Origin of the sequence: Methyloversatilis sp. NSM2 (assembly GCF_038066675.1) — a bacterium.
Classification (GTDB): Bacteria; Pseudomonadota; Gammaproteobacteria; order Burkholderiales; family Rhodocyclaceae; genus Methyloversatilis; species Methyloversatilis discipulorum_A.
The window spans coordinates 1-112,741 of the sequence record NZ_JBBUKV010000005.1; the positions used below are offsets into that span (position 1 = coordinate 1).

General features: G+C 66.5%; 109 protein-coding genes (1 of these 109 cut by a window edge). 51 read left to right on the forward strand and 58 right to left on the reverse strand.

All coding sequences use genetic code 11. The annotated features are described in order from the left end of the window. Positions 1-121: 121 nt before the first annotated feature. From WJU27_RS10765 to WJU27_RS10780, 4 genes are read right to left on the reverse strand one after another with little or no spacing between them, the layout of a single operon-like run. Positions 122-754 (reverse strand): DUF1294 domain-containing protein, encoded by a 633-nt coding sequence (locus WJU27_RS10765; RefSeq protein WP_296809589.1) that lies wholly within the window; start codon positions 752-754, stop codon positions 122-124. A gap of 34 nt (positions 755-788) precedes the next feature. Next, positions 789-1,022: a DUF3565 domain-containing protein gene (locus WJU27_RS10770; protein WP_020163695.1), complete on the reverse strand. Its 234-nt coding sequence runs from the start codon at positions 1,020-1,022 to the stop codon at positions 789-791. Continuing rightward, entirely contained in the window at positions 1,019-1,852 is an 834-nt protein-coding gene (locus tag WJU27_RS10775) for a DUF4824 family protein (RefSeq protein WP_341422115.1), read from the reverse strand. The genes WJU27_RS10770 and WJU27_RS10775 overlap by 4 nt, the downstream gene beginning before the upstream one ends. Beyond that, a complete protein-coding gene (locus WJU27_RS10780) occupies positions 1,849-2,913 on the reverse strand; it encodes a DUF2157 domain-containing protein (protein ID WP_341422116.1) in 1,065 nt (354 codons plus the stop codon). The genes WJU27_RS10775 and WJU27_RS10780 overlap by 4 nt, the downstream gene beginning before the upstream one ends. Before the next feature lie 73 nt (positions 2,914-2,986). Here WJU27_RS10780 and WJU27_RS10785 point away from each other — a divergent pair, with 73 nt between their 5' ends. Continuing rightward, on the forward strand, positions 2,987-3,193 hold the full coding sequence (locus tag WJU27_RS10785; protein WP_232415971.1) for a DUF2970 domain-containing protein: 207 nt from the start codon (positions 2,987-2,989) through the stop codon (positions 3,191-3,193). Positions 3,194-3,222: 29 nt separating this feature from the next. Here the strand turns inward: WJU27_RS10785 and WJU27_RS10790 are convergent, their stop codons facing one another. The 4 genes from WJU27_RS10790 to WJU27_RS10805 form a co-directional block, all read right to left on the reverse strand. Beyond that, positions 3,223-3,510, reverse strand: a complete 288-nt coding sequence (locus WJU27_RS10790; RefSeq protein ID WP_341422117.1) for a DUF1330 domain-containing protein — start codon at positions 3,508-3,510, stop codon at positions 3,223-3,225. Beyond that, positions 3,507-4,643, reverse strand: a complete 1,137-nt coding sequence (locus tag WJU27_RS10795) for a class I SAM-dependent methyltransferase (RefSeq protein ID WP_341422118.1) — start codon at positions 4,641-4,643, stop codon at positions 3,507-3,509. Before WJU27_RS10795 ends, WJU27_RS10790 begins: the two co-directional genes overlap by 4 nt. A gap of 84 nt (positions 4,644-4,727) precedes the next feature. After that, positions 4,728-5,297, reverse strand: a complete 570-nt coding sequence (locus WJU27_RS10800) for a PEPxxWA-CTERM sorting domain-containing protein (RefSeq protein WP_341422119.1) — start codon at positions 5,295-5,297, stop codon at positions 4,728-4,730. Positions 5,298-5,319: 22 nt separating this feature from the next. Further along, positions 5,320-6,966, reverse strand: a complete 1,647-nt coding sequence (locus tag WJU27_RS10805; protein WP_341422120.1) for a PhoX family protein — start codon at positions 6,964-6,966, stop codon at positions 5,320-5,322. 187 nt (positions 6,967-7,153) lie between these two features. On the opposite strand from WJU27_RS10805, the gene WJU27_RS10810 reads away from it, so the two are divergent. Continuing rightward, positions 7,154-8,023: a tRNA nucleotidyltransferase gene (locus tag WJU27_RS10810; protein WP_341422121.1), complete on the forward strand. Its 870-nt coding sequence runs from the start codon at positions 7,154-7,156 to the stop codon at positions 8,021-8,023. Positions 8,024-8,346: 323 nt separating this feature from the next. Here the strand turns inward: WJU27_RS10810 and argJ are convergent, their stop codons facing one another. Further along, positions 8,347-9,588: a bifunctional glutamate N-acetyltransferase/amino-acid acetyltransferase ArgJ gene (gene argJ, locus WJU27_RS10815; RefSeq protein WP_341422122.1), complete on the reverse strand. Its 1,242-nt coding sequence runs from the start codon at positions 9,586-9,588 to the stop codon at positions 8,347-8,349. A gap of 316 nt (positions 9,589-9,904) precedes the next feature. Here argJ and WJU27_RS10820 point away from each other — a divergent pair, with 316 nt between their 5' ends. Genes WJU27_RS10820 through WJU27_RS10835 form a run of 4 tightly spaced genes read left to right on the forward strand, consistent with a single transcriptional unit; the run spans position 9,905 to position 15,249 of the window. Further along, the gene (locus WJU27_RS10820) at positions 9,905-11,248 is read left to right on the forward strand and encodes an esterase-like activity of phytase family protein (protein ID WP_341422123.1); all 1,344 of its coding nucleotides are present in this window, start codon (positions 9,905-9,907) and stop codon (positions 11,246-11,248) included. A gap of 58 nt (positions 11,249-11,306) precedes the next feature. Beyond that, positions 11,307-12,482: an esterase-like activity of phytase family protein gene (locus WJU27_RS10825; RefSeq protein WP_341422124.1), complete on the forward strand. Its 1,176-nt coding sequence runs from the start codon at positions 11,307-11,309 to the stop codon at positions 12,480-12,482. 26 nt (positions 12,483-12,508) lie between these two features. After that, on the forward strand, positions 12,509-14,404 hold the full coding sequence (locus tag WJU27_RS10830; RefSeq protein ID WP_341422125.1) for a bifunctional metallophosphatase/5'-nucleotidase: 1,896 nt from the start codon (positions 12,509-12,511) through the stop codon (positions 14,402-14,404). 29 nt (positions 14,405-14,433) lie between these two features. Then, positions 14,434-15,249, forward strand: a complete 816-nt coding sequence (locus WJU27_RS10835) for an FxDxF family PEP-CTERM protein (RefSeq protein WP_341422126.1) — start codon at positions 14,434-14,436, stop codon at positions 15,247-15,249. A gap of 23 nt (positions 15,250-15,272) precedes the next feature. Here WJU27_RS10835 and WJU27_RS10840 read toward each other — a convergent pair whose 3' ends face one another. The 4 genes from WJU27_RS10840 to hemN all read right to left on the reverse strand — a co-directional run bounded on the left by WJU27_RS10840 (position 15,273) and on the right by hemN (position 19,473). Beyond that, the gene (locus tag WJU27_RS10840) at positions 15,273-16,727 is read right to left on the reverse strand and encodes an HDOD domain-containing protein (protein ID WP_304004145.1); all 1,455 of its coding nucleotides are present in this window, start codon (positions 16,725-16,727) and stop codon (positions 15,273-15,275) included. Positions 16,728-16,859: 132 nt separating this feature from the next. Further along, on the reverse strand, positions 16,860-17,285 hold the full coding sequence (locus WJU27_RS10845; protein WP_020163680.1) for a universal stress protein: 426 nt from the start codon (positions 17,283-17,285) through the stop codon (positions 16,860-16,862). A 31-nt stretch (positions 17,286-17,316) separates the two neighbouring features. Beyond that, positions 17,317-18,042: a sulfite exporter TauE/SafE family protein gene (locus WJU27_RS10850; RefSeq protein WP_341422127.1), complete on the reverse strand. Its 726-nt coding sequence runs from the start codon at positions 18,040-18,042 to the stop codon at positions 17,317-17,319. 45 nt (positions 18,043-18,087) lie between these two features. Further along, complete coding sequence (hemN, locus tag WJU27_RS10855; RefSeq protein ID WP_341422128.1) at positions 18,088-19,473, reverse strand: oxygen-independent coproporphyrinogen III oxidase; 1,386 nt, start codon at positions 19,471-19,473, stop codon at positions 18,088-18,090. Positions 19,474-19,543: 70 nt separating this feature from the next. On the opposite strand from hemN, the gene fnr reads away from it, so the two are divergent. After that, positions 19,544-20,278 carry a fumarate/nitrate reduction transcriptional regulator Fnr gene (gene fnr, locus WJU27_RS10860; protein WP_019919345.1) on the forward strand — a complete coding sequence of 245 codons (735 nt, stop codon included), beginning with the start codon at positions 19,544-19,546 and terminating at the stop codon, positions 20,276-20,278. Positions 20,279-20,418: 140 nt separating this feature from the next. Here fnr and miaA read toward each other — a convergent pair whose 3' ends face one another. Together miaA and mutL are read right to left on the reverse strand one after the other, a co-directional pair. After that, the gene (gene miaA, locus WJU27_RS10865) at positions 20,419-21,348 is read right to left on the reverse strand and encodes a tRNA (adenosine(37)-N6)-dimethylallyltransferase MiaA (RefSeq protein ID WP_341422129.1); all 930 of its coding nucleotides are present in this window, start codon (positions 21,346-21,348) and stop codon (positions 20,419-20,421) included. Then, entirely contained in the window at positions 21,345-23,096 is a 1,752-nt protein-coding gene (gene mutL, locus WJU27_RS10870) for a DNA mismatch repair endonuclease MutL (RefSeq protein WP_341422436.1), read from the reverse strand. The genes miaA and mutL overlap by 4 nt, the downstream gene beginning before the upstream one ends. Positions 23,097-23,185: 89 nt before the next feature. Here mutL and WJU27_RS10875 point away from each other — a divergent pair, with 89 nt between their 5' ends. Then, on the forward strand, positions 23,186-23,842 hold the full coding sequence (locus WJU27_RS10875) for a DedA family protein (protein WP_304004135.1): 657 nt from the start codon (positions 23,186-23,188) through the stop codon (positions 23,840-23,842). Here the strand turns inward: WJU27_RS10875 and WJU27_RS10880 are convergent. Beyond that, positions 23,763-24,290 (reverse strand): hypothetical protein, encoded by a 528-nt coding sequence (locus tag WJU27_RS10880; RefSeq protein WP_304004133.1) that lies wholly within the window; start codon positions 24,288-24,290, stop codon positions 23,763-23,765. The two genes, WJU27_RS10875 and WJU27_RS10880, sit on opposite strands and share 80 nt — an antisense overlap. A gap of 211 nt (positions 24,291-24,501) precedes the next feature. Between WJU27_RS10880 and WJU27_RS10885 the strand changes: the two genes are divergently transcribed. From WJU27_RS10885 to WJU27_RS10920, 8 genes are all read left to right on the forward strand, one after another. Further along, positions 24,502-25,119, forward strand: coding sequence for a hypothetical protein (locus WJU27_RS10885; RefSeq protein WP_232415970.1), 618 nt, complete (start codon positions 24,502-24,504; stop codon positions 25,117-25,119). 66 nt (positions 25,120-25,185) lie between these two features. Next, positions 25,186-25,827 carry a phosphoribosylglycinamide formyltransferase gene (gene purN / locus WJU27_RS10890; RefSeq protein ID WP_341422130.1) on the forward strand — a complete coding sequence of 214 codons (642 nt, stop codon included), beginning with the start codon at positions 25,186-25,188 and terminating at the stop codon, positions 25,825-25,827. Further along, positions 25,820-27,001: a DUF3108 domain-containing protein gene (locus WJU27_RS10895; protein WP_341422131.1), complete on the forward strand. Its 1,182-nt coding sequence runs from the start codon at positions 25,820-25,822 to the stop codon at positions 26,999-27,001. Before purN ends, WJU27_RS10895 begins: the two co-directional genes overlap by 8 nt. Further along, complete coding sequence (locus tag WJU27_RS10900) at positions 26,998-28,290, forward strand: RsmB/NOP family class I SAM-dependent RNA methyltransferase (RefSeq protein WP_341422132.1); 1,293 nt, start codon at positions 26,998-27,000, stop codon at positions 28,288-28,290. Before WJU27_RS10895 ends, WJU27_RS10900 begins: the two co-directional genes overlap by 4 nt. After that, positions 28,280-28,870, forward strand: a complete 591-nt coding sequence (locus tag WJU27_RS10905; RefSeq protein WP_020163668.1) for a phospholipase D family nuclease — start codon at positions 28,280-28,282, stop codon at positions 28,868-28,870. The genes WJU27_RS10900 and WJU27_RS10905 overlap by 11 nt, the downstream gene beginning before the upstream one ends. After that, complete coding sequence (locus WJU27_RS10910; protein WP_296809518.1) at positions 28,867-30,168, forward strand: mechanosensitive ion channel family protein; 1,302 nt, start codon at positions 28,867-28,869, stop codon at positions 30,166-30,168. The genes WJU27_RS10905 and WJU27_RS10910 overlap by 4 nt, the downstream gene beginning before the upstream one ends. A 75-nt stretch (positions 30,169-30,243) precedes the next feature. After that, complete coding sequence (locus tag WJU27_RS10915; RefSeq protein WP_020163666.1) at positions 30,244-31,419, forward strand: DesA family fatty acid desaturase; 1,176 nt, start codon at positions 30,244-30,246, stop codon at positions 31,417-31,419. 189 nt (positions 31,420-31,608) lie between these two features. Then, a complete protein-coding gene (locus WJU27_RS10920; protein ID WP_019919357.1) occupies positions 31,609-32,061 on the forward strand; it encodes a universal stress protein in 453 nt (150 codons plus the stop codon). A 58-nt stretch (positions 32,062-32,119) separates the two neighbouring features. Here the strand turns inward: WJU27_RS10920 and WJU27_RS10925 are convergent, their stop codons facing one another. From WJU27_RS10925 to ccoN, 7 genes are all read right to left on the reverse strand, one after another. After that, positions 32,120-32,425, reverse strand: a complete 306-nt coding sequence (locus WJU27_RS10925; protein ID WP_020163665.1) for a hypothetical protein — start codon at positions 32,423-32,425, stop codon at positions 32,120-32,122. Beyond that, entirely contained in the window at positions 32,418-32,915 is a 498-nt protein-coding gene (locus WJU27_RS10930) for a FixH family protein (RefSeq protein WP_341422133.1), read from the reverse strand. The genes WJU27_RS10925 and WJU27_RS10930 overlap by 8 nt, the downstream gene beginning before the upstream one ends. Before the next feature lie 5 nt (positions 32,916-32,920). Next, positions 32,921-34,330, reverse strand: a complete 1,410-nt coding sequence (ccoG, locus tag WJU27_RS10935) for a cytochrome c oxidase accessory protein CcoG (protein ID WP_341422437.1) — start codon at positions 34,328-34,330, stop codon at positions 32,921-32,923. A 63-nt stretch (positions 34,331-34,393) separates the two neighbouring features. Beyond that, positions 34,394-35,305, reverse strand: coding sequence for a cytochrome-c oxidase, cbb3-type subunit III (gene ccoP / locus WJU27_RS10940; RefSeq protein ID WP_020163662.1), 912 nt, complete (start codon positions 35,303-35,305; stop codon positions 34,394-34,396). Then, positions 35,302-35,478, reverse strand: coding sequence for a cbb3-type cytochrome oxidase subunit 3 (locus tag WJU27_RS10945; RefSeq protein ID WP_020163661.1), 177 nt, complete (start codon positions 35,476-35,478; stop codon positions 35,302-35,304). The genes ccoP and WJU27_RS10945 overlap by 4 nt, the downstream gene beginning before the upstream one ends. Positions 35,479-35,489: 11 nt before the next feature. Continuing rightward, complete coding sequence (gene ccoO, locus WJU27_RS10950) at positions 35,490-36,104, reverse strand: cytochrome-c oxidase, cbb3-type subunit II (RefSeq protein WP_341422134.1); 615 nt, start codon at positions 36,102-36,104, stop codon at positions 35,490-35,492. An 18-nt stretch (positions 36,105-36,122) separates the two neighbouring features. Further along, complete coding sequence (gene ccoN / locus WJU27_RS10955) at positions 36,123-37,550, reverse strand: cytochrome-c oxidase, cbb3-type subunit I (RefSeq protein WP_304011301.1); 1,428 nt, start codon at positions 37,548-37,550, stop codon at positions 36,123-36,125. 56 nt (positions 37,551-37,606) lie between these two features. Between ccoN and WJU27_RS10960 the strand changes: the two genes are divergently transcribed. Next, entirely contained in the window at positions 37,607-38,191 is a 585-nt protein-coding gene (locus tag WJU27_RS10960) for an H-NS histone family protein (protein WP_341422135.1), read from the forward strand. Between the two features lie 49 nt (positions 38,192-38,240). On the opposite strand, the gene WJU27_RS10965 is transcribed toward WJU27_RS10960, so the two are convergent. The 5 genes from WJU27_RS10965 to fdxA form a co-directional block, all read right to left on the reverse strand. After that, a complete protein-coding gene (locus WJU27_RS10965) occupies positions 38,241-39,917 on the reverse strand; it encodes a long-chain-fatty-acid--CoA ligase (RefSeq protein ID WP_341422136.1) in 1,677 nt (558 codons plus the stop codon). A gap of 73 nt (positions 39,918-39,990) precedes the next feature. Then, positions 39,991-40,440: a CBS domain-containing protein gene (locus WJU27_RS10970; RefSeq protein WP_020163656.1), complete on the reverse strand. Its 450-nt coding sequence runs from the start codon at positions 40,438-40,440 to the stop codon at positions 39,991-39,993. Between the two features lie 101 nt (positions 40,441-40,541). Then, on the reverse strand, positions 40,542-43,799 hold the full coding sequence (locus WJU27_RS10975; RefSeq protein ID WP_341422137.1) for a UvrD-helicase domain-containing protein: 3,258 nt from the start codon (positions 43,797-43,799) through the stop codon (positions 40,542-40,544). Further along, positions 43,796-46,459, reverse strand: a complete 2,664-nt coding sequence (locus tag WJU27_RS10980) for a PD-(D/E)XK nuclease family protein (RefSeq protein ID WP_341422138.1) — start codon at positions 46,457-46,459, stop codon at positions 43,796-43,798. The genes WJU27_RS10975 and WJU27_RS10980 overlap by 4 nt, the downstream gene beginning before the upstream one ends. A 38-nt stretch (positions 46,460-46,497) precedes the next feature. Next, positions 46,498-46,821, reverse strand: coding sequence for a ferredoxin FdxA (gene fdxA / locus WJU27_RS10985; RefSeq protein ID WP_019919370.1), 324 nt, complete (start codon positions 46,819-46,821; stop codon positions 46,498-46,500). Positions 46,822-47,375: 554 nt separating this feature from the next. Between fdxA and trxA the strand changes: the two genes are divergently transcribed. Together trxA and rho are read left to right on the forward strand one after the other, a co-directional pair. Further along, entirely contained in the window at positions 47,376-47,702 is a 327-nt protein-coding gene (gene trxA, locus WJU27_RS10990; RefSeq protein ID WP_008062188.1) for a thioredoxin TrxA, read from the forward strand. Between the two features lie 92 nt (positions 47,703-47,794). Continuing rightward, positions 47,795-49,054: a transcription termination factor Rho gene (gene rho / locus WJU27_RS10995; RefSeq protein ID WP_019919371.1), complete on the forward strand. Its 1,260-nt coding sequence runs from the start codon at positions 47,795-47,797 to the stop codon at positions 49,052-49,054. Between the two features lie 169 nt (positions 49,055-49,223). Here the strand turns inward: rho and WJU27_RS11000 are convergent, their stop codons facing one another. After that, complete coding sequence (locus WJU27_RS11000) at positions 49,224-50,300, reverse strand: substrate-binding domain-containing protein (protein WP_341422139.1); 1,077 nt, start codon at positions 50,298-50,300, stop codon at positions 49,224-49,226. A 132-nt stretch (positions 50,301-50,432) separates the two neighbouring features. Here WJU27_RS11000 and WJU27_RS11005 point away from each other — a divergent pair, with 132 nt between their 5' ends. From WJU27_RS11005 to modC, 9 genes are all read left to right on the forward strand, one after another. Further along, a complete protein-coding gene (locus WJU27_RS11005) occupies positions 50,433-50,927 on the forward strand; it encodes a formate dehydrogenase subunit gamma (RefSeq protein WP_341422140.1) in 495 nt (164 codons plus the stop codon). Next, the gene (locus tag WJU27_RS11010; protein ID WP_341422141.1) at positions 50,924-52,474 is read left to right on the forward strand and encodes a formate dehydrogenase beta subunit; all 1,551 of its coding nucleotides are present in this window, start codon (positions 50,924-50,926) and stop codon (positions 52,472-52,474) included. Before WJU27_RS11005 ends, WJU27_RS11010 begins: the two co-directional genes overlap by 4 nt. Before the next feature lie 26 nt (positions 52,475-52,500). Next, entirely contained in the window at positions 52,501-55,365 is a 2,865-nt protein-coding gene (gene fdhF, locus WJU27_RS11015; RefSeq protein WP_341422142.1) for a formate dehydrogenase subunit alpha, read from the forward strand. Positions 55,366-55,392: 27 nt separating this feature from the next. After that, positions 55,393-56,259: a formate dehydrogenase accessory sulfurtransferase FdhD gene (gene fdhD / locus WJU27_RS11020; protein WP_341422438.1), complete on the forward strand. Its 867-nt coding sequence runs from the start codon at positions 55,393-55,395 to the stop codon at positions 56,257-56,259. Between the two features lie 3 nt (positions 56,260-56,262). After that, positions 56,263-56,496: a formate dehydrogenase subunit delta gene (locus WJU27_RS11025; RefSeq protein WP_304004092.1), complete on the forward strand. Its 234-nt coding sequence runs from the start codon at positions 56,263-56,265 to the stop codon at positions 56,494-56,496. Between the two features lie 15 nt (positions 56,497-56,511). Continuing rightward, positions 56,512-57,111, forward strand: coding sequence for a cysteine hydrolase family protein (locus tag WJU27_RS11030; RefSeq protein WP_341422143.1), 600 nt, complete (start codon positions 56,512-56,514; stop codon positions 57,109-57,111). Positions 57,112-57,230: 119 nt separating this feature from the next. Beyond that, entirely contained in the window at positions 57,231-58,001 is a 771-nt protein-coding gene (modA, locus tag WJU27_RS11035) for a molybdate ABC transporter substrate-binding protein (protein WP_341422144.1), read from the forward strand. A gap of 6 nt (positions 58,002-58,007) precedes the next feature. Next, the gene (modB, locus tag WJU27_RS11040) at positions 58,008-58,694 is read left to right on the forward strand and encodes a molybdate ABC transporter permease subunit (protein WP_304004088.1); all 687 of its coding nucleotides are present in this window, start codon (positions 58,008-58,010) and stop codon (positions 58,692-58,694) included. After that, positions 58,652-59,824: a molybdenum ABC transporter ATP-binding protein gene (modC, locus tag WJU27_RS11045; RefSeq protein WP_232415967.1), complete on the forward strand. Its 1,173-nt coding sequence runs from the start codon at positions 58,652-58,654 to the stop codon at positions 59,822-59,824. Before modB ends, modC begins: the two co-directional genes overlap by 43 nt. Here the strand turns inward: modC and WJU27_RS11050 are convergent. From WJU27_RS11050 to ytfE, 3 genes are all read right to left on the reverse strand, one after another. Beyond that, entirely contained in the window at positions 59,772-60,194 is a 423-nt protein-coding gene (locus WJU27_RS11050; RefSeq protein WP_341422145.1) for a winged helix-turn-helix domain-containing protein, read from the reverse strand. The two genes, modC and WJU27_RS11050, sit on opposite strands and share 53 nt — an antisense overlap. Positions 60,195-60,371: 177 nt before the next feature. Beyond that, positions 60,372-62,657, reverse strand: coding sequence for a nitric-oxide reductase large subunit (locus tag WJU27_RS11055; RefSeq protein WP_341422146.1), 2,286 nt, complete (start codon positions 62,655-62,657; stop codon positions 60,372-60,374). Next, positions 62,650-63,342 (reverse strand): iron-sulfur cluster repair protein YtfE, encoded by a 693-nt coding sequence (ytfE, locus tag WJU27_RS11060; protein WP_341422147.1) that lies wholly within the window; start codon positions 63,340-63,342, stop codon positions 62,650-62,652. Before ytfE ends, WJU27_RS11055 begins: the two co-directional genes overlap by 8 nt. Before the next feature lie 154 nt (positions 63,343-63,496). Between ytfE and norR the strand changes: the two genes are divergently transcribed. The 3 genes from norR (at position 63,497) to WJU27_RS11075 (ending at position 69,230) form a co-directional block, all read left to right on the forward strand. Further along, a complete protein-coding gene (gene norR / locus WJU27_RS11065) occupies positions 63,497-65,023 on the forward strand; it encodes a nitric oxide reductase transcriptional regulator NorR (protein ID WP_341422439.1) in 1,527 nt (508 codons plus the stop codon). A 167-nt stretch (positions 65,024-65,190) separates the two neighbouring features. Next, entirely contained in the window at positions 65,191-68,577 is a 3,387-nt protein-coding gene (locus WJU27_RS11070; protein ID WP_341422148.1) for a transglutaminase family protein, read from the forward strand. 293 nt (positions 68,578-68,870) lie between these two features. Then, positions 68,871-69,230, forward strand: coding sequence for a YbaN family protein (locus WJU27_RS11075; protein WP_020163636.1), 360 nt, complete (start codon positions 68,871-68,873; stop codon positions 69,228-69,230). A 12-nt stretch (positions 69,231-69,242) separates the two neighbouring features. Here the strand turns inward: WJU27_RS11075 and WJU27_RS11080 are convergent, their stop codons facing one another. Continuing rightward, a complete protein-coding gene (locus WJU27_RS11080; RefSeq protein WP_341422149.1) occupies positions 69,243-70,331 on the reverse strand; it encodes an alkene reductase in 1,089 nt (362 codons plus the stop codon). 65 nt (positions 70,332-70,396) lie between these two features. Further along, entirely contained in the window at positions 70,397-71,404 is a 1,008-nt protein-coding gene (locus WJU27_RS11085) for a zinc-binding alcohol dehydrogenase family protein (RefSeq protein WP_341422150.1), read from the reverse strand. 109 nt (positions 71,405-71,513) lie between these two features. Between WJU27_RS11085 and WJU27_RS11090 the strand changes: the two genes are divergently transcribed. Continuing rightward, positions 71,514-72,440, forward strand: a complete 927-nt coding sequence (locus tag WJU27_RS11090; protein ID WP_341422151.1) for a LysR family transcriptional regulator — start codon at positions 71,514-71,516, stop codon at positions 72,438-72,440. Here WJU27_RS11090 and WJU27_RS11095 read toward each other — a convergent pair. From WJU27_RS11095 to WJU27_RS11115, 5 genes are all read right to left on the reverse strand, one after another. Further along, positions 72,407-72,706, reverse strand: coding sequence for a DUF3253 domain-containing protein (locus WJU27_RS11095; protein ID WP_304010989.1), 300 nt, complete (start codon positions 72,704-72,706; stop codon positions 72,407-72,409). The two genes, WJU27_RS11090 and WJU27_RS11095, sit on opposite strands and share 34 nt — an antisense overlap. Next, positions 72,673-73,506 carry a sulfurtransferase gene (locus WJU27_RS11100; protein ID WP_341422152.1) on the reverse strand — a complete coding sequence of 278 codons (834 nt, stop codon included), beginning with the start codon at positions 73,504-73,506 and terminating at the stop codon, positions 72,673-72,675. Before WJU27_RS11100 ends, WJU27_RS11095 begins: the two co-directional genes overlap by 34 nt. 3 nt (positions 73,507-73,509) lie before the next feature. Then, positions 73,510-73,860, reverse strand: coding sequence for an STAS/SEC14 domain-containing protein (locus tag WJU27_RS11105; RefSeq protein WP_304010994.1), 351 nt, complete (start codon positions 73,858-73,860; stop codon positions 73,510-73,512). A 57-nt stretch (positions 73,861-73,917) separates the two neighbouring features. Next, positions 73,918-74,766, reverse strand: a complete 849-nt coding sequence (locus tag WJU27_RS11110) for a DMT family transporter (RefSeq protein WP_341422153.1) — start codon at positions 74,764-74,766, stop codon at positions 73,918-73,920. Positions 74,767-74,833: 67 nt separating this feature from the next. Further along, complete coding sequence (locus tag WJU27_RS11115; protein WP_341422154.1) at positions 74,834-75,937, reverse strand: aromatic ring-hydroxylating oxygenase subunit alpha; 1,104 nt, start codon at positions 75,935-75,937, stop codon at positions 74,834-74,836. A gap of 190 nt (positions 75,938-76,127) precedes the next feature. Between WJU27_RS11115 and WJU27_RS11120 the strand changes: the two genes are divergently transcribed. The 4 genes from WJU27_RS11120 (at position 76,128) to folE2 (ending at position 80,105) form a co-directional block, all read left to right on the forward strand. Further along, positions 76,128-76,376 (forward strand): exodeoxyribonuclease VII small subunit, encoded by a 249-nt coding sequence (locus WJU27_RS11120; protein ID WP_341422155.1) that lies wholly within the window; start codon positions 76,128-76,130, stop codon positions 76,374-76,376. Continuing rightward, complete coding sequence (locus tag WJU27_RS11125; RefSeq protein ID WP_296809456.1) at positions 76,369-77,268, forward strand: polyprenyl synthetase family protein; 900 nt, start codon at positions 76,369-76,371, stop codon at positions 77,266-77,268. Before WJU27_RS11120 ends, WJU27_RS11125 begins: the two co-directional genes overlap by 8 nt. 1 nt (position 77,269) lies before the next feature. Next, a complete protein-coding gene (dxs, locus tag WJU27_RS11130) occupies positions 77,270-79,156 on the forward strand; it encodes a 1-deoxy-D-xylulose-5-phosphate synthase (protein WP_296809454.1) in 1,887 nt (628 codons plus the stop codon). Positions 79,157-79,289: 133 nt separating this feature from the next. Further along, entirely contained in the window at positions 79,290-80,105 is an 816-nt protein-coding gene (gene folE2 / locus WJU27_RS11135; protein WP_341422156.1) for a GTP cyclohydrolase FolE2, read from the forward strand. Between the two features lie 44 nt (positions 80,106-80,149). Here the strand turns inward: folE2 and rplS are convergent, their stop codons facing one another. The 7 genes from rplS to pyrF form a co-directional block, all read right to left on the reverse strand. Beyond that, positions 80,150-80,530, reverse strand: coding sequence for a 50S ribosomal protein L19 (gene rplS, locus WJU27_RS11140; protein WP_341422157.1), 381 nt, complete (start codon positions 80,528-80,530; stop codon positions 80,150-80,152). Positions 80,531-80,639: 109 nt separating this feature from the next. Beyond that, positions 80,640-81,371 carry a tRNA (guanosine(37)-N1)-methyltransferase TrmD gene (gene trmD / locus WJU27_RS11145; protein WP_341422158.1) on the reverse strand — a complete coding sequence of 244 codons (732 nt, stop codon included), beginning with the start codon at positions 81,369-81,371 and terminating at the stop codon, positions 80,640-80,642. Continuing rightward, on the reverse strand, positions 81,353-81,877 hold the full coding sequence (gene rimM, locus WJU27_RS11150; protein ID WP_341422159.1) for a ribosome maturation factor RimM: 525 nt from the start codon (positions 81,875-81,877) through the stop codon (positions 81,353-81,355). The genes trmD and rimM overlap by 19 nt, the downstream gene beginning before the upstream one ends. A gap of 20 nt (positions 81,878-81,897) precedes the next feature. Next, positions 81,898-82,140: a 30S ribosomal protein S16 gene (gene rpsP / locus WJU27_RS11155; RefSeq protein ID WP_019919404.1), complete on the reverse strand. Its 243-nt coding sequence runs from the start codon at positions 82,138-82,140 to the stop codon at positions 81,898-81,900. Between the two features lie 74 nt (positions 82,141-82,214). Next, a complete protein-coding gene (locus tag WJU27_RS11160; protein ID WP_341422160.1) occupies positions 82,215-84,140 on the reverse strand; it encodes a hybrid sensor histidine kinase/response regulator in 1,926 nt (641 codons plus the stop codon). Further along, positions 84,137-85,192, reverse strand: a complete 1,056-nt coding sequence (locus WJU27_RS11165) for an ABC transporter substrate-binding protein (RefSeq protein ID WP_341422161.1) — start codon at positions 85,190-85,192, stop codon at positions 84,137-84,139. The genes WJU27_RS11160 and WJU27_RS11165 overlap by 4 nt, the downstream gene beginning before the upstream one ends. A gap of 10 nt (positions 85,193-85,202) precedes the next feature. Continuing rightward, positions 85,203-85,937: an orotidine-5'-phosphate decarboxylase gene (gene pyrF / locus WJU27_RS11170; protein ID WP_341422162.1), complete on the reverse strand. Its 735-nt coding sequence runs from the start codon at positions 85,935-85,937 to the stop codon at positions 85,203-85,205. A 166-nt stretch (positions 85,938-86,103) separates the two neighbouring features. On the opposite strand from pyrF, the gene WJU27_RS11175 reads away from it, so the two are divergent. Beyond that, entirely contained in the window at positions 86,104-87,585 is a 1,482-nt protein-coding gene (locus tag WJU27_RS11175) for a hypothetical protein (RefSeq protein ID WP_341422163.1), read from the forward strand. 3 nt (positions 87,586-87,588) lie between these two features. Here WJU27_RS11175 and WJU27_RS11180 read toward each other — a convergent pair whose 3' ends face one another. Further along, positions 87,589-88,431 (reverse strand): YhjD/YihY/BrkB family envelope integrity protein, encoded by an 843-nt coding sequence (locus WJU27_RS11180; protein ID WP_341422164.1) that lies wholly within the window; start codon positions 88,429-88,431, stop codon positions 87,589-87,591. Positions 88,432-88,512: 81 nt separating this feature from the next. Here WJU27_RS11180 and wrbA point away from each other — a divergent pair, with 81 nt between their 5' ends. Then, positions 88,513-89,106 carry an NAD(P)H:quinone oxidoreductase gene (gene wrbA, locus WJU27_RS11185; RefSeq protein ID WP_341422165.1) on the forward strand — a complete coding sequence of 198 codons (594 nt, stop codon included), beginning with the start codon at positions 88,513-88,515 and terminating at the stop codon, positions 89,104-89,106. A gap of 2 nt (positions 89,107-89,108) precedes the next feature. Next, a complete protein-coding gene (locus WJU27_RS11190) occupies positions 89,109-89,468 on the forward strand; it encodes a DUF2069 domain-containing protein (protein ID WP_341422166.1) in 360 nt (119 codons plus the stop codon). A gap of 10 nt (positions 89,469-89,478) precedes the next feature. Here WJU27_RS11190 and WJU27_RS11195 read toward each other — a convergent pair whose 3' ends face one another. The 5 genes from WJU27_RS11195 to WJU27_RS11215 form a co-directional block, all read right to left on the reverse strand. Beyond that, positions 89,479-91,023, reverse strand: coding sequence for a 2-isopropylmalate synthase (locus tag WJU27_RS11195; RefSeq protein WP_304004042.1), 1,545 nt, complete (start codon positions 91,021-91,023; stop codon positions 89,479-89,481). 128 nt (positions 91,024-91,151) lie between these two features. After that, on the reverse strand, positions 91,152-91,931 hold the full coding sequence (gene pssA, locus WJU27_RS11200) for a CDP-diacylglycerol--serine O-phosphatidyltransferase (protein WP_020163612.1): 780 nt from the start codon (positions 91,929-91,931) through the stop codon (positions 91,152-91,154). Between the two features lie 267 nt (positions 91,932-92,198). Next, complete coding sequence (ilvC, locus tag WJU27_RS11205) at positions 92,199-93,215, reverse strand: ketol-acid reductoisomerase (protein ID WP_020163611.1); 1,017 nt, start codon at positions 93,213-93,215, stop codon at positions 92,199-92,201. A gap of 66 nt (positions 93,216-93,281) precedes the next feature. Continuing rightward, positions 93,282-93,773 carry an acetolactate synthase small subunit gene (gene ilvN, locus WJU27_RS11210; protein ID WP_019919414.1) on the reverse strand — a complete coding sequence of 164 codons (492 nt, stop codon included), beginning with the start codon at positions 93,771-93,773 and terminating at the stop codon, positions 93,282-93,284. A 154-nt stretch (positions 93,774-93,927) separates the two neighbouring features. Then, positions 93,928-95,637 (reverse strand): acetolactate synthase 3 catalytic subunit, encoded by a 1,710-nt coding sequence (locus WJU27_RS11215; protein ID WP_019919415.1) that lies wholly within the window; start codon positions 95,635-95,637, stop codon positions 93,928-93,930. A gap of 138 nt (positions 95,638-95,775) precedes the next feature. Here WJU27_RS11215 and WJU27_RS11220 point away from each other — a divergent pair, with 138 nt between their 5' ends. The 4 genes from WJU27_RS11220 to WJU27_RS11235 are packed head-to-tail and all read left to right on the forward strand — an operon-like array spanning position 95,776 to position 97,701. Further along, complete coding sequence (locus WJU27_RS11220; protein ID WP_081629060.1) at positions 95,776-96,342, forward strand: RNA polymerase sigma factor; 567 nt, start codon at positions 95,776-95,778, stop codon at positions 96,340-96,342. Next, a complete protein-coding gene (locus WJU27_RS11225) occupies positions 96,339-96,764 on the forward strand; it encodes a DUF3619 family protein (RefSeq protein WP_020163609.1) in 426 nt (141 codons plus the stop codon). The genes WJU27_RS11220 and WJU27_RS11225 overlap by 4 nt, the downstream gene beginning before the upstream one ends. Then, the gene (locus tag WJU27_RS11230; RefSeq protein WP_020163608.1) at positions 96,764-97,216 is read left to right on the forward strand and encodes a DUF3106 domain-containing protein; all 453 of its coding nucleotides are present in this window, start codon (positions 96,764-96,766) and stop codon (positions 97,214-97,216) included. Before WJU27_RS11225 ends, WJU27_RS11230 begins: the two co-directional genes overlap by 1 nt. A gap of 53 nt (positions 97,217-97,269) precedes the next feature. Next, on the forward strand, positions 97,270-97,701 hold the full coding sequence (locus WJU27_RS11235) for an RDD family protein (protein WP_020163607.1): 432 nt from the start codon (positions 97,270-97,272) through the stop codon (positions 97,699-97,701). Between the two features lie 9 nt (positions 97,702-97,710). On the opposite strand, the gene lptG is transcribed toward WJU27_RS11235, so the two are convergent. Both lptG and lptF read right to left on the reverse strand, forming a co-directional pair. Beyond that, positions 97,711-98,784: an LPS export ABC transporter permease LptG gene (gene lptG / locus WJU27_RS11240; protein WP_020163606.1), complete on the reverse strand. Its 1,074-nt coding sequence runs from the start codon at positions 98,782-98,784 to the stop codon at positions 97,711-97,713. 3 nt (positions 98,785-98,787) lie between these two features. After that, the gene (gene lptF, locus WJU27_RS11245) at positions 98,788-99,870 is read right to left on the reverse strand and encodes an LPS export ABC transporter permease LptF (RefSeq protein WP_020163605.1); all 1,083 of its coding nucleotides are present in this window, start codon (positions 99,868-99,870) and stop codon (positions 98,788-98,790) included. Positions 99,871-99,996: 126 nt separating this feature from the next. On the opposite strand from lptF, the gene WJU27_RS11250 reads away from it, so the two are divergent. Genes WJU27_RS11250 through WJU27_RS11265 form a run of 4 tightly spaced genes read left to right on the forward strand, consistent with a single transcriptional unit; the run spans position 99,997 to position 105,500 of the window. Then, the gene (locus WJU27_RS11250) at positions 99,997-101,490 is read left to right on the forward strand and encodes a leucyl aminopeptidase (RefSeq protein WP_341422167.1); all 1,494 of its coding nucleotides are present in this window, start codon (positions 99,997-99,999) and stop codon (positions 101,488-101,490) included. 7 nt (positions 101,491-101,497) lie between these two features. Continuing rightward, on the forward strand, positions 101,498-101,917 hold the full coding sequence (locus tag WJU27_RS11255) for a DNA polymerase III subunit chi (protein WP_020163603.1): 420 nt from the start codon (positions 101,498-101,500) through the stop codon (positions 101,915-101,917). Continuing rightward, the gene (locus tag WJU27_RS11260) at positions 101,914-102,528 is read left to right on the forward strand and encodes a hypothetical protein (RefSeq protein WP_020163602.1); all 615 of its coding nucleotides are present in this window, start codon (positions 101,914-101,916) and stop codon (positions 102,526-102,528) included. Before WJU27_RS11255 ends, WJU27_RS11260 begins: the two co-directional genes overlap by 4 nt. A 29-nt stretch (positions 102,529-102,557) precedes the next feature. Further along, a complete protein-coding gene (locus WJU27_RS11265) occupies positions 102,558-105,500 on the forward strand; it encodes a valine--tRNA ligase (protein ID WP_341422168.1) in 2,943 nt (980 codons plus the stop codon). A gap of 111 nt (positions 105,501-105,611) precedes the next feature. Here the strand turns inward: WJU27_RS11265 and WJU27_RS11270 are convergent, their stop codons facing one another. The 3 genes from WJU27_RS11270 to WJU27_RS11280 all read right to left on the reverse strand — a co-directional run bounded on the left by WJU27_RS11270 (position 105,612) and on the right by WJU27_RS11280 (position 108,135). Continuing rightward, positions 105,612-106,316 carry a glutathione S-transferase family protein gene (locus WJU27_RS11270; RefSeq protein ID WP_341422169.1) on the reverse strand — a complete coding sequence of 235 codons (705 nt, stop codon included), beginning with the start codon at positions 106,314-106,316 and terminating at the stop codon, positions 105,612-105,614. A 35-nt stretch (positions 106,317-106,351) separates the two neighbouring features. Further along, positions 106,352-106,579: a sulfurtransferase TusA family protein gene (locus tag WJU27_RS11275; protein ID WP_019919427.1), complete on the reverse strand. Its 228-nt coding sequence runs from the start codon at positions 106,577-106,579 to the stop codon at positions 106,352-106,354. A gap of 101 nt (positions 106,580-106,680) precedes the next feature. Next, the gene (locus WJU27_RS11280) at positions 106,681-108,135 is read right to left on the reverse strand and encodes a M48 family metalloprotease (RefSeq protein ID WP_341422170.1); all 1,455 of its coding nucleotides are present in this window, start codon (positions 108,133-108,135) and stop codon (positions 106,681-106,683) included. Between the two features lie 208 nt (positions 108,136-108,343). Here WJU27_RS11280 and WJU27_RS11285 point away from each other — a divergent pair, with 208 nt between their 5' ends. The 4 genes from WJU27_RS11285 (at position 108,344) to WJU27_RS11300 (ending at position 111,493) form a co-directional block, all read left to right on the forward strand. Continuing rightward, positions 108,344-108,814: a response regulator gene (locus WJU27_RS11285; protein ID WP_020163598.1), complete on the forward strand. Its 471-nt coding sequence runs from the start codon at positions 108,344-108,346 to the stop codon at positions 108,812-108,814. Beyond that, positions 108,811-109,314: a cyclic pyranopterin monophosphate synthase MoaC gene (gene moaC / locus WJU27_RS11290; RefSeq protein ID WP_341422171.1), complete on the forward strand. Its 504-nt coding sequence runs from the start codon at positions 108,811-108,813 to the stop codon at positions 109,312-109,314. Before WJU27_RS11285 ends, moaC begins: the two co-directional genes overlap by 4 nt. Before the next feature lie 150 nt (positions 109,315-109,464). Beyond that, positions 109,465-110,955, forward strand: a complete 1,491-nt coding sequence (locus WJU27_RS11295) for a CYTH and CHAD domain-containing protein (protein WP_341422172.1) — start codon at positions 109,465-109,467, stop codon at positions 110,953-110,955. A gap of 79 nt (positions 110,956-111,034) precedes the next feature. Next, entirely contained in the window at positions 111,035-111,493 is a 459-nt protein-coding gene (locus WJU27_RS11300; RefSeq protein ID WP_341422173.1) for a SixA phosphatase family protein, read from the forward strand. Here the strand turns inward: WJU27_RS11300 and WJU27_RS11305 are convergent. Continuing rightward, positions 111,480-112,741, reverse strand: partial view of an O-antigen ligase family protein gene (locus WJU27_RS11305; protein WP_341422174.1) — the 3' portion only. The gene runs 46 nt beyond the window's last position; 1,262 of the gene's 1,308 nt are visible here — the last part of the coding sequence; its start codon lies beyond the right edge, outside the window; the stop codon is at positions 111,480-111,482. The two genes, WJU27_RS11300 and WJU27_RS11305, sit on opposite strands and share 14 nt — an antisense overlap.

Below are 112,741 nucleotides of genomic sequence, written 5' to 3' on the forward strand. Positions count from 1 at the left end.
ATCCACCTGCTCGTCCCGAGGTGCCCCTCGGGAGGTAAAGACAATACAAGGAGGGGTCTTCTGACCCCGACAGCGGCGGTGGGCCGGGTGCGGCGCCGGGTCGAGCGGATGAGTCAGCCCTTCAGCCGAGCAGCCGCGCCACCAGCGGGCGCCCGAAGGGACTGGTCAGCAGCAGGAAGAGCGCGACATTTCCCACCACCGTGATCCAGAAGCCGCGTCGGAACGACGCTTTCACCGTCTTGTGGCGCAGGAACTGCTGCGCCAGCAGCGCGCCCGGCCAGCCGCCGACCAGGGCCAGAAGGTGCAGGCGCGGTTCGGGCACGCGCATCGCGCCGATGGCCGCCTGCTGCTTGTCGATCGCGTACAGCGCGAAGGTCACCAGGCTGACCGTCAGATAGAGCAGGAACCAGCCGTGTGGCGCCTGCCACAGCACGCTCACCACCACCATCAGCAGCAGGAAGGCGGGGATAAGGAACAGCGTCGCACCGCCCCACTGCGCCGGCGACGCCTCGTCGCGCACCTCGACCCGTCGTGTCTTCAGCGGCACGCCCGCCAGCGTCACCCGCTGCGCGCAGCGCCGGCCCTTGCGGTCGCGGCCAAGATCGAACACGACGCGTTCGCCCTCGCTCGGCCGATGTCCTTCGGCGTCGAACGCACTGATGTGCACGAACACGTCCTCGCCACCGCCGTCCGGCGTGATGAACCCGAAACCCTTGTCGTCCTTCCACGACCGGATGCGACCTTCGCTGCGCATGCTGCTTACCCCGGAAAAGAGGTTGCGGACGATATCACCGCTGGTCGCGCCCTGCCTGTTCGACGATGTGGTCCGGCCACTCGTAGGCGTCGCAGCGCGGGCAGTTGAGCAGCGCGCCCAGGTGGGCGGCACGCCCCTCTTCCGTCACCACCCAGGGGCGGTTGATGAAGGGCGGGTGGTGGCGCACGTGCTGGCGGTGCCCGCAGGCCAGCCGGGCAACCCAGTCCCCCTCCTCGTCGATCAGATAGCCGGTGATCGGCTGCTTCATTCAGCCGCCGCCGTGCGCTGCGGCCGCACCGCGGTCACCCACGGCTCGAAGCGCCGGCCCCACGCAACGTCCATTTCGAAGGCGGCGCGACCGCTGTCGAGCGCGCTGCGGTCGATGCCGTCCATCGCCCCACGCAGCGCGTGCGGCACGCTGATGCGGGCGACCGCCAGTTCGCCGATGTGGCCGCTGAAGGTGGTCTTCTTGTCGATCACCATTACCGACGGCGTCACCGTCGCCACGACGATGAGGTGGCGATGCGTGTCCGGATAGCGCTGGCGCAGCGCGGCGGCGTCCAGCCCGGCGTCGACGGCGAACAGGCGCGACGCCTTGTGCTGCTCGTACTTCAGCGCCTCCTGCGCCGACTTCTGCGCATCGACATCCTGCTTGTCGGCGTTACCGCGGGCGAGCGCCCTGTCCAGCCGGCGCTGCGCCTGGGCAAGCGCAGCCTGCCAGTCGGCACCCGCCAGTTCGAGCACGACATACACCTCGCGCTTCTGGCGATAGGCGTCGTGCTCGTCCTTCAGATCGAAGCCCAGTTCGCGCAGCTTGTCTGCACCCAGCCAGTCGGGGCCGCGGCCGTAGTGCATGTCGTAGGCGGCATCCGCATTGTCGTCGCGCATCGGCGCGCGCCAGAGCAGCGCCACTTCGACGCCGCCGCGCTCGCCGTCCAGCCCGAAGGCGTACGGCAGACTGAGCTCGCGCTGCGTGAGGGTGAGCGCACTGCCGGGCACGCCCGAGCGGTTCCACGCGACACCCGCCAGCACGAAGGCATTCACCGCAACGATGAGTGCGACGCCGCCGGTCAGCAGCCATTTCTGCGCCTGCTTCATTGCCCGCCCTCCGTCTGCGTCACCGCGCGCAGCCGCTTCAGCACCAGGATGACCAGCAGCGCCACCAGCCCGAGCACGAGGAAGAACAGGAACTTCGGCATCACCGCCCACCACCAGTCGAACAGCTTGGTGTACAGAAAGATGACGAAGAACACGACCGCGGTATTCATCACCTCGGGCCAGCCGCGGCGCGCGCCGAGCCAGGTCAGCAGGCCGCCGGCAACGAAGCCGCCCAGCTGATAGAAGCCTTCGACCACGTCGGCATCGAAGGGCAGATAGCTCGCGCGGCCCCAGTTCGACAGCACCAGCATGGGCAGGAAGAGCGCGAGCAGCGCGACCAGCCGCCAGGTCGCGTCGAAACCTGGATGCCGCCGGTGATCGACAAAGAAGGGCACGCAGAACATGAGCAGCGCCGCCGGGAAGAAATGTTCCGGCCGCTCACCGACGCTGAGCCAGTACATGCCCGACCAGCTGCCGACGCGGGCGGCGATGAAGCCGGTGATGCAGACCAGCCCGGCCACCAGCAGCAGGCGCAGTTCGCAGGTGTAGGCGAGCAGCAGCGCGAACGCGGCCCACGGCAGCAGCGCCTTGTCCGACGGGGTGATGTTGAAACTGGAACCGAGCAGGCTCAGGTTCAGCACGAAGCAGGCGAAGGCCACCAGCGCGGCCAGCTTGGTGAAATAGCCCGAGGCGTCGCGCCGGTGCAGCCAGGCAGTCAGCGCCAGCGTGCCGAGCGAGGCACCCGCCAGCACGATCACCTGCACCGTTTCCGGAAACAGCGGCCAGTACTGGCGGAACAGGAAGAACACGCTGGCCGCCAGCGCCAGCGCGCCGAGGAAGGACGCGATGCGCAGGCCCAGCGTGAGCTGGCGCGCGCGCTGCGTGGTGTCGACATCGGGCCGTGCAGCAAAGCGTGCGAGCAATGTGTCGTGATGTGCACGGATCGCTGCCGCATCGGCCGCCGCCATGCCGTCGGCGCTCAGCCGTGCCTGTTCGCGGCGATAGGCGTGAATGTCATCGGCGCGCTGCTGCGCATCGGTGCGTGACAGGTTGTCGTCCATCGGATCGCTTCCGGATGTCATCGCCGCATGATGCCACGAGCGCAGCAGCCTGCCGATCGGGCACAATCGGGCGATGGATCACGCCCCCGTACCGCTGCTGCGCGGCAGTCTGCGCGCGCTGAAAATCATCCTGCTCACCTTCACCGGCATCGGCCGCGCGCGGATGATCAACCGCACCACCGAGGGGCTGGGCCCGCAGCATTTCCTGCTCGGCGGGCTGTTCGCCGCGATCGCGGTCAACGTCGTGCTGATCGGCCTCGTGTTGTGGGCCACCGGCTGAAGCGCCCGGGCGTAGAAGGCTCCAGCGGGCTATTCGCCCTTATAGCCGACCAGCACCACCTCGGCCCCGGCCTCGCGCAGCGGCACCAGCGCCTGATAGGCCGGCGAGTCGTGCCAGGCGCGCGCGCTGGCCGCATCGGCGAAGCGGAGCACCACGGTATCGGTGCCCGGCCAGTTGCCGGCCAGCACCACGTCCACCCCGCCCCGCATCACCACCTCGCCACCGAAGGGCGACAGCGTGGCACCGACGCGCGCGCGGTAATCCGCCCAGCGGGAGGCATCCAGCACACGGATGTGGCCGATCACGTAATAGCTCATGCGGCGGCCGCCACCAGTCGCCACAGCGTCGTCACCTCCTTCGCCCGCGCCGCGTGCAGCGGGTCGGTGGCGTCGGCGGCCTTGGGATGACGCGGACGCGCGTCGAGCCGGCCGGCCACCTTCAGCCCGGCCGCATTGATCAGGCCCGCCAGTTCGTCCGGCGCGCGCAGACCGAGGTGCTCGGCGAAATTCGACAGGATGAGCCAGCCCTCGCCGCCCGGCGCCAGATGCGCCGCCAGCCCGGCGAGGAAACCGCGCAGCATGCGACTGTCCGGGTCATAGACGGCGTACTCCAGCGGCGAACTGGGCCGCGCCGGCAGCCAGGGCGGATTGCACACGACCAGCGGCGCGCGGCCGGCCGGGAACAGATCGGCTTCAACCACCTCGACCTGCGCACCGATGCCCAGCCGCGCGACGTTGTCGCGCGCACAGGCGAGCGCGCGCGCGTCCTGATCGGTCGCCACCACGCGCTCGACGCCGCGCTTCGCCAGTACCGCGGACAGCACCCCGGTGCCGGTGCCGATGTCGAAAGCGGTCGAATCGCTCTTCAGCGCAGCCGGCAGCGGCGCCTTCGCGACCAGATCGACATACTCGCCGCGCACCGGCGAGAACACGCCGTAATGCGGATGGATGCGCGCCCCCAGTGCCGGAATGTCGACGCCGTTGCGCCGCCACTCGTAGGCGCTGATCACGCCCAGCAGCTCGCGCAGCGAACAGACATAGGGCTCGCCCGCTTCGCCGTGCGCCTGCGTGCAGGCCTCGACCACGTCCGGCGCGCGGCGCAGCGGAATGACGTGACCCGCCTCGAACGGAATCAGCAGCATGCCCAGCGTGCGCGCCCGTTGCGACTGCGCCAGCCGGTGCTGATTGAACGCATCGCGCAGCGTGGCCGCCGGTTTGCGCGGCTTGCGATCCACCCGCCGCGCCATCGCCTGCAGCAACTGCCGCGCGTTCTGGAAGTCGCCGCGCCACAGCAGCGCCGTGCCCTCGCTCGCCAGCCGGAAGGCCATGTCGGCAGTCAGCGTGTCGTCGGCGACGACCACCTTCTTCGGGGGCGCTACGCCAGCTTCGGATTGCCAGCGGACGCTGTGTTGAACATCGCCTTCATTCCATTGCAGAACTGCTTCGCTCACTGACCATTCCGTCCGCGCTGAAGCCGCTGTCGCGGCAAGAGCGCAGCACGCTACACCAATCCCGGGCGAGCAGCGAATGCAGTATCAGCGACGCCGACGCACCGCCGCGCCGAGCAGCCCCAGACCGGCCAGCATCATGGCCCAGCCTTCAGGCTCGGGCACCGCGGCGGTCAGTGTCAGCGTGACCGGGCCGGTGGCGTTGGCGATGTCGAGCACGAAGTCGGTCTGGCTGCCGTCGAGGAACCAGTCGCCGAGCGCGGCTTCGACGTATTCCGGGCCGCTGAAGGTGATGCGTGCGCTGTCGTGGCTGCCGGTGACGGTGGCGACCGAGCCGAAGGTGCCGCCGGCGCTGCCCAGGGTGTTGAACAGGCCGCCGGATATCGTCAGCGTCAGGCTTTCGAAGCCCAGACCGATGTAATTGCGGACGATGGCGTTGAACGACAGCAGCGGCAGGTCGCTGTCGTCGCGCGTCAGCGTGAGCGTGACCGGCAGCGTGTTGATCAGACCGAAGTCGATCGAAAGCATGTCAGGCGTGCTGAAGCTGGTGTCGACGGTGTTGCCGTTGGCGGCGACGACTTCGAGCGTGTAGGCGTGGGCGGCCGGGGCGAGTGCGAAGGCGCACAGCGCGGCGGCGAGGGTGTGGCGGATGTTCATGTGATGGCTCCCGGATCGGTGCTTAGAGATTGCCTTTGGCCCACGGGCCGGTGATGGCCACGGTGATGCCCGGCGTCTGCATGTTGACGAACAGCACGCGGCCGGTCGGGTCGAAGCAGGCGCCGCAGAATTCGTAGTTGCGATAGTCGGCCGCGGCCACGGTCTTGCCGGCGGCGGAGATCTGGTCGGCGGCGAGGTTCACGTTGTTCTTGCAGAAGATGTAGGCCTCGCCGGCCGGGTTCAGGCCGAGCAGGCGGTTGCCGCTGCCGTAGGCGTCGGTGGCGCCGCCGCCGTCTTCGCACAGCAGCACGCCGCCGCGCGGGCTGACGGTGACGTTGTCCGGGTTGTTGCCGGCGGTCTGGTTGCCACTGACGAAGATGGCGCGCAGGCGCATGGTGGCCAGCGTCAGTTCCCACACCGCCCCCTCACCCTGGCCGACGCGCGAGCGGCTGTCGGTGCCGGCGGCGGTATCGACGATGAACATCTTGCCGGCCGAATACCAGATGCCTTCGCCGCGGCTCATGCGCGCGCCGCCCTGGCTGATGGCCTGGTGTGTGGGGCCGGACATGAAGGCGAGGCTGACGCCGCCGGGCTGGCCGGCGACGACCACCGGGTCGGCGTCCGGGTTGGCGATGTCCACCCACTCCAGTTCGTACTCGTCACCGATGTCCGGGTTCAGCAGGCCCTGGTCGTTGGCCTGGGCCAGCGTGGCCGGTGCGGCCTTGCGCACGATGGTCTTGATGCGCGCCGCCTGCAGCTTGCCGCCGTTGTGCAGGCTGCCCAGTTCGCCCGAGGTGTCGGCCGGCACGTAGCGGAAGAAGGCCGACACGTTGCGGTTGTCTTCGGTTTCGTAGACGTAGCCGGTGGTCGGGTCGACCGCCACCGCTTCGTGCACGAAACGGCCCATGCCGATGATGGGGTCGGCGATCGAGTCGCCGGCGTCGGCGTCCACTTCGAACACATAGCCGTGCTTCTTGCCGCCGATGCCGGAGAAGTCGTAGATGGTTTCTTCGCAGGTGAGCCAGGTGCCCCAGGGCGTCGGGCCGCCGGCGCAGTTGCCCAGCGTGCCGCCGATCGAGCCGGTGGCGCCGGCCCAGCCCGCGTCGCGGAACAGCAGGTTGGTGGTGCCGCCGGCCGGGTAGCCGACGAAGGGCGCCGGTGCGGCGGCCGACGGGTCGGTCACGATGCCACCGGCGCCGATGCGGATGGGCAGGCTGCCGTAATACACGGTGATGATGCCGTTCACCGGCTGGGTGGCGTAGCTGCGCGGCGCCTGGATGGCTTCGGCCGGTGTGGCGACGAGACCGCGCTCGTGGTTGCGCACCAGCACGAGTTCGGTGCTGCGGCCGGCGCGACGCGAAGTGACCACGGCCATGCCGTCGTGATTGCCGGGCGTCGGATTGCCGTCGCTCATGCTGTCACCGGTCCAGCCGAAACTGCGGTAGCTGAAGCCCGGCGGCAGTTGCAGCAGCGGCAGGCCGGTGGTCGCATCCTTGACCGGCGCCAGCGCGCCGTAGGGCGACAGGGCCGACACGGTCTGCTTGCCGGTGGCGGCCAGCGCGTTCTGCGCATACAGCGCGCCCATCAGGCCGGTGAAGCGGGCGGCGGCCAGCGCGCCGGAGCCCTGGAGCAGGCGGCGACGGCTGGGAGACATACAGGACGAGGACATTTGGGACTCCGGGCGCGGTGACGAGATTCTCATCATCGGCGCGGCGGGTGTCGACTGCGTGACGGCATCGGCGCCGCAACGTGGTCCGAACGGGCCATCGGGCGCGGCGGCAGCTCAGGCCATCGACGATGCACTGCGCCGCGACAGCGCCAGAATGCGCACCGGATACCCCACGAAGACGACATTCATGAGTGCGCACCTCACCCCCGGACCGTTCGGCAAGTCCTTCACCGACCTGCTCGCCAGCCCCGCCCTCACCGTGCTGCGCATGGCGGCCCTGGCTGCGAGCCAGGACGACGGGCTCGACGAAGACACACTGGACCTGATGTACGAACAGGTGGCTGCCGGCGTACTGACCGATCTCGCGCCCGAGATCGCCTGGCGCGAGCTGGCGCGCGGCCTGTCGGCGCGGGCGCCGTCGCGCATGCTGCGTGCGCTGCGCGAGTGCGACGCACTGGCCGTGCTGCTGCCCGAGGTCGACGCGCTGTTCGGCGTGCCGCAGATTGCGGACGACCCGGATCAGGTCGATATCGGCGAACACCTGCTGCGCACCGTCGATGAAGCTGCACGCCGCGAAGCGCCGTTCGCGGTGCGTTACGCGGCGCTGGTGTTCAACGTCGGCAAGTCGGATTCGCCGCGCGAACACCTGCCGGTGCACTACCGGCACATCGAACGCGGGGTGCCACGCATCGAGGCGATCAGCGCGCGTTTCGGCGTGCCGGACGACTGCCTTGATCTGGCCTTGCTGGCGAACGCCGAATGCGAGCGCGTGCACCGTGCGGCGGAAATGCGCGCCGGTTCGATCACGGCGATGCTGGAACGGGTGGATGCCTTCGGGCAGCCCGAGCGCTTCGAGCAGCTGATTACGTTATGCACCTGCGACTTCCGCGCCTACCCGGGACGCGCCTCCCGCCCCTACCCCAAGGCACCGATGCTGCGCGCCGCGCTGTCCGCCTGCCGGGGCGTCGACGAAGCGGCGATTGCTACCGACGCCCTGCTCGAAGCGCGCGCGCAGGCGGTGGCTGCTGCGCTGCAATCACGGCGCTGGGAGGCGTAGGCAAAGACCCCGCCTGCGCTGCAGCGCCGAATCGACGCCGCCATCGCGAGCAAGCTCGCTCCCACAAAAAGCGCGCCTGGCTCGACCAGCCCGCGCGTGTCTCGTGGGAGCGGCCTCTGGCCGCGATACGACCTTGGCAAGCGATGGCGTCTATACCGGCCGCGATGGCGAGCAAGCTCGCTCCTGCAAGGTGCGGGCGCTGGCGGTGAATCGGCCAGGCTGCTCTCGGGGAACGGCCTCGGCCCTCACCTTCGGTCCCTCTCCCGCTGATGCGGGAGGGGTGGCGCGCAGCGCCGGGCTGGGTGCTCAGCGCGTCGATGCGCTCAGCTGCGGTAGTCCGCGTTGATCTTCACGTAGTCGTAGCTGAAGTCGCAGGTCCAGCAGGTGGCACGGGCGTCACCGCGGCCCAGCGCGACGCGGATCGTGATCTCGGCCGGCGCCATCGCGGCCGCGCCCTGCTCTTCCTTGTAGTCCGGATTGCGTCCGCCGTCCTTCGACACGAGGAAGTCGCCTATCCATAGACTCACTTTCGAGGTGTCGAGATCAGCCAGCGACGGGTGCGTCTGCGCGGCGTTGCCGACCGCGGCCAGGATGCGACCGAGGTTGGGGTCGGAGGCGAAGAAGGCGGTCTTGACCAGCGGCGAGTGCGCGATCGCGTAGCCGACCGCCTTGCACTCCGGCACGTCATGGCCGCCTTCAATCTCGATGGTGATGAACTTGGTCGCGCCTTCGCCGTCGCGCACGATGGCCTGCGCCAGTTCGGCTGCCAGCGAAGTGACGGCGTCGGCCAGCGCGCGGCCGTCGGCGCTGTCCAGCGACGTGATCTCGGCGTTGCCGGCCGTGCCGGAGGCGATGAGCATGAAGGAGTCGTTGGTCGAGGTGTCGCCATCGACGGTGACGCAGTTGAACGAGCGGTCGGCGGCGTGCTTCACCATGTCTTCCAGCGCGGCCTGCGACACCGCCGCGTCGGTGGCGATGAAGCCGAGCATGGTGGCCATGTTCGGCTTGATCATGCCGGCGCCCTTGCTGATGCCGGTGATCGTGATCTTGCGGCCGTCGAGGGTGAGCGTGCGCGATCCGGCCTTGGCGATGGTGTCGGTGGTCATGATGGCGTGCGCCGCCTCGTACCAGTTGGCCTCGTCGAGATCGTCCATGCAGGCCGGGATGCCGCGCTCGATGCGGTCCACCGGCAGCGGCTCCATGATGACGCCGGTCGAGAAGGGCAGCACCTGTTCCGGCGCCAGTTCGAGCGCGCGGGCGACCGCCACGCAGGTGGCGTGGGCGGCGACCAGACCCGGTTCGCCGGTGCCGGCATTGGCGATGCCGGTGTTGATGACCAGCGCGCGGATGTCGCTGCGCGACAGGTGGTCGCGGCACACCTGCACCGGCGCCGCACAGAAGCGGTTCACCGTGAACACGCCAGCCACGCGCGCGCCCGGCAGCAGCGAAATCAGGCACAGGTCGCGCCGGTTGGCCTTGCGGATGCCGGCCTGGGCGATGCCCAGACGGACGCCGGCGACCGGCAGGATGGATTCGGCGGGGGGCGTCTGGTAGTTCACGGGCATGGCAGGCTCGGTTCGCGGGAGGTAAAGCGCGGAGTTTACATGCAGGCCGCAGCCGTTGCCGGACCGTGCACGGGGTCCGCGGCGTAACAGGAAGAAACGCATTCCGTCACACGGCCGTCATCTGCCGCTTGCGCGGGCGGCCGCGGCAAGGCCTTGCGGGCATCACCCGTCCGACACGCACGCCCCGGCGGGGCGCGGATTTGCAGGCGGCATGGGCCGAACGGCTCACCCGCCCTTCATGGCATTGAAAAAACCTCTCCCTAAGGTCGGCGCGTTCCCGGCACTCCGCCGGCATGAAACCTGTGGGAGACACGACATGAACGCACGCACGCAACTCACCCTGGTGCTGGCCGTGGCGGCCGCCTTTGCCGCCACCTCGGCCAACGCCGCGCAGAACACGCTGTCCGGCTGGGCAGTGATGCCGGCCAACACCTTTGCCGACGGCCCGACCTCGGGTCAGTTTGCCGGCGCAGGTGCCGGTGGCAACCCGCTGCCGCTGATCGACATGCAGCCGGTCCAGGGCTTCTCGGGCGTGCTGGCCGGCGCCAACGGCAGCTTCCGCGTCATCACCGACAACGGCTTCGGCGCGCAGGGCAATTCGGCCGACACGCTGCTGCGCAGCTATGCGGTGAATGTCGATTTCCGCACCGCGCTGGGCGGCAGCGGCACCGTGTCCGCCGCCAACTGGAATACCGGCGCCTCGCTGCCCGCCTTCAACGCCGCCAGCCGGATCACGCTGAGTGACCCGAAGAACCTGCTGAGCATCAAGGTCCAGGCCGACTACACGCACTACTACAACAACGCCGCCAACCCGCTGGTCGATCCGTCGATCAAGTCCGGCCGCCTGCTCACCGGCGCCGACCTCGACGTCGAATCGGTGCGCCAGGACAAGAACGGCAATCTGTGGTTCGGCGACGAGTTTGGTCCCTACCTGGTGAAAACCGACGCTACCGGCGTGGTCCAGCGCCGCGAAATCGCGCTGCCCGGCGTGTTCGCGCCGCAGCACGAGGCGGTGCTGAACGGTTCGGTCACGAGCAACCTCGGCGGCTCGGGCGGTTTCGAGGGCATGGCCATCAACGCCAGCGGCGACAAGCTCTACACGCTGCTCGAAAAGACCGTGGCCGGCGATCCGGCGAAGAGCCTGCGCATCAACGAATTCAGCATCGACAGCGAAAGCTATACCGGCCTTGACTACCTGTACCAGCTCGAAGCCGAAGGCACCGCGATCGGCGACATGACGGCCATCGACGACCACCGCTTCCTGGTGATCGAGCGCAACGGCGGCACCGCCACCAGCGGCACGCCGTTCAAGAAGATCTTCATCGCCGACACCACCGGTGTCGCCGACGGCGGCTTCGTCACCAAGACCGAACTGGTCGACCTGATGAACATCGCCGACCCGGACGACCTGAACGGCGACGGCCTCACCAGCTTCACCTTCCCCTACGTGACCATCGAGGACGTGCTCATCCTCGACGCCAACACGCTGCTGGTGATCAACGACAACAACTACCCAGGCACCGGCGGCCGCGACTTCGGTTCCGACCACACCGAGTTCCTGAAGATCAGCCTGGCCAACCCGGTACCGGAGCCGGAAACCTACGCGCTGATGCTGGCCGGCCTCGGCCTGATCGGCCTGGCCGCGAAGCGCCGCCGCTGATCCTTCGCGCCGGCCCCGCAATGACGGGGCCGGTTCGTCATTCCTTCCGGAATCCATCATGAAGAAACTGCTTCTGGCCACCACTGTGGCCCTCTCGGTCGGCGCCGCACAGGCGGCCGACTTCTCGCTGCGCGTGATCGGCGCGACCTCGCTGCCCACCGGCACGCTGTTCCAGGGTGTCGAATTCGGCGGCATTTCCGGCCTCGACCGCGCCGCCGACGGCAGCTACTGGGCGATCGCCGATGACCGCGGCGGCGAGCGCGGCACGCCACGCTTCTACAACCTGTCGCTGGACTATGACGCCGCTGGCTTCAATGGCGTCGCCATCAACAGCCAGACCTATATGCAGCGCCCGGACGGCACGACCTTCCCGTCGAACGCCCGCACGGTGGACCCGGAAGGCATACGCGTCGCACCGAACGGCAATCTGTACTGGTCGTCGGAGGGCAACTGGAACGCGAACGCCGCCAGCCGTTACCAGCCCTTCGTCCGCGAGATGACGACCTCGGGCGTGTTCGTACGCGAATTCGCCACACCCGCCATGTACAACTACGTCGACAACGCGAGCACCGGCGGGCGCAACAACAAGCTGTTCGAATCGCTCACGGTGACGCCGAACGGCACGATCTACACCGCCAACGAAGACGCGCTGGTGCAGGACGGCCCGCTTACGTCGGTCAGCAACGGCAGCGTGGTGCGCCTGACCGCGCTCGACCCGGTGAGCGGTGCGGCCGGCGCGCAGTATGCGTACGAACTGCCGCCGATCCCGGTCGACGCGGTTCCGGGTGCGCCCTTCGGCCCGGACAACGGCCTGCCCGAACTGCTGGCGATTTCCGACACGCAGTTCATCGCGATCGAGCGCGCCTTCGCCTTCGGCGTCGGCAACACCATCCGCCTGACGCTGGCCGAGATCACCGCCGACACCACCGACGTGAGCGGCATCGCCAGCCTGACCGGCGCCGACTACACGCCGATGCGCCGCACGCTGCTGCTGGAAATGCCGATCACTTTCGAAGGCATCACGCTCGACAACATCGAAGCCATCAGCTGGGGCAAGACGCTGGCCAACGGCAACCGCACGCTGGTGCTGGCCGCCGACAACAACTTCAGCGCCACGCAGAGCACGCAGTTCATCGCACTTGAAATCGCGCCGGTACCCGAGCCGGAAACGTACGCGCTGCTGCTGGCCGGCCTTGGTCTGCTGTCGCTGGCCCGTCGTCACGCGCGGCGCTGACCCCTTACTCTCTGGAGAACATCACCATGCGCATCAAATTCCTCGCACTGGCCATCGCCGGCGCACTGAGTCAGGCGGCATTCGCCTGCGTACCGGGCAGCTACAGCGGCAATGTGCTCTTCGGCAGCACCGACAGCGGTGTGCCGGACCGCGTACTGGACGTGAGCTGCACCACCGTCGATGGTCAGATCCGCGACGAGGATCCGTGGGGCAATCAGGCTGCCTTCATCGCCCACGTATCGTCGGTCACGCTGGCGCAGCAGAAGGCCGGCAAGATCAGTGCGGTCGAACGCGCACGCCTGCTGATCGCCGCACGCAACTCGCAGATCGGCACCACGCTGAAGGTCAAGCTGATCGCCTTCAACGACTTCCACGGCTACATCAAGCCGTTCGAAGGTTCGAGCAGCAACCCGGGCGTCACCCGCTTCTCGACCCGCATCAAGGAACTGAAGGCGCAGAACCCGCTGCACGCCGTGGTGTCGGCCGGCGACATGATAGGCGCCAGCCCGCTGACCTCGGCGCTGTTCAAGGACGAGCCGACGATCGAAGCGATGAACCGCATCGGCATCGACTTCAATGCGGTCGGCAACCACGAATTCGACGAAGGCAAGGACGAACTGCTGCGCATGCAGCACGGCGGCAACCACCCGACCGACGCCTACTCCGGCCTGGGCATGAACGAGGATCTGAAGGGCGGCGAATTCGCCGGCGCGAAATTCCGCTTCCTCGCCGCCAACGTGCATGACACCGCCACCGGCAGCACCGTGTTCCCCGGCTACGGCGTGAAGGACTTCCTCGGCAACAAGGTGGCCTTCATCGGCATGACGCTGGAAGGCACACCGAGCATCGTGTCGCCGTCGGGCGTGGCCGGCCTGCAGTTCAAGGACGAGGCCGACACCGTCAATGCGCTGATTCCGAAACTGAAGGCGCAGGGCATCGAATCCATCGTCGTACTGATCCACGAAGGCGGCTTTGCGTCCGGCGGCATCAATGGCTGCACCGGCGCCTCCGGCCCCATCGTCGACATCGTCAACCGGCTCGACCCCGAGGTTGACCTGGTGGTGTCCGGTCACACCCATGCCGCGTACAACTGCCTGATCAACAACAGCGCCGGCCAGCCGGTGCGTGTGACATCCGCCGGCCAGTACGCGCGCAACCTGAGCGACATCGACCTCACCATCGATACCCGCACGCGTGACGTGATCGCGGTGGCCGCCAACAACCTGCTCACCGGCACCACGACCGAGGAAGACGCGGCGCTGACCGATCTGGTGGCGCACTACGACGCGCTGTCCGCCGTGCCCAAGGCACGCGTCATCGGCACGATCACGGCGGCGATCAGCCGCTCGCAGAACGCGGCCGGCGAATCGGCACTGGGCGACGTGATCGCCGACGCCCAGCTCGACGCGACCGACGATGCCGGCACCGGCGAGGCCGTGGTGACCTTCATGAATCCGGGCGGCATCCGTGCCGACCTGCCGTTCAATGCACCGGACGGCAAGGTGACCTACGGCGACGCCTTCACCGTGCAGCCCTTCGGCAATTCGCTGGTCACGATGACGCTGACCGGCGCCCAGATCCGCACGCTGCTGGAAACGCAGTTCAACGGCTGCAACGGCCAGACCGCGACCCGCATCCTGCAGGTGTCGCGCGGCTTCCACTACGCCTACACCGCCGGCAACGCCTGCAACGCGCGCGTCACGTCGATGACGCTGGATGGCGTGGCTATCGATCCGTCGGCCAGTTACCGGGTGACGGTGAACAGCTTCCTCGCCGACGGCGGCGACGGCTTCGCCGTGCTGAAGGAAGGCGCGCAGCGCCTCGGCGGTGCGGTCGATACCGACGCCTTCGAAGCCTATCTGCAGGCCAACCCGACCGGCGTCGCGCCGGGCCCGCAGAACCGCATCACCAAGAATGACTGACGCCCGCACCTGATTCCGGAGGACAGAAAATGAACCTGATCAAGACCACGCTGGCGCTCGCGCTGGCCGCCACCGGCCTGTCCGCACAGGCTGCCCACTTCCAGATCGTCGGCCCCAGCCTTGTCGGTGGCTATACCTATGCCGAAGCCACCACCAGCATGTTCGGCACGGTGTCGGCCGACGCCCTGGTCGATGACCTGTCATCAGATCAAGCGCTGCTCGGCTTCGGCATGTACAGCGACTCGGCGACCGACGGCAGCTCGACCATCCGCTACGACTGGGTACGCGAAGTCACGCTGGACGCGCAGACCGACGCCTCAGCCGTCGGCTTCACGCTCGGCGGCACCTCGGTGCTCGGATTCGACGGCGTACAGGGCTTGCAGGGACTGGTTGAATCGTCGCGCGTGACGCTGGATACGACGCTGAAGATCGCATCGGACGGCGAAGCCGCCGGCAGCGCCATCCGCATGCTGATCAGCGGCACCGCCGAATCGCTGTTCTCGGCCAGCCTGTCGGTGATCGAACCCGACACGTCTTTCAGCCTGATCGCGTCCTGGGGCGGTCAGTCGGTGAGCTACACCGGCAATGGCTCGATGGAGGCGTTCGATCTGAGCCTCGACACCGTGGTCGGCGCCGAGGTCACGCTGTCGCTGAGCTACACCACCCGCCCGGGCTGGGTGGGCGCGGCCATCGACATCCCCGCCGGCACCGTCCAGGGCTTCGAAGAAAGCGGCTTGATGGCCGGCACGCTGATGCTGGCGCCGGTACCCGAACCGGAAACGTACGCACTGCTGCTGGCCGGTCTGGGCCTGATCGGCGCAGCCGCCCGCCGCCGTCGCGGCTGAGCCGCGCGCGCCGCGTCCGCGCTTCAGCCGCGGCGCGGTGCGGCCGCGGCGTCGAGCGCCAGACCGGCCAGTTGCGCCAGATGCAGCAGCGCGTCCTGGGTGCCGGCCGGAAACGGCGGCCGTGACGGTGCGCGATCGATGTAGAGCACGCCGACCACCTGGTTCTGCGCGTGCAGCGGCACCAGTATCTGGTGCCGCTCGCCCAGCGCAGCACGCAGGCGGGCCACCGAGGGCAGCCCGGGTGCGGGCACGTGGTCGGCATCGATATCGATGACGCGGCCGTGATCGACCAGTTCGGTCAGCGCGTCGCGCGGCGCGCCGGCGAGCAGGAAGGTGAAATGTCGCATCAGCTGCTGCGCGCCGTGACCTTCGGTCGCGCGCGCAGCCAGTTGCGCACGGTTGGGCGCGACCAGCGCGAGCACCGCGCGATCGGCACCCAGCGCACGGCCTGCGCCTTCGAGCGCCAGATCGAGCACCGCGGTGCTGGCCGAACGGGCCGCCATCAGTGAGGTCATGCGGCGCGCGACATCCAGTTGCAGCAGCGGATCGGCCTCGGCGCCGTCGCCACCCTCCGCCGGCGCAGCATCGGATGCCGGTGTCGGCTGAGGAATGCGCGCTGCCGCGTCCTCGCAACCGTAGAAGCCGGCGATGCGGGCCGCCTCGCGAGCGTGCGCGGCGACCACCGGTGCGACGGTGGTGATGTCCTGCCGCAACACCCTGGCGTAATCGCGCATCGCCCCGCGTGCGCGTTCGCTGTCCCAGCCGCCCTCGGCCGCCACGGCAAGCCGGTAGCCGGCGACCACCAGCGCCTCGCGGCTGTCCAGCCGCACGCCGTCGGCGCAGGCGTTCACGACCAGGCCGGGCAGCGCCCATTCGCGCGCCAGCTGCTGTGTCAGCGTGCGCAGGCGAAAGCCCAGCACCTCCATCTCGACCTGTTCGGGCTGCGCCTTGCTCTGGCGCAGTGCCTTGTCCAGTTTCTGCCCGACCTCGCCGGAAAAGCACCAGAACGCCATCTCGCCGATGTGCGACAGCAGCGTCGCGATGAACACTTCTTCGGGCGACGCGTCGCCGCGCGCCGACGCGGCGTGCCGCGCATGTACCGCGGCGTGGAAACAGCGCGCCATCTCCGCCGCCACGCGCTCGCGCACGCCGCCGGCGAGAAAGGCGTCGATCAGCGCGACCGATACCGCGATATTGCGCACCGTGTCGAAGCCGAGCACGACGATGGCGCGCGAAATCGTGCTGACGCGCTGGCTTTCGCCACGGAAGAAAACTGAATTGGCCATCCGCAGCACGCGTGCGGTCATGCCGGCGTCGCGCAGGATGATGGTACCGAGCGCGGAAGTCGGACTCGCCTCGTCGCCCGCGACCTCGCCGATGGCGGCGAGCGTGGCGCTGAAGATGGGCATGTCCTGGCTGCGCAGGCGGTCCACCCAGGCTTCGAGCGGATCGGATGCGGTGGCGGTGGGTGCGCTCATGGATGGGTGCGGGACACAAAAATTGACATCATGTCCCGCTAACGGCGCGCCACAGCGAATTCTTGAGGCAGAGCCCGAGGCAGCGTGCGAGCGGCCGGCGCACCTGAGCAGGCGCCACCGGCCGTACCGGGCTTACTTGACCAGCAGCACCGGGCGGTTGGAATGGTGCAGTACGCCGCTGGCCACCGAGCCGAGGGCAAAGCTGGCGAGCGCGCCGTGACCACGACGGCCCATCACGATCATTTCGCAGTCGTGCTGTTCGGCGTAGCGGGCGATGGTTTCCGCCGGCGGGCCGACGTGCAGGTGCAGCACCGGCTCGATCTTCGCGTTGCGCAGGGTTTCCAGCGCCGAGCGCACGGCGTCCTGCCCTTCTTCGCGGTAGTAGTCGTTCAGCGCTTCACGGCTGACGTGGTGCTGCAGCAGGCCGCCCGGTACCGGGGCGTGCACGAACAGCAGGTGGATTTCGGGCTGAGTGGTCAGCATGGCGGCAAGACGCAGCACTTCGGCCGTGGCGCGCACGCCATGATCGGAACCGTCTACGGCAAGGAGGATACGCATGGTGTTCTCGACACTTGTTATAGGAAGGTGTCTAAGTATGGCAGATGAGGCCGTTCCACAGCCCGTCGCCGAGCGTGGATGCCCGCGCCAGACCGACGATGCCGAAGCCGAGCACCAGCAGCCCGGCCACTCGCCGCAGTGCCGGATGACGCGTCGCCGCACGCAGCCGGGTCAGCAGCATGCCGGCCAGCAGCAGGTTGGGCAGCGTGCCCAGACCGAAGGCCAGCATGATCAGTGCCCCGCTGCCGGGCGAACCCGACAGCAGCGCCAGTCCGAGCATGCTGTAGACGAGACCGCAGGGCAGGAAACCCCAGAACAGACCGACGCCGAGCGCATGCGCCGGCGTGCGCGCCGGCAGGAAGCGCCGCGCCAGCGGCTGGATGCGCGCCCACAGCGGCCGCCCCAGAGCCTCGACCGGCGCCAGCAGGCGCGTGTAGCCCGCCAGATAGAAACCGAGCGCGATCATCATCAGGTTGGCGAGCACGTAGAGCGTCATCTGCACCGGCGCGGCATTGCCGGCCAGCAGACTGACGCCGCCGACACCACCGGCCACCGCACCGGCCAGCGAATAGCTGGCGATGCGCCCGCCGCTGTAGGCCGCGTGCATCGCCAGTGCGGGCAGCTGGGCGCGCCAGCCGCGACGCACCGGCTGTGGCGCGCCGGCCGAGATTGCCGACACGATGCCGCCGCACATGCCGGCGCAGTGCACGCCGCCGAGCAGGCCGACGACGAAAACAGCTGCCAATCCGAGGTTCATTGAAGGTCCGGTGGAAAACGGGCGCCGGTCGGTCAGACCGCCGGCTCACACCACCTTAGAGTAGCGCACCGTTTCGCTGTCGAGACGCAGATAGCGGTCGAACACCATGCAGACCGCGCGCACCAGCAGACGCCCACGCGGCGTGATGGCGATCCAGTCCGGCTCGATGGTCAGCAGACCGGCCGCTTCGAGCTCCGCCAGCTCGTCCAGCTCCGCCGAAAAGTACTTCTTGAAATCGATGGCGTACGCGCTTTCTATCGCTTCGATCGACAACTCGAAGTGGCACATCAGCGCACCGATCACGGCGCTGCGCACGCTGTCGTCGGCGGTCATGTTCAGACCGCGCATGACCGGCAGTTCGCCGTCGTCGATGGCCTGGGTCCAGCTCTCTATCGTCCGGTGGTTCTGCGCGAAGCTCGCACCGACGCGGGAGATGGCGGACACGCCCAGACCGAGCAGGTCGCAGCCGGCGTGCGTCGAATAGCCCTGGAAGTTGCGCTGCAGGCGGCCGTGCCGCTGCGCCTGCGCCAGTTCGTCGTCCGGGCGGGCGAAATGGTCCATGCCCACATGCACATAGCCGGCCTCGTGCAGCCGGTCGATCGCCAGGCGCAGCAATTGCGGCCGCACTTCCGGGCCGGGCAGCATGGCTTCGTCGATCCGCCGCTGCGGCATGAACTGCTTGGGCAGGTGGGCGTAGTGATAGATCGCCACGCGGTCCGGCGCAAGCCGGATCAGCGTCGCCAGCGTCGCATCGAAACTGTCCAGAGTCTGGCCCGGCAGGCCATAGATCAGATCCACACCGGTCGACACAAAGCCGTTCTCGCGGGCCGCGTTCAGCACGATTTCGGTTTCTTCGACGCTCTGGATGCGGTTGACCGCCCGCTGCACGACAGGGTCGAAATCCTGCACGCCGACGCTGATGCGGTTGAAACCGAGCGAACCGAGGTGTGCAATGCGGGCCGCAGTGACGCCGCGCGGATCGAGCTCTATCGAGCACTGGGCGCTGTCGGACACGCGGAAGTGCGTGCGCAGGCCCTCGATCAGCCGTGTCATCTGCGCGTCATTCAGGAAAGTGGGCGTACCGCCGCCGAGATGCAACTGGGCGATCTCGCGGCTGCCCTTGACCAGCGACGCCTTCATCGCCATTTCGCGCAGCAGCGTGTCGAGATAGGCGTCGGCACGCGCGTGATCCTTGGTGATGATCTTGTTGCAGGCGCAGTAGTAGCAAATCGTGTCGCAGAACGGGATATGGACGTAGATCGACAGCGGACCGGCGCTCGCCGTGCGCGCCGCGAGACGTGCGGCATGAGCCCGCGCGTCGTGCGAGAAATTGAAACGATCGGCGGTGGGGTATGAGGTGTAGCGCGGCCCCGGTACGTCGAAACGACGCATCAGCTGCGGGTCGAACACCAGTTCCTTTGCGACATTCATGATTTATTGGCACACTTTGCGGTATGTTCATCATGCAAGCACGGCCATCACCGTGCATTGATCGCAATCAATGAACAGCGTATCGATACCGATCACCCCGCAGGGACTTCAGGTCGCCTGCTCTGCCTGCAACCTCCGCGAACTGTGCATGCCGGTCGGCCTGTCCGACGACGAGCTGGAACGCGTCGACACATTGATCGGTGCCCGCCGCAAGATTCCGCGCGGCATGCCGCTCTACCTGTCGGGCGAATCCTTCCAGTCGCTGTACGCCATCCGCACCGGTTTCTTCAAGACCGAAGTCATCTCGGAGGATGGTCGCGAACAGGTGACCGGCTTCCAGATGGCGGGCGAACTGATGGGGCTGGACGGCATCGGCTCCGGCCAGCACAACTGTGACGCGCGTGCGCTGGAGGACAGCGAGGTGTGCGTTATCCCGTTCAATCGTCTGTCCGAACTGTCGCGCGAGATCGACACGCTGCAGCACCACTTTCACAAGGTGATGAGCCGCGAAATCGTGCGCGATCAGGCGGTGATGATGCTGCTTGGCACCATGCGTGCCGAAGAGCGCCTGGCCGCCTTCCTGGTGAACCTGTCGCAACGCTTCGCCTCGCGCGGCTATTCGGCGACCGAGTTCAACCTGCGCATGACGCGCGAGGAAATCGGCTCCTATCTGGGTCTGAAGCTGGAAACGGTCAGCCGCGGCCTGTCACGGCTGCAGGACGAAGGTCTGCTGTCGGTCAGCAACAAGAACATCCGCATCCACAAGCTGGACGACCTGAAGCGGGCCATGAGTCCGCGCTGCTGAGCTTCAGGATGCAAGATGAAAGTCAGGGGCGCCGCAAGGCGCCCTTTTCGTTTCGGACGGTTGCAGGTGCGAAGTCCGGACCGCGACGTTCGTCCGGGCTTCCCTGCATCTTGCATGTTGCCTCTCGGCGCTTGAAACCTTCACCGACATGATTGGGTGAAGGCTTCAAGCACCGCATCCGCCGCATCGTCGCGCAGGCAGTCGATGCGCTGGTCGATCTGCATCGAGCGCAGCCAGGTGATCTGCCGCTTCGCCAGCTGGCGCGTCGCGTAGATGCCGGTGTCGCGCATGGTCGATGCATCGACTTCGCCTTCCAGGTAGTTCCACACCTGCCGGTAGCCGACGCAGCGCATCGACGGCATGCCGGCCTCCAGCCGGTACTTCGCGCGCAGGCTGCGAAGCTCGTCGACCAGGCCCTGTTCCAGCATCTGGTCGAAGCGCTGTTCGATGCGCCGGTGCAGCCAGGCGCGATCCGATGGTTCAAGCGACAGCACGGTCATCGGCGGCAGCGGCGCGTCGTCCTCACGCTTCGCATAGCTCTCGGCCAGCGGCCGGCCGGTCAGCATGACGATCTCGAGTGCGCGCTGGATGCGCTGCGCGTCGGTCGGCTTGAGACGGGCGGCGGCATCGGGATCGAGCCGGGCAAGTTCGGCGTGCAGTGCCGGCCAGCCCTGCTCCGCCGCGCGCGCGTCGATGTCGGCGCGCAGTGACGCGTCGGCTTCCGGCAGATCTGACAGTCCCTCGCGCAAGGCCTTGATGTAGAGCATGGTGCCGCCGGCCAGCAGCGGGATGCGGCCGCGCGCGCGAATGTCGGCGATCAGGCGGCGGGCGTCAGCGGCGAAGCGCGCCGCCGAGTAGGCCTCTTCCGGCGACACGATGTCGATCAGGTGGTGCGGGCACAGCGCCTGTTCCTCGGCGGAGGGCTTGGCGGTGCCGATATCCATGTCGCGGAACACCAGCGCCGAATCGACGCTGATCAGTTCGATCGGCAGCACGCGCGCGATGCGGGCGACCGCCGCCGTCTTGCCACTGGCGGTCGGGCCGAGCAGCACCAGTACGGGCGCACTCATCGGCCGCGCATGAACAGGCGGTCCAGTTCCGCCATGCTGAGCTGGACCCAGGTCGGCCGGCCGTGGTTGCACTGGTCGGCGCGTTCGCAGGCTTCCATGTCGCGCAGCAGCGCATTCATTTCCGGCAGCGAAAGCAGCCTGTTGGCACGTACTGCGCCGTGGCAGGCCATGGTGGCCAGCAGTTCGTTGCGCCGGCGCTCCACCACCTGGCTGGCCGGCGCCTCGCGCAGTTCCTCCAGCAGTGCACGCAGCAGCGCACCGGTGTCGGCACGCGCCAGCAGCGCCGGCACCGCGCGCACCATCACTTCGTTCGGGCCGGCCTGACCGATGTCGAAACCCAGCCGCTCCAGCACGTCGGCGTACTCGAAGGCGGTCGCCACCTCGCGCGTGCTCATCGACAGCACGGCCGGAATCAGCAGCCGCTGCACCGCCGGCGCACCCTCGAGCACCTTCTTCAGCTGCTCGTACAGGATGCGCTCGTGCGCGGCGTGCATGTCCACCAGCACCAGGCCGGCACTGTTCTGCGCCAGCACGTACACGCCCTGCAGCTGGGCCAGTGCAAAGCCGAGCGGCGGCGCGTCGTTCTGCTGCGCCGGCAGGTCGGGGCGCAGCACCGGGGCCGCCGAGGCGGCGACCGGCGCGTCCTGGCGGACGAAGTCGAAGTAGCGCGCCAGCGGCTGTTCGACATTCATGCCCTGCTGCAGGGAGGGCCATTGCGGGCGCTCCGGCAACGGCTCGAACGGCGACGACGGCGCGACGGCTGCGGCCACCTGTGTCGACGGCGCCAGCGCGCGTTCGACCGCGTGGAAGACGAACTGATGAACGCCACGCGAATCGCGGAAGCGCACTTCGGTCTTGGCCGGGTGCACGTTCACGTCGACTGCGCGCGGATCGAGTTCGATGAACACGACGTAGGCCGGGTGCCGTGCGCCATGCAGCACGTCGGCGTAGGCCTCGCGCAGCGCGTGCGCGAGCAGGCGGTCGCGCACGAAGCGGCCATTGACGAAGCAATACTGTGCGTCGCGCCCGGAGCGCGAGAAAGCCGGCTGGGCCGCGTAGCCGCTGACGCGGATCTGGCCGGCGTCGGCCTCGACCGGGCGCGCGTGCTGCATGAATTCATCGCCGAGCAGCGCACGTACGCGGGTCGCCATGTCGCCCGCCGGCAGGCGCTGCATCAGTCGGCCGTTGTGCATCAGCTGGAAGGCGACCTGCGGCACAGACAGCGCGATGCGGCCGAACACGTCGTCGCAATGGCCGTACTCGGTCTGTTCGGTGCGCAGGAATTTCCGCCGCGCCGGCGTGTTGTAGTAGAGGTCGGCAACATCGACCACGGTGCCGGCGTCGAGCGCGGCCGGCTCCGGCGAACCGCCGTTGTCGATACGCCAGGCGTGCGCGCTGCCCGCTTCGCGGCTGGTGATGGTCACACGCGCAACGCTGGCGATCGACGCCAGCGCTTCGCCGCGAAAGCCCATCGTGGCCACCGCTTCCAGATCGTCGAGCGAGGCGATCTTCGACGTCGCGTGGCGGGCGAGCGCAAGGGGCAGGTCTTCCGGCGGCATGCCGCAGCCGTCGTCAGCCACCCGCAGCCGCTTGACGCCACCGGCTTCGAGCTGCACGCGTATATCGCGACTGCCGGCGTCCAGGCTGTTTTCCAGCAGTTCCTTCAGCACCGACGCCGGCCGTTCGACCACCTCGCCGGCGGCAATCTGGCTGATCAACAGGTCGGGCAACAGGTGAATCGAGGGCATGGCGGCGCGCAGAAGGTATTCGGTGCGCGATTTTACGGGCCGCAACATGCATCCGCTATCATCGCCGCTCGATTTCAGCCGGCCTCGCCATGGAACTGCTCACCACCTTCGTCGACCTGATGCTGCATCTGGACACCCACCTCGCGGCATTGGTGGCGCAGTACGGCGCCTGGGTCTACGCCATCCTGTTCGCCATCGTGTTCTGCGAAACCGGTCTGGTGGTGACGCCCTTCCTGCCCGGCGACTCGCTGCTGTTCGTCGCCGGCGCACTCGCCGCGGCAGGCGGCATGCACATCGGACTGCTCATCGTGCTACTGGTGATTGCCGCGGTGCTGGGCGACGCGGTGAACTACGGGGTCGGCGCCTGGTTCGGCCCCAAGGTGTTCCGCTGGGAAAGTTCGCGCTTCTTCAACCGCTCGGCCTTCGACCGCACGCATGCCTTCTACGAGACGCACGGCGGCAAGACGGTGATCATCGCGCGCTTCATGCCACTGATCCGCACCTTCGCGCCCTTCGTGGCCGGCGTGGCGCGGATGCGCTACGCCCGCTTCGCGATGTTCAACGTGACCGGTGCATTGCTGTGGGTGGTGTCGCTGACGCTGGCCGGTTACTGGTTCGGCAACCTGCCCTGGGTGAAGCAGAACCTGACGCTGGTCATCCTGGCCATCATCGCGATATCACTTGCGCCAGTGGCAGTGGCCTGGGTGAAGTCGAAAGTGTCCGGCGCGTCGAATCCGGCAGCCTGATCCGCGGCCAGCAGGCCTCGAGCGCGATGCAGTAGCGCTCAGCGCCGGCCACGATGACGACGACGCCGGCACGCTGCACGTCGGCCAGCAGATGTTCGGCGCGTACGCTGGCCATGCGCTGGTCGGTACGGCCGAAAACCGTGTCGGCGCCTTGGCCGAGGTGCAGATAGAGCAGCGCCGAATGTTCGCGCGCCTGCTGCAGCGACGGGCGCCACTGTTCCGAAGTGATCGGCTCGTCGTTGGCCGCTTCCAGTTCGACCCGCATCAGAGGCTGGTCGCGCAGCCGCGCCAGCGCCATCGCCAGCGCGTCGCACTGCACGTCCTGACCGCCGCAGATCAGAACACCGCCGTGACCGGCGCGCGCCAGCGTGCGCAGCAGCCGGCCGAAACGGCGGCTGCCTGCCTTCACACCGGGTGCGCGCACCCTTTCAAGCGGTTCCATCTTCATGGCGGTTTCGGCTCTTTCGGGGCCCTTCGCGGGCGGCTTTCCGCAACTGCGGCGATCCGCCACGAATGGCCCGGGTTGTCGTACGCTGTCGGTCATGAACGCTATGACAGCCTGCAAGCCGATTGTGCGCGCCCTGTGTTGCGCCGCGATAGCCAACTTGGTCACAGGCTGTTCGGGCGCGGGTCAGAAACCCGCGCCAGTGGCCGATTCCATGCATCCTAAACAGATTGTTAAAAGTGACATCGACCGGGTTCTGGAAGCGCATCACAGGGAAATATTCGCCAGCCTGGAGCGTCTGGCCGACAAGTTGTACAAGCGCAATCCGCGCGAGTGGCGACGCGCCGGACTGGACAGCCGCGAAGCGGCGATGGCCCGGCTGTTCGCCGCGCAGCACGACTGGCGACTGCCGGAGTTCGACAACCGTCGCGGCATCGACGTGATGCGATTGGCCTTTGCGCCGGATTTCGCCGGCGACCGGGTGGCCGCGCTCATCATTGGCATGGGTGGCATGATCCAGACCGCCTGGGCCGACCGCAGCGAACTGTTCATCATGGACGAACTCGATCCGCAGGCGCTGTCGAACTGCGCGCGCAATATCGAAATCTCCGCCTGGAAGCTGGCGCAGTCGCGCGATGATCTCGGTGCCCCACTCCTGCTGTCGAACGAGATCGGCATCGACGGCATGCGCAATCTCAGTTTCGAGCGCGAAATGGGCAAGATGATCGGCTGGCTGGACATGAGTGCGCAGATCGTCGCCGACAAGAATCGCCGTGTCGTCACCCGCATCCTGCAGTCGCTGGCGACCGCCGTCTTCCTGCCGGTCAGGTAGTGCAGACAGCGGCTGGGCGATAATCCGGCCTTCACACCCGATCTTCGCCTCCGTCACCGAAACCGAATGAAATCCGTCGTCATCCTGATCTCCGGGCGCGGCAGCAATATGCGCTCCATCGTCGAAGCGGGCCTGGCCGCCAACGTGCGTGCCGTCATCAGCAATCGCCCGGACGCTGGCGGCCTCGCCTACGCACGTGAACACGGCATCGCCACCGCGGTGGTCGATCACACGCAACACCCGGATCGCGCCGCCTTCGACCACGCGCTGGCGCAGGAAATCGACCGCCACGCACCGGATCTGGTGGTGCTGGCCGGCTTCATGCGCATCCTGACACCCGGTTTCGTCGAGCACTACGCCGGCCGCATGATCAATATCCACCCCTCGCTGCTGCCCGCCTTCACCGGCCTGCACACGCACCGGCGCGCGATCGAGGCGGGTTGCCGCATCGCCGGCGTGACCGTGCATTTCGTGACCGGCGAACTGGACGGCGGCCCCATCATCGCCCAGACCGCCGTACCGGTGCTCGCCGGTGACGACGAGACGACGCTGGCCGCGCGCGTGCTGGCGCAGGAACATCTGCTCTATCCGCGTGTGGTGCGCTGGTTCCTCGAAGAGAGGCTGACGCTGCAGCACGGTCGCGCCGTACTGCGCGACGAAGCGACGCCGGCCGCTGGCGCGCTGACCGCCCCGGGTGCGGATGACTGAGCCGCTGACCCGTTCGCGACTGGCCCTCGCGCTGCTCGTTTCGCTGCTGCTGCACCTGTTGCTGGCGGGCGGACTGAGCAGCTTCGACCACCGCGCCGGACCGGACGAATCGCTGCTCATCCGTGCCGCCCTGGTGCCGGCGCCGCTGCCGCCCCCCCTACCGGTGCCGGCGCCCGAACCCGAGCCCGCGCCGCCGCCTCCACCGCCGAAGCCCGAGCCCAGACCGCCACGTGAGCCACGCGAGCTGGCGCCGACACCCCCCGAGGCGCTGTCCGACGGGCAGGCCGACCTACCACCTCAGGTTGGCAACACTGAAGACGCGGAGTCCGACAGGCCGCGGACGCCGGATGAACCCGAGCGCGATGAAAGCGACGAGCCCGGGCGCGATGCAGCGGTGGACGATACGCAGGAGGTGTCGCCGCAACAGGCCCTGGTCGGCGAGGCCAGGCTGGAATTCGAGGTCTATCGGGGCGACAGCCTGCGCATCGGCGAAACCCGCTATCACTGGGTACATGACGGCACGCGCTACCGGATGGACACGGTGACCGAAACCACCGGACTGGCCGGCCTGCTCAAACCGCTGCGCATCGAGCAGTACAGCGAGGGCGACGTCGGCAGCGACGGTCTGCAGCCGCGGCGCTTCGTACAGGATTCGAAACAGGCCAAACCGCCGGACGAACAGGTCGATTTCGACTGGACGGCCAGTCAGGTTATGCTGCGCAGCGGTTCGAAGACGACGACGCACGCACTGACGCCGGGTTCGCAGGACATGGCGAGCCTGTGGCTGGAAATCATCTGGCGCGCGCAGCGGGGCGGCGAGTTCGACTTCAACGTGGCGACCGGCCGCCGCTATACGCCGCGCTGGTTCGTGCCGGACGACGCGCCGACCGGACTCGATACCGCGCTCGGGCGCCTGCTGGTCAAGCGCCTGCAGGTACGCGCCCAGCCCGGCGACAACCAGATCGAAGTGTGGCTGGCGCCCGACCTGCGCTGGCTGCCGGTGCGCATCCGCTTCACCGACCGCAAGGGCGACGTGTACGACCAGCGCGTGCGCCGCATCGAGTACGAAAACCGCAGCATCGTCGCCGCGCCGGTCACGGCCGCGCCCGGCGCCGCGCCACCCGCGTCCGACCAACGCCAGACCGATTCAGACATTCCCATATTCCTGCGATGAAACCGAACGAGAAACTGATAGACGCCACCGCCGACGTACTGACCCGGCTGCTGCGCTTCGAACACCCGGCCGACGGCGTACTGTCCGCTTACTTCCGCGAGCAGCGCGCGCTGCAGTCGCGCGACCGCGCCTTCATCGCCGAACACGCCTACCTGGTGCTGCGCCGCCTGCGCTGGCTGCGCGCGATCGCCGGTGAGCACGCCGGCGCGCGCAAGCTGCTGATCGCCGCGATGGCGCGCATCGAGGGGCTGGGTCTGAAGCAGCTCGCGCCGCTGGTGTCGCGCAACGAAGCACAGTGGCTGGAAACGCTGGCGCCAAGCAAGGCGGAGGAGCTGTCGCTGGGCGAACGCACCGACCTGCCGGACTGGGTGATCGAGCGGCTGTCGGCGCAGATGGACGAAGCGGCGCTGCTGTCGCTGGCGCGCGCGCTGAACCAGCAGGCGCCGCTGGACCTGCGCATCAACCTGATGAAGTCCGACCGCGAGGCGGTCATGGCGACGCTCGCCAACAACGGCATCGTCGCCGAGCCGGGCCGCTGGTCGCCGTGGGCGCTGCGCCTGACCGAGCGCCCGTCGCTATCGAAGAACCCGCTGTACGAGAAAGGCATCATCGAGGTGCAGGACGAGGGCAGCCAGTTGCTGGCCCTGCTGCTGGCACCCAAGCGCGGCGAGATGGTGGTCGATTTCTGCGCCGGCGCCGGCGGCAAGACGCTGGCCATCGGCGCCATGATGCGTTCGACCGGCCGCCTGTACGCCTTCGACGTGTCGGAGAAACGGCTGCTCAAGATGCGTCCGCGCGTGGCGCGCTCCGGGCTGTCCAACGTACACCCGGTACTGATAGACAGCGAGTCCGACATCAAGGTGAAGCGGCTGGCCGGCAAGATCGATCGCGTGCTGGTCGATGCCCCCTGTTCCGGTCTTGGCACGCTGCGCCGCAACCCGGATCTGAAGTGGCGCCAGACGCCGCAGGCGGTGACCGAACTGATCGCCAAGCAGCGCGCCATCCTCGCCGGTGCATCGCGACTGGTGAAGCCGGGTGGCCGGCTGGTCTACGCGACCTGCAGCCTGCTCGACGAGGAGAACCGCGGCGTCGTCGACGACTTCCTGTCGTCTCACCCGGATTTCGTCCGCGTGCCGGTGAATGAGCTGCTCGCCGCCGCCCGCATCGAACTCGACACCGGAATCGACCTCGAACTGCGGCCCGACGCGCACGGCACCGACGGCTTCTACGCGGCGGTGCTGGAGCGCCGCGGCGCCGACGACAAGAAGGAGGACAAGAGTGAGGAGTGATCTGCGCGGCGCGCTGTTCGCCGCAACGATGCTGGCGGCGATGCCGCTCAGCGCCGGTCGCACGCTGCCTGCCGAGGGCAAGGTCGAGGTTGCGTTCGCCCCCTGGGACGACGTCGAACGGCTGGTGATGGACCAGATCGACGGCGCCCGCCAGGCGGTCTATGTGCAGGCCTATACGCTGACCAGCCGCAACATCGTCAAGACCCTGATCGCTGCCGCCGAGCGCGGGGTCAAGGTCGAGGTGGTGGCCGACCGCGACAAGGTGCTGAAGGACGAGCGCAGCGCGCTGCCGCGTGCTGCCGGCAACGGCGTGAAAGTATGGCTGGACGGCGACCACGCGGCCGCCCACAGCAAGGTGATGATCATCGACCCGGACGGCAAGGAACCGGTGGTGGTCACCGGCTCGTACAACTTCAGCTACTCGGCGAAGAGCGAGAACGCGGAGAACGTGATGGTGCTGAGCGGCCATCGCGCGCTGGCGCAGACCTATCTGGAGAACTGGAAACGCCACCGCGCAAAATCGATGAGCTTCGCTGACGCGGTAGTGCAGACCCAGGCGAAGGACGCGGCAGCTCAATGACGGAAATTTCGTTCGACGCGCTGATGCACATGCTGTCGCTGAACAGCACGCGCATCGAGCTTGCCGTGGTGGCCGCCTGTCTGGCGCTGGCCGGCCTGATCACTCGCCTGCTGATCCGGCGCCAGCGCCGGCAGGCGGGCATTGAAACACTGGGCGCCACCGCCCGCCTCGGGCTTGAAGGACTGCAGCGCCTGCTGTTCCCGCTCGTGGGCATCGCCCTGCTGTCGATTGCCCGCGTCGTGGTCGAACTGCTGCAGCAACCGCCGGTGCTGATGCGCCTGGTCATCGCCATGCTGGTCGCGATGGGCGTCATCCGCCTGGTCGTCTACGGACTGCGCCAGGTGTTCTCTCCGGCCGGCTGGCTCAGCACCTTCGAATTGCTGATCGGCCTCACCATCTGGTCGGCCTGGGTGCTGCACGCGCTCGACATCCTGCCGGAAGTGATCGAATGGCTGGACAGCCAGCAGGTCGCGCTCGGCAAGCAGAAGCTGTCACTGTGGGCACTGATGCAGGGCGGCGCCTGGGTGCTGGTGACGCTGATCGCCGCCGTCTGGCTCTCCGGTTCGGTCGAACGCAAGCTGATGCGCGCGCCGCTCGACAGCAATCTGCGCATCGTGCTGGCGCGGCTGTCGAAGGTTGCGCTGATGTTCCTGGCGCTGATGATCACGCTGCCGCTGGTCGGCATCGATCTGACCGCGCTGTCGGTGTTCGGTGGCGCGCTCGGTGTCGGCCTCGGCTTCGGTCTGCAGAAGATCATGGCCAATTACGTGTCGGGCTTCATCATCCTGCTCGACCGCTCGATCCGCATCGGCGACCTCATTTCGGTCGGCACTGACCGCGGACAGGTGCAGCAGATCACCACCCGCTACACGGTGCTGCGCAGCCCGTCGGGCGTGCAGTCCATCGTGCCGAACGAAACGCTGATCAGTTCGGTCGTACAGAACGAGGGCCTGTCGGACCGCGAGGTGCGTGTGGCGATTTCGGTCCAGGTCGGTTACGCCGACGACGTCGAGCGGGCGCTGGTCATACTGGAAGAATGCGCCCGCGCGCATGAGCGGGTGCTGTCCGAACCGGTGCCGCGCGCCTTCCTGCACTCCTTCGGAGATTCCGGCATCAATCTGGAACTGGGCTTATGGATAACCGACCCGGAGAACGGTACGCTGGGCATACGCTCGGCCGTCCAGCTCGAAATCCTGCGCCGTTTCCGTGCCGAGGGGATTGAAATACCCTTCCCGCAGCGCGAAATAAGAGTACTTGGGGACACAGGCAATGTTGCATTGTGTGACGCCAAGGCTTGACGCTGCGCAAATTGACCGCTAGCCACTCTCGCGTAGAATCCGCATCTTCAAATCGTGTATCAAGGGAAATCCTGAATGTTGAATGGTCTTATCGACCTGCCCTGGTGGGGCTATATCGTCGTCGCGCTGGTGTTCACCCACATCACCATCGCGTCGGTGACGATTTTCCTGCACCGCCACCAGGCACACCGTGCGCTTGAGCTGCACGCCATTCCCAGCCACTTCTTCCGCTTCTGGCTGTGGCTGACGACCGGCATGGTCACCAAGGAATGGGCAGCCATCCACCGCAAGCACCACGCCAAGTGCGAGACGCCCGAAGATCCGCACAGCCCGCAGGTCCTCGGCATCAAGAAGGTGCTGTTCGAAGGCGCCGAGCTGTACCGCGCCGAAGCGAAGAACAAGGAAACCATGAGCCGCTACGGTCATGGCACGCCGGACGACTGGCTGGAGCGCAATCTGTACACCGGTCGCTCGGCGCTGGGCATCAAGCTGATGCTCGTCATCAACGTGCTGCTGTTCGGCCCGCTCGGCCTGACGATCTGGGCCGTGCAGATGGCCTGGATCCCGATCTGGGCGGCTGGCGTCGTTAATGGTCTGGGCCACTACATCGGCTACCGGAACTACGACTGCAACGACGCGGCAACCAATCTGGTGCCCTGGGGCATCATTATTGGCGGCGAGGAACTGCACAACAACCACCACTCGTTCGCGACCTCGGCCAAGCTGTCGTCGAAGTGGTACGAATTCGACATCGGCTGGATGTACATCCGCATCCTCGAAATCCTCGGTCTGGCCAAGGCCAAGAAGACCATTCCGCAGCCGCGTTTCGAAGCGCGCAACGTGGTCGACACGCAGACGCTGGAAGCCATCATCACGCACCGCTACGACGTGATGACCCGCTACATGAAGTCGCTGCGCTCGATCTACGCCGAGGAAGTCGAGAAGCTGCGCGCGTCGAACGCCGCACTGGCCGACGGCGAACGCTACCAGCGCTTCAAGCGCTGGCTGAACCGCAGCGAGAACGCGCAACCGACCAGCGACGACGCCGAAATGGCTTCGATGCTGTCGCACAGCAGCCGTCTGGAAACGGTGCACACGATGCGCCAGGAACTGACCGCACTGTGGGCACGCTCAACCGCGTCGAGTGAGCAGCTGCTGAAGCAGTTGCAAGACTGGTGCGCGCGCGCCGAAGCCAGCGGCATCAAGCAACTGCAGGACTTCTCGATGCGTCTCAAGTCTTACGCGATCTGATACGCATTCGCTGCACCCTGGAAGCCGGAAGTGCGTCGCACTTCCGGCTTTTTACTTGGATCAAACCAAATGGGCGGCTTACCCTCAAAATAGTGTTCGGTTAGCCGATAGAATTTGCAGGAGCCATGCAGTGGAGCACGGCCGGACACCGTGGCGGTGCCGGCCAATAACAACGAGAAGGAGTCAAGGATGTTTCGCCACGTACTCGTACCGATCGATGGTTCGGATCTTTCCAAGGCCGCAGTCAAGCATGCCGTCTGCTTCGCCAAGGACGTGAAGGGTCGCGTCACTTTCCTGTACGTGATGAAGGACTATCACGTATCGGCGCTGCACAGCGAGCAGGACGAGGAGAACATCGACCCGATTGCACCGAACGACTTCACCGACGCGATGCGCACCCACGCCGACCGCATCCTGCAGTCGGCACGCGCCGAGGCGGAAGCCGATGGTGTTCAGGTCGACAGCATTGCCGTGACCCATGACGAGCCGCACAAGGCCATCATCGAGGTCGCGCTGAAGCGCAACGCCGACGTGATCTTCATGGCGTCGCACAGCCGACGTGGTCTGGCCAACCTGCTGCTGGGCAGCGTGACGCAGAAGGTGCTGTCGAATTCGAAGATTCCGGTGCTGGTCTATCGCTGAGCGACGCGACGCCGACCGGCGGAAAAGGACGGGGATGCCGGCAACGGCATCCCCGTTTTCATTTGCGGCCGACGCAGCGGTCGGCGCAGGCGGGCATCTTCTCCGCCATCCACGACGAAATGAGGCTGGACGCGCCGGCCACGCACCAGAAGCCGAAGAAGCCTATGGTGTAGGTCGCCAACGGCGAGAAATGCACTGGCTCGCCGAGCAGATACAGCTCCCGCGGATTGATCAGGCTGAAGAAGATGGTCTCCGCGACCGCGGCAACCAGGAAGGACGGCCAGGACACCAGTGCGAACAGGCGCCCGAAACGTCCGGGCACGCGCCGCGTCTCGACCTCCTCGATCTCGATTTCCCTAGCCACCGCTCGCCTCCACCGTCAGCGACTGCTGCACGCGCCAGCTGCGCGCCTCGTCCTCGATCACCAGCTTCCAGTGGGTCGGCTGCAGGGCACGCACGACGCCGCCGAAATGCCCGTCCCGCCCGTCGAACAGCAGTTCTCGGTCGAGTTCGCTGCGTGTCGGGTGCGCCAGCAGCACGCGCAGACGCGCCGGCATCGCGGTCGCATCGGCCATGCGCAGAGCCAGATCGAAGCGGGTGTCATCGGCGCCGGCCGGCGTTGCCGACACGGACAGTTCGACCCCGAGTTCGGTCGCCTTGCGCTCGCGCTCTATCGTGCGATTGATGGCCAGGCCCTGCTTGTAGTAATCGTCGGCGACCAGCGCGGTATTGCCGGTCGCAGCCAGCCAGGTGGTGATCACGCCGGCAATGATGACGGTGACCGGCCCGGCCGCAAGTATCCACGGCCAGCGATGGCGGTACCACGGCAACTGCATCGATGCGTCGTTGTTCATGCGGCTTACCTCGGCTGCAGGAAGGACGTCTTCTCATGCACGCGGACATCCGGTGCATCGACGGCCTGCAGGTTGAAATAGATTTCGTGGGAGCCCGGCTGCAGGGCTTCGGCATCGACCTGCACCCGTGCGGCGATGTCGCGCGACCCGGCCGCTTCGACCTCGATTTCGCGCAGGTCGGCGATGGCCGCACCCGGCAGACCTTCGACCTCGAGCACGTAGCGCCGTGCGACTTCCGAGGTGTTCATGATGCGCAGCCGATAGACGTTCTCGATCTTGCCGCCCTCGACTTCACGCGCCAGCGTGGCGCGGTCGCGCAGCACGTTCATCTTGACCGGCGTACGGGTGAACAGTGCCCAGGCAAAACCGGACACGATGACGGCCAGCAGCGTGGTGTAGAGGATGACGCGCGGTCGCAGGATATGCGCCATCACCTCGCGCCAGCCCTCGTGCGCCGGCTTCTTCGCCAGCAAGGTGCGTTCGGTGGTGTAGGCGATCAGTCCGCGCGGGCGGCCGACCTTGTCCATCACCTGGTCGCAGGCGTCGATACAGAGCGCACAGCCGATGCACTCGTACTGCAGGCCGTTACGGATGTCGATGCCGGTCGGACAGACCTGCACGCACCAGTCGCAATCGACGCAGTCGCCGACCACCTGCCCCTCGCGCGCCTTCTTCTTGTTGCCGCGCGGCTCGCCCCGGTTCGCGTCGTAGCTGACGATCAGGGTGTCGGGATCGAACATGACGCCCTGGAAGCGGGCATACGGGCACATGTACTTGCATACCTGCTCGCGCATGTGACCGGCGAACACGTAGGTGAAGGCGGCGTAGAAGAACATCCAGAACGCCTCCCACGGACCGAGCGACCAGGCGGCGATCTCGGACGCCAGTTCGCGTATCGGCGTGAAGTAACCGACAAAGGTGAAACCGGTCCACAGGGCCAGCGCACCCCAGGCGCCAAACTTCGCAGCGCGCAGACCGAGCTTGCGCGCACTCATCGGCGCCGCGTCCAGCTTCATGCGGGCCGAACGGTCGCCCTCGATGTGCCGCTCTATCCACATAAAGATTTCAGTGTAGACCGACTGCGGACAGGCGTAGCCGCACCAGACACGCCCGGCCACTGCGGTGACCAGGAACAGTCCGAGCGCGCTGATGATCAGCAGCAGCGCGAGGAAGAGCACGTCCTGCGGCCACAGGACGATGCCGAAGATGTAGAACTTGCGCTCGACCAGATGGAAGAGCACGGCCTGTCTGTCATTCCAGGGCAGCCAGGCCAGGCCGTAGAACACGATCTGCGTGATCCACACCATGGCCCAGCGTACGTTGTTGAAGCGCCCCTTGATGCTGCGCGGCTGGATCTTCTTGCGCGCCGCGTACAGATCTCCCTCATCCGACGACACATCGGTGATCGGAATCACCCGCGCCGCCCGCTTTACTTCGTTACCGGACGTACTGTCGCCGGGAGAGGGATTTGAAGCCATTTACTTCGCTCCACCCGCGTTGTTCGACAGGCCCCAGACGTAGGCGGCGACCAGATGGATCTTCTTGTCGCCAAGCAGTTCGCCGTGCGCCGGCATATGGCCATTGCGCCCCTTGGCCACCGACTGCAGCACGATTGCTTCGGTGCTGCCGTACAGCCAGATGCCGTCGGTCAGGTTGGGCGCACCCACCATCTGGTTGCCCTTGCCGTCGGCGCCATGGCAGGCCGCGCAGTTCGCACCGAACACCGCCTTGCCGCGCTGCACGCGCACGCCATCCGCCGCCATGCCCGACAGCGAGCGCACGTAATGCACCACGTCGCGCTGCTGCTCGCCATCGAGGATGGCGCCGAAGGCCGGCATCGCACCGTTGCGACCATTGACCAGCGTGGCCTTGATCGCCTCGGGCTCGCCGCCATACAGCCAGTCGGCGTCGGTCAGGTTGGGGAAGCCGCGCGAACCGCGTGCGTCGGTGCCGTGGCACTGGGCGCAGTTGTTCAGGTAGAGACGTTCGCCCATGGCGCGTGCTTCAGGATCGGCCGCCACTTCCTTCACGTCGAGACCGGCGTAGCGCTCGAACAGCGGCGCCACCTTGGCTTCGGCCTCCTTCACTTCCTTGTCGTAGGCGCCGGTGGACGACCACGCAAGCTTGCCGCCGAAGTTGCCCAGGCCCGGGTAAGCGGCCAGATAGACGATGGCGAACACGATGGTGATCCAGAACAGCCACACCCACCAGCGCGGCAGCGGGTTGTTCCACTCGGCCAGCGTTTCGTCCCACTGATGACCGTGCAGTTCGACCTGTCCCTTAGGACGGGCGCCACGGTTGGACAGGATGATGAAGGCACAGAACGCGATACTGGCGACGACGAGCACCACCACGTACATGTTCCAGAAGTCGTTGATGAAGTCGCTCACTTTTGTTCTCCGGTTTCGGTGTGCGCGCGATCGTCGTCGGCGAAGGGCAGCATCGCTGCCTCGTTGTGGGCGCGCTGCGCGCCCGGACGCCAGGCCATGATCACGATGGCGACGAAGCAGGCGAAGCCCGCGACGGTGACTGCCGAGCGCAGTGCGTTGATGTCGAGTTCCATGACGGGCTCCCTCAGTTCACACGCTTGATCGCGGTGCCCAGACCTTGCAGGTAGGCAATCAGGGCATCCATTTCGGTCTTGCCCTTCAGTTCGGCCGCTGCGCCCTTCATCTGCTCTTCGGTGTAGGGCGTGCCGACCACGGTCAGCGCACGCATGCGCTGCTCGATGGTGCTGGCGTCGACCGGACGCTCGAGCCAGGGGAAGGCGGGCATGTTGGATTCCGGCACGACATCGCGCGGATTGATCAGGTGCACGCGGTGCCACTCGTCGGAGTAGCGACCGCCGACGCGGGCCAGATCCGGGCCGGTACGCTTGGAGCCCCACTGGAACGGACGGTCATAGACGAACTCGCCAGCGACCGAGTAGTGGCCATAGCGCTCGGTCTCGGCACGGAACGGACGGATCATCTGCGAATGGCAGTTGTAGCAGCCTTCGCGCACATAGATGTCGCGACCGGCCAGTCGCAGCGGGCTGTACGGCTCGACGCCTTTGACCGGTTCGGTGGTCGAGTGCTGGAAGAACAGCGGAACGATTTCGACCAGACCGCCGATGGCGATGGTGATCACCGTCAGGATCGCCAGCAGGCCAACGTTGCGTTCGATTGCTTCGTGTTTGGATGCAGCCATGATGTCTTTCTCCAGTGATCAGGCGTGCGCGGCAGCAGGCGCCACCACCGGTGCGTTGTACGGCTTCTGGCCGGCGATGGTCTTCCACACGTTCCAGGCCATGACGAACATGCCGGACAGGAAGAGCGCGCCACCGAGGAAGCGGATGAACCAGAACGGATAGCTGGCCTTAACGCTCTCGACGAAGGTGTAGGTGAGCGTGCCGTCGTCGTTGATGGCGCGCCACATCAGGCCCTGCATCACACCGGCGATCCACATCGAGGCGATGTAGAGCACGACGCCGAGGGTGGACATCCAGAAGTGGATGCTGATGGCCGGCACCGAGTACATCTTTTCCTGGCCGAACAGGCGCGGGATCAGATAGTAGATCGAACCGATCGAGATCATCGCCACCCAGCCCAGCGCGCCCGAATGCACGTGGCCCACGGTCCAGTCGGTGTAGTGCGACAGCGCATTGACCGTCTTGATCGACATCATCGGACCTTCGAAGGTCGACATGCCGTAGAAGGACAGCGAGGTGATCAGGAACTTCAGGATCGGATCGGTGCGCAGCTTATGCCAGGCGCCCGACAGGGTCATGATGCCGTTGATCATGCCGCCCCAGCTCGGTGCCAGCAGGATGAGCGAGAACACCATGCCCAGCGACTGCGTCCAGTCCGGCAGCGCGGTGTAGTGCAGGTGGTGCGGACCCGCCCACATGTAGGTGAAGATCAGCGCCCAGAAGTGCACCACCGACAGGCGGTAGGAATACACCGGACGTTCGGCCTGCTTCGGCACGAAGTAATACATCATCCCGAGGAAGCCGGCGGTCAGGAAGAAGCCGACCGCGTTGTGACCGTACCACCACTGCACCATGGCGTCCTGCACGCCCGCGTAGGCCGAGTAGGACTTCCAGAAGCCGGCCGGGATGGCGGCGCTATTGACCAGGTGCAGTACCGCGACGGTCAGGATGAAGGCGCCGTAGAACCAGTTCGCGACATAGATGTGCGAGGTGCGGCGCTTTGCGATGGTGCCGAAGAACACGACGGCGTAGGCCACCCAGACCAGGGTGATCAGCACGTCGATCGGCCACTCGAGCTCGGCGTACTCCTTGCCCGATGTGTAGCCCAGCGGCAGCGTGATGGCGGCGGCAACGATGACGATCTGCCAGCCCCAGAACACGAATTCCGCCAGCCACGGCGCGAACAGCCGTGTGTGGCAGGTGCGCTGGACGACGAAGAACGAAGTCGCCATCAGCGCACAGCCGCCGAAGGCGAAGATGACTGCGTTGGTGTGTAGCGGCCGCAGTCGGCCGAAGTGGAACCACTCGCCGACGTTCAGTTGCGGCCAGACCAGCTGGGCGGCAATGACTACGCCGACCAGCATGCCCACGATGCCCCACACCACCGTCATCAGTGCGAACTGCCGCACCACCCGGTAGTCGTAGGTGCCGTGAACGGACCCCATTGCTTCTGTTTTCATTTTTGCCTGCTCCCACATTGAAATTGCACCGCCACGCCCGCATGGGCGCACGCACGCATGATCCGGCCCGAAGGTTATGTGCTCGCCTGCTACCGGGTCTTGACCCACGTCAAGCGGCCTATCGTTTCACCGTCTTTCACCGTTACCGCGCGCGCACCGATGCCGGCCGCATTTTCCCGCGCAAAATGATATTGCACCCTGATCGAATTACGAGCAGAAATTCGATCAAATCAATTTACGGAATGAATTTCCGCGCTTATCATTCGATTTCCTCAACCCATGGAGACAACGCAATGTCCGGTCAGAGCTACGACGAATTGATGGCAAAAATCGCGGAACTGCAGCAACAGGCAGAAGCAGTGCGCCGGGCGGAGCTCGAAGCAGTCATTTCGGACGTGCGTGCCAAAATCAAGAAATACAATCTGTCGGCCTCCGATGTCGGCCTTGCCGGCGGTGCAGCGCGTCGCTCGGGTCGTCCGGCTGCTGCAGCCAAGGTGAAGATCGCGCCCGGCAAATATCGCAATCCGGCCACCGGCGAAATCAAGGAAATTGGTGCTGCCGGCCGCAAGCCGGGTTGGCTTGCAGCGATGAGCGCCGACGAACTTGCTGCCGCCCGCGTGTCCTGATCTCGATTCGGTCGCGCACAAAAAAGGCACCGCAAGGTGCCTTTTTCATTCATTGCTTCCGCGCCGCGGCCTCTTCCTTGAGCGCCCTGCGCAATATCTTTCCGACATTCGTCTTCGGCAGTTCGCTGCGGAATTCAACGTGACGCGGAATCTTGTATGCGGTGAGCTGGGTCCGGCAGTGGGCGATCACCGCATCGGCGGTCAGCGTCGCGTCCCTGCTGACGACGAACACCTTCACCACCTCGCCCGAATGCTCGTCCGGCAGCCCGATCGCACAGCACTCGAGCACGCCGGCGCAGGCGGCGACGACGTCCTCGACCTCGTTCGGATAGACGTTGAAGCCCGACACCAGAATCATGTCCTTCTTGCGGTCGACGATGCGTACGAAACCGGTCTCGTCGACCGTGGCGACATCGCCGGTGCGCAGGAATCCATCGGCCGTCATCACCTGTGCGGTTTCCGCCGGACGACGGTAGTAACCCTTCATCACCTGCGGTCCGCGCACGCACAATTCCCCGGTTTCACCCGGCGGCACCTCCCGCCCCTCGTCGTCACGTATCGATATTTCAGTAGACGGGACAGGCAGCCCGATCGAGCCGTTGAATTCCTTCTGATCCGGCGGATTGATGCACACCGCCGGCGAGGTTTCGGTCAGGCCGTAGGCTTCGATCAAGGGCTGACCGGTGATTTTCTTCCAGCGTTCGGCGACCGCGCGTTGCACCGCCATGCCGCCGCCCAGCGAAACGCGTAATCCGGAGAAATCGAGCTGGGCAAAATCCGGATTGTTCAGCAGCGCATTGAACAGCGTATTGACACCGGTAATTACGGTGAAGCGGTATTTCTGAAGTTCCTTGACGAAACCCGGAATGTCACGCGGATTGGTGATCAGTATGTTGGTCGCGCCGAGCTTCAGAAATACCAGGCAATTCGCGGTCAGCGCAAAGATGTGATACAGCGGCAATGCCGTGATGACGATCTGCGGCCCGCTCACGAAGGGCTGTATCCAGGCATCGGCCTGCATCATGTTGGACACGATGTTGCGATGGGTGAGCATGGCGCCCTTGGCCACACCGGTCGTACCGCCCGTGTATTGCAGGAAGGCGATGTCTTCGTGCACGACATTGACCGGATTCAGCGTGTGCCCCAACCCCAGCTTGATCGCCTCGTTGAAGCGGACCGCCGACGGCAGGTCGAAGGACGGCACCATCTTCTTCACGTGGCGCACGACCAGATTGACGATCCAGCCCTTGGGCGCTGGCAGCAGGTCGCCCAGCGCGGTGACGACGACGTGGCGCACCGACGTGCGCTCGATCACGCGCTGCAGCGTGGAAGCGAAGTTCTCCAGCACGACGATGACTTCCGCACCGCTGTCGTTGAGCTGGTGTTCGAGCTCGCGCGGCGTGTACAGCGGATTGCAGTTCACCACCGTGTAGCCGGCACGCAGCGCGCCGAACATGGCCACCGGGTACTGCAGCACATTGGGCATCATGATCGCGACGCGCGACCCCGGCGCGAGGCCGAGCACCGACTGCAGGTATGCCGCGAAGGCGGCACTGAGGCGGTCAAGTTCGGCGTAGCTGATGGCCTTGTCCATGCAGACATAGGCATCGCGCTCCGCGAACTCCCGGCAGCTGCGCTCGAACACCTCGCCGACCGACATGAACTCCGACGGATCGATCTCGGCCGGAACACCCTTGGGGTAGCTTTTGAGCCACACCTTCTCCATTACCGCCTCCTCGCGTCATCGTGCCGCTGCCGTGCGAACGCGGCAGCGTGCTGCATGATCGTGCGGCCGGGCATCAACCCGACATGTCTTCCATCGGCCAGTCGCGAATATAGCTCTTCAGCATGCGGTTCTCGAAACTCTGCTCCTCCAGCATCGCGCGTGCGACATCGTGGAAGGACAGCACGCCCATCAGCGTATCGCCTTCCATGATGGGCAGATAGCGGCAGCGGTTCTCGAGCATCAGTCGGCGCAGTTCGTCGACTTCCATGTCCGGGTGGGCGGTCGCCGGATCGCGATGCATGACGGCGGATACGGTCAGCGACTGCCAGTCGCCGCCGGACGCCCGCACCGAGCGCAGCACTTCGCGGAAGGTGAGCATGCCGACCATGCGGCCATGCTCCATCACCACCAGCGACCCGACGTCGAGGTCGGTCATCGTGACGACTGCGTTACCCAGCGTCTGTTGCGGTGCCACCGTGTATAGCACGGTGCCCTTGATGCGCAGGATTTCATGTACTTGCATGGTTGCCACTCTCCTCCTCGCCGCGCGGGCACGGGGTGCGCGCTGCGGATGACCATGCGTCGATGGTAGTCAAAAGCGTCGGCGCCGCAAAGCGCCGGCGTTCAGAAAAGGCGATCCAGACGCCCGTCCGGACGCAGCAACGCCGCACATGGCGTCTTTCCGGGGCGGATCAGGCGTACCGACTCGGCGTAGCGCTTCAGCTGTTCGGCATACTCCCCGGCGAATCCCGCGCCCTCCCCGCTCTTGTAATCCAGTATCCAGATCTCGTCGTCGAACTCGACCAGGCGGTCGATGCGGCCGAGGCTGCCGTCGGGCAGCACGAATTCCACTTCGCTGGCCGCCCAGCGATGCAGCGCCGGATCGAAGAAACGGCGCAGCGAAGCGCTGCCGGTCATGGCGCGCGCAAGGCGTTCAAGTTCGCTCCAGCGCGTCGCATCGAGCGCCAACGGGCGCGGCGGCGGCGGCTCGCCGCAGGCCAGCGCTTCCAGCCAGGCGTGCAGGCCGGTGCCCCAGATCTGCGCGTCGTTCATCGGCACCACAATGCGGCGCTCGCCCACCGGTGTCGATGGAAGCGCTCCGGCAACCGTCGGCACCGCGGCAACCGTATCGATGTCGGGGCACGCATCGGCCGTGCCTGTACTCAGGCGCAGCGCACCGTCGTCGGCGGTCTGTACCGACGGGCAGCCACGCAGGGCTGTCTGCAAACGCGCCAGCCAGCTGTCGTCGGCCACGCCCCGCGCCGGGCTGACACCGCTGGCGAACAGGAACTGCCGCGCCCGGGTGACCGCGACGTACAGCAGATTGGCGTCCTCCCGCGCCGCAGCGCGGGCTTCGGCGTCGATGAACCGGGCGCGCGCCTGCCCCTGGTTATCCTTGCGCTGCAGCAGCGACAGGTGTTCGGGTGCTGGCGCGCCCGGCGGCCAGGCGAGCAGTACGCGCGCGCCGCTGTCGGCGCGCGGCTTCGCGATGGCGTCGGCCAGCCAGACGATGGGCGCCTCCAGCCCTTTCGCGGCATGCACCGTGAGCACGCGCACGCGGCCGCGTGCCGGGTCCTCACCGAGGATGAGCCCCTCGTCCGGCGCCTCGTCGTCCTCGTTGCGCAATCGTGCAAGCTCGTCGAGAAAGCGCGGCATGCTGGGGAAGCGGCCGCTATCGACCTTGAGCGCGAGCTCCATGAAAGCGTCCAGATTCGCACGCACGCCCGGCCAGGCCATCGGATCGACCTGGGCGGCATAGCGCTGCATCAGCTCACCACGGTGGAACACGCGGTCGAGCAGGTCGTGCACCGGCAGTTGCGCGGCGGCGGCCAGCCAGTCGCTCAGCAGCGACGCCGCACGCGCCAGTTCGGCGTCGTCGCCGTCACGTGCAGCGCGCAGTGCGGGCCACAGTGCGGAGCCGGCGCTGGTCAGGCGCAGCAGGTGCGCGTCGGACAGCGCGAACAGCGGGCTGCGCAGCACGTGCGCCAGCGCCAGCGCATCGGCCGGCGCGGCGAGGAAGCGCAGCAGCGCCTGCAGATCGGCTGCCTCCAGCGTGTCGAGCAGGCGGCCGCGGCTGGCACCGAAGTACGGAATGCCGTGCGCGCGCAGCGCCGCCTCATAGACGGCGAGACCGGTGCGCCGGCGCAGCAGGATCATCATGTCGCCGTAGCGCGCCGGCCGCACCGCGCCACTGTGCGCATCGCGCACGGCGACCCGCCCCACCATTGCATGCAGCCGCGCGCACATCGCGTCGGCCTCGCGACGGCGCCTGCTGTCCTCGATCGTCACGCGCGGCGTGGTGAGCGGATTGCGCAGGCCGGCATCGTTCGTCGTCGCCTCGTCCGGCGCGTCGACGTCGTGGCCGAAAGCCGGCAGCACCTCGACCGCGCCGGGCAGGCCGAGCTGCGTCGTGCCGTGTGGCGCGAAACCTTCGAACACGTCGAGCGCGCCGAACAGCGCATTGACCACCTCGACCACCGCCGGGCTGCTGCGCCGCGTTTCGTTGCGTCGGATGTCGATGGCGCCGAAGCGCTCGGCGAAAGCCGTGCGCGCGTGCGCGAAGATGCGCGGATCGGCGCGGCGGAAGCGGTAGATCGACTGCTTCGGATCGCCCACCACGAACACGCGCGGCTGCACCTGGTCCGGCGCGTAGGCGTCGAGCCAGTGCATCAGCACCTGCCACTGCAGCGGATTGGTGTCCTGGAACTCGTCGAGCAGCAGGTGGGTGTAGCGCGCATCCAGCCGTGCCTGCACGAAGGGGCCGGTCTGCGCGTCGCCGAGCAGGCGCGCCGCGTGCCATTCGAGGTCGCCGAAGTCGAGCACGCCGGCGCCGCGTTTGACCTGGTCGTAGGCGTCGAGCGTGGCCGAGGCAACGGTCAGCGCGTGCCGGTTCAGTTCCCAGGCGGCGCGGTCGCTCAGCGCGTGCAGGCAGGCCAGCAGGCGCTCGGCGCAGGACTCGAACAACTGCTGCGTGCGCTCGGCTGCGCCGATCTTCTCCATCGCCTTGCCCGGCTTGAACGCGATCGGCACACCGGCGCGGGTCAGCAGTTCGGCGCACAGACCGTCGAAGAAGGCCCGGGCGTCTTGCTGGCTGGCGGCCATCTCCAGCGCGACCGCCTTGCGCTGCTGCGCCTCCGTGCCCTGCCCCAGCAGCTTTGCGAGTTCCAGCGCTGCGGCGCGCAGCGTAGCGTCCTGCGCCAGCGCATCGACCGGTGCTTCACGGTCGGCGCCAAAGAAGGACTCGAGATGCGCGAACACGCCATCGAGCCCGTCGTGCGCAGCCAGCCAGGCCTGCCACTCGGCGCGCCGCTCGATCAGCGCTTCGGCGAGGCTGCGCGCGCCGGCGAGACCGGCCTGCGCGAGCAGCCAGCGCACCGACTGCGCCAGTTCGCCGTCCGGCGCACTGCCGGCACGTCGCATCAGCACGCCCCAAGCCTGGTCGCGCAGGCGTGCGGTGCGCTCGGCGAGCTGCAGCCCGCCGAGGCCGGCCGACAGCGGAGCGGCGCCGAGCAGCGACGAAAACCAGCCGTGGAAGGTGTTGATCGTCAGCCCAGGGCGGGCGCTGGCGACGCGTTCGAACAGACCGCGCGCACGCTCGATCAGCGCCGCGTCATTGCGCGCATCGACCCCGCGCTGATCGAGGAAGGCGATCACGCCTGCGTCGTCCGCCACCGCCAGCTCGCCCAGCCAGTGCTGCAGCCGCTCGTCGATCTCGCGCGCCGCCTTGCGCGTGTAGGTGATGGCCAGTATCTCGCCCGGTGCCACGCCCGCCAGCAGCAGACGGATCAGCCGCGACACCAGCGTCCACGTCTTGCCGCTGCCGGCGCAGGCCTCGACGACGACGCTGGCAGACGGATCGAGTGCGCGCAGGCCGTCGTTCATGCGCGCCAGTCCTTGCGGCACAGGCCGCGCATTTCGCAGTAGGCGCAGGCGCGGTCGTCGCCGTGCGCAGGCAGCGCGGCTCCGGCACGCAGCGCCGGAAACAGCGCGCCGATCAATCCCTGCAACGCTTCGGCCGCCGCGTGCGGCTCGGGCTGCGGGTGCGGCACCGGCGCCGGCTCGTCGAGCGCCAGATAGGCGGCTTCGCTCACCGTGTCGCCTTCGAGCAGTGTGTAGAAAGCGAGCTGCAGATCTTCCCCGCCCTGCACGCTCTTCTTCACGGCTTCGCTGCTGCGCAGCTTGTAGTCGAGCAGCGACACGCCGGCGACACCGCGGTCGATGCGGTCGATGCGGCCCTCGAGCGACAGCGTGCCGCCGTCCGGCAGGTCGAGCGGTCGCGCCCGCGACTGCTCGCCGCTGTCGAACACCCAGCCCTCGGCTTCGCGCGCGCAGGCCCAGGCAACGTAGGCGTCGGCGCGGTCGTGCAGGCGATCGGCCCACGCGTGTTCCTGGAAGTTGCGACTGATCGCGCCATCGAAGGCGACCGCGATGCGCGCGCGCATGTCATCGACCAGCGCCTGCGGCGTTTCACTGTCCAGGCGCGGGTGCGCAACATGAAAGTCGTGCAGCAGCGCATGCACCAGTTCGCCCACGCTGCCCTTGCCCATCGTTTCCTCGACCTCGTCGCCCTCGCCCAGGCCGAGCACGCGGCGCGCATAGTAGCGGTAGGGGCAGGCCATCAGATCGGCCATCGCGCTGGCGGTGAGCCGCTGCGGCACCCGATCGGCTTCGAGCACCGGCGCGCTGGTCTGCCGCGGCAGCGCGGCCGGCTCGGGATCGGGCTGGGCCGGCGCGGCGCTGACGGCACTCGGCAAGCCGGCGCGCACGAACATCAGGTCGAGCAGTTGCAGGTCGGCACCGGGCAGATTGGCTTCGCCGTTGCGCTGCGCCTGCCAGCTGAACACGATCTCTTCACTGTTCAGGATCAGCCCGGCGAGGTCCTCGCGCAGCTGGCGTGCCGCCTGCTGCGTATCGGCCAGCCCCAGTTCGCGCCGCAGCCCTTCGTGGCCAAGCACGCCGCGCAGTTGAGGCGGCGCCAGATGTTCGCCGTCGGCGCCGATCACGTACACGGCGTCGAACACGCGCAGCCGGGTCGCCGCAAGATGGGTCAACACGACCGGACTGTCGATCGCGGTGTCGCGGAACAGCGCCCGTTCGAACTCGCCATTGAGCCACTGGCGCCAGTCGGCAAAGGTCAGTGCCAGCGCCACACCGCTGCTGTCCGCGCGCAGTTGTTCGAGCAGCGCGATCACCTGCGCGCCGGCGGCATCCTGCAGCAAGGCCGTGCGCGCCTGCAGCGCGTCGAGCGCGGCCAGCAGCCGTTCGATCCAGAAGGCGGCGGGCGCGGCCTGGGTCGGCATCAGGTTCGCCGCCTGCGCGAACGGAACCATCAGCGCCGCGCCCGCCCGCCCGGCCAGTTCGCGCGCCGCATCGGCGAGCAAGGCCTGCAGCCCGTCGACATGGTTGCGCCGCACCACCCAGTGATCGACCTCGGCGATCGCCCGCGCGTGCGTATCGGCGTCCATCGTGCCTGCGACATAGGGCGAGCGGACCAGATCGAGCAGGTCGCGGTGATAGCCGTCGGACGCCAGGCACTGCAGGAAGGCGTCGACCGTCGCTGCGGCGCGCGTGGTGGACAGCTTCCAGCCAGTTTCGTCGGCCAGCAGCACCTGCCTGCGTTCGAGCAGGGCACGGGTACGGCGGGCGGCTTCGCGGTCGCTGGCGACCAGGGCGATGCGGCGGCGCCCCTCCGCCAGCCAGCGGACAATGCAGGTGGCAGCGTGCTGCGCCTCCTGTTCGAGCGATTGCGCACTGACCAGCCGCACGCGGTCGCGCAGACGCTGCGCCGCGTCCGCCGGCACGCGGCGCGACCACAGCGTGCGCGCATCGTCGGCGGCGACCGGCCAGGCGGCATCGAGCGCGCGCGACAGCGCGTCTTCATCCGCCGCGCGCCGCACGCCGATGTGCAGTACTGGCACGCGCTGCGCAAACGCGGTCAACCAGTCCGGCGCCGGATCGAGCGTATCGGCCAGCAGCACGACCGGCCGGCGCGCCGCCGCGGCCGCCCGGTAAAGCGCCTGCGTCGTCGCGCGTGCATGACCCGGGGTGCCGGTACTGTCAGCCAGCCACACCGCATGAACAAGCCGCGCCTCGAGCGACAGCGCCGCACTGTCGTGCAGTGCGTGCGCCCGGGCGAATGCGCCTTCGAGCGCGCCCTCGTCTGGCACCGGCACATCGGCCAGCGTGTCGGCGAGATCCATCAGTTCGCGCGCGACCGCCCACAGGTCGGCGTCCCCCAGCCAGCCGACCCGGCGCAACTGGGCGACCAGCCCGAGCAGCCGCCGCGAATCGGGGTCGGTCGCCGCATCGCCCCGCCAGCGCGCGGCCAGCAGTTGCGGCGTGAGCATGCGCGGCATGAACAGCGCTCGGCCGGCCGCAGCTGACAGCGCGCTGCGCAGCGCCGGTGCCAGCGCAATGGACGGCAGGATGAGGTCGCAGTCGGCGAGCGCGTCGCCGTGGCGATCGAGGAGGATGCGTGCCACCCGGCCGAACAGGTCCGGACCGGGGGACAGCGTGACGGAGTCGAAACCCGCTCCGCTCATGCGTCAGCGCGGGCGAAGAAAGGAAACGGAGCGCGCGCTCAGCGCTCGAGCATGCCGAGCTTGTCCTTCACCTTGGCCCAGTCGTCGGCGTCGGGCAGCGCGTCCTTGCGCTCGATGATGGCCGGCCATTCCTTGGCCAGTTCGGCATTCAGTTCGATGAACTGCACCTGGTCCGCCGGCACGTCGTCCTCGGCAAAAATGGCTTCGGCCGGACATTCGGCGACGCACAGCGTGCAGTCGATGCACTCGTCCGGATCGATCACCAGGAAATTCGGGCCTTCGCGGAAGCAATCGACCGGGCACACATCGACGCAGTCGGTGTATTTGCACTTGATACAGGATTCGGTGACGACGTAGGTCATGATTTCTCCGTTGGGCGGGGGCTCTGCACTCGCAGGCAGGCCATGCATGGGCTGAAAAAGGCTGAATTCACGAGGGGCCGCGGCACGCGGGAGCAGCCTGCAGACTGCTAAACACCGGCGCGCCGCACCTCTTCCGGACGCGGGAGTTTAGCACCGGGGCGCGGCGGCACCTCGCCCACGCTGTCGTGCCGCTGCGACATGTGGCCATGACTTTTTGTATTTCCTTGCCATCTGCCTCTGCACGCCCGACTGTTTTTTGTATTAGCATCTTGCAAACAGTGCGGAAACCCTGAACTCCGACGCAGGGGACGCCGATACCGTGATCACCCCGGCGGCCGGGTTTCAGCAAGCTCCGAATCGGGCCGCTCGGTGAGTGGCCGGAAAACCCAGTCCAGCGACCCGACACCCACCTTTCGGCACGCAACATCCATCCAGTCCTGCAGGCGTCCCGAACCGTGGCGTCCGGCACGAGGCATCCGGTTCTTCCAGATACACCCCCGAAGACCTTCCGATTCACCGAATCCACTTTCCCAGTCAAGCACCGCGAGGAAACAATGAGCGAACACATCCACCACGTTACCGACGCCAGTTTCGAAGCCGAGGTCATCAAGGCCGACCTGCCGGTTCTGGTCGATTACTGGGCCGAGTGGTGCGGTCCGTGCAAGATGATCGCTCCCATCCTCGACGAAGTGGCGCGTGACTACGCCGGCAAGCTGCGCGTGGCCAAGGTCAATATCGACGAGAACCAGGAAACGCCTGCGCGCTTCGGCATTCGCGGCATTCCGACGCTGATGCTGTTCAAGGACGGCAATGTCGAGGCGACGAAGGTCGGCGCCCTGTCGAAGTCCCAACTGACCGCCTTCCTGGACAGTCACCTGTAACACCTACCCCGCGGCGGGCGCGTATCCGCGCCCTGCCCGCCGGAGCGGAAGACCGCTCCATCTCCCCACCCCGCCTGTCGCACATCTTCACCATGCACCTTTCCGAACTGAAAGCACTCCACGTCAGCCAGCTGCTCGAAATGGCCCAGTCCTTCGAGATCGAAGGCGCCAACCGGCTGCGCAAGCAGGAACTCGTGTTCGCCATCCTGCGCAACCGGGCGAAGAAGGGCGAGAGCATTTTCGGAGACGGTGCGCTGGAGGTGCTGCCCGACGGCTTCGGTTTCCTGCGTTCGCCGGAAGCGAGCTATCTGGCGGGAACCGACGACATCTACGTGTCGCCGAGCCAGATCCGCCGCTTCAACCTGCACACCGGCGACACCATCGAGGGTGAAATCCGCACGCCGAAGGATGGCGAGCGCTATTTCGCACTGGTCAAGGTCGATCGCATCAACAGCGAGCCGCCGGAAGCGACCAAGCACAAGATCCTGTTCGAGAACCTGACGCCGCTGCATCCGACCGAGCCGCTGAAACTCGAACGCGACATGCGCGGCGAAGAGAACACGACCTCGCGCGTCATCGACATGATCGCGCCGATCGGCAAGGGCCAGCGCGCGCTGCTGGTGGCGCCGCCGAAGACCGGCAAGACGGTGATGATGCAGCACATCGCGCACGCGATCACCGTGAATCACCCGGAAGCGTTGCTCATCGTGCTGCTGATCGATGAGCGCCCGGAAGAAGTGACCGAGATGCAGCGTTCGGTGAAGGGCGAAGTCGTTGCCTCGACCTTCGACGAACCGGCCACCCGCCACGTGCAGGTCGCCGAAATGGTGATCGAGAAGGCCAAGCGTCTGGTCGAGCACAAGAAGGACGTGATCATCCTGCTCGATTCGATCACCCGCCTCGCCCGCGCCTACAACACGGTACAGCCGGCCTCCGGCAAGGTGCTGACCGGTGGCGTGGACGCCAACGCGCTGCAGAAGCCGAAGCGCTTCTTCGGCGCCGCGCGCAACGTCGAAGAAGGCGGCAGCCTGACCATCATCGCCACCGCGCTGATCGAAACCGGCAGCCGCATGGACGACGTGATCTACGAGGAATTCAAGGGCACCGGCAATATGGAAATCCATCTTGACCGGCGCATGGCGGAAAAGCGCGTCTATCCGGCAATCAACGTGAACCGCTCGGGCACGCGCCGCGAAGAACTGCTGCTGAAGCCGGAAATCCTGCAGAAGATCTGGATCCTGCGCAAACTGCTGTACAACATGGACGATCTCGAAGCGATCGAATTCCTGCTCGACAAGATCAAGGCCACCAAGAGCAACGGGGAGTTCTTCGACGCGATGCGTAGGGGGTGAAGCAGGGGTTTCGCGAAGCACTGCTTCGCGCCTGCTGAACGGGCTGGCTGTGCAAAGCCAGCCTCCGTTGCATTTGGGTTTCGCAGCGCATTGCGCTGCCTTTACCTGACCACGCTTACTTGACCGACCAACGCCGCACACTGCGGCGTTTTTCTTTTGTGCTGTCCGCTCAGGTACGCAGCGCCTCCATCACCGACAGCACCTCGCCCGGCGAATTGAGCGCATAGCCCGGGAGCGTCGACACCACGCTCGCAAAATCAGGCGACTTCAGCGCCTCGAGCGCGCGCTGCATCGACGGCAGCTCCAGCGTCTCCAGCCGGCAGGCGAGAAAGTAATGCTCCTCCGCGACCGGCACGAAATCGAGCTTGAACTGGCTGGCGGCGGCTTCGACGCCGAAGCCGGTGTCGGCCATGCCGCTGGCAATGTGCGCCGCCACCGCCGCGTGCGTGAATTCCACCGTTTCGTAGCCGCTGATGTCGTCCGCATCGATGGTCTGCTCGGCCAGCAGCAGGTCGAGCAGCACGCGCGTGCCGGCGCTGGCCTGACGATTGATGAAGCGCACGTCGGGACGCACCAGATCCTGCAGCGAGCGGATGTTCAGCGGATTGCCTGCGGCCACGAACAGGCCCTGCGTGCGCGTGACCAGTCGGATCACGCGGTGCGCGCGCGGCTTCAGGTGGCGGCTCAGCCGCGCCGCCAGTTCCGGCGTAACCCGCCCGCTGGGCAGGTGGAAGCCGCAGATGTCGCAGCTGCCGCGTGACATCGAGCCGAGCGCGTCGATCGACCCGAGGTACTGCAGTTCCAGCCGCACGCCGGCCACCCGCTCCATCAGCTCTGGCATCAGGGCGATCGCGTAGCCGTGGCTCGCATGCAGCCGCAGCACCGGGTGGGTGTCCATCAGTGCGGCGTTGATCTCGCGGTCGATCTCCACCGACAGGTTTTCCAGTTGCGGCGTCAATCGCGCCTGGATGCGCTGCGCCGCCCAGGTCAGCTTCTCGCCCAGCGGCGTCAGTTCCGCGCCCTTGCCCTGCGACAGCTCGACCAGTGGCGTGCCGAAGAAGGCCGACCAGGTGCGGATCAGGTTCCAGCAATGGCGGTAGGAAAAATCGACCTCGCGCGCCGCCTCGGTCAGTTTTCCACTGCGTTGCACGGCGGCCAGCACGCGGAACAGCAGCGGGTCGATCTCCCGTCCTTCGGCATTGCGGAAGCGCCACGCCGGTTCGATCTGGATGCGCATGTTAGGCATTTGTTTTCATATCGTTAAAAGCAAGACCGGCTGCTAACCTGCATTGCGAAGCCATTATTGGACCTTGATGGTGGCTGATTAGCAATTATGAACAAGAGTTCCAATTAGGAATTCAGCAGGAGACAGAGAGCCATGTCATCGCACCACCCCGCTCCCGGTGTCGACGGGCGACAGCTTCAGTCGCTGGTCGGCCGCCACGCCGATCTGCCCGGCGCGCTGCTACCGATGCTGCACGCCATCCAGGACGAATTCGGCCACGTGCCGGAACAGGCCGTCCCGGTCATCGCCAGGGGGCTGAACCTGTCGCGCGCCGAAGTGCATGGCGTGATCACCTTCTATCACCTCTTCCGCAGCCACGCGCCCGGCCGCCACGTGGTGCAGGTCTGCCGGGCGGAAGCCTGTCAGGCCGTCGGTGCCGTTGCGCTCGAAGCGCACGCGAAGAAATGTCTCGGCATCGACTTCCACGAAACGACCCCCGACGGCGCAGTGACGCTGGAGGCGGTGTACTGCCTCGGCAACTGCGCGGTCGGCCCGTCGTTGCGGGTCGATGACGATATCGTCGGCCGTGTCACACCGGAGCGCTTCGACGCGATCGTTGCGGAGCTGCGCGCGGAGGTGAGCGCATGAACACCCGCATCTACGTCCCCTTCGATTCCACCGCGCTGTCGCTGGGCGCTGACAAGGTGGCGCAGGCCATTGCTGCCGAGGCGGCAAAGCGCGGCATCGCGATCGAGCTGGTACGCAATGGCTCGCGCGGCGCCTTCTTCCTCGAACCGCTGGTCGAGGTGCCGACCCCCGCCGGCCGCGTGGCCTACGGCCCGGTGCAGCCGAAGGATGTCGCCGCGCTGTTCGACGCCGGCTTCGTCACCGGTGGCCAGCACGCGCTGTCACTCGGCCTGACCGACGAGATCGGCTATCTGAAGAACCAGGAGCGCCTGACCAGCGCGCGCATCGGCCTCACCGACCCCTTGAGCCTGGACGACTACATCGACCACGGCGGCTTCGTCGGCCTGGACAACGCGCTGGCGATGAGCGGCGCCGACGTGGTGAAGGAAGTGACGGAATCCGGTCTGCGCGGCCGCGGCGGCGCAGCCTTTCCAACCGGCATCAAGTGGAACACCGTGCTCGGCGCGGTCGCCGACCGCAAATACGTGGTGTGCAACGCCGACGAGGGCGACTCCGGCACCTTCTCCGATCGCATGATCATGGAGGGCGACCCCTACTGCCTGATCGAAGGCATGACCATCGCCGGCATCGCAGTCGGCGCGACCCAAGGCTACATCTACCTGCGCTCGGAGTATCCGCACGCCTTCGCCACGCTGAAGGAAGCCATCCACCGGGCACGCGCCGCCGGGTGGCTGGGCGACAACGTACGCAACTCCGGCAAGGCCTTCGAACTGGAGGTGCGCCTCGGTGCCGGCGCCTACATCTGCGGTGAAGAGACGTCGTTGCTGGAAAGCCTCGAAGGCAAGCGCGGCATCGTGCGCTTCAAGCCGCCGCTGCCGGCGCTCGAAGGCCTGTTCGGCAAGCCGACGGTCATCAACAACGTCATTTCGCTCGCCTCCGTGCCCACCATCCTGGCCCAGGGCGGCGCCTTCTACCGCGACTTCGGCATGGGCCGCTCACGCGGCACCCTGCCCTTCCAGCTCGCCGGCAACATCAGACGCGGCGGTCTGGTCGAGAAGGCTTTCGGCGTGACCATGAACGAGCTCATCCACGACTTCGGCGGCGGCACCCTGTCCGGCCGTCCGGTGCGCGCGGTGCAGGTCGGCGGACCGCTCGGCGCCTACGTACCGGCGTCGCAGTTCGACCTGCCGCTCGACTACGAGGAATACGCCAAGCACGGCGCGATGATCGGCCACGGCGGCATCGTGGTGTTCGACGACACGGTCGACATGGCGCACATGGCCCGCTACGCGATGGAGTTCTGCGCCATCGAATCCTGCGGCAAGTGCACGCCCTGCCGCATCGGCTCGACACGCGGCGTCGAGGTGATAGACCGTATCGTCGCCAACGACAACCGCGGCAGGAACATCGCGCTGCTGCAGTCGCTGTGCGACACCATGCTGAATGGATCGCTGTGCGCGCTGGGCGGCATGGCGCCCTACCCGGTGCTTTCGGCACTGAACCATTTCCCCGAAGACTTCGGCGTCGACAAGACCGAAGCGGCCTGAGCACGCGAGAATCCAGGAGAACCGCCATGTCACTGCCCCGCAACACCGATTACGGCACGCCCGCGCGCGTGTCGGACAAGGAAGTCACGCTCACGATAGACGGCATCGAAGTGACGGTGCCGGCCGGCACCTCGGTCATGCGCGCCGCGCAGGAATGCGACACCAGCATTCCCAAGCTGTGCGCCACCGACAGCCTCGAACCTTTCGGCTCCTGCCGCCTGTGCCTGGTCGAGATCGAAGGCCGCCGCGGGTACCCGGCGTCCTGCACGACGATTGCCGAAGCCGGCATGCAGGTGCGTACCCAAACGCCCAAGCTGGCGGACATCCGCCGCGGCGTGATGGAGCTCTACATTTCCGATCACCCGCTGGACTGCCTGACCTGCTCGGCCAATGGCAACTGCGAACTGCAGGACATGACCGGCGTGGTCGGCCTGCGCGAAGTGCGCTACGGCATGAAGGGCAAGAACCACTTCGACCTGCTGTCCGCACTGACAAAGGAAAAGGACGAGTCCAACCCCTACTTCAGCTACGACCCGTCGAAGTGCATCGTGTGCAACCGCTGCGTGCGCGCCTGCGAAGAAACCCAGGGCACGTTCGCGCTCACCATTTCCGGCCGCGGCTTCGATTCGCGCGTCAGCCCCGGTGAGAGCCAGCCCTTCATGGAATCGGAATGCGTGTCCTGCGGCGCCTGCGTACAGGCCTGCCCGACCGCGACGCTGATGGAAAAGGGCGTGATCGAACACGGCCAGGCCGAAAGGAAGGTCACCACCACCTGCGCCTACTGCGGCGTCGGCTGCTCTTTCGACGCCGAGGTGAAGGGCACGACCGTGGTGCGCATGGTGCCGAGCAAGGACGGCGGCGCCAATCACGGCCACTCCTGCGTGAAGGGCCGTTTCGCCTTCGGCTATGCGACGCACCTGGACCGCATCACCACGCCGATGATACGCAAGAGCATCGAGGACGCCTGGCAGCCGGTGAGCTGGGACGAGGCCATCCGTTACGCCGCCTCGGAGTTCAAGCGCATCCAGGCGAAGCACGGCCGTGAATCGGTCGGCGGCATCACGTCCAGCCGCTGCACCAACGAGGAAACCTACCTCGTACAGAAGCTGGTGCGCGCCGCTTTCGGCAACAACAACGTCGACACCTGCGCCCGCGTCTGCCATTCGCCCACCGGCTACGGCCTGAAACAGACGCTGGGCGAATCGGCCGGCACCCAGACCTTCGACTCGGTCATGAAGGCCGACGTCATCATGGTGATGGGCGCCAACCCGACCGACGGCCACCCGGTGTTCGGCTCGCAGATGAAGCGGCGGCTGCGCGAAGGCGCCAAGCTCATCGTGGTCGACCCGCGCAGCATCGACCTCGTGCGCTCGCCGCACATCAAGGCGGAACAGCACCTGAAGCTGAAGCCGGGCAGCAACGTCGCACTGATCACGTCGATGGCGCACGTGGTGGTGACCGAAGGCCTGGTCAAGGAAGACTTCGTCCGCGAGCGCTGCGAATGGCATTCGTTCGAACAGTGGCGCGATTTCGTCGCCAAGCCGGAGAACTCGCCGGAAGCGATGGAACAGCACACCGGCGTACCGGCGGCCGACGTACGCGCTGCCGCCCGCCTGTTCGCCACCGGCGGCAACGCAGCGATCTACTACGGCCTCGGCGTGACCGAGCACAGCCAGGGCTCGACCACCGTCATCGGCATCGCCAACCTGGCGATGGCCACCGGCAACATCGGTCGCGAAGGCGTGGGCGTGAATCCGCTGCGCGGCCAGAACAACGTGCAGGGCTCCTGCGACATGGGCAGCTTCCCGCACGAACTGCCGGGCTACCGCCACGTGTCGGACGCGGCCACGCGCGCACTGTTCAAGGATGCCTGGGGCGTCGAGCCGCAGCCGGAGCCCGGCCTGCGCATCCCGAACATGTTCGAGGCGGCGATGGACGGCACCTTCCTCGGCCTGTACTGCGAAGGCGAGGACATCGTGCAGTCCGACCCGAACACGCAGCACGTCGAAGCCGCGCTGCGCGCGATGGAATGCGTGGTCGTGCAGGACCTGTTCCTGAACGAAACCGCGAAGTTCGCCCACGTCTTCCTGCCTGGCTCCAGCTTCCTCGAAAAGAACGGCACCTTCACCAACGCCGAGCGCCGCATCTCGCGCGTGCGCAAGGTGATGCCGCCGCTGGCCGGCAAGGAGGACTGGGAAGTCACCTGCATGCTGTCGAACGCGCTCGGCTACCCGATGGACTACGGCCACCCGTCCGAAATCATGGACGAGATCGCGCGGCTCACGCCCACCTTCCACGGTGTCAGCTACGAACGGCTTGAGGAGCTGGGCAGCATCCAGTGGCCGTGTAACGAACAGGCGCCGGAAGGCACACCCATCATGCACATCGACCAGTTCGTGCGCGGCAAGGGACGTTTCATGCTGACGAAGTACGTGCCCACCGAGGAGCGCACGTCGAAGCGCTTCCCGCTGATCCTGACCACCGGCCGCATCCTGTCGCAGTACAACGTGGGTGCGCAGACTCGCCGCACACCGAATTCGATGTGGCACGACGAGGACCGCCTGGAAATCCATCCGGCCGATGCCGAAACGCGCGGCATCAACGAAGGCGACTGGGTGGGCATCACCTCGTGCGCCGGCGAGACGGTGCTGCGTGCGCGCGTGTCCGAGCGCATGCAGCCGGGCGTCGTCTACACCACCTTCCACTTCCCGGAATCGGGTGCCAACGTCATCACCACCGACAACTCGGACTGGGCGACCAACTGCCCCGAATACAAGGTCACCGCGGTCGAGGTGACCCGCGTGACCCAGCCGTCGGAATGGCAGCAGCGCTATCGCGACTTCTCGCAGCAGCAGATCGGGCTGCTGCCGAAGAAGCGCGAGAAGGTCTGAGTCGTGGGCGCCGTGCAGGCTCTCGCCATGGGCGGTCCGCTGCTCGCCTGCGATGAAGCGGGTGAAATGAGCGGCGACGCCGTGCTGCATCCGGCGCAGCGGCTGCGCAGCGCCGTGCGTGTCAGCGGGCGCATGCGCACCGCCAGCGTCGAATGCGTGGCCGAAGAGGTGCCGGTGGCCATGGTGTACAACGGCATTTCGCACGCAGTCATGCTGGCCACGCCGGCCGATCTCGAAGACTTCGGCACTGGCTTCAGTCTGGCTGAAGGCATCGTCGCGCGCGCATCGGAGATCCACGACATCGACACGGCGCACCACGTCGATGGCATCGAGGTGCGCATGCAGGTGTCGAACCGCGCCTTCGAAGCGCTGAAGGCGCGCCGCCGCTCGCTGGCCGGACGCACCGGCTGCGGGCTGTGCGGCGTGGACAGCCTCGTCCAGGTGTCGCGCGAAGTGAAACCGGTGGCCGCGCGACCGTTGGTCGATGAAGCCGCCATCCACCGCGCCTTCGTCGCCCTGGGCGAAGGGCAGGCGCTGCATGCGCTGACCGGTTCGGTGCACGCCGCCGCCTGGGCTCATGCGGACGGCACGCTGTTCGCCGTGCGCGAAGATGTCGGTCGGCACAACGCACTGGACAAGCTGATCGGCGCCGTCGCACTGGCCGGTCTGGATACCGCGCAGGGTTTCGCGGTCGTCACCAGCCGCGCCAGCTATGAAATGGTGCTCAAGCTCGCCAGCGTCGGCGGCGGCCTGCTGGCGGCCATTTCGGCACCGACCGGGCTGGCCATCGATCTGGCCGGGCGCACGGGCGTCACGCTGTGCGGCTTCGTCCGCGACGGCCGCATGGCGATCTACACCGAATCCCGAACCTGTACAGCAACGCAAACGGAATAGCAGATGGACATCCACAACCTCGTCAAGATGGCCAACCAGATCGGCCAGTTCTTCCACAGCTACCCCGACCACGACGAAGCGGTGCGCGAAGTCGCCGCCCACGTCCGGCGTTTCTGGGAACCGCGCATGCGCCGTGCGATCATCGATCACATGAACCGCGGCGGCGACACCGGTCTGCTGCCGCTGGTCAGCGAAGCACTGCAGCACATGCAGGCGCAGGAAATCTCCACCACCTGAAAGGACACCTCACCGATGAGTTCACTGACGACGCTGCGCGACCTGATGGGTCTCGGCCACGAACCGGGCCTGCTTGCCGACGCCGCCCTGGTGATGATCGATTGCCAGAACACCTACCGTGAGGGCGTCATGCAGCTCTCCGGTGTCGAGGCCGCACTGCTCGAAGCGCGCCGTGTGCTCGACCGCGCACGCGAACTCGGCCGCCCGGTCATCCACATCCAGCACGACGCCGGTCCGGGCACGCCCTACGACGTCAATGCGGCGATCGGCCGCATCGCCGACATCGTCGCGCCGCAGGCCGGTGAAACGGTGATCATCAAGCACTACCCGAACAGCTTCGTGCAGACCCCGCTCGACGAGGAACTGAAGAAGCTGGGCGTGAAGCAGCTCGTGCTGGCCGGATTCATGACGCATATGTGCGTGAACTCGACCGCCCGCGGCGCCTTCAACCTCGGCTACGCACCCACCGTGGTCGCTGCCGCTACCGCCACGCGCGACCTGCCGCTGCCCGATGGCAGCTCGGTCTCCGCCGCCACTGTGCAAGCCGCCAGCATCGCGACGATGCGCGACCTGTTCGCCGCGATCGCGCCGAACGCCGACGCGCTGGTGCGCTGAACATCGACGGACCAGAAAGAAGAGCCGGCTGCCGCCGGCTTTTTTTTCGTCCATCGGCGCAGCACACGCCGGAATTCATCGTACGATGATCCTGTATTCAACTTGATACAGGAAGAAGCATGAAACTCGCCCGTCTGCTGCCCACCCGCCTCTTGTCCGCGCTCGCACTGAGCCTCGTCGCCAGCGCCGTCCATGCGGACACCCTTGTCGTGTTCGCTGCCGCCAGCCTGACCAATGCACTGCAGGACATCGGCAAGACCTTCCAGACGCACTCCGGCCATACCGTGAAGTTCTCCTTCGCAGCGTCCTCAGCGCTGGCGCGGCAGATCGAAGCGGGCGCCCAGGCGCAGGTCTTCCTGTCGGCCGACGAGCAGTGGATGGACTATCTCGCCGAGCGCAAGCTGCTCGCCGCGGGCACGCGCACCGACCTGCTCGGCAACAGCCTGGTGCTGGTGACACCGATCGACAGCAAGGCATCGGTCACGCTGAAACCCGGCTTCGATCTCGCAGCGCTGCTTGGCGACGGTCGCCTGGCCACCGGCGATCCCGCCCACGTGCCGGTCGGCAAGTACGCCAAGGACGCACTGACCAAGCTCGGCGCATGGCAGGCCGCGGAGCCCAGACTGGTGCGCGCGGATTCGGTGCGCGCGGCGCTGGTGCTGGTGGAACGCGGCGAGGTGCCCGCAGGCATCGTCTACGCCACGGACGCCGCGGTGTCGCCCAAGGTGCGCGTCGCCGGCGTGTTTCCCGCTGACACGCACGCGCCGATCACCTATCCTGCTGCCATCGTCGCCGGACAGGACACGCCGGCCGCGCGCGCGTTCATGCAGTGGCTGCGCGGCAACGAATCGACGGCGGTATTCACGCGGTACGGCTTCAGCATCAAATAGGCATAGATGAGCGACATCGAACTGGACGCCCTGCTGCTCAGCCTCCGTGTCGGGCTGGCCAGCACCGCGCTTTGCCTGCCCTTCGCGCTGGGCGTTGCCTGGCTGCTGTCACGCACCCGCCTGCCCGGTCGCGCCCTGCTCGACGGCATCGTGCATGCCCCACTGGTGCTGCCGCCGGTGGTGATCGGCTACCTGCTGCTGATCTCGCTGGGCACGCGCGCGCCGCTCGGCGCCTGGCTCAAGAGCACCTTCGGCATCCAGCTCATCTTCACCACCGAAGGCGTGGTGGTGGCCGCGGCGGTGATGGCCTTTCCGCTGATGGTGAGGGCGATCCGCCTGTCGCTGGATGGCGTCGACCGCGGTCTCGAACTGGCCGCGCGCACGTTGGGCGCCAGCCGTATCGACGTGCTGTGCACGATCACGCTGCCGATGATGCTGCCGGGCATCCTGTCCGGCGCGATGATGGCCTTTGCCGCCAGCCTCGGCGAGTTCGGCGCCACCATCACCTTCGCCTCCAATATCGAAGGCGAAACGCGCACGCTGCCGCTGGCCATCTACACCGCGACGCAGACACCGGACGGCGATGCCATCGCGCTGCGGCTGGTCGGCCTTTCGATGGCGCTTGCCGTCGCCGCGATCATCCTGTCGGAATGGCTGAACCGGCGCACGCAGCGCTGGCTGGGGCGACCATGATCGAACTGCGCTTCGGCACACGGCTGGGGGCGCTCGACCTCGACGTCGACGTCACGCTGCCGTCGCGCGGCGTCAGCGCCATCTTCGGCCGCAGCGGCGCCGGCAAGAGCAGTCTGATCAACGCGGTGGCGGGCATCGTGCGGCCGTCGCGCGGACGCATCGCGGTCGGCGACCGCGTGTTCTTCGACGCCGACGCCGGCATCGACCTGCCGATCGAGGCGCGCGGCGTCGGCTACGTGTTCCAGGACGCACGGCTGTTTCCGCACCTGTCGGTCGCCGGCAACCTGCGTTACGGCCTGAAGCGCGCGCGCGGTCCGCGCCCGGTGGACTGGGACAGCGTGATCGACGTGCTCGGTCTCGCCCACCTGCTTGACCGCCGACCGCATCACCTGTCCGGCGGCGAGAAGCAGCGGATAGCACTCGGCCGCGCGCTGCTGAGTCAGCCAGGGCTGCTGCTGATGGACGAACCGCTCGCTTCGCTCGACGCGCCACGCAAGGCAGAGGTACTGCCGTATATCGAACGGCTGGCGCAGGAGTTCGCGCTGCCCGTGCTGTACGTGAGCCATTCGATCGAGGAGGTGACGCGGCTGGCCGACCATCTGGTCATCGTCAGCGAAGGCCGCACTGTCGCCAGTGGCGAACTGGCCGACATCATGTCGCGCCCCGAGCACTCACCGCTGATCGGTCGCTACGAAGCGGGCTCGGTGCTCGACTGCACGGTGCTGCAGCACAACGACGACTACGCTCTGACCACGCTGCGCTTCACCGACGGCCAGTTGCGCGTGCCGCGCATCGACCTCGACCCGGGCTGCGCGGTGCGTGTGCGCATCCGCGCCCGCGACGTGGCTCTCGCGCTGTCGCGACCGATGGATGTGTCCATTGTGAACAAGCTGCCGGGACGTGTCATCGGCATCACGCCCCGCGAAGGTCCATATGCCGATGTCGCCGTCGATCTGGGCAGCAGTTCGCTGCGCGCGCTGGTCACGCGCGAATCGTGCGACCGGCTCGGCCTGCAGCCGGGCACCGCGGTATGGGTGATGGTGAAATCGGTGGCGCTGGACAGCCGCAGCGTCGGCTTCAACCGACGTCCGCGTCCTGACGCTGCGCAGGCACCGTCGGCTGCGGATTGAGCGCTTCGTCCAGTTCGCGCAGCTGCAGCACGACCGCGTCGGCCGTTCGTCGCTCGGCGGCGCGGAACACCGCGATCAGCCGCTCGCCGAACGGCGTCAATTCGGCACCACCGGCGCCCTGCGAGCGCCCTGGGTAGGTCTTCACCACCGGCTCGGCGAACATGCGGTTCATGTCGTCGATCAGCAGCCAGGCACGCCGATAGGCCATGCCCATCGCACGCGCCGCACCGGAGATCGACCGCTCGCGCGCCAGATGCTCGAGCAGTTCAATCTTGCCCGGCCCCAGCCGTTCGCCATTGTGGAAATGCAGGCGCAGCGAAGCGGTGGAGCGCAGCGTCGCGTCGCCGCGCAACTTGTCGGACGGATTCATTACAACAGTGTAATGCCCATTCCATGCGATCTTCACCTCTCGGCGGGACCGGCAGAACCAGCTCGCGAACCCTCGGGGAAAAGTATCCCGACAAAAAAGAGGGGCGCCGGCCTCGCGGCGCGGCGCCCCAACCTTGTCGATGCGTGACGACAAGGAGGGAGGACGGTTGCGCTCAGTTCATCGGCGGGCGCCAGCCAGCGCGGCAGTCCGAGCCGGCGCGTGGCCGGAGCGCCCGAACACGCCGCTTACCACCTGCCAGGCCAGCGCCAGAGCGCCGACGATGAACACGACGTCGCCGAAAGTGCGCACCCAGCGCAGCGTTTCCAGCAGCGGCTGCTGCATGAATGCCTCGCTGCGTGCGTACCACAGACCCTGACTGACGCTGGCGTGGAACTGGATCAGGCCGATCGGCAGCAGGCTGGTGGCGATCATCAGCACCAGCCCGACGTTGAGCCCCCAGAAGCCGGTCTTCATCAGACGCTCGCCAAACTCCAGCTGCGGCCGGACGTAACGCAGCACCAGCAGCGTGAAGCCCAGCGCAAGGAAGCCATACACCCCGAACAGTGCGGCGTGCGCATGCACCGGCGTCGTGTTCAGACCCTGCACGTAGTAGAGCGAGATCGGCGGGTTGATCATGAAGCCGAATACGCCGGCACCGAGCATGTTCCAGAACGCTACCGCGACGAAGCACATGAGCGGCCACTTCAGCCTGGCCATCCACGGCGCGCGGTCCTTCAGGCGCCAGTTCTCCCACGCCTCGTGGCCGAGCACGACCAGCGGCACCACTTCGAGCGCGCTGAACGAGGCGCCGACCGCCATCACCGGCGTGGTCGTGCCGGCGAAGTACAGATGGTGGAAGGTGCCGGGCACGCCGCCCAGCATGAACAGCGAAGCCGAGGCCAGGCTGGCCGCCGTCGCCATGCGGCCGGAAACGAGGCCGAGCGTCGAGAAGATGAAGGCCAGTGCAGTGGTCGCGAACACTTCGAAGAAGCCTTCGACCCACAGGTGCACGACCCACCAGCGCCAGTACTCCATCACCGACAGGTGGGTGCGCTCGCCGTAGGCGAAGCCGGCACCGTAGAACAGGCCGATCGCCACCACCGACGCGGTCAGCAGCGCCAGCAGGTTCTTGTCGCCGCCAGGCGTGCGCAGCGCCGGCACCATGCCGCGCAGCATCAGCACCAGCCACAGCGCGACGCCGACGAACTTGCCGATCTGCCATACGCGGCCGAGGTCGACGTACTCGTAGCCCTGGTGGCCGAGCCAGAAGTTCAGCTCCGGCGGCATGACCTGCGCGATCGCCAGGTAGTTGCCGACGAAGGAGCCGACGACCACCACGACCAGCGCCCAGAACAGCACGTCCACGCCCAGCTTCTGGTACTTCGGATCGCGCCCGCCGTGGATCAGCGGCGCCAGGAACAACCCGGCGGCGAGGAAGCCGGTGGCGATCCAGAACAGCGCGCTCTGGATGTGCCACGTACGCACCAGCGAATACGGGAACCACTGCGACACGTCCATTCCGTAGAAGGTCTGACCCTCGACGGTGTAGTGCGCGGTGAAGCCGCCCAGCATGACCTGGAACACGAACAGCGCCACCACCAGGAAGAGGTATTTGCCGAGCGCGCGTTGCGACGGCGTCAGCGCGACGCGCGACAGCGGGTCCTGCGCCGGCGCGGCCGGGTCGCTCTCGTCCTGTTTGCGCAGGAAGGACCAGCCCCAGATCAGGAAGCCGACGCCGGCCATCATCACCACCACGCTGACGATGGACCACACCACGTTCTCCGCGGTCGGCGCATTACCGATCAGCGGTTCGTGCGGCCAGTTGTTGGTGTAGGTGGCACTGGTGCCGGGCCGCTCGGTCGCCGCCACCCAGGCGGTCCAGAAGAAGAAGCCGGCAAGCTGCGCGCGCCGCTGCGGATCGGGCAGCGTGTTTTCCTTCATCGCGTAGCTTTCGCGCGAGCCCTGCAGCGCCGGTGCATCGCCGAACAGCTCGGCGTAGTAGTCGGCGGTGCGCTCGATCGCCTTCGCACGCAGCGTCGATACGGTGGCGATGCCGCTTGCGGCGTCGTAGGTGTTGCGCCGGTACTCGCGCTTCAGACGCGCGGCGAGCAGTGCCTGCGTGTCGGCGTCGAGTTCGGCATACGTTTTGCCGTGCGCGTCCTGCGCCGCCAGATCCAGCCAGGCCAGCAGTTCGCGGTGCAGCCAGTCCGCGGTCCAGTCCGGCGCCTGGTAGGCGCCATGGCCCCAGATCGAGCCGAGCTGCATGCCGCCGACCGACTGCCAGGCGGTCTGCCCGTCGAGAATGCCATCGTGCGTGTACAGCACGCGGCCGTCGTCGCTGACGATCTGCTGCGGTATCGGCGGCGCGCTGCGATACACCTCGACGCCGTAGTACCCGAGCAGCGAGAAGGTGACGATGAGCACGCCGATCAGCATGAACCACAGCTTGCGATAGTTACCCATGAGCGGTCTCCGCCTCGGCCGGTGCCGGATTCAGCCCTTCGAACAGGATGTTGTTCTCCAGGTGGATGTGTTCCATCAGGTCTTCGCGCAGCGCGGCCAGGCCGACGTAGAGCGCGCGCCAGGTATTGCAGGCGCCACGCGGCAGCGTGATGTCATCGGTCAGCGCTTCCAGCCGCTGCAGCGCTTCGCCGTGCTGGTCGTGCTCGTTGCGCATCACCGTGACCGGCCCCTGCAGCGCCGCCGCGTGTCCGCGGGCGAGCATCGGGAACAGCACCTGTTCTTCCTTCTGCATATGGCTTTCCAGTTCCTGCTGCATCGTTGCCAGATGATCGGCGAGGCCGTTCGGGCAATCCGGGCGATCGCCGTGAACCTGCTCTACCCGGCGCGCGAGGCGGATCAGTTCCGGCAGCTGTTCGCGATGACGGTCATGGAAGCGGAACAGGATGTGTTCGATCAGCGTTGCCGCCGGTACCGTGCGCCAGTCGCGTTCCTCGCGCGTGGCCAGCGAAGCAAGGGTGCGCAGGCGATCGACGATGGGCTGCACGTCGATGCCGCGCTCGGCGGCCGCTTCCTGCAAGCTGTGCTTGCCGCCGCAGCAGAAATCGAGCTTGTGTTCGTGGAACACCTGGGTGGCACCGGGAATGCTGCGCGCGAGAGCGCCGAGGGACTGTTCGATCAGGTTCATGGCAAGAGCCTCGTGTGGAAGAAGACACTCCCACTTCGCAAGCTCCGGGCCATGTATTTCAGTCGAATTAAATCAACAGGCTACGAAAATTGAGGTACTTTTGACCCTCGCACAAAAAGGTATTAATCACCTTTAAAGGGTAATTAGAACCATGATGGAATCCCTGCTGCTTGCCGACCTGGTGTCGGAACTGCCGCCCGCGGTGCGGCTGCAGCGACTGGTGTCCAGCCTGCGCGCCCACTTCGACTGCGGCGCTGTCGCGCTGCTGAAACTGGAAGAGGACGGGCTGCGCCCGCTCGCGGTCGACGGTCTGGTGCGCGAAACACTGGGCCGGCGCTTCGTCGTCGGTCAGCACCCGCGACTGGCCACCATCCTGTCGCGCCGCGACATCACCAGCTTCGATCACGACAGCACGCTGCCCGACCCGTACGACGGTCTGCTCGACACCCGCGTCGGCGAGCCACTGCCGGTACACGACTGCATGGGCACCAGCCTGCACGTCGAGGGCCAGACCTGGGGCGCGCTGACGCTGGACGCGCTGCAGACAGGCACCTTCACCGAGGCGGCGCGCGACGATCTGCGTCGCTTCACCTTGCTGGTCGAGGCGGCGGTGCGCGTGACCCGGCTGGAACAGGACCTGCACGCGCTGCGCCTGTCGCGTGGCGGCGAGCCGGCAGACGCGCGCGCCACCGCGGACGAGACTGAAATCATCGGCCACAACGACGTGATCCAGCGTCTGCTGCACGAACTGAAGGTGGTGGCCGAGTCCGAGCTGCCGGTGCTGCTGCTCGGCGAAACCGGCGTCGGCAAGGAACTGTTCGCTCGCCACCTGCACCGTCACTCGCGCCGCGCCGCGCAGCCGCTGGTGCACGTGAACTGCGCCGCGCTGCCGGAATCGCTGGCCGAAAGCGAGCTGTTCGGCCACGTGAAGGGTGCCTTCTCCGGCGCCACCACCGACCGGCCGGGCCGCTTCGAAGCCGCCGACGGCGGCACGCTCTTCCTCGACGAGGTCGGCGAACTGCCGCTGACCGTTCAGGCCAAGCTGCTGCGCGCGCTGCAGAACGGCGAAATCCAGCGCCTGGGCGCCGACCAGCCGCGGCGGGTCGACGTGCGCGTGATCGCGGCGACCAACCGCACGCTGCGCGACAGCGTGCGCGAGGGCGCCTTCCGCGCCGACCTCTATCACCGGCTTTCGGTGTACCCGGTACCGATACCGCCGCTGCGCGAACGCGGCAGCGACGTGCTGCTGCTGGCCGGTCGCTTCCTCGAACTGAACCGCGCCCGGCTCGGCCTGCGCAGCCTGCGCCTGTCGCCCGAGGCGGAAGACGCGCTCTGTCGCTATCCGTGGCCGGGCAATGTGCGCGAACTGGAACACGTGATCAGCCGCGCGGCGCTGAAGGTGGTGAGCCGTGGCGCTGCGCGCACCGACATCGTGTCGCTGCCGGCCGAACTGCTCGACCTGGACAGCCCGGCGTTGCCCGGCGTCATGCCCCCCCGGCCCACCGATGAAGCGATACCTGTCACCCTGATGCCGCTGCGCGACGCCGTCGACGCGACGCAACGGCGGCTGGTGCGGGCGGCGCTCGACGCCTGCGGTGGTAACTGGGCCGACGCCGCCCGGCGGCTGGACGTCGACCCGAGCAATCTGCACAAGCTCGCTCGCCGGCTCGGCCTCAAATAGCGATGACGGACTTTCCACTGATGCACAGTGCCGGTGCGCGCACACGCCGGCCGCCCCAAGCACGGAAGGACGCTGAAACAAAACAGACTGAAAATCATGCACTTGGCTTGCGCACACTAATTGCTTGAAACCACCAACCCCTTTCCAGCATGCAACCGGAGTCCTCCGTGTCCATCCACGTCGCGCTGAACCACGTCACCCACTACCGCTACGACCGTCCGGTCATGCTCAGCCCGCAGGTGGTCAGACTGCGTCCGGCGCCGCACGCGCGCACACCCATCCTGTCCTACTCGCTGAAGGCGACGCCGGGCGAGCACTTCATCAACTGGCAGCAGGATCCGCAGTCCAACTATCTCGCCCGCATCGTGTTCCCGGAGCGCACGCGCGAACTGCGCATCGAGATCGACCTGGTGGCCGAAATGTCGGTCATCAACCCCTTCGATTTCTTCCTCGAACCGGAAGCGGAAAAGATTCCATTCGGCTACAGCGAAGAGCAGACGCACGAACTGACGCCCTATCTGGTGAAACTGCCGCTCGGCCGCGACAACGCGCCCAAGTTCTCGCGCTGGGTCGATAACGCGCGGGCGCTGTGCAACGGCGGGCGTGCCAGCGTGGACTTCCTGGTCGCGCTGAACCAGCAGATGCAGAACGACATCCGCTACCTCATCCGCATGGAGCCTGGCGTGCAGACGCCGGAGGAAACGCTGCAGAAGGCCAGCGGCTCCTGCCGCGACTCGGCCTGGGCGCTGGTGCAGGTGCTGCGCCACATCGGCCTGGCTGCGCGCTTCGTGTCCGGCTACCTGATACAGCTGACGCCGGACGTGAAATCGCTGGACGGCCCGAGCGGCCCCGAGAAGGATTTCACCGATCTGCACGCCTGGTGCGAGGTGTATCTGCCGGGCGCCGGCTGGATCGGACTGGACCCGACTTCCGGCCTGTTCGCCGGCGAAGGCCACATTCCGCTCGCCTGTTCGCCCGAACCGTCGTCGGCCGCGCCGGTCAGCGGCTTCAGCGAGAAGTGCGAGTCGGAGTTCGAACACCACATGAAGGTCGAGCGCGTGTGGGAAGCACCGCGCGTGACCAAGCCCTACAGCGACGCGCAGTGGTCGCGGATCGAAACGCTGGGCCACCGCATCGACGCCGATCTCAAGCTGCACGACGTGCGACTGACCATGGGCGGCGAGCCCACCTTCGTGTCGGTGGATGACCGCGACGGCGCCGAATGGAACACCACCGCCGACTCGCCGCCGGAAAAGCCGACAAAACGCCTGCTTGGCGCCGAACTGCTGGCCAAGCTGAAGGCGCGCTACGCGCCGGGCGGTCTGCTGCACTACGGTCAGGGCAAGTGGTATCCGGGCGAACAGCTGCCGCGCTGGTCGCTCAGCTGCTTCTGGCGCCGCGACGGCGAACCGATCTGGACGGATTCCGGCCTGTTCGCCGACGAATCCGTCGATTACGCACTGACCGAAGGCGACGCGGCGCGCTTCCTCAACGTACTGGCGGCCCGCCTCGGCATCGACGGCAAGCACGCCTTCCCGGCCTACGAGGATGTCTGGTACTACCTGTGGCGCGAGCGCAAGCTGCCAGTGAACGTCGATCCCTTCGACGCCCGGCTGGACGATCCGCTCGAACGCGAGCGCATGCGCCGTGTGTTCGACCAGGGCCTGGACAGCGTGGTCGGCCACGTGCTGCCGCTGGCACGTACGCCGGCCGGCGACGCCTGGCAGAGCGGTCCGTGGTTCCTGCGCACCGAGCGCTGCTATCTGGTTCCGGGCGATTCGCCGCTCGGCTATCGGCTGCCGCTGGACTCCCAACCGTGGGTCGCCGCCACCGACTACCCCTGGGTGCATGCCGCCGACCCGATGGCACCGCAGACCGCACTGCCGCAATGGCGCGACATCGCCTGGCGCATGCAGACGCCGCTCGCCGGCCTGACCGGCGACCGCGCGCAACGTCTGGGCTATGCCCTGCCGGACAGCGGCAGCCCGGTGGCGCCCTCCACCGACCGCCGCCCCGACGCCTTCGAGTCCGCCGCCTGGATCACCCGCACCGCACTGTGTGCGCAGGTGCGGCACGGCGTCATGTACCTGTTCATGCCGCCGCTGACGGCACTGGAGGACTACCTCGAGCTGGTGACCGCGATCGAGGCGACCGCTGCCGACTGCGGCCAGCCGGTCGTGCTTGAAGGTTACGAGCCGCCGCGCGACGCCCGCCTCGAAGTGCTGCGCATCACACCCGACCCCGGCGTGCTGGAGGTGAACATCCAGCCCTACCACTCATGGGACGACATGGTGGCCGGCACCACCTTCCTGTACGAGGCGGCGCACGAAACCCGGCTCGGCACTGAGAAGTTCATGATCGACGGTCGCCACAGCGGCACCGGCGGCGGCAACCACTTCGTGCTCGGCGGCGCGACCGTGTCCGACTCGCCCTTCCTGCGCCGGCCCGACCTGCTGCGCAGCCTGATCAGCTACTGGCACAACCATCCGTCGCTGTCCTACCTGTTCTCCGGCCTGTTCATCGGCCCGACCAGCCAGGCGCCGCGCATCGACGAGGCACGCAACGACGCCGTATACGAGATCGAGATCGCCTTCGCCGAAATCGAGCGCCGCACGCGCGACATGGGCTATACGCCGCCGTGGCTGATCGACCGCATCCTGCGCAATCTGCTGGTCGATTCGACCGGCAACACGCACCGCACCGAGTTCTGCATCGACAAGCTGTTCTCGCCCGACGGCCCGACCGGCCGCCTCGGCCTGCTGGAGATGCGCGCCTTCGAAATGCCGCCGCACGCGCGCATGAGCCTGACCCAGCAGCTGCTGCTGCGCGCGCTGATCGCCCGCTTCTGGCAGCAGCCCTACCAGCCGGCGCGCCTGAAGCGCTGGGGCACCGAACTGCACGACCGCTACATGCTGCCGCACTTCGTCTGGGACGATCTGCGCGACGTGGTCGACGAGCTGCGCAGCTTCGGCTACACGATGGAGCTGGACTGGTTCGCCCCGCACTTCGAGTTCCGTTTCCCGAAGATGGGTGCATTCGCCGCGCGCAACGTGCAGGTCGAACTGCGCAGCGCGCTCGAACCGTGGCACGTGATGGGAGAAGAGGGTGCGCCGGGCGGCACCGTGCGCTATGTCGACTCCTCGGTCGAACGGTTGCAGGTCAAGGTGCAGGGACTGGTGGATGACCGCCACGTGCTGGCGGTCAATGGCCGGCGCATTCCGCTGCAGCCCACCGGTCGCGTCGGCGAATTCGTCGCCGGCGTGCGCTACCGCGCCTGGCAACCGGCCGCCTGTCTGCACCCGACCATCGCGCCGCACAGTCCGCTGGTGTTCGATCTGGTCGACGACTGGATGAAGCGCTCGATGGGCGGCTGCCAGTACCACGTGGCCCACCCGGGCGGCCGCAATTTCGAAACCTTCCCGGTCAATTCGTATGAAGCGGAAGGCCGCCGGCTGGCGCGCTTCTTCGCAATGGGCCACACGCCGGGCCAGGTGTCGGCCCCGCCCGAGGAGCGCAATCCGAACTTCCCGTTTACGCTCGATCTCAGGCGTTGAAGGGAAGCGTCCGCGTCGCGACACCGTGACTTTTCACGGGACGGTTCTCCCCCGCATGGCATGGGTCCCGGGGGAGCAAGCGTGCTCGCGATCGCGGCGTGGATCCCCGCGCCCTGCCCCCATCTCGCGCTGCGCGCCACCCTTTCCCGCTGATGTGGGAGAAGGAAAGCCTCGCGAGCATCCCGCCCGAACCACCTGAAGGACTGACTTGCCGCCTGCGTCGCGCGCCGGCCTGCGGCACAATGCGGCTTTCGCATCACGCCCTGCCCGTCTTGATCCACTGGACCCGTCAGATGCTGTGGCGGCTGCTCGCCGCAGTGTCGGTACTGTTGGGCGTCATCGGCGCCTTCCTGCCCGTACTGCCGACCGTGCCCTTCCTGCTGCTCGCGGCCTGGGCCGCCGGCCGTGGCTGGCCGGCGCTGGAGGCGAAGCTGCTCGCCCATCCGAAGTACGGACCGCACATCACCCACTGGCGCGAGCACGGCGCGGTGCCGCGCCGCGCCAAGTGGCTGGCCAGCGTGATGATGCTGTTCAGCGCCACCACGCTGTGGTTCAGCCCGGTGCCGCCCTGGGTGCGCGGCAGTGTGTGGCTCATTCTCGTCGTCGTCGCCAGCTGGCTGTGGACGCGGCCCGAGCCGGCCGGCGACGAGTGACCTGAAACGGCGTCAGGCGAGTGCCGGGTAGTCGATATAGCCCTCGGCGCCGCCGCCGTACATCAGCTCGGCACGCAGCGGATTCAGCGGCGCGTTTTCGCGCAGCCGGCGCACCAGATCCGGATTCGCGATGAAGGGCTTGCCGAAGGCGATCGCGTCGGCCGCACCAGCTGCCACCTTGGCCTCCGCGCTCGCGCGATCGAAGCCGTTGTTCACGATCCAGCCGCCACCGAAAGCCTTCTTCAGCGCGTCGTAGTCGAAGGGCTGCGCCAGATCCGCCGGTTCGCGCGGGCCGCCGGTCTCACCCTCGATCATGTGCACGAAAGCGAGCCCGAGCGGCGCCAGCACTTCAACAAGGCGGCCGTACAGCGCCTGCGGATTGCTGTCGCGCGCCGTGTCGCTGAAGGTGGTGATCGGCGACAGACGGATGCCGGTGCGCGCGGCACCTATTTCCGCCGCCACCGCCTGCATCACTTCGACGACCAGACGGATGCGGTTGTCGATGGAACCACCATAGGGGCCGCTGCGGTCATTCACGCTGTCTCGCATGAACTGGTCCAGCAGGTAGTTGTTGGCGGCGTGCACCTCGACGCCGTCGAAACCGGCGTCGATCGCGTTGCGCGCGGCGCGGCGGTAATCGTCAACGATGCCCGGCAGTTCGTCGTCGCGCAGCGCTCGGGGTTCGGACACCGGCACGAAGCCTTCCTTCGTATAGGTCTGCGCGTTAGGCCGACGCGCGGTCGAGGATACCGGCGCCGCGCCGCCCGGCAGCAGCGAGGTATGCGAAATGCGTCCGACGTGCCACAGCTGCAGCACGATGCGACCGCCGGCGGCATGCACCGCGTCAGTCACCTTGCGCCAGCCGGCGACCTGCTCGGCCGAGTGGATGCCCGGGGTGTCGAGATAGCCCTGCGCCATCGGCGAAATCTGCGTCGCCTCGGCAATGATGAGGCCGGCGCTCGCGCGCTGGCGGTAGTACTCGACCGTCAGCGGCCCCGGCACGTTACCGGCCTGGGCGCGGTTGCGCGTCAGCGGTGCCATGACGATGCGGTTGGCGAGGGCGATGTCGCCCAGTCGGGTCGGTTCGAACAGCGTTGTCATTCGGTTCTCCGTCTATGGATGGTGTTGGGGTCGCCGCCCACGCAGCGCCCCGGAAGGAAACAGGTTCAGAAACCCTGCAGCACGATCTTTCCGCGCGCACGGCCGCTTTCCAGCAGTGCGTGCGCGCGGCGCAGATTGGCGGCATTGATGACGCCGAAATGCTCGCCCAGCGTGCTGCGCAGCCGGCCGGCATCGATCATGTCGGCCACTTCGTCGAGCAGACGGCCCTGCTCGGCCATGTCGTCGGTCTGGTAGAGCGAACGGGTGAACATCAGTTCCCAGTGCAGCGACAGGCTCTTGCGCTTCAGCGCAAGCACGTCGAGCGGATGCGCCGGGTCGTCGATCAGGCCCAGACGGCCCTGCGGCGCCAGCGCCTCGACGATCTGCGGGTAGTGGTGATCGGTGTGGGTCAGGCTGGCCGCGTGCGTGACCGAAGCGATGCCGGCGTCGCGCAGCGCTTCGGCGAGCGGACGGCGGTGATCGATCACGTGGTGCGCACCGAGCTGCGTCACCCAGTCGGCGGTCTCGCTGCGCGACGCCGTGGCGATCACCGTCGTGCGGGTCAGCGCCCGGGCGAGCTGGATCATGATCGAGCCGACACCACCGGCAGCGCCGACGATGAGCAACCGGCCTTCGGCGTCACGCAGTTGCAGCCGGTCGAACAGCAGTTCCCACGCGGTGATCGCGGTCAGCGGCAGTGCGGCCGCCTCGGCAAAACTGAGCGAGGACGGCATGCGGCCGACCAGGCGTTCATCCACCGCCTGGAACTGGGCGTTGCTGCCCTGTCGGGTCAGGTCACCGGCGTACCAGACGCGGTCCCCCGGGCGGAAGCGCGTCACCTGCTCGCCCACCGCCTCGACCACACCGGCGGCGTCCCAGCCCGGCACCCGCCAGCCACCGTCGGCCGGCGGCGCATGGAAACGGCGCACCTTCGTGTCGACCGGATTGACCGCCACCGCCTCGATGCGCACGAGCAGATCGCGGCCGCGGGCGTCGGGCCGGGCGAGCTCGACATCCATCAGGCAGTCCTCACGCTCGACCGGCAGATTTTCTCTGAATGCAACGGCTTTCATGCTGCAACTCCTGTCCAGTTTGTCGAGGCATGCTACAGACTGGCAGATCGATTGATAATCCAGCCCGCACTCAATACATATTCAAACGATTCTTGAAAATCGAGCCGCCATGAATCCGCGTGATCTGACGCTTTCCCAGCTCGAACTGTTCGTACGCATCGCCGACGCCGGCTCGCTCAGCGCCGCCGCACGGCAGTTGCAGCTGACACCGGCCGCTGCCAGCGCAGCGCTGAAGCGGCTCGAATCGGCCTTCGGCGCACGGCTGGTCGAGCGCTCGACCCGATCGATGCGGCTGACCGCCGAGGGCGAAATGCTGCGCGACCACGCCCGGCGCGCACTGGGCGACATCGACGACGCGCGCGCACTGCTCGGCGCAGGCCGCGAAACGCTGTCCGGCGACATCCATCTCGCCGCACCGTCGGACCTCGGCCGCGGCGCGCTGTCGGCCATGCTGGACAGCTTCATCGAACAGCACCCGGGCGTGCGGCTGGCACTCTATGTGTCGGACACGCTGCAGGATCTGGTACGCGAGCGGGTCGATCTGGCGGTGCGTTACGGCGAACTGCCGGACTCGTCACTGGTGGCTCGCCGGCTGCATGTGACGCGACGAGTGGTGGTGGCCTCACCCGATTACATCGCTCGGCACGGCGCGCCGCAGCAACCCTCCGATCTGGCGCGGCACAACTGCATCGCGCTCTATCGCAGCGGACGCCCGCATCTGGCCTGGCGCTTCGAGCGCGGTGGCGTCGATACGACCGTGCGCGTGCAGGGCAATCGGCTCGCCTACGACGGTGCGCTGGTGCGCCAGTGGGTGCTGCAGGGTCTGGGCATCGCCACCAAGGCACGGCTGGACGTGGTGGACGACCTGCACGCCGGTCGGCTGGTCGAACTGCTGACCGACTGGCGCGGCGAGGACTTCCCGCTGCACGCAATGCTGCCCACTGGCCGGCACATGCCGTTGCGGGTCAGACGCCTGCTCGACCATCTCGGCGAACAGTTCGCTCAGATCGAGCCCGACGCGCTTTTCCGCGGCTGAGCGATGCGTATCGGCCCGCGCCACTCCGTGTCCGCGTCGCGCACTTCACCCCGCTGCGTGACCAGGACGCGACCTTCACCCGCCAGCCGGCGTGCGACGTCGCGCACCTTCGGCATCAACGGGCGCCAGTCGTCGGGCGACAGTGCGCGCGCGACTTCGGACGGACAGATCGAGTACCCGGGCGCACGCCGGGCAACCAGTGCGAGCAGCGCTTCCGCGACGCGCTCGTCGCTCAGCGCGTCATCGGCCGCGCCGGGTCGCTGCACCACTCGCTCCACGAGCCGGGGTAGAGCTGCGCACCGGAAAGCCCGGCCACTTCGAGTGCCAGCAGGTTGTGGCAGGCGGTGACGCCGCTGCCGCACTGCATCACCAGCGACGCCGGGTCGCGCCCGCCGATCACCTCCCGCCACTCGGCGCGCAGCACGTCCGCCGGCTTGAAGCGACCGTCATCGCCGATATTGAGCTTGAAGAAGCGATTGACCGCGCCCGGAATATGGCCGCCGACCGGGTCCAGCGTCTCGTTCTCGCCGCGGAAGCGGTCGGGCGCGCGGGCGTCGACCAGCAGGCGCCCGCCGCCCTCGAGACTGGCGAGCACCGCATCGGCGTCCAGCGTCGGTTCGACGACACCGAGCGGGTAGTCGGTGGGCGGCAGATTGCGCACCGTCGCGTCGAGCACGCCGCCACCGGCCTTCCACGCACTCAGACCGCCATCGAGCACCGCAGCATCGCGGTGACCGACCCAGCGCAGCATCCACCACAGCCGGGCGGCGAACATGCCGCCGGCGTCGTCATAAGCCACTACGCGGTGTGCCGGCGAAATGCCGCGGGCACCGAGCAGCGCGACGAAGTCCTGCGGTGACGGCAGCGGATGACGACCGTTGCGGCCGGTCTTCTTCGCCGACAGGTCGCGATCCAGATGCATGAACAACGCGCCCGGAATGTGTGCCTCGCGCCAGGCCGCCTCGCCGGCCTCCGGCTGTGCCAGATCGTGGCGGCAATCGACGATGACCAGTCGGGCGTCACCCGCCACGGCGGCCAGCTCGGCCGCGGAAATGAGCACACTCATCGTTCAGACGGTCTCCGCAAGCCAGTCGCGCGCCGCCGCCTCGTCGTCGAAAACGGTCACGTCGGCATCGACGAATACCTGCGACAGCCACGCCGTCCACGCCACCCACGGCGTGCCGGCGATCACCGCGACACGTCCGAAATCGTGGCTGTGCGCGCGCGCGAAACGCAGTTCCTCGAGCGCCATGTCGAGCGTGAAGTCGGTCATCTGCCGCAGGTCGATCAGCAGGTTCACGACGCCTTCGAACTTGATCCTGTAATTGACCAGGTCCTCGAACTCCCGATAGTCGGCCAGCGTGAATTCGCCGAAGGCCGCCACCGTCACCAGATTGCCGCTGTATTCGCTCGTGATCATTTTTCTTACCTCCAGAGGTCTGCCGACACCGAGGCGGGGGCGCGCCCCGCACTTCGACTATAGCTTCGCCGGCGGCGGATTGAGCATTGCCAGCACGCCGCTTGCGACAATCAGCACCATGCCCGCCCAGACCGCGGCGGACGGCACATCGTTCCACAGCAGCACGCCGTAGAGCGTCGAGAAGGCCACCGTGGTGTAGGCCAGACTGGCCGACACCAGCGTACGCCCTCCCTTGTACGCCGCAGTCATGCACAGCTGGGCGGCGGCGCCGAACACGCCGACGCCAAACAGCAGCGCCCAGGTGCGGGCATCCGGCAGGTGGAAGCCGCCGTCGATCAGCGCCCACACGGCGCCGAACACCGAGGAGCAGAGCGAGAAGTACAGAACGGTGCGCCATTCCGGCTCACCGAGCCGCCCGAGATCGCGCACGCTCAGATAGGCCATGGTCGCGATCAGCCCGGAAGCGAGCCCGCACAGCCCGCCGACCCACTGCTCGCTGCCGAGCGTCGGCTGCAGAACCAGAACGACGCCGGCAAAGCCGGTCGCGAGCGCCAGCGCGACCGGTTTCGACAACTCCCCACTGACAGTGAAGCCCAGCCAGGCCGCCATGAACAGCGGCGAGGTGTAGTTCAGGGTCACGGCCGTGGGCAAGGGCAGCAGCGCGATCGCCTGGAAATAGAGAATGAGCGAAATGGCCCCTGACACGCCGCGTTTCAGATGCATCGCCGCGTGCGGCGTAGCGAACGACGCGCCGCGCAGGCGCATGACAGATGCGATCAGCAGCAAGGAAATGAAGGCACGGTAGAAAGCGATCTCGGAAGCGGGCAGCGCCTCGCTGGCCAGCTTCACGCACACGCCCATGGACGCGAACAGCAGACTGGCGGCGACCATCCAAAGCGACTTCATGCGTGCCGCCGCGGCAAGAAAACGGGGCACCGAAGTGCCCCGTTCCGACTGCGATGCGGCACCCCGCTCACAGATAGTCCACCATTTCGCGCCGGTACCACTCGTGGAAGTGCTGCATGCCGTCTTCCATCGGCGACTGGTAGGGACCGACTTCGGAACGCCCCTGCTTCATCAGCGCGCGCCGGCCGGCATCCATCCGTTCGCCGATCTCGTCGTCCTCGCGAGCAGTCTCCATGTAGGCGGCACGCTCGGCCTCGATGAATTCGCGCTCGAACAGCACGATCTCTTCCGGGTAGTAGAACTCGACCACATTCATCGTGCGATCGACCGACTGCGGATACAGGGTGCTCACGACGAGCACGTGCGGATACCACTCGACCATGATGTTCGGGTAGTAGGTCAGCCAGATCGCACCGTGCGGCGGCACTTCACCACGGTAGAAGTCGAGCACCGCGCGGTGCCAGCGCTCGTAGGCCGGCGTGCCGGGACGCGCCAGACGGTTGTTCACGCCGACGCGCTGCACCGAATAGTCGCGCGCGAACTGCCAGCTCAGGTCCTCGCAGGTGACGAACTTGCCCAGCCCCGGGTGGAAGGGCTCGACGTGGTAGTCCTCGAGATAGACCTCTATGAAGGTTTTCCAGTTGTAGTTGCACTGGTGCATCTCGACGTGGTCGAGCATGTAGCCCGAGAAGTCGAGCGCAGGAGCGACCTCCATGCCGGCCAGATCGGCGGCGATGTCGCGCTTTCCGGAGAACAGCAGTCCCTTCCAGTTCTGCAGCGGCTCGCGCTTCAGGTTCAGGCAGGGCGTGTTCGGGAAGTGCGGGGCCCCGAGCAGCTCACCGCGCGTGTCGTAGGTCCAGCGATGCACCGGACAGACGATGTTGGGCGTATTTCCGCGCCCCTTCATCATCAGCGCCTGGCGATGCCGGCACACATTGGACAGCAGTTCGATGCCGGCCTCGTTGCGCACCAGCATCAGCGCATCATCGGCCCAGCCCAGGGTCTGATAGTCGCCGACGTTCGGCACCATCAGCTCGTGACCTACATAGCCCGGCCCGTTATCGAAAAGCACGCGCTTTTCGAGCTCGAACAGCGGCTGATCGAAGTACCAGGAAACCGGAAACTGCGATTGCGCCGGTTCAAGACGGGTAATGGACTGTATATCGGACATTCCCCAACCCCCGAAGTCAAAGTTGGAAAACCGCGTGCCTGCCATCGCGGACCCCGCGTCGCAAGATTTCGTGCGACCGCGGACGATGCACGCAAACGCGTGACAAAGCCGGGCAGTATAACCACTTGCGCGTTTGACCGGCTGATGTGGATCAGCTATTTTTCAGAGTTTGCCCGACGCCCCAATCAGCATGACCAGAAAAGCAGAAGCGGCTTCCGCACCCGCCAGCTTCGAGCAGGCGATCGAAGAACTCGAAGCCATCGTGCGTGCGATGGAGGACGGCAAGCTGCCGCTGGACGGTGCGCTCGAACGCTATCAGCGCGGCGTCGAACTGGTGCGCCAATGTCAGACCGCGCTCAGCGCGGCCGAACAGAAGGTGCAGATGCTGGAGGACGGCCTGCTGCGCGACCTGCCGGTTGGCGATGGCGATCATGACTGAGCCCGTACCATCATCCTTCGCCGACTGGGTCGCTGCCGTCCAGACGCGCACCGAAACCGCACTCGACCGCTTCCTGCCCGCCGCGGCGGTGGCGCCCTCACGACTGCACGATGCGATGCGCTACGCGGTGCTCGGCGGCGGCAAGCGCGTGCGTCCGCTGCTCTGTCACGCCGCCGGTGCGCTGTCGGGGGCCTCGAGTCCGGCACTCGATGCCGCCGCCTGTGCGGTCGAACTGATACACGCCTATTCGCTGGTGCACGACGACATGCCCTGCATGGACGACGACGTGCTGCGCCGCGGCAAACCTACCGTGCACGTGCAGTACGACGACGCTACCGCGCTGCTGGTGGGCGACAGCCTGCAGTCACTTGCTTTCCTGCTGCTGTCCGAACACTGCGACGTCCCGGCCGATATCCGCGTCAGGATGGTCAGCCAACTCGCTATCGCGTCGGGCTCTCGCGGCATGGCTGGCGGTCAGGCAATTGACCTTGCGTCGGTCGGCATCGCGCTCGGCGTGGCCGAACTCGAGTTCATGCACATCCACAAGACCGGTGCCCTGATCCGCTGCGCGGTGCGCCTTGGAGCCGCCTGCGGACAACTGGACGTAGACGCACAGGCGCGACTGGACCACTATGCAGGTACTGTCGGCCTTCTTTTCCAGGTGGTCGACGACGTGCTCGACTGCGAAGCCAGTACCGAGGCACTCGGCAAGACCGCCGGCAAGGACGCCGCTGCGAACAAGCCGACCTACGTCAGCACGCTGGGACTTGCGCGCGCGCGTGAGCGCGCTCGCGAGCTGCACGCCGAAGCGATCGACAGCCTTTCGTCCTTCGGGGACGAGGCGCGTCGCCTGCGCGAACTGGCGGATTTCGTGCTGACGAGGAAACACTGATATGGACAGATCCCTGCACACGATGAGCGCCTACCCGCTGCTGGAAACGATCGATTCGCCGGCCGACGTCCGCAAACTCGACAGCCGACGGCTTTCCCAGCTCGCCACCGAACTGCGCGCCTTTCTGGTCGAATCGGTGTCGCGCACCGGTGGTCACCTGTCGTCCAATCTCGGCACGGTCGAACTGACCGTGGCGCTGCATCACGTCTACAACACACCGGATGACCGCATCGTCTGGGACGTCGGTCACCAGACCTACGCGCACAAGATACTCACAGGTCGCCGCGAAGGCATGGCGACGCTGCGCCAGTACAAGGGCGTCAGCGGCTTTCCGCGCCGCTGCGAGAGCACCTACGACACCTTTGGCACGGCCCACTCGTCCACCTCGATCTCGGCAGCACTGGGCATGGCCATCGCCGCCCGCGCCCTGGGGCAGAAGCGGCACAGTATCGCGGTGATCGGTGACGGCGCGATGACTGCCGGCATGGCGTTCGAGGCGCTGAACAACGCAGGCGTCGAGGACGCCGACCTGCTGGTCATCCTCAACGACAATGACATGTCGATCTCGCCGCCCGTCGGCGCACTGAACAAGTACCTCACCCGCCTGCTGTCCGGCCACACCTACAACGCCGCCCGTCGCGCCGGCGCCAAGGTGCTCGAGATCGCGCCGTCGCTGCGCGAGTTCGCCAAGCGCGCGGAAGAACACGTGAAGGGCATGATCACGCCGGGCACGCTGTTCGAGGAATTCGGCTTCCATTACTACGGCCCGATCGACGGCCACGACCTCGACGCGCTGATCCCGACGCTGGAGAACCTGCGCGAACTGCCGGGCCCGAAGTTCCTGCACGTGATCACGAAGAAGGGATACGGCTACAAGCTCGCCGAGGCCGACCCCATCCTCTATCACGGCGTCGGCAAGTTCGATCACCATGCTGGCATCCAGACCGGCAAAGGTGGCGGCAAGCCGACCTACACCCAGGTGTTCGGCGACTGGCTGTGCGACATGGCCGCCCGCTGCGACAAGCTGATGGCGATCACGCCGGCAATGCGCGAAGGCTCGGGCATGGTGCGCTACGCTGCCGAGTACCCGCAGCGCTATTTCGACGTGGGCATCGCCGAGCAGCACGCGCTCACCTTTGCCGCCGGACTTGCCTGCGAAGGCATCAAGCCGGTGGTCGCGATCTACTCAACCTTCCTGCAGCGCGCCTACGACCAGCTCATCCACGACATCTGCCTGCAGAACCTGCCGGTCATGATGGCGCTGGACCGCGCCGGCCTGGTCGGTGCCGACGGCGCCACCCATCACGGCGCCTTCGACCTGTCCTATCTGCTCTGTCTGCCCAATCTCGTCGTGATGACGCCGAGTGACGAGAACGAATGCCGGCAGATGCTCTACACCGCATACATGCACAAGGGGCCCACTGCAGTGCGCTACCCGCGTGGCAGCGGCCCCGGCGTGTTGCCGCAGGACACGATGACCGCGCTGCCTATCGGTCGCGGCGAACTTCGGCGTGCCGGTCAGGGTGATGCCGCCCTGCTCGCTTTCGGAGCCATGCTGACGCCTGCGCTTGCGGTTGCCGACGAGTTCGACGCCAGTGTCGCCAATATGCGCTTTGCCAAGCCACTGGACGAAGCACTGGTGATCCAGCTCGCGCAGAAGCACCGGCTCATCGTCACGCTGGAGGAAAACGCGCTGATCGGTGGCGCCGGCGCGGAGGTCGAGCGGGTTATTCACAACGCTGGCCTGTCCTGTCGCGTGCTGCGCATCGGCTTGCCTGATCGCTTCGTCGATCACGGGGATCCGGCCCTGCTTTACGCGGAAGTCGGGCTTGACGCGGCCGGCGTGCGCGCCCAGCTGACCGCGGCACTGCAGGCGCTCCCGCGCTGAACTCTCGGCTTCACGAAAGACGAAAGCCCGGCACTGCCGGGCTTTTTTTTCGTGCATCGCAGCTTGAGTGGATCAGAACCCGATGTTAATCTACATGCAACAAATGATCATGTAGAGAAACCAGGGGTTCAGCATGAATGCTCGCGATCCGCACGCTATTCCCGACGTCCAGAACACGCTGGATCCGCGCGAACTGCCGATCGAGAAAGTCGGCATACGCGGCATCCGTCACCCCATCAGCGTGCGTGGTCGCGACGGCTGGGTACAGGGCACCGTGGCCGATTGCGGCCTCTTCGTCAGCCTGCCTGCCCATCTGAAGGGCACGCACATGTCGCGTTTCGTCGAACTGCTGAATGGCCTGGACACCCCTCTCGCCCCCCCGGCATTCGAGCCCCTGGTCCGTGGCATGCTCAACCGTCTGGAAGCCGACAGCGGCGAAATATCGCTGCGCTTCCCCTATTTCCGCCGGAAATCGGCGCCGGTGTCGGGCGTACAGAGCGTCCTCGACTATGAGGTGGGCTTCACCGCCCGTGTCGAGTCTGACGGCGGCTACGCATTCACGCTGCGCGTGCTGGTACCGGTCACCAGCCTGTGTCCCTGTTCGAAGAGAATTTCGCAGTATGGCGCGCACAACCAACGCTCACACGTGACGATCGAAGCCGTCATTGAAGGCAATCTGATGGTCGAGGACCTGATCGACATCGTCGAGCAGGAGGCCTCCTGTGATCTGTACGGCCTGCTCAAGCGTCCGGACGAGAAGTACGTGACCGAGCGCGCCTACGAGAATCCGAAATTCGTCGAAGACATGGTGCGCGACATCGCCGCCCGGCTGAACACCGAGCAACGGGTGCGCGCCTACACGCTGGAAGTGGAGAACTTCGAGTCCATCCACAATCACTCCGCCTGGGCACAGGTGAGTGCCGACAAACGCCAGACGCGCACACAATAAAAAAGGGACCTCGCGGTCCCTTTTTTATTGCCGCCAGCCAGATCTCAGGCTGCGGTCTTCGGTGCGCTGCGCTTGGCCAGCTTTTCCTTGATGCGCGCCGACTTGCCCGAACGCTCACGCAGGTAGTACAGCTTGGCGCGACGCACGTCGCCACGGCGCTTCACCTCGATCGACGCGATCAGCGGCGAGTAGGTCTGGAAGGTACGCTCGACACCTTCGCCGCTGGAAATCTTGCGGACGATGAAGTTCGAGTTCAGGCCACGGTTACGCTTGGCGATCACGACGCCTTCGTAGGCCTGGACACGCTTGCGGTCGCCTTCGACCACGTTCACGTTAACGATGACGGTGTCGCCCGGCGCGAATTCGGGGATGTTCTTGCCCAGGCGGGCAATTTCTTCCTGCTCGAGTTGCTGGATCAGATTCATGTCTTGACTCCTGGTCTATGGCATTGCCTTGCCGCAGAGCACGTTTGCCGTGATGCGTGCGTTTGTTGAGGGAACGGCAAGACGACTGCCGTCCGCGTACTGCAAAAAACTACTTCTCTTCCTGCGCCAGCAGATCCGGACGACGCCTGCGCGTAAGTTCCAGCGCCTGCTCGGCGCGCCATTTGCGTATCCGCGCGTGGTCGCCGGACAGCAACATCTCGGGCACCGGCCTGCCGTCCCAGACTTCGGGGCGGGTGTAGTGCGGGCAATCGAGCAGCCCGCCGACGAAGGAATCCTCGACTGCGGACGCCGCATCGTTCAGCGCGCCCGGCAACTGACGGATGATCGCATCCATCAGCGCCATCGCCGGCAGTTCGCCACCGGACAACACGAAGTCGCCCAAGGACAGCTCCAGATCGACATCGCGGTCGATCAGCCGCTGATCCATGCCCTCGTACCGACCGCAGAGCAGTATCAAGGCCGGCTCCGCTGCCAGATCCATCACCCGCCGGTGCGTCAGGCGCTCACCGGCCGGCGAGAAATGCACGACCTTGACCGCTGCCGTATGGCGCGCCTTGCAACTTGCGATCGCCTGCGCCAACGGTTCGGCCAGCATCACCATGCCCGGGCCACCGCCGTAAGGTCGGTCGTCAACGGTGCGGTGCGCGTCCGTCGCGAAATCGCGCGGATTGGTATGCCGGACCTGCCACAACGATCTTTCCATCGCCCGCCGCGTGATGCCGCTGCGTTCGATGGCTGAAAACATTTCCGGGAACAGCGAAATCACCTCGAAGGTGACCGGCTGCCCCGCTTGCGCACTGCTTACCACTGCGCGTCCCATTCGACGCGCACGACCGCCGCTTCTCGGTCCACGTCCTTCACCACCGCCGAAACGAAGGGGATGAGACGCTCTACCGGCTTCTCTGCCCCGGCCGTGTCATCGACCACGACCAGCACATCGTTCGCACCGGTTTCCAGCAGCCGGTCTACACGGCCGAGCCGCTCGCCAGACAGATTGACGACGTCGAGGCCGATCAGATCGCCCCAGTAGTACTCGTCATCTTCCGTATCCGGCAGATCGTGGCGCTGGGCGGCAACGTACAGGCCGACCAGCTTTTCCGCCGCGGTCCGGTCGTCGCAGCCCTCGAAGCGGACGATGGGCCCCTTGGCCTGCAGCTTGAAGCCATCCAGCTTGAGCTCGCGCCAGCGTTCAGGCGCGGCATCCGCATCGGCACTGACCAGCCAATGCTCGATCACCTTCCAGGACTGCGGATCGTCGCCGAAGGCCTGCAGATGCAACCAGCCCTGCACGCCGAACGGAGCGGCAATGCGCCCCAGTACGACCATTGCTTCGGAAACGTGCTTGATCAGGCTGCCTGCTGCTTGACCAGACGGGCAACCGTCGGGCTCAGCTGGGCGCCGACGCTCTGCCAGTAGGCCAGGCGTTCGGCGTTGACCGACAGGCTGGTGGTGCCTTCAGGAGCGACCGGGTTGTAGTAACCGACGCGCTCGATGAAACGACCATCGCGACGATTGCGCGAGTCGGTGGCGATGATGTTGAAGAACGGGCGCTTCTTGGCACCCCCACGCGCGAGGCGAATAACGACCATTACGATTCCTTCGAAACGAGGAAAACCCGCGATGTTAGCGAAGTACCGGAGTTACCGCAAGGACCGCCCGCTACTCAGCCGACAGGGTTCTGCTGCCTGAGCACGACCTGCTGCACCAGCGCACGCAGGCGGGCCGGACGTACCGGCTTGTGCAGCACCGGATAGCCACGCGCGGCGGCCATGCGGCGAACCTGCGGATCGGTGTCGCCGGTCACCAGCGCGGCCGCGATGTCGCCGCTCTGTTCGGCCAGCAGTGCGTCGAGCACGTCGATGCCGCTGGCCACGGCAGCCAGGCGGAAGTCGCACAGGATGAGCGACGGCACCTTGTCGCGCTGCCTCATCATGTCGCGCGCTTCCGAGAGGTTGGCCGAGCAGAGCACTTCGCACCCCCAGGATGCCAGCAGGCCGGCAATGCTGGTGCGCGACCCCGGGTCGTCATCGATCACCACGACGAACACTGACAGGGGCGTCTGCAGCGGTTCCGGTTCGCCCGTCTGATGTCGTCCGACCGGCGCCGCAACAACCGGCACTTCGATTGAGAACACCGAGCCGCGCCCCGCTCGCGAGCGGATGGCCACGTCGTGCCCGAGCAGACCGGTCAGCCGGCGCACGATGGCAAGACCCAGGCCCAGGCCCTGCCCGCGTGCCCGCGCCGGGTTCTGCAACTGATAGAACTCCTCGAAAATCATGTCGTGCGCCTCGGGCGGAATACCCGGCCCCGAGTCGCGCACCTCGATCACCGCGCTGGCGCCGCGCCGTCGTACGACCACCAGCACGCCGCCGCGCTGCGTGTAGCGCACCGCGTTCGACAGCAGGTTGATCATGATGCGTTCGAGCAACAAGGGGTCCGACTCGACCCACAGGTCGGTCGCGCGAAGCTTCAGCCGCAAGCCGCGTTGCAGCGCATCGGCGGCAAAGTCCTCGACGATGCGGGCAAGCATGGGCTGCAGCGGAAACTCCGATCGGCGCACCGTCACGCCACCGGCGTCGAGCTTGGACATGTCCAGCAGTGCGTCGAGCAGATCCTCCATGGCGCCGACCGATTCCTCGATCTGCCGGATCAGGGTACGGTGCTCCGATCCACGCAGGCGCTCGGCCAGTTCGGCCACGAACAGTCCCAGCGCGTGCATGGGCTGCCGCAGATCATGGCTCGCGGCGGCAAGGAAACGCGACTTCGCATGATTGGCGCGCTCCGCTTCGTCGGTGCGACTGCGCAGCTGGCGGGTGGCATCCGCGATCCTTGCCTCGAGTTCGTCGCGCGCACGCAGCAAGCGCTCGGCCATGCCGTTCACGCCTTCGGCCAGCACGCGCAGCGAACCTCCGCCAAATACCGTCACGCGCGCGGCAAGATCCCCCTCGCCGATGCGGCGCACCGCGCGCGACACCTCGCGCACCGGTCCGGTCACCGTCTGGCTGATGCGCATCGCGAACGCACTCGCCGCCAGCAGCGCAGCGGCCACGACGATGGCCGTCGTGACGATGAAATCCCCCTTCATCGCATCGACCCTCTGGCGAGACACCTCGACCAGCACCCAGCCCACCGGCTGCCGATCGGCCGGCATCTCGCTCAGACCGTCGAATACGTCCGGGTCGTCGAGTACCGCACTACGCAGTATCGGCTCGACGAACATCAACGAATGTTCGAGCTCGATCAGCGCGAGCCCCGCCGGGCGCCTGCCCGGCACGTAGGCTTCCGGACTGAGTTCACCGCCGGACACCACGAGGTCGCCATCACGACTCGAAACCATGATGCCGCTTACGTCGCGCTCGCGACGCGCCGCTTCAATCAGCGACACCAGCGACTCGGTATTGCCGGAAAACACCCCGTAGTCCGCCGTGGCCGCCACTTGTCGCGCAGTCGCGCGCCCGCGCTCGACCAGGCCGTTCTCAAGTTCGGCCAGCCGGTGCAGCACCATCCAGATGCCTGCCGCGATGCCGAACACGACGACTGGCGCCAGCGCGACCAGCAGCACGCGTTGCCGAATGCCCCAGCGTTTCATGGCAGTCGCTCCTGGCGGACCAGTTTGTCGCGCAGCGCGTCGCCATCCTCGATGCGCAGGCCAAGCGAGCGCGCAACGTGCGCATTGACCGACACGGTGAAATGTCGGGGATGGCGCGGCGTCGGCCAGGTGCGCTCGCGCATCCAGAAGGCGATCGCGTCCGCCGTCTGGCGGGCGATCTGTTCCGGCGTCGAATAAAGGGACATGACAGCCCCGGCACGCGCATACGCCGCCGAGAAGCCGACCACCGGCACGCGCGCACGAAATGACGTGAGCAGAAGATTGCGTATGGTTCCCGCGTTATGCACTTGCGGATCGGGCAACGCCAGGAAGACGTCGGCGTTGTCGAGTACCTGCGACAGCGCCGCGAACAGCGATGACTCGCCGGTGAAACTGCCGCTCGAAATCTGCATCGAGGTACCGGCAACGGCATTCTTCAAGGGCTGCAGGCGCTCCGGGTCGGCGGCATCGAAGAGCACGCCGATCCGTCGGACCTCGGGCAGCGCAATACGTATCAGGTCCACCTGACGGATGAAGGGCTGATCGATGTGTATGGCCGACCAGCGGCGCGTGTTGCCCGCGGCCAGCATCGACTCGAATGCGCTCTGCGGCACCAGCACGCTGAGCACGGGCGTGGGCACGTCCGCCTGCACCACAGTGCGCAAGGCCCCGGCACCGACCGCGATCACGGCGTCGTGGGCGGACAGGGAGGCGGCATTGAAATCGTTCCGCGTCGTCACTGCCAAGGAGAAGCCGCCACGGGCGCTGCGCTCGTTCTTCAGCGCCTCGGCAAATTCGCCATAGGCCCCACCCGGCTCGCTCAGCAGCACGAGCACGGACGCCGCCTGCGCCAGTCCGCACAGCAGCAGTGAACAGAGCATCAAGAGCATGCGCACGGCGAGGCCGATGCGGCCAACGCGTGTCATTGCGGAGAACGAGTGTATTGAAGCCAGCACTCGCGCGCGGGGCAAGCCCGGTGAGAAGGGAAGACGCAACGAGTATGCAGCAAGGGCGTCCGGCGCATCATCATCCGAAGGGCTGATGATGCGCACCTGCCAACGATCAGCGCTGGCCGAGCGCCTGCGCGATCTGTTCCTGCATGCGCCAGGCCGCCGCCGCCGGATCGGCCGCATTGCGGATCGGCCGCCCGACCACCAGGTAGTCGGCGCCGTTGGTCAGCGCCTGCGCGACATCGACCGTGCGCTTCTGGTCATCGACCGGCCGGTTCTCGACCGGCCGGATGCCCGGCGTCACCACCAGGATGCGCTCGCCCAGCTCGGCGCGGATGTGCGGCGCCTCCAGCCCCGACGACACGACCCCGTCGCAGCCCGCGGCCAGCGCACGCCGAGCGCGCGACAGCACCAGCGCATCGACGTCGCAGGCAAAGCCCAGATCGTCGAGATCGCCCCGATCCAGGCTGGTGAGCACGGTGACGGCGAGTATCTTCAGCGCTCCCTTGTCGGCGCCGGCGGCTTCCATGATGGCCTGGTTGCCGTGAATAGTCGCGAAGGTGGCACCGCTGGACGACAGGGCGCGTACCGCGGAGCGCACGGTTTCGGGCACATCGAAGAACTTCAGGTCGACGAAAACCTTCTTGTTTCGTGCGATCAACCAATCGAGCAGTTCGAAGTAGTTGCCGCTCATGAACAGTTCGAGGCCGATCTTGTAGAAGCGGACGGCGTCGCCGAGCTGGTCGACGATGGCACGCGCCTGATCCGCTGAGGGCACGTCGAGCGCCACGATGAGCCGATCGGCGGGGTCGATGACGGCCTTGGACTGGGCGGAGGAAGTAGGCATGTTCATGGTGCGGACGGAAAGTGAGGCGTATGGCCTGCGCAGACAAAACGCGAGTTTACTAGAATCAGCGCTCTACACGTCCTTGCGCCCCACCCCGATGTCCGCCCCCGCCCCCGTTCCTGCCGCGCCCGACAGCCTTTTGCGCTCGGCAAAGACCGGGGATCCATTGCGGACAGTACTCGATTGGCTGGCAACACCCGCCGCCGGCGATCCCGGACATGAAGCAGCCGGGCTGGCCACCTGCCTCGGCGTGCTCGCCCAGGCGCGCATGGACGCGCCAGCGCGGGTACGCGTGCTCGACATCTTCCACGACCGCGCGCTGGCCTGCGCGACGGCACTGAAGCCGCAGCTTGCCGCCAGCGGACTGCCGGTGCATGCCACGCTGCGCGATGCGGCCGATCTGCTGTGCGATGCGCTGATGCAGATTGCGCGCAGCTATCTCGACGCCCTGCAGGCGCGCGCCGCACACAAGCCATCGCGCGCGGCGGGCCACGCCATGCTCTGCCTGCTGGACGTCTATGCCCTGCGCACGCTGACCGCAGCCGACGTACCGCCAGGCATGTGGACAACGGCGCACGCCCTGCTGATGCACGCCCGCATGATGGCCTCGCCGGCCACCCAGATCGCCGGCTCGGCGGACGCCGAACAGCTGCACCGCGAATTGATCGCGCTCGAACTGGCGCAGCCGCCGCACCTCACGCCAGCCGATTTCTTCAACATCGCCGACTACGTGCGCAGCTATTCGGGCGCGGTGCAGATCCAGTCGAACCCGCCGCATCGCGACCTCGACTCGTGGTTCTGGATAGACGACGAGCACGATCACGGCCCGACGCCGCTGCTGCGGGCGGCGCCCGATCCGGAGCGCGGTCCGCACATCCTCTACTGCTCCTGCCAGCGACTCGGTCAGGTGCTGGCCCATCATCTCGACCTGATCGACGAGGGCGGCAACGTTGCCGACATGTACCTGCCCGCCTGTCTCGGTCAGACGCGCACGCGGCGTCTGCTGCGCCGCCTGCAGGCGCGCTGGATGGCGATGCCGCGACGGCAGCACGCACGCCGCGAACGCGGCCAGGCGATACGCATGCTGATCGGGTTCGATGCCATCTGGCACCTTCTCGAACGGCGCGACCCAGCCGCTGACTGGGACAACCAGACCACCGGCTGGACCTTGCTCAACGACAGCCCGAACGGTTTCGCGCTGCGCCTCGACACAGGCCCGACCGGTCTGGTCCGGCCCGGCCTGCCGGTGCTGATCAAGGGCAGCGGCAGTCGCAACTGGATGATCTGCGTCGTGCGCTGGGCGCGCAGCGCCAGTGCCGGCGCCATCGATGTCGGGGTGGAACTGCTCAGCCACGGCGCCCAGGCAGCGACCGTGGTATTCGAGGCATCGGGGTCGCGGGCCGCCGTCCCCGCATTACGCCTGCCACCGCTGACCAGCCACCGCCCGCACCCCTGCATCATGCTGCCGCCTGGCGAGGCCAACGGTCGCGACCTGCTCATCGCGCACAATTCCGGTGGCCGCTACCGGCTCGGTGACGCGCGCCTGTCCGACCTCGACCTGCAGACGCAGGCCTTCGAACTGTTCGAGATCGAGGAAATGAGCGCCAACACGAGCGGTGGTCGATCCGATCCGGCCAGTCGGCCCTGAGTATCAGCCCGAGTGCCGCCCGCTCCGGTCGTGCAGCACGGCGGTCACCGCAGCGCCGAACAGCACGATGGACCAGAACAGGTAGAGCCAGAGCAGGAAGACCGGCAGCGTGGCCAGCGCACCGTAGACCACTGCGTAACCCGGCATGTGCTCGATGTACAGGCTGAGCACCTTCTGCATCAGCGTCAGCAGCGCGGTCGCCACCACTGCACCCCACAGCGCCGGACGCAGTCCGACGGCGGCGCGTGGCAGCGTCCGGTACAGCAACAGCAGGAAGCCCGCCGTCACCAGCGCCGCTGCCGCGCGCAGCAGGAACACCTTTACCCAGGGCGGCTCGTTCACCGCGCCGAGAGAAGCCGTCACCAGATAGAGGCTCAGCGCCGTTCCCGCGCCGAGTGCGAAGGGCGCGAGCACCGGCAGCGTCAGATAGATCAGCGCGGTGCGCCGCAGCCGCCGGGGCGGTCGCTGTGGCCACATCGCATTGAGCGCGTGGTCCGCGGTGCGCACCCACACCCAGGCACTGCCCAGAAGGAGCAGCAGATCGACCAGCGACAGCCGGCGTGCCTTGGCGACGAAACGCGTCGCGTGACGGACCACCGCCGCGCCGGCGTCGTCCGGCAGCAGACTGCCTGTCAGGTAGGCCTGAAGCGGCTTGCCGAACTGCAGCACTTCGGGCAGCCAGACCGACAGCTGACGCACCAGCACGATCAAGGGCACCAGTGCGAACAGCAACGCGAACGCAAGCGCGGCCGCCGACTGCGCGGCGCGGCCCTCGCGGTGCCGCCGCGCGGCAGCACCCAGCACGTGAAGGGGACGGACAAAAAAATCAATCGGCGGTGAAGACATCGGGAACCGTGGCAGGTCCGTCAGCAGATCGGGACCGGCAAAGCTGTACACTCCGGGCCTCATTCTGCTGGATGGCCCGCGTTGAAAGAAATTCTTGTCCTGTATTACAGCCGCTACGGATCGACGCTGAATCTGGCGCGCCAGATCGGCCGCGGCATCGATTCCGTCGAGGGCGCGGCAGCGCGCCTGCGCACCGTACCACCGGTGTCGACCGTCAGCGAAGCAACGGCCCCGGCGGTACCGGACAGCGGCGCGCCCTACGCGGAAGCCCGCGACCTCGAGGAGTGCATCGGCCTCGCCCTTGGCAGCCCGACCCGCTTCGGCAACATGGCCGCTCCACTGAAGTACTTTCTCGACGGCACCAGCCCGCAGTGGCTGGCCGGCGCGCTCACCGGCAAACCGGCCGCGGTCTTCACCTCGACCACCTCGATGCATGGCGGGCAGGAAAGCACCCTGCTGAGCATGACGCTGCCGCTGCTGCACCACGGCATGCTCATCGTCGGTCTGCCCTATTCCGAGCCCGATCTGTCGACCACGCCGGACGGCGGAACGCCCTACGGCGCCAGCCACGTGAGCGGGCACGATGGGCGGACACAGCTGTCGGAAGCCGAAGCACGACTCGCATTTGCGCTCGGCCGCCGGCTTGCGCTGACCGCACTCAAACTCGCCGCCTGACCATGACCGCACGACACTGGAACCTGCTGGCCTCATCCAGCCTCATCGCCCTCATCCTGCTCGGCCTCGCTTGGGAGCTGTGGTTGGCCCCGCTGCGGCCAGGCGGCTCATGGCTGGTGCTGAAGATACTGCCGCTGCTGGGCGCGCTGTTTGGCATCCTGCGCGGCAAGCGCTACACGCATCAATGGATGTCGCTGCTCAGCCTGGCCTACTTCACCGAAGGCATCGTACGCGCCACGTCTGACAGCAGCCCGTCGGCGCAATTGGCCGTCGCCTACACACTGCTGTCGGTGACGCTGTTCCTGGGCTGCCTGTTCTACTCCAAGCTCACCGCACCGAGCCGGCTCGCGCAATCGAACTAGGATCTGTCGTTCATATCGGGCTTTCGCCCTGCGGATTCAGCTTCTGCACGCCCTGCAGCTTGTTCAGCGCGTTGATGTAGGCCTTGGCGGAGGCGACGATGATGTCGGTGTCGGCACCCTGCCCATTGACGATGCGGCCACCGAGCGCGAGACGCACGGTCACCTCGCCCTGGGCGTCAGTGCCGGTGGTGATCGCGTTAACCGAATAAAGCAGCAGTTCGGCACCACTCTTCGCCACCGATTCGATGGCACAGAAGGCCGCATCGACCGGGCCACTGCCATTGGACGACACCTTCACTTCGCGCCCGCCGTCCGACAGCGTGACGACGGACTGTGGCAGTTCACCGGTTTCCGAACGCGAACTCAGCGCCACCAGCTTGTACTGCTCCTGCTCCGGCGTGACCGCCTCGTCACTCATCAGCGCCTGGATGTCCTCGTCGAAGATTTCGTGTTTCTTGTCCGCCAGTTCCTTGAAAGCGGCGAAGGCGACATTCAGTTGCTCCTCCGACTCGACCACGATGCCCAGTTCCGTCAGACGGGCGCGGAAGGCATTGCGGCCGGAGTGCTTGCCGAGCACCAGCTTGTTGGTATTCCAGCCCACGTCCTCGGCACGCATGATTTCGTAGGTTTCGCGGTGCTTGAGCACGCCGTCCTGGTGGATGCCGGATTCGTGCGCAAAGGCGTTGGCGCCGACGACGGCCTTGTTAGGCTGCACCGGATAGCCGGTGATGGTCGATACCAGGCGCGAAGCCGGCACGATCTGCGTCGCGTCGATGCGCGTCTCGACACCGAACACGTCGCGGCGCGTGCGCACGGCCATCACGATCTCCTCCAGCGAGGCGTTGCCGGCGCGCTCACCCAGGCCATTGATCGTGCACTCGACCTGACGGGCGCCGGCCATCACCGCCGCCAGCGAATTGGCGACCGCCATGCCCAGGTCGTTGTGGCAGTGCGTGGACCACACCACCTTGTCGGCGCCCGGCACGCGCTCGATCAGGATGCGCATGCGCTCAGCCCACTGCGCCGGCACCGAGTAGCCGACGGTGTCCGGCACGTTGATCGTCTTCGCGCCGGCCTTGATCACCTCGGTGAACACGCGCACCAGGAAATCGATGTCGGAGCGTACGGCGTCTTCGGCCGAGAATTCGACGTCCTCGGTGTACTCGCGCGCCCAGCCGATCGCCTTGATCGCCTGCTCGACCACCTGGTCGGGGCTCATCCGCAGCTTCTTCTCCATGTGGATGGGGCTGGTCGCGATGAAGGTATGGATGCGGCCGCTCGCTGCCGGCTTGATCGCCTCGCCGGCGCGGCGGATGTCGTTCTCGCTGGCGCGCGCCAGCGAACAGACGGTGGATTCGCGGATGGTTTCAGCGACCGCACGCACCGATTCGAAATCGCCGTTGGAGGCGGCCGCAAAGCCGGCCTCGATCACGTCCACGCGCATGCGCTCGAGCTGGCGGGCAATGCGCAGCTTCTCGTCGCGCGTCATCGACGCGCCCGGGCTTTGTTCGCCGTCGCGCAGCGTGGTGTCGAAAATGATGAGGCGGTCGGTCATTGCAGTCTCCGGGGCGCGTCCGCAGCGGCGGGCGCGCAAGGTCGTTTCGTCAAACAGGCGGCTGGCCGCGAGCGGCACAGGGTCGCGAATATAGTCGCCGGGTCGCGCCGCGACAACGGCGTGCCGGCTCAGGCCTCCGGTGGCGTCGGCGGCAGCTGAGGCTTGCGCCGCGAGAAGCGGATCAGCCACATCACGTAGCCGGACAGGCCGTAGGCAACGAACAGGCTGAACAGCACCACCGGCGGGTTGACCGACACGGCGACGAAGGCCAGCACGAATCCGAAAATGACGATGAAGGGCACGCTGCGACGCAGGTTGATGTCCTTGCCGCTCCAGAACTTCACATTGCTCACCATGGTCAGCCCGGCGAACAGCGTGATGACGAAGGCCGCCCAGCGCATGTCGGGTCCGGTGTAGCCGTTGTCGGTCGCCACCCAGACGAGACCGGCCACCAGCGCGGCGGCCGCTGGGCTGGGCAGCCCCTGGAAATAGCGCTTGTCCACGGTACCCAGGTTGGTGTTGAAGCGGGCCAGGCGCAGCGCGGCACCGGCGCAGTAGATGAAGGCGGCGATCCAGCCCCATTTGCCCAGACCGCGCATGGCCCATTCATAGGCGATCAGCGCCGGAGCAGCACCGAAGGACACCATGTCGGACAGCGAATCGAATTCGGCACCGAAGGCCGATTGCGTATGGGTAAGTCGGGCGACACGGCCGTCGAGACCGTCGAGCACCATGGCGATGAAGATGGCGACCGCCGAATATTCATAGCGTCCATTCATCGCCTGCACGATGGCGTAGAAACCTGCGAACAGCGAAGCCGTCGTGAACAGGTTGGGCAGGATGTAGATGCCGCGCCGGCGCTTTACCGGGTCGGCAGGCTTGATGTACTGCGGATCGTATTCGGACATGCATTCACTCCGACGAACCATGCGCGGGATCACCGCGGCATGGATTCTGCATTACAGGCCGGTCGGCCATACGTGCTCATTGTCCGACTCGACGGACGGACTGCGCGCTTCGGCGCGGCGAACGGGCGACCACTGCCCTCAACGTATCAGGATGACACGCATCGCGAAAGCGCCGGAGCAACCATGGCGTACCATGGCCCGGAATGCAAAAGGCCCGGCGGCCCGGGCACGGATGTGCCGGAACCGCCGGGCCAGGCGGGACGCCAATCAGTTCTTCGACTGGTCGACCAGCTTGTTCTTGGTGATCCACGGCATCATGCCGCGCAGTTGCGCACCAACCTTCTCGATCTCGTGGGCGGCGGTCAGGCGACGACGTGCGGTCATCTCCGGATAGTTGGTCCGGCCTTCGAGGATGAAGTTCTTGGCGTAGTTGCCATTCTGGATGTTGGCCAGGCATTCCTTCATCGCGGCACGGGCTTCGCCGGCGATCACGCGCGGGCCGGTGACGTACTCACCGTATTCCGCGTTGTTCGAGATCGAGTAGTTCATGTTGGCGATGCCGCCTTCGAAGATCAGGTCGACGATGAGCTTCACTTCGTGCAGGCACTCGAAGTAGGCCATTTCCGGCGCGTAACCGGCTTCGGTCAGCGTTTCGTAACCGGCCTTGATCAGCTCGACCAGACCACCGCACAGCACGGCCTGTTCGCCGAACAGGTCGGTTTCGGTCTCTTCGCGGAACGAGGTTTCGATCACGCCACCCTTGGTGCCGCCGTTTGCAGCCGCGTACGACAGCGCGAGATCACGCGCCTTGCCCGACTTGTCCTGGTACACGGCGATCAGCGACGGCACACCGCCTCCGCGCAGGTACTCGGAACGCACGGTGTGGCCCGGGCCCTTCGGTGCGACCATGACGACGTCCAGGTCTTCACGCGGGATGACCTGGTTGTAATGGATGTTGAAGCCGTGGGCGAACGCCAGGGTCGCGCCCTTCTTGATGTTCGGCTCGACGTCGCCGTAATAGACCTGCGGAATGTTCTCGTCCGGCAGCAGGATCATGACCAGATCGGCACCCTTCACCGCGTCGCCGACTTCCTTCACCTTCAGGCCGGCGCCTTCCGCCTTCTTCCACGACGCGCCGCCCTTGCGCAGGCCGACCGTGACCTTGACGCCGGAGTCCGACAGGTTCTGTGCGTGGGCATGGCCTTGCGAACCGTAGCCGACGATGGTGACTTTCTTGCCTTTGATCAGGGACAGGTCTGCGTCCTTGTCGTAGAAGACTTTCATGGGTTTTCCCTTGTGCTGTGTAGGTTTATGCGGTGCTGCGGGCTGGAGCGGAATGCGGTGTGCGGATCAGAGACGCAGGATGCGGTCGCCGCGGCCGATGCCGGCGACGCCGGTGCGCACGGTTTCCAGGATCAGCGAACTGTCGATCGCGCCGACGAAGGAATCGAGCTTGGCGGTGTTGCCGGTCAGTTCGATCACATAGGTCGAGTCGGTCACGTCGATGATGCGGCCGCGGAAGATGTCGGCGACACGCTTCAGTTCTTCGCGGTCCTTGCCGGTGGCGCGCACCTTGATGAGCATCAGTTCGCGCTCGATGTGCGCGGCTTCCGACAGGTCGACCACCTTCACCACCTCGATCAGCTTGTTCAGCTGCTTGGTGATCTGCTCGATGATGTCGTCCGAGCCGGTGGAAATGATGGTCATGCGCGACAGCGAACCATCCTCGGTCGGTGCCACGGTCAGCGATTCGATGTTGTAGCCACGCGCCGAGAACAGGCCGGACACGCGCGACAGCGCGCCCGCTTCGTTCTCGATCAGTACGGAAATGACATGCCTCATTGCGAGCGCCTCTTTCTGGAAATCAGGAACCGCCGCCGCGAAGACGGGCTGCCGGAGGCCGGTGCCCGCTGCCTGACAGACTGGTAAGTCCGTCAGGCGGACCCGGCGACGCATGGCTGCCGGGGTCCGCGCACGACAGTGTCGGGGTAATGCGTTACAGGTCCTCGGACGACAGGATCATGTCGGTCAGACCCTTGCCGCCCATCACCATCGGATACACGTTCTCGGTCGGATCGACTTGGAAGTCGATGAACACCAGATCGTTCTTGCGCTTGAAGGCCTCGCGCAGCGCGTCCTCGACGTCACCGGGCTTCTCGACCCGGATGCCGACGTGGCCGTAGGCCTCGGCCAGCTTGGCGAAATCGGGCAGCGAATCCATGTAGGACTCGGAGTAACGGTTGCCGTGGATGATTTCCTGCCACTGGCGGACCATGCCCAGGTAACGGTTGTTCAGGCTGCAGATCTTAAGCGGAATGCGGTACTGCTTGCAGGTCGACAGTTCCTGGATGTTCATCTGCACCGAACCTTCACCGGTCACCACCGCCACCGGCGAGCCCGGGTGGGCGAGCTGTACGCCGATGCCGTAAGGAATGCCCACGCCCATCGTGCCCAGACCACCGGAATTGAGCCAGCGGCGCGGCTTGTCGAACTTGTAGTACTGCGCAGCCCACATCTGGTGCTGGCCGACGTCGGACGTGATGAAGGCGTCGCCCTTGGTCACTTCCCACAGCTTCTCGACCACGAACTGCGGCTTGATCACTTCGTCGCTCTGCTTGTACTTCAGGCAGTCACGACGGCGCCATTCCTCGATCTGCTTCCACCACTCGCCGAGCGCTTCCTTGTCCGGGCGGTCGTTCGACGCATCGAGCAGGCGCAGGATGTCGTCCAGCACGTCCGGCAGATTGCCGACGATGGGCACATCCACCTTCACGCGCTTGGAAATCGACGACGGGTCGATGTCGATGTGGATGATCTTGCGCGCGACGCGGGCAAAGTCGGCCGGGTTGCCGATCACGCGGTCATCGAAGCGGGCACCGACCGCGATCAGCACGTCGCAGTACTGCATCGCCATATTGGCTTCGTAGTTGCCGTGCATGCCGAGCATGCCGACGAACTGCTTGTCGGTCGCCGGATAGGCACCGAGGCCCATCAGCGTGTTGGTACACGGGGCACCGAGCGTGCGCACCAGCTTGGTCAGCTTTTCCGAACAGTCGGACAGGATGACGCCGCCGCCGGCGTAGATCATCGGGCGCTTGGCTTCCAGCAGCAGCTGGACGGCCTTCTTGATCTGGCCCTGGTGACCCTTGGTGATCGGGTTGTAGGAGCGCATCGTGACCGACTTCGGATAATCGAACTCGGCCTTGGCCATCGTGATGTCCTTCGGGATATCGACCAGCACCGGGCCAGGACGGCCGGTCTTCGCGATATAGAAGGCCTTCTTGATGGTGGTGGCGATGTCCTTGACGTCCTTGACCAGGAAGTTGTGCTTCACGCAGGGACGGGTGATGCCGACCGTGTCGCACTCCTGGAAGGCATCCTGACCGATGGCCGCAGTCGGCACCTGACCGGAAATGATCACCATCGGGATCGAATCCATGTAGGCGGTCGCGATGCCGGTGATCGCGTTGGTCACACCGGGGCCGGAGGTCACCAGCGCGACACCGACGCGCTCGGTCGAACGCGAATAGGCATCAGCGGCGTGCAGTGCAGCCTGCTCGTGGCGGACCAGTACGTGCCGGACCTTGTCCTGCTTGAAAAGCTCGTCGTACAGGTACAGCACGGCGCCGCCGGGATAGCCGAAAACATACTCGACCTTTTCTTCCGCAAGGCACCTGACTACAATTTCCGCTCCGGTCAAAAGCATCGCCACACCTGTAAAAAAATTCCGGAAAAGCCGCAAAGGGTAGCTGTCGCACAGTTCCCGGTCAAGGCATTTTCGGCATCGCACGGGCCTGACCGCCCGCTCCGCAGCGATCGCCACCCACCCTGAGAAAGACACATCCTGGCATCTCGCGAAGAACTTTCCGGCTTTCTCGCCGCGGTCGAACGGCGCGCCTTCAAACAGGCCGTATTCGCGCTGCGCGACGACGAATCCGCACTCGATGCCGTGCAGGACGCGATGATGAAGCTCGCGGAAAAGTACGCCGACCGGCCGGCGGAAGAGTTTCCGATGCTGTTCCAGCGCATCCTGCAGAACGTGATCCGCGACATGTTCCGGCGGCGCAAGGTGCGCTCGACCTGGACCACGCTGCTGTCGTCCTTTACCGGCTCGGACGAGGACGACGATTACGACCCGCTCGACAACATGGTGATCGACGAGCCGTCGGAACTGGGTCGTACGCCGGAGCAGAACCTCGAACAGAGCGAGGTGATGGCTCTGATAGAACGTGAAATATCCCGCCTCCCGACGCGTCAACGCGAAGCTTTTCTGATGCGTTACTGGGAAGAATTGGACATTGCCGAAACGGCCGCCGTCATGGGCTGTTCGGAAGGCAGCGTCAAGACGCATTGCTCGCGCGCGACCCACGCGCTCGCTGCCGCCCTCAAACTGCGTGGCATCAAGCTATGAAATCCACCGTTCGAACGACATTTCCGTCCGCGGCGACCGACGAGGCCGCGATCGGCCAGCGCGTGCACGCGGCGCTCGAAGCCTCCTGCACCGAACTGCCCCCCGACATCGTGTTCCGCCTGCGCCAGTCACGCGAGCGCGCACTGGAGGCCGCCACGCCGCGCCGCCGACTGGCATGGCTGCCCCGTTTTGCCGGGCTGCCGGGCCATCTGGGCGGCGGCTGGCTGCGCGACGGACTGGCGCCGGCCGTCGGTATCCTGATGCTCGCACTGATCGCCGCCCTGGCCAGCCAGCAATCGCAGGACGAGCGCTTCAACGAATCCCTCGACATCGACAGTGCCCTGCTGACCGACGATCTGCCTATCGACGCCTACCTCGATCGCGGTTTCGGAGCCTGGCTCGACAGCCAGGGCAGATCCTGATGCGACGCAAGTTTGCCGGTGCGCTGCTTGCAGCCACCCTCGCCTGCGCCGGCGCATCAGCACAGACCCGGGCACCTGGCTGGCATCAGCTCGGCCAGGCCGAACAGGCCATCCTGTCGCCGCTGGCAGCGGACTGGGACAGCTTCGACGCCGAACGCCGCCGCAAGTGGCTCGATCTGGCCGCGCGCTACCCGTCGATGACGGTGGAGGAACAGTCGCGGATGCGTGCCCGCATGAGCTACTGGGGCAGTCTGACGGCACAGGAGCGCATCGAGGCACGCGAGCGCTACAAGCGCCTGCAGGCTATGCCCGCCGACCAGCGCGAAACGCTGCGCCGGCAATGGGAAGCCTACGAAGGGCTGTCGCCGGAGGAACGCAGCCGGCTCGGCGCGGCCCAACGCCCGGGCAGCAAGGCGCCGGGCGCGGCGGCGGCGGCGCCGGTCCGCAAGTAAACAGGCAGCTTCGCCGTCCAATTCATAACGCGGCCACGCCGCACCGCTTCCACATGTCAGAAACGACCCGTTATCCGGCGGCCGGCCTGCGCCGGCGCCTCGCATCGCTGCTCTACGAATCCCTGCTGCTGCTTGGTGTGCTGGCGGCCGGTTTCATGCTGCCTTATCTGATCGTCGGGCTGTTCTTCGAACTGGCGCCGCAAGGCTGGTTCGCCTGGCTGCACATCCTGCTGCTGCTTGGCCTGTATTTCGTTCACTACTGGCGCCGTGGCGGACAGACGCTGGCCATGCAGACCTGGGGGATACGTGTCGTCGACGCGACGCAGGACAGGCCGCCCGAACTGAAACGCGCGCTCGCGCGCTATCTGCTGAGCTGGCCGTCGCTGCTGTTCTGCGGCGTCGGGCTGTTCTGGGCCTTGTTCGACCGCGACCGCCAGTTCCTGCACGACAGACTGGCCGGCACCCGGGTAATACGCATCAAGTGAGCGGAGCGCTCAACGGCGGTCCTCCCACCACAGCATGGCCGCCGCGGCGAACACGAAGAGGAAGCCGGGCGTCAGTGCCGCCGCATAAGGCGGCCACGAGTTGATCGCGCCGAGGTTCGAGAACAGGCCGTTCAGCATGTGGAACAGCACGCCTATCATCACGCCGGTGAACACCTTGATGCTGACCGCTGCATTGCGGTTGTGCATGTAGGCGAATGGCAGCGCGAGCGCCAGCATGACGAAGCAGGCAAGCGGATAGCTGAATTTCTTCCACAGCGCGATTTCGTAGCGGCCGGTCTCCTGTCTGTTGTCCGACAGGTGCCGGATGTAGTGCCACAGCTTCCACGCCGACATCCGCTCGGGCACCACCAGCATCACGCTCATCACATCCGGACTGAGATCGGAATCCCACACCAGTGTGTCCGACTTGCTCACCTTGGCGCCGTTCTCCGAGAAGTCCGTGCGGGTGACGTCGGTGAGCACCCATCCGGCAGGCGCCTGGTAGCCGCCGCTTGCCGCCTCCAGGACGGACAGCAGTTCCCGGCTGTCGTTGAACTCGAAAATGCGGATCTTGCGCAGCACCCCCTCGGGCGTGACGCTGCCGATATTGACGAAATCGTGGCCGTCCTTGACCCAGAAGCCGCTGCGGAACTCGCCGGTGAGCAGCTGCGAACGGGCCGACAGCTTCAGTTCCTGCGCCGCCCGCTCGGCCGGTGGCGCGATGAATTCGCCAGTGACGAAGGTGAGCAGCACGAAGGGCAGGCCGATGCGTGCAAGCAGACGCAGGATGCGGCCGGTCGACATCCCCGACGCACGCAGCACGGTGATTTCCGAATGGCGCGACAGCGTGGTCAATGAGTACAGCGCGCCGATCAGCACCGCGATCGGCAGCGTTTCGTACACGCGACCGGGCATGGTCAGCACGGTATACATCACCGCGTGCTGCAGGCCGTAGTTGCCGCGCCCCAGGTTATCGAGCTCGTTGATCAGGTCGAAGAAACCGAACAGCCCGAGAAAGGCCGCCAGCACCAGCAGTGTGGCCAGGGCGACTTCGCGGCGGATGTAGCGTTCGTGGATCAGCATCGATCAGCGGCCCAGCCAGGTGCGCGGAAGGTGGCCGTACATGCGCCAGGCGAACATGCCGGCCAGCAGCAGGAACATGCCGCCGTGCAGTGTCCACAACACGCCACCGAAGGACAGCTTGCCCTGCGACACCCAGGCCTGGGTGATGCTCAGCAGATTCGAATAGACGAGATAGATCAGCAGCGCCATCAGCAGATTGTTGGCGCGCCCGGCGCGCGGATTGACGAAAGACAGCGGGATGGCAAGCAAGGCAAGATTCAGCGCCGCGATCGGCAGCCCGATGCGGAAAGCCAGCTCACCCATGTTCGGCGCGGTCGGATCGGCCAGCAGTTCCTCGACCGTCAGCAGGTAGGGGCGCGACTCGACACCCTGCGCCTCCTTCGTTTCGATCCGCACCGCGTAGCGTTCGAATTCCATCACGCGGTACTCCGGGCTGCCCGGCTCACCCTCGTAGCGGCGTCCGTTCAGCAGCACGACGAAGCGGTCGCCGGATTCCATGGTCTGCGTGTAGCCGTCACCGGCGACGATGACGCCGACCTTGCCCTTGTCGGTCGTGCTGACGAAGATGTTCTTGACCGCGCCGTCGGTGCCGTCGCCGCTCTCGACGAAGAACACCCGGTTGGCCTGCGACGACTCGCGGAAGCTGCCGGGCGACATCTGCGCCACGTCGTCGCGGTTACTCATGCGGGTGCGGAATTCGGCGCTCTTCACCTGCGACCACGGCGCCAGGTACAGCGACAGCACCCCGACCGCGATCACCATGGGCAACGCGAACAGCAGCACTGGCCGCACCCAGGCGGACAGGGGCAGACCGGTCGCGAACCACACCACCATTTCCGAATCCCGCCAGCTGCGGGACATCGCCAGCAGCACCGATATGAACAGCGTCAGCGACAGGATCACGCCCAGATAGCGCAGCGCGCCGAAGCCGAGCAGCGCCATCACCGCTTCCGATGCCACTTTCCCGCCCGCCGCCTGTCCGAGCAGGCGCACGAGCTGAGTGGACAGCACGATCGCGAACAGGGCGACGAACACCGTCAAAGCAGTACTGGCGAATTCGCGCAGGGCGGCGCGCTGGAAGATCAAGCCTGGGGCTCCGTGCGGAACGCCTTCGCGCAAAGGCGCGTCAGGCCGTTCTTTTTTGACTCGCGCGCGGCTTCACGCCGATAATCGGGCGACCTGAAGCAGCGCGAACTGATAGAGGAGAAGCGGGTGGAATTTAGCATAAAGAGCGGCAGCCCCGAGAAACTGCGCACCGGCGCCCTGGTCGTGGGTGTGTTCGAGTCGCGCAAACCGGGCGCGGCAGCCGCGGCGCTCGACGCCGCCAGCAAGGGCCGCATCGCCGACATCCTCGGCAGCGGCGACATGGACGGCAAGTCCGGCACCACGCTGCTGCTGCACAAGCTGCCGGGCATCGCTGCCGAACGCGTGCTGCTGGTCGGCCTCGGCAAGGAAAAGGAATTCGGTCTCAAGGAATACCGCGACGCGGTTGCCGCCAGCGTGCGTGCGCTGCGCGACACCGGCGCCAGCGACGCAGTGAGCACGCTGGCCGAAGTCGCCCCGCGCAAGGTCGGCACAGCCGGCGCATTGCGTCAGGCCGCCATCGTCGCACTCGACGTGCTGTACCGCTACGACACCCACGCCCGCAACAAGAAGGACGAGTCGCGCGCACTGGCCGCGCTCGGCTTCACGCTGCCGAAGAAAACCGCGGCGTCTGCCGCCGCCGACGCGCTTGCACAGGGCGAAGCGATCGGTCACGGCATGGCGCTCGCGAAGACGCTCGGCAACCTGCCGCCCAACGTCTGCACGCCGACCTATCTCGCCGAACAGGCACTCGAACTTGGCAAGAAGTCGGATATCGCCGTCACCGTGCTCGACCGCGCCGACATTCAGAAGCTGGGCATGGGTTCCTTCCTGTCGGTCGCTGCCGGCTCGCGCCAGCCGCCCAAGTTCATCGCGATGGAGTACCGCGCCGGCAAGAAGAACGAGGCGCCCATCGTGCTGGTCGGCAAGGGCATCACCTTCGACACCGGCGGCATTTCGCTGAAGCCGGGCGAAGGCATGGACGAGATGAAGTACGACATGTGCGGCGCCGCCAGCGTGCTTGGCACCTTCCAGGCGCTGGCCGCGATGAAGCTGCCGCTGAACGTGATCGGCCTCATCCCGACCACCGAGAACATGCCGGGCGGCGCAGCCACGCGGCCCGGTGACGTGGTCAAGTCGATGTCCGGCCAGACCATAGAAATCCTGAACACCGACGCCGAAGGCCGGCTCATCCTGTGCGATGCGCTGACCTACGCCGAGCGTTACGAGCCCGCCTGCGTAATCGATATCGCGACGCTGACCGGTGCCTGCATCATTGCGCTGGGCCACGTCACCAGCGGCCTGATGGCCAACGACGACGCGCTGGCCGACGAACTGCTGGCCGCCGGCCAGACCTCTTGGGACCGCGCCTGGCGCCTGCCGATCTGGGAGGATTACCAGGATCAGCTGAAGAGCAACTTCGCCGACATGGGCAATATCGGTGGCCGCCCCGCCGGGTCGATCACCGCCGCCTGCTTCCTTGCCCGTTTCGCGAAGAAGTTCAAGTGGGCGCACCTGGACATCGCCGGTACCGCGTGGAAGAGCGGCAAGGAAAAGGGCGGCACCGGTCGTCCGGTACCGCTGCTGACCCACTTCCTGCTCGAACGCGCCGGCAAGCTCTGAGGCACGCATGGCGGTCGCCGAATTCCACCACGACGCGCCCGACAAGCTGCGCCACGCCTGCGCGCTGGTGGCGCAGTGGCACGCCGCGGGGCGTCGCGTGTGGATACATTGCGACAACGACGCGCTGGCCGCGCGGCTCGACCAGATGTTGTGGGTGTTCGAGCCGCTGGCCTTCATTCCGCATGTGCGCGACGGCCACCCGCTGAGCGACGCGACGCCGGTGCGCATCGGCCGCGATCCGGCGTCGGCCCCGGCCGATGCCGTACTGCTCAATATGGCGCACGACGTGCCGGCCGGTTTCGAGCAGCGCGCGCACATCGTCGAGATCGTCAGTCAGGACCCCGCCGACCGCGACGCGGCGCGCACGCGCTACGTGCGCTACCGGCAGGGCGGATTCGACATGCAGACACGAAAGGCTGAAGCATGAGCGACGATCTGATCGGCCGAGCCGATTCGCTGATGCGGCGCAGCCGCACCTTCGTTGCCGGCCGGGTCGCCCCGGCCGTGGTGGACGACGGCATCCCGCTGCTGACAGAGGAAGTCGATCTCGACACCCTGGTGCCGGAACCCGAGGACCGCAGCGCCGAAATCACCGCGGCGGTGACCGCGGAGGTCACGGAGCGAGTGACGGCCGAAGTCACCGAGCGGGTCACCGTGGAAGTGACCGAACGCGTCACCGCCGACGTGACGGAACGCGTGACCGGCGAGGTTGCGCGCGCGGTCGGCATCGAAGTCCGGGAGCGTCTGCAGCAGACCACGTCTGACGCACTGTCGCAGCAGTTTTCCGACCTGCCCGCGCTGATCCAGAGCCGCATCGACGACTGGTGCACGACCACGCTGCCGGCGCTGGTCAGCATCGAGATGCAGGTGGCGTTCGAGGCGGCGCTGGGCGCCGCACTGGAGAATGCAACAGCCCGCATCCGCGAACAGGCAGTACTCGATCTGCGCGAATCCATCGCCGCCGACATCGAAAACCGCAGTCAGGCCGTGCTCAACGCCACGGTCGAACCATCGGACCAGCCCGACCAGCCCCTATAATCGCGGGTTTGCATCCACGCAGACCCGTCATGACGCTGGCCAAGAGCTTCGAACCGGCCGACATCGAACGCCGCTGGTACCCCGAGTGGGAATCGCGCGGCTATTTCGCTGCCGGCCTGGACACCGACACCCCGAACAAGCCCAACTTCTGCATCCTGCTGCCGCCGCCGAACGTCACCGGCACGCTGCACATGGGTCATGGCTTCAACCAGACCCTGATGGATGCGCTGACGCGCTATCACCGCATGCGCGGCGACAACACGTTGTGGCAGCCGGGCACCGACCACGCGGGCATCGCCACGCAGATCGTGGTCGAGCGCCAACTCGACGCCCTGGGCATCTCACGCCACGACCTCGGCCGCGAGGAGTTCGTGAAGAAGGTGTGGGAATGGAAGGAGTACTCCGGTTCCACCATCACCCGCCAGATGCGCCGCCTCGGCACCTCGCCCGACTGGACGCGCGAGCGCTTCACGATGGACGAAGGCCTGTCGAAGATCGTCACCGAAACCTTCGTCCGTCTGCATGAAGAGGGCCTGATCTATCGCGGCAAGCGCCTGGTGAACTGGGACCCGGTTCTGGGCACCGCTGTGTCCGACCTTGAAGTGGTGCAGGAAGAGGAAGCCGGTTCGCTGTGGCACATCCGCTATCCGCTGGCCGATGGTTCCGGTCATCTGACCGTCGCCACCACCCGCCCGGAAACCATGCTCGGCGACGTCGCGGTCATGGTGCATCCGGAGGACGAGCGCTACAGCGCGCTGATCGGCAAGACGGTGAAGCTGCCGCTGACCGACCGGGAGATTCCGGTCATCGCCGACAGCTACGTCGATCGCGAATTCGGCACCGGCGTGGTCAAGGTGACCCCGGCGCACGATTTCAACGACTACGCGGTCGGCCAGCGTCACGGTCTGACCATGATTTCCATCCTGACGCTGGATGCGAAGATCAACGACAACGCGCCGAAAAAATACCGCGGTCTCGACCGCTTCGCCGCACGCAAAGCCATCGTCGCCGACCTGGAAGCCTCGGGCCTGCTGGAAAAGACCGACAAGCACACGCTCAAGGTGCCGCGTGGTGACCGCACGAATGCCGTGATCGAGCCCATGCTGACCGACCAGTGGTTCGTCGCGATGAGCAAGCCCGGTCCGGACGGCAAGAGCATCACGCAGAAGGCGCTCGACGTGGTGGCGAGCGGCGAAATCCGCTTCCACCCGGAAAACTGGGTGAACACCTACAACCAGTGGCTGAACAACATCCAGGACTGGTGCATTTCGCGCCAGCTGTGGTGGGGCCACCAGATTCCGGCCTGGTACGACGATCAGGGCAATGTGTTCGTCGCGCACTCCGAAGCCGAGGCCTATCAGAAGTATTTCGAGCACCTCGCGCAATCGAACCCCGACCTGAAGCGCCTCGCCGTCGCCACCGCGATGGCGCGCGAAATGTCCGGCGACACGCTGCCCGAGGTCGGCCGCAACTACGCGATCAAGGAAAACCTGCCGCTGCTCAAGCGTGACGAGGACGTGCTCGACACCTGGTATTCGTCGGCGCTGTGGCCCTTCTCGACGCTGGACTGGACACCGGACTGGGAGCCGGGCAACCCGGAGAAAAGCAATCCGGCGCTCGACCTCTACCTGCCCTCCTCGGTGCTGGTGACCGGCTTCGACATCATCTTCTTCTGGGTGGCGCGCATGGTCATGATGACCACGCACATCACCGGCCGCATTCCGTTCCGCGACGTCTATGTGCACGGCCTGATCCGCGACGCGGAAGGCCAGAAGATGTCGAAATCCAAGGGCAATGTGCTGGACCCGATCGACCTGATCGACGGCATCGCGCTCGACGATCTGGTGAAGAAGCGCACCACCGGCCTAATGAATCCGAAGCAGGCGGAACAGATCGAGAAACGCACCCGCAAGGAGTTTCCGGACGGCATCCCCGCCTTCGGCACCGACGCGCTGCGCTTCACCTTCGCCTCGCTCGCCAGCCCCGGCCGCGACATCAAGTTCGACATGCAGCGCTGTGAGGGCTACCGCAACTTCTGCAACAAGCTGTGGAACGCCACCCGCTTCGTGCTGATGAACTGCGAAGGCCAGGACTGCGGCATGGCGCCGTGCAACGACGACTGCGGCCCGGACGGTCCGCTGCACTTCCAGGCGCCCGACCTGTGGATCGTCAGCGAACTGCAGCGCGTCGAAGCCGAAGTCGAGAAACAGTTCGGCGACTACCGTTTCGACCTGGTGGCGCAGGCCATCTACCGCTTCGTGTGGGACGAGTACTGCGACTGGTACCTCGAACTGGCCAAGGTGCAGATCCAGAACGGCACACCCGCCCAGCAGCGCGCCACCCGCCGCACCCTGCTGCGCGTGCTCGAAACGGTGCTGCGTCTGGCTCACCCGCTGATTCCCTTCATCACCGAAGAGCTGTGGCAGACGGTGGCCCCGCTGGCCGAGCGCAAAGAAGGCGAGTCGATCCAGCTGGTGCGCTACCCGCAGGCCAATCTGAGCCGCATCGACGCGACCGCCGACGCCTGGGTGGCGGAACTGAAGACCATGATCGACGCCTGCCGCAGCCTGCGTGGCGAGATGGGCGTGTCGCCCGCCACCAAGGTGCCGCTGCTGGCTGCCGGCAAGACCGAGGCGATCCGTGGCTATGCACCCTACCTTGCCGCGCTCGCCAAGCTCAGCGAGGTGCAGGCGGTGGGTGACGCGCTGCCGGATTCGCCAGCGCCGGTGCAGGTGGTGGGCGATTTCCGCCTGATGCTGAAGATCGAGATCGACGTCGCTGCCGAGCGCGAGCGCGTCGGCAAGGAGATCGCCCGCGTCAAAGGCGAGATCGCGAAATGCGAAGCCAAGCTCGGCAACGAGAGCTTCGTCGGCCGCGCCCCCGCCGCCGTGGTCGATCAGGAGCGCAAGCGCCTCACCGATTTCGGCGATCTGCTGGTCAAGCTGGAAGAACAGCTGGGGCGGTTGGTGTGACGCGAGGGGCTGGGGGCTAGGGATTTGGGGCTAGCGGATTGCGGGCGGCGAAGCCGCCCGGAAACTTTTCTAGTCCCTAGTCCCTAGTCCCTAACCCCTGGCCCCTGCCCCCTAGTCCCTCCAATAAACCTGCCTCATCCGCTCGCAGTAGCGCACGATGGACGGGTAGTCGCGCTCGATCAGCCGCTTGAACGGGATGTCCACATCGACGAACACGACATTGGCCAGCATGCCGTAGGCCGTCGCGTCGATGCTGGAGGGGTGGCCGAACAGGAAGGGTTTGTCGCCGAGCACGGTGGCGACGGCGTCGATGTCGCGCATGCCCATCTCGGTGATTTCGTCGGCGGTGTGGCGGCCTACGCCCGCCGCCTTCACCTGCTTCACCATGCCGCCGCGCGCGAGCGCCGGCACGAACCACTTGTAAGGTGCCCCCATGCCGCCGAAAAAGGCGTCGCGCGTCGCCGGCCAGTAACGGTCGTCGGCCCAGCGGAAATGGAGCACGCACCAGTAGGCATGTTCTTCCAGCGTACGCTGGAGCATCAGCGATTGTGCGCGCTGATTGCGATCGAGGTGATCGTCCAGCGCCACACCGTGGCGCCGCTTCAGGTGATCGATGATGAGCCCGCTGTCCGCGAGCACGGTACCGTCGTCGTCGATGATGTGCGGCAGCTTGCCCTTGGGCGCCTGGCCCAGATTCATCGTGTAGACGTTCTGGTAGGGCAGCCCGGCCATGCGCAGCCAGGTTTCAAGCTTGAGGCAGAAGCCGCTCGCATTGGGCAGGCCCATCGCCGGAGGAAACTGGAAAAGACGGATCATGTTTTCCCCCGTTGTTCTGGCGCCGGCCGCTGGGATTACTTGCGTCGCAGCAGGAAGAAGAATTCCTTGTTCGCTTCGCCGCTGTCGAGCAGGGTGTTGCCCGTCTGCCGAGCGAAGGCCTCGAAATCGCGCACCGCGCCGGGATCGGTCGCCACCACGCGCAGCACCTGACCGCTGCTCAGTTCCGAAAGCGCTTTCTTGGTACGCAGGATGGGCAGCGGACAGTTCAGACCACGCGCATCCAGTTCCTTGTCGAATTCCATGTTTCACCCCGTGCTTGGAGCGGCGTTTATACCCGCTGTCGCGGCGGTGATCAACGCCACGGCTTTGAGTCCGGGCGCCCGGTCGTCATCCGCCTGGCCGCCTACATGCCGTCGCGCCGCTGCTCGGCGAGCCGCTCGCGCAGTTCGCGCAGCCGCGCATCGACCGCAGACTGCTGGTAGAAATCCCCGTCGGCAGCGCGCTGGGCCAGTTCGAGCTGTTCGATGGCGGCCTGATACTGCCCATTCAGCACATAGGCCTCGGCCTGCGCACGGTGCTGCGCCAGGCGCTTGCCGAGCAGCGCATAGGTCCGCGCCTGGTACTGGTAGAGCTGTGGGTCCTGGGTAGTGACGGACACCTCGCCATTGACGACCGTCAGCGCCTCGTCCGGACGATTGTCGGCCAGCAGCGCCTCGATCAGTCCATACAGCAGCGCGCGCGAACGCGCGGATCGACTCAGTCCGTCACGGAAGTGCTCGACTGCCTCGGCCGGGCGGCCGGCGTCCAGGCTGATGCGCCCGCCCAGGTTGTCGAGCATCGGCGACGCAAAGCCGTCGGCGCGCAAGCCATCGAGTTCCTGCTGCGCGCGCTTGAAGTCGCGCAAGCGCAGTGCCGCGTGCGCCAGACCGAAGCGCGCGGCGACGCGCGCGTTGCCCTGGACATCGCGCAGACGGCTCTCGAACTCGGCCATCGCCTCGCGCGCATCACCATCGTAGGCACGCAGCTTGGCACGCACCAGCAGGAAATCGATGCTGTCCGGCACCTGGCGGTAGGCGGTCTGCTGGATGCGCGCAGCCGCGTCGGCGATACGCTCGGTAGTCAGCGGGTGGGTGCGCAAATAGGCCGGCGAATTCGCTTCGTAGAAGCGCACCGAGCGCTGCATGCGCTCGAAGAAGGCTGCCATGCCGCGCGTGTCGAAGCCGGCGCCGTCCAGCATCTGGATGCCGATACGGTCAGCTTCGCGTTCGAAGTCGCGGGTGTAGGAAAGTTGCGTAGCGATGTTCGCCGCCTGACCACCGACCAGTGCCGCCTGCGCCGCTTGCGAATTTCCGCGCGCGGCAAGCGCCGCGATGATCAGCGAAGCGATCGCGATGACGCTCATTTCGCCACGCTTGGAATACAGCCGTGCGATGTGCCGCTGCGTCACGTGCGAAATTTCGTGCGCGATCACCGAAGCCAGTTCGGATTCGCTCTGCGCGGCGACGATGAGGCCCGTGTGCGCGCCGATGAAGCCGCCGGGCCAGGCGAAGGCGTTCAGCGTCGGGTCGCGCAGCGCGAACAGTTCGAAGCTCTGTGTCGAATCCGGCAACTTGGACACCAGTCGGTCGGCCAGCTGGTTCAGGTAGCCGTTGATCTCCGGATCGTTGATGTAGCTGCGCTCGCGCACCCGCATGTCGCGCCACAGCGATTCGCCGATGCGACGTTCGAGCGACGGCGGCAGATCAGCCTGGGCGACGTCGCCCAGATCGGGCAACGTATTGGCTGGCGCGGCAAGCGGCAGCAGGAGCAGCACGGCGACCGCCGTGCGCAGCCGGCGGGAGGACAGGAAGTGACTCATGGCGATGCTATGATAACGGGCAGGCGTGAACGGTCGTTCGGCAGCAGGTGAGCATTCGTCAGCGATCCGTTACCGCGTGTGACGCTGCCCCGCAAACAGAGGCGGCGCAACAAGAACGGCAGCACAGAAGGTCCGGCCGGCGCTGCGCGACGACCGACATGGTAGCCGGCCTGGCCGGTCCTCTCACCACTCAACGCCTACGTCTCCGATGTCGTCGATTCCGGTTGGTTCGCACGCCCTGCTGCTGATTGAAGATGTACCCGAAGACGTGAAGCTCATCACCACGGCACTGCGTAACATCGTGCCGACCGAGCAGATCCAGATCGCCGCCTCCGGAGAGGAAGGGCTGGACTACCTGTTCGGGCGCGGAGCCTTCGTCGGACGCGACACGCGTTACCAGCCGGCGCTGGTGATGCTGGATCTGACGCTGCCGCGCATCGACGGGCTGGAGGTTCTGCGTCAGGTGAGGGCCGACCCGCAGACGCATGTGCTGCCGGTGGTCATGGTGTCCGCGTCGTCGCAGCAGCGCGACATCCGCACCGCCGCGCAACTCGGTGCCAACAGCTTCGTGCGCAAGTCGCTCGATTTCGTCAGTTTTTCCGAAACGCTGACCCTGCTCGCCCGCTACTGGCTCGAACTGAACATCCCCCCACCCCACCCGTCCGCAATGACACGATGAGCGCCGACGACTCCCAGACCCCGCAGTCTCCGCTGACCCATTTCGACGCCCAGGGCCAAGCCCACATGGTCGACGTCGGCGACAAGGCGCACACCGCGCGCGTGGCGCGTGCCGCCGGCTCGATCACGATGCAGCCGGCCACTTTCGCGCTGGTGCGCGACGGCAATGCAAAAAAGGGCGATGTGCTCGGCGTCGCGCGCATCGCCGGCATCCAGTCATCGAAGCGCACCTCCGATCTGATCCCGCTGTGCCATCCGATCGCCCTGACCAAGGTGAGCGTCGAGTTCACGCTTGACGAGGCGACGAGCCGGGTGCTGTGCGAAGTCACGGCCCGCACCACCGGCCAGACCGGCGTCGAGATGGAAGCGCTGACCGCGACCAGCGTCGCACTGCTCACCATCTACGATATGTGCAAGGCGGTCGACCGCGGCATGCGCATCGGCGACATCCGTCTGCTGGAAAAGGCCGGCGGCAAGTCGGGGCACTGGACGGCCGACTGAAGCCGGTCTGCGGAGTCGCTTCTCGAAACAAGACAGGACTGGACTCGCCAGCACATCGACGGCCAGCCAGGTCGAGGTGACGAAGAAAGCTGCTTTCGTTCTACCATCGGCCCGGTCGCGGGCACAGGACCCCGCTCAGGCACGGAAACGATGGCCCAGGAAATCGAACTCAAACTGGCGATGGCCGACGCCGGCTGGCGCGCATTCTCCCGCCACCCGCTGCTGCGCGAAGCAATCGCGCCACCGCACACGCAGACGCTGCGCAACCTCTATTTCGACACCCCCGATCTCGCACTGCGGCGCCAGCGCGTCGCGCTGCGCCTGCGTCGCGCCGGGCGGCGCTGGCTGCAGACGGTGAAGTGCGCCAGCGCATCGCGCGCAGGGCTGTCCTCGCGCCCGGAATGGGAACAGCCCTTCAGCGGGCACTTCGACTTCTCGGCCATCGACGACCCCGCGCTGCGGACCGAACTCGAAACGCTGCGCGACCGCGGCGTGCTCGTCACCGTGTTCGACACCACCTTCGAACGGCGCGAATGGCGCTTTCGCGCTGGCGGCGGCGAACTGCTGCTGATGGCCGATCGCGGTCACATCATCGCCGGCGAACGGCGCGAAACCATTTCCGAACTGGAACTCGAACTGGCCGGAGCCCCGGTCGACACCCTGCTCGATTTCGCGGCCCGTCTCGCAGCAACGCTGCCGCTGCGCGCCGAGTCGCGCAGCAAAGCGCAACGTGGCTATGACCTGATGACCGGCGCGGTGCTCGAACCGGTGCGCGCCGGCCGCTCGCCGATAGACCCGGAAGGCTCCGCCGCCGACGCTTTCCGTGCTGTCGCGCTGGACTGCATCGCCCACTACCAGGCGAACGAACACGGCGCGCTGCACAGCGATGCGCCGGAATTCATCCACCAGATGCGCGTCGCGCTGCGCCGGCTGCGCAGCGCACTGCGTGTGTTCGCGCCCGCGTTGCCGGAAGGCAGCGCCGACGATCTTGCGCAGCACCTGCGTGCGCTGGCGGGCGAACTGGGCGAGCTACGCGACCGCGACGTACTGCAGTCCGAACTGGTGGCGCCACTGCTCGGCACGACAGCCACGCCAGAGCTGAACGAGCTCGCCCACACGCTGCATACCCTTCGCAGCGAAGTGCGCGAGCGCGTCATCCGTGCCTTGCAGGACGGCCGGCAGGCTCGACTGATGATCGCGCTGCTCGACGTGCTGCACCGGCTCGACGAACGGCAGGACGCGCCGACGCTGGCCGCCCTCGCCAAAAAGCGCCTCGCGCGCGCCCACACCCGCATGGTTGCCGCCGCCCGTCTGGCCAAATCGGGCGACATCGCCGCGCTGCACGCACTGCGCATCGACGTGAAGCGGCTGCGCTACGCGCTCGAATTCAACCTGCCGCTGCTGCATGCCAATCGCGCCCGGCGCGCGCTCGAAACGCTGGCGGCCGCACAGGAGCAACTGGGCTTCATCAACGATCTCAGCCAGGCCGGCCCGCGCCTGCTGGCCGCCGCCGGCAGCAACCCGGCGCGGCTCGCTGCGGTCGCTCAGATCGCCGCCCACCACATGCCGCGCTACCGGAAAATCGTCGATGAGGCGCCAAAGCTGCTCAAGCGCCTGGAGCGCATGCCTCGCCCGCGCTGAATCCGGGGCGCCGTGTCATGCATCCGTCACGTCACCTCACCACACTGCGCGCGCCCGACAAGAACACGAGGAGACATCGATGGAACTGATCCTGTGGCGTCACGCCGAAGCGCTCGACACCGTGCCGGACGCCAGCCGCAAACTGTCCGCGCGCGGCGAGAAACAGGCCAAGCAGATGGCCTCCTGGCTGAAACCCCGCCTGCCGAAGAACACCCGCATCCTGGTCAGCCCGGCCACCCGCTGCCAACAGACCGCGCAAGCGCTGGAATTGGATTTCGAAACCTCACGGCTGCTGAGCACCGACGCGTCGGTCGCTGACCTGATCGCCGCCACCGAGTGGCCGACGGGTAGCGGCGCGGTGCTGGTAGTGGGGCATCAGCCGACGCTGGGGCGGGTGGCGGCGTTGTTGCTATCGGGGGAGGAGGCGGAGTGGACCGTGAAGAAGGGCGCGGTGTGGTGGCTCAGCAATCGCGTCCGCGATGGCGAAACGCAGACTGTATTACGCGCGTGCCTCGGGACCGATCTCACGGGCGCATGAACACGGGTTGCGGCTCGGCCGGAATCAATCCTTGTAGCCAATAGCGAGGAAGGTAGATGCCCACTCCGCTCGCCGCTCGTGTCTCTTCCTCCCAAGTCTGCAGCCGCCGGAGTTCCGGCCAGCTAAGGCAGAGCTGGGTAAGGACCAGCGCAATCAAGAGCACCCGCACACCGTAAGCCCTCTGCCCAATTCCCGATCCCGGCGCCGAAGAGACGTCGCGTACGTCGAGGGAGCCGAGCCATGCGCACAGCAGCGCGAACAGCGTTTGACCGAAGGGCATCACCAGTAGGCCATCGACCTGGGCATGGAGCAAGCCGGCCGAGATCGACGCAAGCAATGCGGTCCTGAGCGGATCGTGCTCACGGCGACAACGCTGGAGCTGTCTCCATCCGGCCCAAACGAAAGCCCACACCACGCCCAGCGCCACAGGCACGCCCCATTCATAGGCCAGTTGCAGAAAGAGGCTGTGCGGATGTGCCGCGACGCCGGAGGTGGAGGTGGCAAACATCATCGGTCCCCAACCAATTAGCGGATGCGCACGAATTCCTGCCCAGGCTTCAGACCAGATCACCTCGCGCAAGGACAATGACGTCCCTTCGGATAGGCGGGACAGCCCCGCCAAGGAGGCCTCACCGGACAGCAGGAGCGGGATGCACCAGAACATCAACGCGTAGGTAAAGAGACCCCACAAAGCGGCAATAACCATGCCGCGGGCAAGTTGCTTGCCCGCCGTCCCGGTAAACGGAAGCGCGAACGTGATCAGAGCCAGCGCCAGCCACGTTCCTCGCGTTCCGGACGCGATCGCAAAGGCGATCCAAAACGCAACAAGCAGACCGAGCATCAAGCCGACCGTCGGGCATGCGCGATGACGATCGCGTGCGAGTACGAGTAGCGGCAACGAAAGCGTTACCCAGTGCCCGAAGAAGCGCTGGTTGGAGAAAGCGGGGAAAAACTCTCGGGCATGGAAATTCAGCCCTTCAATTACAAGGGCGCACCAGCGCGGCAAAACTATCAATGTGTAAGCGGCACATAATCCGATGAGGCATGTCATTAAATGACGCTCGGAATAGCCGCGCAATCTGCGCATCCACAGAACGGCCAGACACCAGAATGAGGACAAATGCGCGGCCTCCATTGCGCCCCAGCGTCCTGACGAAACACCAACGATCATCGCTATCGCGACCGTCGTGACAATTAGTCGATCCTTGGCGTAGCACGTACCGGTGCCCGAAAAGAGTGCCGACAACA

What these genes read in the sequence shown, in the direction of transcription:
- hemN (WP_341422128.1), bottom strand. Translation starts at nt 19,473, where the DNA reads ATGAATGTCGCAAAGGAACTGGTGTTCGACCCGCAGCTGATGCGTCGT.
- WJU27_RS11110 (WP_341422153.1), bottom strand. Translation starts at nt 74,766, where the DNA reads ATGAAGTCGCTTTGGATGGTCGCCGCCAGTCTGCTGTTCGCGTCCATG.
- WJU27_RS10800 (WP_341422119.1), bottom strand. Translation starts at nt 5,297, where the DNA reads ATGAACATCCGCCACACCCTCGCCGCCGCGCTGTGCGCCTTCGCACTC.
- WJU27_RS11230 (WP_020163608.1), top strand. Translation starts at nt 96,764, where the DNA reads ATGCGACGCAAGTTTGCCGGTGCGCTGCTTGCAGCCACCCTCGCCTGC.
- WJU27_RS11000 (WP_341422139.1), bottom strand. Translation starts at nt 50,300, where the DNA reads ATGCCTAACATGCGCATCCAGATCGAACCGGCGTGGCGCTTCCGCAAT.
- WJU27_RS10770 (WP_020163695.1), bottom strand. Translation starts at nt 1,022, where the DNA reads ATGAAGCAGCCGATCACCGGCTATCTGATCGACGAGGAGGGGGACTGG.
- WJU27_RS10895 (WP_341422131.1), top strand. Translation starts at nt 25,820, where the DNA reads ATGACTGAGCCGCTGACCCGTTCGCGACTGGCCCTCGCGCTGCTCGTT.
- WJU27_RS11120 (WP_341422155.1), top strand. Translation starts at nt 76,128, where the DNA reads ATGACCAGAAAAGCAGAAGCGGCTTCCGCACCCGCCAGCTTCGAGCAG.
- WJU27_RS11075 (WP_020163636.1), top strand. Translation starts at nt 68,871, where the DNA reads ATGCTGTGGCGGCTGCTCGCCGCAGTGTCGGTACTGTTGGGCGTCATC.
- WJU27_RS10875 (WP_304004135.1), top strand. Translation starts at nt 23,186, where the DNA reads ATGGAACTGCTCACCACCTTCGTCGACCTGATGCTGCATCTGGACACC.
- WJU27_RS10825 (WP_341422124.1), top strand. Translation starts at nt 11,307, where the DNA reads ATGAAGAAACTGCTTCTGGCCACCACTGTGGCCCTCTCGGTCGGCGCC.
- WJU27_RS11100 (WP_341422152.1), bottom strand. Translation starts at nt 73,506, where the DNA reads ATGAGTGTGCTCATTTCCGCGGCCGAGCTGGCCGCCGTGGCGGGTGAC.
- WJU27_RS11005 (WP_341422140.1), top strand. Translation starts at nt 50,433, where the DNA reads ATGTCATCGCACCACCCCGCTCCCGGTGTCGACGGGCGACAGCTTCAG.
- WJU27_RS11265 (WP_341422168.1), top strand. Translation starts at nt 102,558, where the DNA reads ATGACGCTGGCCAAGAGCTTCGAACCGGCCGACATCGAACGCCGCTGG.
- WJU27_RS11010 (WP_341422141.1), top strand. Translation starts at nt 50,924, where the DNA reads ATGAACACCCGCATCTACGTCCCCTTCGATTCCACCGCGCTGTCGCTG.
- WJU27_RS10900 (WP_341422132.1), top strand. Translation starts at nt 26,998, where the DNA reads ATGAAACCGAACGAGAAACTGATAGACGCCACCGCCGACGTACTGACC.
- WJU27_RS10805 (WP_341422120.1), bottom strand. Translation starts at nt 6,966, where the DNA reads ATGTCCTCGTCCTGTATGTCTCCCAGCCGTCGCCGCCTGCTCCAGGGC.
- WJU27_RS10820 (WP_341422123.1), top strand. Translation starts at nt 9,905, where the DNA reads ATGAACGCACGCACGCAACTCACCCTGGTGCTGGCCGTGGCGGCCGCC.
- ytfE (WP_341422147.1), bottom strand. Translation starts at nt 63,342, where the DNA reads ATGAACCTGATCGAACAGTCCCTCGGCGCTCTCGCGCGCAGCATTCCC.
- WJU27_RS10785 (WP_232415971.1), top strand. Translation starts at nt 2,987, where the DNA reads ATGGATCACGCCCCCGTACCGCTGCTGCGCGGCAGTCTGCGCGCGCTG.
- WJU27_RS11190 (WP_341422166.1), top strand. Translation starts at nt 89,109, where the DNA reads ATGACCGCACGACACTGGAACCTGCTGGCCTCATCCAGCCTCATCGCC.
- miaA (WP_341422129.1), bottom strand. Translation starts at nt 21,348, where the DNA reads ATGAGTGCGCCCGTACTGGTGCTGCTCGGCCCGACCGCCAGTGGCAAG.
- dxs (WP_296809454.1), top strand. Translation starts at nt 77,270, where the DNA reads ATGGACAGATCCCTGCACACGATGAGCGCCTACCCGCTGCTGGAAACG.
- WJU27_RS10880 (WP_304004133.1), bottom strand. Translation starts at nt 24,290, where the DNA reads ATGAAGATGGAACCGCTTGAAAGGGTGCGCGCACCCGGTGTGAAGGCA.
- modA (WP_341422144.1), top strand. Translation starts at nt 57,231, where the DNA reads ATGAAACTCGCCCGTCTGCTGCCCACCCGCCTCTTGTCCGCGCTCGCA.
- WJU27_RS10840 (WP_304004145.1), bottom strand. Translation starts at nt 16,727, where the DNA reads ATGAGCGCACCCACCGCCACCGCATCCGATCCGCTCGAAGCCTGGGTG.
- WJU27_RS10970 (WP_020163656.1), bottom strand. Translation starts at nt 40,440, where the DNA reads ATGCAAGTACATGAAATCCTGCGCATCAAGGGCACCGTGCTATACACG.
- WJU27_RS11115 (WP_341422154.1), bottom strand. Translation starts at nt 75,937, where the DNA reads ATGTCCGATATACAGTCCATTACCCGTCTTGAACCGGCGCAATCGCAG.
- WJU27_RS10965 (WP_341422136.1), bottom strand. Translation starts at nt 39,917, where the DNA reads ATGGAGAAGGTGTGGCTCAAAAGCTACCCCAAGGGTGTTCCGGCCGAG.
- WJU27_RS11300 (WP_341422173.1), top strand. Translation starts at nt 111,035, where the DNA reads ATGGAACTGATCCTGTGGCGTCACGCCGAAGCGCTCGACACCGTGCCG.
- trmD (WP_341422158.1), bottom strand. Translation starts at nt 81,371, where the DNA reads ATGGGACGCGCAGTGGTAAGCAGTGCGCAAGCGGGGCAGCCGGTCACC.
- fnr (WP_019919345.1), top strand. Translation starts at nt 19,544, where the DNA reads ATGAACAGCGTATCGATACCGATCACCCCGCAGGGACTTCAGGTCGCC.
- ccoN (WP_304011301.1), bottom strand. Translation starts at nt 37,550, where the DNA reads ATGGGGTCCGTTCACGGCACCTACGACTACCGGGTGGTGCGGCAGTTC.
- WJU27_RS10960 (WP_341422135.1), top strand. Translation starts at nt 37,607, where the DNA reads ATGGGCGCACGCACGCATGATCCGGCCCGAAGGTTATGTGCTCGCCTG.
- WJU27_RS11080 (WP_341422149.1), bottom strand. Translation starts at nt 70,331, where the DNA reads ATGACAACGCTGTTCGAACCGACCCGACTGGGCGACATCGCCCTCGCC.
- WJU27_RS11030 (WP_341422143.1), top strand. Translation starts at nt 56,512, where the DNA reads ATGAGTTCACTGACGACGCTGCGCGACCTGATGGGTCTCGGCCACGAA.
- WJU27_RS11125 (WP_296809456.1), top strand. Translation starts at nt 76,369, where the DNA reads ATGACTGAGCCCGTACCATCATCCTTCGCCGACTGGGTCGCTGCCGTC.
- folE2 (WP_341422156.1), top strand. Translation starts at nt 79,290, where the DNA reads ATGAATGCTCGCGATCCGCACGCTATTCCCGACGTCCAGAACACGCTG.
- rpsP (WP_019919404.1), bottom strand. Translation starts at nt 82,140, where the DNA reads ATGGTCGTTATTCGCCTCGCGCGTGGGGGTGCCAAGAAGCGCCCGTTC.
- WJU27_RS10975 (WP_341422137.1), bottom strand. Translation starts at nt 43,799, where the DNA reads ATGAACGACGGCCTGCGCGCACTCGATCCGTCTGCCAGCGTCGTCGTC.
- WJU27_RS11280 (WP_341422170.1), bottom strand. Translation starts at nt 108,135, where the DNA reads ATGAGTCACTTCCTGTCCTCCCGCCGGCTGCGCACGGCGGTCGCCGTG.
- WJU27_RS10810 (WP_341422121.1), top strand. Translation starts at nt 7,154, where the DNA reads ATGAGTGCGCACCTCACCCCCGGACCGTTCGGCAAGTCCTTCACCGAC.
- pyrF (WP_341422162.1), bottom strand. Translation starts at nt 85,937, where the DNA reads ATGCCTACTTCCTCCGCCCAGTCCAAGGCCGTCATCGACCCCGCCGAT.
- mutL (WP_341422436.1), bottom strand. Translation starts at nt 23,096, where the DNA reads ATGCCCTCGATTCACCTGTTGCCCGACCTGTTGATCAGCCAGATTGCC.
- lptG (WP_020163606.1), bottom strand. Translation starts at nt 98,784, where the DNA reads ATGCTGATCCACGAACGCTACATCCGCCGCGAAGTCGCCCTGGCCACA.
- rho (WP_019919371.1), top strand. Translation starts at nt 47,795, where the DNA reads ATGCACCTTTCCGAACTGAAAGCACTCCACGTCAGCCAGCTGCTCGAA.
- ilvN (WP_019919414.1), bottom strand. Translation starts at nt 93,773, where the DNA reads ATGAGGCATGTCATTTCCGTACTGATCGAGAACGAAGCGGGCGCGCTG.
- WJU27_RS10980 (WP_341422138.1), bottom strand. Translation starts at nt 46,459, where the DNA reads ATGAGCGGAGCGGGTTTCGACTCCGTCACGCTGTCCCCCGGTCCGGAC.
- WJU27_RS11285 (WP_020163598.1), top strand. Translation starts at nt 108,344, where the DNA reads ATGTCGTCGATTCCGGTTGGTTCGCACGCCCTGCTGCTGATTGAAGAT.
- WJU27_RS10765 (WP_296809589.1), bottom strand. Translation starts at nt 754, where the DNA reads ATGCGCAGCGAAGGTCGCATCCGGTCGTGGAAGGACGACAAGGGTTTC.
- WJU27_RS11105 (WP_304010994.1), bottom strand. Translation starts at nt 73,860, where the DNA reads ATGATCACGAGCGAATACAGCGGCAATCTGGTGACGGTGGCGGCCTTC.
- WJU27_RS10850 (WP_341422127.1), bottom strand. Translation starts at nt 18,042, where the DNA reads ATGAACCTCGGATTGGCAGCTGTTTTCGTCGTCGGCCTGCTCGGCGGC.
- WJU27_RS10775 (WP_341422115.1), bottom strand. Translation starts at nt 1,852, where the DNA reads ATGAAGCAGGCGCAGAAATGGCTGCTGACCGGCGGCGTCGCACTCATC.
- ilvC (WP_020163611.1), bottom strand. Translation starts at nt 93,215, where the DNA reads ATGAAAGTCTTCTACGACAAGGACGCAGACCTGTCCCTGATCAAAGGC.
- modC (WP_232415967.1), top strand. Translation starts at nt 58,652, where the DNA reads ATGGCTGAACCGGCGCACGCAGCGCTGGCTGGGGCGACCATGATCGAA.
- moaC (WP_341422171.1), top strand. Translation starts at nt 108,811, where the DNA reads ATGAGCGCCGACGACTCCCAGACCCCGCAGTCTCCGCTGACCCATTTC.
- WJU27_RS11225 (WP_020163609.1), top strand. Translation starts at nt 96,339, where the DNA reads ATGAAATCCACCGTTCGAACGACATTTCCGTCCGCGGCGACCGACGAG.
- WJU27_RS10790 (WP_341422117.1), bottom strand. Translation starts at nt 3,510, where the DNA reads ATGAGCTATTACGTGATCGGCCACATCCGTGTGCTGGATGCCTCCCGC.
- WJU27_RS11055 (WP_341422146.1), bottom strand. Translation starts at nt 62,657, where the DNA reads ATGGGTAACTATCGCAAGCTGTGGTTCATGCTGATCGGCGTGCTCATC.
- WJU27_RS11260 (WP_020163602.1), top strand. Translation starts at nt 101,914, where the DNA reads ATGAGCGACGATCTGATCGGCCGAGCCGATTCGCTGATGCGGCGCAGC.
- norR (WP_341422439.1), top strand. Translation starts at nt 63,497, where the DNA reads ATGGAATCCCTGCTGCTTGCCGACCTGGTGTCGGAACTGCCGCCCGCG.
- WJU27_RS11195 (WP_304004042.1), bottom strand. Translation starts at nt 91,023, where the DNA reads ATGACCGACCGCCTCATCATTTTCGACACCACGCTGCGCGACGGCGAA.
- WJU27_RS10845 (WP_020163680.1), bottom strand. Translation starts at nt 17,285, where the DNA reads ATGCGTATCCTCCTTGCCGTAGACGGTTCCGATCATGGCGTGCGCGCC.
- WJU27_RS11025 (WP_304004092.1), top strand. Translation starts at nt 56,263, where the DNA reads ATGGACATCCACAACCTCGTCAAGATGGCCAACCAGATCGGCCAGTTC.
- fdxA (WP_019919370.1), bottom strand. Translation starts at nt 46,821, where the DNA reads ATGACCTACGTCGTCACCGAATCCTGTATCAAGTGCAAATACACCGAC.
- WJU27_RS10835 (WP_341422126.1), top strand. Translation starts at nt 14,434, where the DNA reads ATGAACCTGATCAAGACCACGCTGGCGCTCGCGCTGGCCGCCACCGGC.
- rimM (WP_341422159.1), bottom strand. Translation starts at nt 81,877, where the DNA reads ATGGTCGTACTGGGGCGCATTGCCGCTCCGTTCGGCGTGCAGGGCTGG.
- WJU27_RS11085 (WP_341422150.1), bottom strand. Translation starts at nt 71,404, where the DNA reads ATGAAAGCCGTTGCATTCAGAGAAAATCTGCCGGTCGAGCGTGAGGAC.
- purN (WP_341422130.1), top strand. Translation starts at nt 25,186, where the DNA reads ATGAAATCCGTCGTCATCCTGATCTCCGGGCGCGGCAGCAATATGCGC.
- WJU27_RS11160 (WP_341422160.1), bottom strand. Translation starts at nt 84,140, where the DNA reads ATGAAACGCTGGGGCATTCGGCAACGCGTGCTGCTGGTCGCGCTGGCG.
- rplS (WP_341422157.1), bottom strand. Translation starts at nt 80,530, where the DNA reads ATGAATCTGATCCAGCAACTCGAGCAGGAAGAAATTGCCCGCCTGGGC.
- ccoO (WP_341422134.1), bottom strand. Translation starts at nt 36,104, where the DNA reads ATGGCTGCATCCAAACACGAAGCAATCGAACGCAACGTTGGCCTGCTG.
- WJU27_RS11180 (WP_341422164.1), bottom strand. Translation starts at nt 88,431, where the DNA reads ATGTCTTCACCGCCGATTGATTTTTTTGTCCGTCCCCTTCACGTGCTG.
- argJ (WP_341422122.1), bottom strand. Translation starts at nt 9,588, where the DNA reads ATGCCCGTGAACTACCAGACGCCCCCCGCCGAATCCATCCTGCCGGTC.
- modB (WP_304004088.1), top strand. Translation starts at nt 58,008, where the DNA reads ATGAGCGACATCGAACTGGACGCCCTGCTGCTCAGCCTCCGTGTCGGG.
- WJU27_RS11255 (WP_020163603.1), top strand. Translation starts at nt 101,498, where the DNA reads ATGGCGGTCGCCGAATTCCACCACGACGCGCCCGACAAGCTGCGCCAC.
- fdhF (WP_341422142.1), top strand. Translation starts at nt 52,501, where the DNA reads ATGTCACTGCCCCGCAACACCGATTACGGCACGCCCGCGCGCGTGTCG.
- WJU27_RS11295 (WP_341422172.1), top strand. Translation starts at nt 109,465, where the DNA reads ATGGCCCAGGAAATCGAACTCAAACTGGCGATGGCCGACGCCGGCTGG.
- trxA (WP_008062188.1), top strand. Translation starts at nt 47,376, where the DNA reads ATGAGCGAACACATCCACCACGTTACCGACGCCAGTTTCGAAGCCGAG.
- WJU27_RS10910 (WP_296809518.1), top strand. Translation starts at nt 28,867, where the DNA reads ATGACGGAAATTTCGTTCGACGCGCTGATGCACATGCTGTCGCTGAAC.
- WJU27_RS11270 (WP_341422169.1), bottom strand. Translation starts at nt 106,316, where the DNA reads ATGATCCGTCTTTTCCAGTTTCCTCCGGCGATGGGCCTGCCCAATGCG.
- WJU27_RS11090 (WP_341422151.1), top strand. Translation starts at nt 71,514, where the DNA reads ATGAATCCGCGTGATCTGACGCTTTCCCAGCTCGAACTGTTCGTACGC.
- fdhD (WP_341422438.1), top strand. Translation starts at nt 55,393, where the DNA reads ATGGGCGGTCCGCTGCTCGCCTGCGATGAAGCGGGTGAAATGAGCGGC.
- WJU27_RS10915 (WP_020163666.1), top strand. Translation starts at nt 30,244, where the DNA reads ATGTTGAATGGTCTTATCGACCTGCCCTGGTGGGGCTATATCGTCGTC.
- WJU27_RS10780 (WP_341422116.1), bottom strand. Translation starts at nt 2,913, where the DNA reads ATGGACGACAACCTGTCACGCACCGATGCGCAGCAGCGCGCCGATGAC.
- WJU27_RS11275 (WP_019919427.1), bottom strand. Translation starts at nt 106,579, where the DNA reads ATGGAATTCGACAAGGAACTGGATGCGCGTGGTCTGAACTGTCCGCTG.
- WJU27_RS10920 (WP_019919357.1), top strand. Translation starts at nt 31,609, where the DNA reads ATGTTTCGCCACGTACTCGTACCGATCGATGGTTCGGATCTTTCCAAG.
- WJU27_RS11235 (WP_020163607.1), top strand. Translation starts at nt 97,270, where the DNA reads ATGTCAGAAACGACCCGTTATCCGGCGGCCGGCCTGCGCCGGCGCCTC.
- WJU27_RS11215 (WP_019919415.1), bottom strand. Translation starts at nt 95,637, where the DNA reads ATGCTTTTGACCGGAGCGGAAATTGTAGTCAGGTGCCTTGCGGAAGAA.
- WJU27_RS11050 (WP_341422145.1), bottom strand. Translation starts at nt 60,194, where the DNA reads ATGAATCCGTCCGACAAGTTGCGCGGCGACGCGACGCTGCGCTCCACC.
- pssA (WP_020163612.1), bottom strand. Translation starts at nt 91,931, where the DNA reads ATGTCCGAATACGATCCGCAGTACATCAAGCCTGCCGACCCGGTAAAG.
- WJU27_RS10885 (WP_232415970.1), top strand. Translation starts at nt 24,502, where the DNA reads ATGCATCCTAAACAGATTGTTAAAAGTGACATCGACCGGGTTCTGGAA.
- WJU27_RS10830 (WP_341422125.1), top strand. Translation starts at nt 12,509, where the DNA reads ATGCGCATCAAATTCCTCGCACTGGCCATCGCCGGCGCACTGAGTCAG.
- WJU27_RS10930 (WP_341422133.1), bottom strand. Translation starts at nt 32,915, where the DNA reads ATGAACAACGACGCATCGATGCAGTTGCCGTGGTACCGCCATCGCTGG.
- WJU27_RS10945 (WP_020163661.1), bottom strand. Translation starts at nt 35,478, where the DNA reads ATGGAACTCGACATCAACGCACTGCGCTCGGCAGTCACCGTCGCGGGC.